The sequence below is a fragment of the Flavobacterium gilvum genome, from assembly GCF_001761465.1.
GTDB classification, from domain to species: Bacteria; Bacteroidota; Bacteroidia; order Flavobacteriales; family Flavobacteriaceae; genus Flavobacterium; species Flavobacterium gilvum.
The window spans coordinates 57,672-173,014 of the sequence record NZ_CP017479.1 but is presented as its reverse complement, the minus strand read 5'-3'; the positions used below and the strand labels follow the sequence as shown (position 1 = coordinate 173,014).

The 115,343-nt window shown below is 33.2% G+C and carries 101 protein-coding genes, 6 tRNA genes, 3 rRNA genes and 1 pseudogene (2 of these 111 cut by a window edge); 83 read left to right on the top strand and 28 right to left on the bottom strand.

Annotated features, from left to right (window positions below; all coding sequences use genetic code 11):
- From EM308_RS00820 to EM308_RS00525, 60 genes are all read left to right on the top strand, one after another.
- Positions 1-544: the end of a UDP-glucose 6-dehydrogenase gene (locus EM308_RS00820; protein WP_035637365.1), read on the top strand. Its footprint begins 848 nt before the window's first position; the window shows 544 of its 1,392 coding nt (coding positions 849-1,392); its start codon lies off the left edge, out of view; its stop codon occupies positions 542-544.
- A 425-nt stretch (positions 545-969) separates the two neighbouring features.
- Complete coding sequence (locus EM308_RS00815; protein ID WP_035637368.1) at positions 970-2,253, top strand: nucleotide sugar dehydrogenase; 1,284 nt, start codon at positions 970-972, stop codon at positions 2,251-2,253.
- A gap of 89 nt (positions 2,254-2,342) precedes the next feature.
- Positions 2,343-3,389 (top strand): dTDP-glucose 4,6-dehydratase, encoded by a 1,047-nt coding sequence (gene rfbB / locus EM308_RS00810; RefSeq protein WP_035637370.1) that lies wholly within the window; start codon positions 2,343-2,345, stop codon positions 3,387-3,389.
- 58 nt (positions 3,390-3,447) lie between these two features.
- Positions 3,448-3,921 (top strand): UpxY family transcription antiterminator, encoded by a 474-nt coding sequence (locus EM308_RS00805; protein ID WP_035637372.1) that lies wholly within the window; start codon positions 3,448-3,450, stop codon positions 3,919-3,921.
- A 438-nt stretch (positions 3,922-4,359) separates the two neighbouring features.
- Positions 4,360-6,819 carry an SLBB domain-containing protein gene (locus EM308_RS00800; protein ID WP_035637374.1) on the top strand — a complete coding sequence of 820 codons (2,460 nt, stop codon included), beginning with the start codon at positions 4,360-4,362 and terminating at the stop codon, positions 6,817-6,819.
- A 186-nt stretch (positions 6,820-7,005) separates the two neighbouring features.
- Positions 7,006-8,079: a Wzz/FepE/Etk N-terminal domain-containing protein gene (locus EM308_RS00795; RefSeq protein WP_035637376.1), complete on the top strand. Its 1,074-nt coding sequence runs from the start codon at positions 7,006-7,008 to the stop codon at positions 8,077-8,079.
- A 250-nt stretch (positions 8,080-8,329) separates the two neighbouring features.
- Positions 8,330-8,755, top strand: coding sequence for an adenylyltransferase/cytidyltransferase family protein (locus EM308_RS00790; protein ID WP_035637378.1), 426 nt, complete (start codon positions 8,330-8,332; stop codon positions 8,753-8,755).
- Positions 8,756-8,807: 52 nt separating this feature from the next.
- Positions 8,808-10,196, top strand: a complete 1,389-nt coding sequence (locus EM308_RS00785; protein ID WP_035637380.1) for a UDP-glucose 6-dehydrogenase — start codon at positions 8,808-8,810, stop codon at positions 10,194-10,196.
- A gap of 46 nt (positions 10,197-10,242) precedes the next feature.
- On the top strand, positions 10,243-11,226 hold the full coding sequence (locus tag EM308_RS00780) for a UDP-glucuronic acid decarboxylase family protein (protein WP_035637382.1): 984 nt from the start codon (positions 10,243-10,245) through the stop codon (positions 11,224-11,226).
- A 219-nt stretch (positions 11,227-11,445) separates the two neighbouring features.
- Positions 11,446-12,699 (top strand): lipopolysaccharide biosynthesis protein, encoded by a 1,254-nt coding sequence (locus tag EM308_RS00775; RefSeq protein ID WP_197056132.1) that lies wholly within the window; start codon positions 11,446-11,448, stop codon positions 12,697-12,699.
- A complete protein-coding gene (locus EM308_RS00770) occupies positions 12,696-13,868 on the top strand; it encodes a glycosyltransferase family 4 protein (RefSeq protein WP_035637386.1) in 1,173 nt (390 codons plus the stop codon). The genes EM308_RS00775 and EM308_RS00770 overlap by 4 nt, the downstream gene beginning before the upstream one ends.
- Entirely contained in the window at positions 13,865-15,124 is a 1,260-nt protein-coding gene (locus EM308_RS00765; protein WP_035637437.1) for a glycosyltransferase family 4 protein, read from the top strand. Before EM308_RS00770 ends, EM308_RS00765 begins: the two co-directional genes overlap by 4 nt.
- Positions 15,125-15,176: 52 nt before the next feature.
- Positions 15,177-16,508 (top strand): glycosyltransferase family protein, encoded by a 1,332-nt coding sequence (locus tag EM308_RS00760; RefSeq protein WP_035637389.1) that lies wholly within the window; start codon positions 15,177-15,179, stop codon positions 16,506-16,508.
- Positions 16,509-16,519: 11 nt separating this feature from the next.
- Positions 16,520-17,551 carry a polysaccharide biosynthesis protein gene (locus tag EM308_RS00755; protein ID WP_035637394.1) on the top strand — a complete coding sequence of 344 codons (1,032 nt, stop codon included), beginning with the start codon at positions 16,520-16,522 and terminating at the stop codon, positions 17,549-17,551.
- Between the two features lie 3 nt (positions 17,552-17,554).
- Positions 17,555-17,971: a WxcM-like domain-containing protein gene (locus EM308_RS00750; RefSeq protein WP_035637395.1), complete on the top strand. Its 417-nt coding sequence runs from the start codon at positions 17,555-17,557 to the stop codon at positions 17,969-17,971.
- An 8-nt stretch (positions 17,972-17,979) separates the two neighbouring features.
- A complete protein-coding gene (locus tag EM308_RS00745; protein WP_035637396.1) occupies positions 17,980-19,098 on the top strand; it encodes a polysaccharide biosynthesis C-terminal domain-containing protein in 1,119 nt (372 codons plus the stop codon).
- 19 nt (positions 19,099-19,117) lie between these two features.
- Complete coding sequence (gene wecB / locus EM308_RS00740) at positions 19,118-20,254, top strand: non-hydrolyzing UDP-N-acetylglucosamine 2-epimerase (RefSeq protein WP_035637398.1); 1,137 nt, start codon at positions 19,118-19,120, stop codon at positions 20,252-20,254.
- A gap of 65 nt (positions 20,255-20,319) precedes the next feature.
- Complete coding sequence (locus tag EM308_RS00735; RefSeq protein WP_035637400.1) at positions 20,320-21,489, top strand: O-antigen polymerase; 1,170 nt, start codon at positions 20,320-20,322, stop codon at positions 21,487-21,489.
- Complete coding sequence (locus EM308_RS00730; protein WP_035637402.1) at positions 21,476-22,246, top strand: glycosyltransferase family 2 protein; 771 nt, start codon at positions 21,476-21,478, stop codon at positions 22,244-22,246. The genes EM308_RS00735 and EM308_RS00730 overlap by 14 nt, the downstream gene beginning before the upstream one ends.
- Positions 22,246-23,031, top strand: a complete 786-nt coding sequence (locus EM308_RS00725; protein ID WP_051877785.1) for a glycosyltransferase — start codon at positions 22,246-22,248, stop codon at positions 23,029-23,031. Before EM308_RS00730 ends, EM308_RS00725 begins: the two co-directional genes overlap by 1 nt.
- 1 nt (position 23,032) lies before the next feature.
- Complete coding sequence (locus EM308_RS00720) at positions 23,033-23,932, top strand: NAD-dependent epimerase/dehydratase family protein (RefSeq protein WP_035637406.1); 900 nt, start codon at positions 23,033-23,035, stop codon at positions 23,930-23,932.
- 141 nt (positions 23,933-24,073) lie between these two features.
- A complete protein-coding gene (gene rfbC, locus EM308_RS00715) occupies positions 24,074-24,622 on the top strand; it encodes a dTDP-4-dehydrorhamnose 3,5-epimerase (RefSeq protein ID WP_035637407.1) in 549 nt (182 codons plus the stop codon).
- Between the two features lie 60 nt (positions 24,623-24,682).
- Entirely contained in the window at positions 24,683-25,546 is an 864-nt protein-coding gene (rfbD, locus tag EM308_RS00710; protein WP_035637409.1) for a dTDP-4-dehydrorhamnose reductase, read from the top strand.
- A 55-nt stretch (positions 25,547-25,601) separates the two neighbouring features.
- Complete coding sequence (gene rfbA / locus EM308_RS00705; RefSeq protein ID WP_035637413.1) at positions 25,602-26,471, top strand: glucose-1-phosphate thymidylyltransferase RfbA; 870 nt, start codon at positions 25,602-25,604, stop codon at positions 26,469-26,471.
- A gap of 37 nt (positions 26,472-26,508) precedes the next feature.
- Positions 26,509-27,516 (top strand): MraY family glycosyltransferase, encoded by a 1,008-nt coding sequence (locus EM308_RS00700; protein WP_231560013.1) that lies wholly within the window; start codon positions 26,509-26,511, stop codon positions 27,514-27,516.
- Between the two features lie 72 nt (positions 27,517-27,588).
- Positions 27,589-28,176 (top strand): sugar transferase, encoded by a 588-nt coding sequence (locus EM308_RS00695; RefSeq protein WP_231926278.1) that lies wholly within the window; start codon positions 27,589-27,591, stop codon positions 28,174-28,176.
- A 224-nt stretch (positions 28,177-28,400) separates the two neighbouring features.
- Entirely contained in the window at positions 28,401-30,350 is a 1,950-nt protein-coding gene (locus tag EM308_RS00690) for a polysaccharide biosynthesis protein (RefSeq protein WP_035637418.1), read from the top strand.
- A 179-nt stretch (positions 30,351-30,529) separates the two neighbouring features.
- The gene (locus EM308_RS00685; protein ID WP_035637420.1) at positions 30,530-31,399 is read left to right on the top strand and encodes an ABC transporter permease; all 870 of its coding nucleotides are present in this window, start codon (positions 30,530-30,532) and stop codon (positions 31,397-31,399) included.
- 54 nt (positions 31,400-31,453) lie between these two features.
- Positions 31,454-32,743 (top strand): ABC transporter ATP-binding protein, encoded by a 1,290-nt coding sequence (locus EM308_RS17830; protein WP_083273904.1) that lies wholly within the window; start codon positions 31,454-31,456, stop codon positions 32,741-32,743.
- 2 nt (positions 32,744-32,745) lie between these two features.
- Positions 32,746-33,495, top strand: a complete 750-nt coding sequence (locus tag EM308_RS00675) for a methyltransferase domain-containing protein (RefSeq protein ID WP_051877787.1) — start codon at positions 32,746-32,748, stop codon at positions 33,493-33,495.
- Between the two features lie 8 nt (positions 33,496-33,503).
- A complete protein-coding gene (locus tag EM308_RS00670) occupies positions 33,504-34,544 on the top strand; it encodes a glycosyltransferase family 2 protein (RefSeq protein ID WP_051877788.1) in 1,041 nt (346 codons plus the stop codon).
- Between the two features lies 1 nt (position 34,545).
- Positions 34,546-35,385: a glycosyltransferase family protein gene (locus tag EM308_RS00665; protein WP_051877789.1), complete on the top strand. Its 840-nt coding sequence runs from the start codon at positions 34,546-34,548 to the stop codon at positions 35,383-35,385.
- 109 nt (positions 35,386-35,494) lie between these two features.
- On the top strand, positions 35,495-36,262 hold the full coding sequence (locus EM308_RS00660; protein WP_070261766.1) for a hypothetical protein: 768 nt from the start codon (positions 35,495-35,497) through the stop codon (positions 36,260-36,262).
- Positions 36,259-37,119, top strand: coding sequence for a hypothetical protein (locus tag EM308_RS00655; protein ID WP_070261765.1), 861 nt, complete (start codon positions 36,259-36,261; stop codon positions 37,117-37,119). The genes EM308_RS00660 and EM308_RS00655 overlap by 4 nt, the downstream gene beginning before the upstream one ends.
- A 58-nt stretch (positions 37,120-37,177) precedes the next feature.
- Positions 37,178-38,119 (top strand): glycosyltransferase family 2 protein, encoded by a 942-nt coding sequence (locus EM308_RS00650; protein ID WP_070261764.1) that lies wholly within the window; start codon positions 37,178-37,180, stop codon positions 38,117-38,119.
- Positions 38,112-39,110 carry a glycosyltransferase family 2 protein gene (locus tag EM308_RS00645; RefSeq protein WP_070261763.1) on the top strand — a complete coding sequence of 333 codons (999 nt, stop codon included), beginning with the start codon at positions 38,112-38,114 and terminating at the stop codon, positions 39,108-39,110. Before EM308_RS00650 ends, EM308_RS00645 begins: the two co-directional genes overlap by 8 nt.
- A 102-nt stretch (positions 39,111-39,212) precedes the next feature.
- Positions 39,213-40,097, top strand: a complete 885-nt coding sequence (locus EM308_RS00640; protein WP_035638107.1) for a beta-1,6-N-acetylglucosaminyltransferase — start codon at positions 39,213-39,215, stop codon at positions 40,095-40,097.
- Positions 40,098-40,099: 2 nt separating this feature from the next.
- Positions 40,100-41,176: a glycosyltransferase family 2 protein gene (locus tag EM308_RS00635; protein WP_035638105.1), complete on the top strand. Its 1,077-nt coding sequence runs from the start codon at positions 40,100-40,102 to the stop codon at positions 41,174-41,176.
- Positions 41,177-41,193: 17 nt separating this feature from the next.
- Positions 41,194-42,285, top strand: coding sequence for a glycosyltransferase family 4 protein (locus EM308_RS00630; RefSeq protein ID WP_035638103.1), 1,092 nt, complete (start codon positions 41,194-41,196; stop codon positions 42,283-42,285).
- The gene (locus EM308_RS00625) at positions 42,282-43,439 is read left to right on the top strand and encodes an acylneuraminate cytidylyltransferase (RefSeq protein WP_035638101.1); all 1,158 of its coding nucleotides are present in this window, start codon (positions 42,282-42,284) and stop codon (positions 43,437-43,439) included. Before EM308_RS00630 ends, EM308_RS00625 begins: the two co-directional genes overlap by 4 nt.
- The gene (locus EM308_RS00620) at positions 43,432-44,307 is read left to right on the top strand and encodes an N-acetylneuraminate synthase family protein (RefSeq protein WP_035638097.1); all 876 of its coding nucleotides are present in this window, start codon (positions 43,432-43,434) and stop codon (positions 44,305-44,307) included. The genes EM308_RS00625 and EM308_RS00620 overlap by 8 nt, the downstream gene beginning before the upstream one ends.
- 4 nt (positions 44,308-44,311) lie before the next feature.
- Positions 44,312-45,706, top strand: coding sequence for a glycosyltransferase family protein (locus EM308_RS00615; RefSeq protein ID WP_035638111.1), 1,395 nt, complete (start codon positions 44,312-44,314; stop codon positions 45,704-45,706).
- Positions 45,707-45,754: 48 nt separating this feature from the next.
- Complete coding sequence (locus tag EM308_RS00610; protein ID WP_051877819.1) at positions 45,755-46,543, top strand: glycosyltransferase family 2 protein; 789 nt, start codon at positions 45,755-45,757, stop codon at positions 46,541-46,543.
- A 104-nt stretch (positions 46,544-46,647) separates the two neighbouring features.
- Positions 46,648-48,075, top strand: coding sequence for an MBOAT family O-acyltransferase (locus EM308_RS00605; protein ID WP_070261762.1), 1,428 nt, complete (start codon positions 46,648-46,650; stop codon positions 48,073-48,075).
- 20 nt (positions 48,076-48,095) lie between these two features.
- Positions 48,096-49,061, top strand: a complete 966-nt coding sequence (locus EM308_RS00600) for a hypothetical protein (protein WP_070261761.1) — start codon at positions 48,096-48,098, stop codon at positions 49,059-49,061.
- Positions 49,062-49,065: 4 nt separating this feature from the next.
- A complete protein-coding gene (locus EM308_RS00595; protein ID WP_070261760.1) occupies positions 49,066-50,499 on the top strand; it encodes an MBOAT family O-acyltransferase in 1,434 nt (477 codons plus the stop codon).
- Positions 50,499-51,380 (top strand): hypothetical protein, encoded by an 882-nt coding sequence (locus EM308_RS00590; protein WP_035641349.1) that lies wholly within the window; start codon positions 50,499-50,501, stop codon positions 51,378-51,380. The genes EM308_RS00595 and EM308_RS00590 overlap by 1 nt, the downstream gene beginning before the upstream one ends.
- Before the next feature lie 114 nt (positions 51,381-51,494).
- The gene (locus tag EM308_RS00585; protein WP_070261759.1) at positions 51,495-52,424 is read left to right on the top strand and encodes a glycosyltransferase family 2 protein; all 930 of its coding nucleotides are present in this window, start codon (positions 51,495-51,497) and stop codon (positions 52,422-52,424) included.
- On the top strand, positions 52,421-53,107 hold the full coding sequence (locus EM308_RS00580) for a GNAT family N-acetyltransferase (RefSeq protein ID WP_051877823.1): 687 nt from the start codon (positions 52,421-52,423) through the stop codon (positions 53,105-53,107). The genes EM308_RS00585 and EM308_RS00580 overlap by 4 nt, the downstream gene beginning before the upstream one ends.
- Positions 53,104-54,216, top strand: a complete 1,113-nt coding sequence (gene rffA, locus EM308_RS00575; protein ID WP_035638260.1) for a dTDP-4-amino-4,6-dideoxygalactose transaminase — start codon at positions 53,104-53,106, stop codon at positions 54,214-54,216. The genes EM308_RS00580 and rffA overlap by 4 nt, the downstream gene beginning before the upstream one ends.
- Positions 54,209-55,495, top strand: coding sequence for a hypothetical protein (locus tag EM308_RS00570; RefSeq protein WP_035638258.1), 1,287 nt, complete (start codon positions 54,209-54,211; stop codon positions 55,493-55,495). The genes rffA and EM308_RS00570 overlap by 8 nt, the downstream gene beginning before the upstream one ends.
- A 1-nt stretch (position 55,496) precedes the next feature.
- A complete protein-coding gene (locus EM308_RS00565) occupies positions 55,497-56,651 on the top strand; it encodes a glycosyltransferase family 4 protein (protein ID WP_316930228.1) in 1,155 nt (384 codons plus the stop codon).
- Positions 56,648-58,198 (top strand): glycosyltransferase family 2 protein, encoded by a 1,551-nt coding sequence (locus EM308_RS00560; protein WP_035638255.1) that lies wholly within the window; start codon positions 56,648-56,650, stop codon positions 58,196-58,198. The genes EM308_RS00565 and EM308_RS00560 overlap by 4 nt, the downstream gene beginning before the upstream one ends.
- On the top strand, positions 58,195-59,193 hold the full coding sequence (locus EM308_RS00555) for a glycosyltransferase family 2 protein (RefSeq protein ID WP_035638253.1): 999 nt from the start codon (positions 58,195-58,197) through the stop codon (positions 59,191-59,193). Before EM308_RS00560 ends, EM308_RS00555 begins: the two co-directional genes overlap by 4 nt.
- A 182-nt stretch (positions 59,194-59,375) precedes the next feature.
- Positions 59,376-60,134, top strand: a complete 759-nt coding sequence (locus EM308_RS00550; RefSeq protein ID WP_231560023.1) for a glycosyltransferase — start codon at positions 59,376-59,378, stop codon at positions 60,132-60,134.
- Positions 60,135-60,205: 71 nt separating this feature from the next.
- Positions 60,206-61,324, top strand: coding sequence for a glycosyltransferase family 4 protein (locus EM308_RS00545; RefSeq protein ID WP_035638252.1), 1,119 nt, complete (start codon positions 60,206-60,208; stop codon positions 61,322-61,324).
- Positions 61,321-62,394 (top strand): glycosyltransferase, encoded by a 1,074-nt coding sequence (locus EM308_RS00540; protein WP_035638250.1) that lies wholly within the window; start codon positions 61,321-61,323, stop codon positions 62,392-62,394. Before EM308_RS00545 ends, EM308_RS00540 begins: the two co-directional genes overlap by 4 nt.
- Positions 62,394-63,737: an O-antigen ligase family protein gene (locus EM308_RS00535; RefSeq protein ID WP_035638248.1), complete on the top strand. Its 1,344-nt coding sequence runs from the start codon at positions 62,394-62,396 to the stop codon at positions 63,735-63,737. Before EM308_RS00540 ends, EM308_RS00535 begins: the two co-directional genes overlap by 1 nt.
- Positions 63,709-64,716: a glycosyltransferase family 4 protein gene (locus EM308_RS00530; RefSeq protein ID WP_035638245.1), complete on the top strand. Its 1,008-nt coding sequence runs from the start codon at positions 63,709-63,711 to the stop codon at positions 64,714-64,716. Before EM308_RS00535 ends, EM308_RS00530 begins: the two co-directional genes overlap by 29 nt.
- A gap of 89 nt (positions 64,717-64,805) precedes the next feature.
- Positions 64,806-66,200, top strand: coding sequence for an exopolysaccharide biosynthesis polyprenyl glycosylphosphotransferase (locus tag EM308_RS00525; protein ID WP_035638240.1), 1,395 nt, complete (start codon positions 64,806-64,808; stop codon positions 66,198-66,200).
- A 110-nt stretch (positions 66,201-66,310) separates the two neighbouring features.
- On the opposite strand, the gene EM308_RS00520 is transcribed toward EM308_RS00525, so the two are convergent.
- Both EM308_RS00520 and EM308_RS00515 read right to left on the bottom strand, forming a co-directional pair.
- The gene (locus EM308_RS00520) at positions 66,311-67,450 is read right to left on the bottom strand and encodes a lipoprotein N-acyltransferase Lnb domain-containing protein (protein WP_051877822.1); all 1,140 of its coding nucleotides are present in this window, start codon (positions 67,448-67,450) and stop codon (positions 66,311-66,313) included.
- 26 nt (positions 67,451-67,476) lie between these two features.
- On the bottom strand, positions 67,477-68,547 hold the full coding sequence (locus EM308_RS00515; protein WP_449403925.1) for a putative type IX sorting system protein PorV2: 1,071 nt from the start codon (positions 68,545-68,547) through the stop codon (positions 67,477-67,479).
- A 369-nt stretch (positions 68,548-68,916) separates the two neighbouring features.
- Here EM308_RS00515 and EM308_RS00510 point away from each other — a divergent pair, with 369 nt between their 5' ends.
- From EM308_RS00510 to EM308_RS00500, 3 genes are all read left to right on the top strand, one after another.
- Positions 68,917-69,639 carry a CDP-alcohol phosphatidyltransferase family protein gene (locus tag EM308_RS00510; RefSeq protein ID WP_035638235.1) on the top strand — a complete coding sequence of 241 codons (723 nt, stop codon included), beginning with the start codon at positions 68,917-68,919 and terminating at the stop codon, positions 69,637-69,639.
- 12 nt (positions 69,640-69,651) lie between these two features.
- Positions 69,652-70,494 (top strand): glycoside hydrolase family 25 protein, encoded by an 843-nt coding sequence (locus tag EM308_RS00505; RefSeq protein WP_035638232.1) that lies wholly within the window; start codon positions 69,652-69,654, stop codon positions 70,492-70,494.
- A 162-nt stretch (positions 70,495-70,656) separates the two neighbouring features.
- Positions 70,657-71,589: a dihydrodipicolinate synthase family protein gene (locus EM308_RS00500; RefSeq protein WP_035638229.1), complete on the top strand. Its 933-nt coding sequence runs from the start codon at positions 70,657-70,659 to the stop codon at positions 71,587-71,589.
- Positions 71,590-71,591: 2 nt separating this feature from the next.
- Here EM308_RS00500 and EM308_RS00495 read toward each other — a convergent pair whose 3' ends face one another.
- The 6 genes from EM308_RS00495 to EM308_RS00470 all read right to left on the bottom strand — a co-directional run bounded on the left by EM308_RS00495 (position 71,592) and on the right by EM308_RS00470 (position 76,298).
- Positions 71,592-72,869 carry an MFS transporter gene (locus EM308_RS00495; RefSeq protein WP_035638226.1) on the bottom strand — a complete coding sequence of 426 codons (1,278 nt, stop codon included), beginning with the start codon at positions 72,867-72,869 and terminating at the stop codon, positions 71,592-71,594.
- Between the two features lie 156 nt (positions 72,870-73,025).
- Complete coding sequence (locus EM308_RS00490; RefSeq protein WP_035638224.1) at positions 73,026-73,262, bottom strand: DUF5808 domain-containing protein; 237 nt, start codon at positions 73,260-73,262, stop codon at positions 73,026-73,028.
- A gap of 44 nt (positions 73,263-73,306) precedes the next feature.
- Positions 73,307-74,047: an LPS export ABC transporter ATP-binding protein gene (gene lptB, locus EM308_RS00485; protein WP_035638221.1), complete on the bottom strand. Its 741-nt coding sequence runs from the start codon at positions 74,045-74,047 to the stop codon at positions 73,307-73,309.
- A 127-nt stretch (positions 74,048-74,174) separates the two neighbouring features.
- Complete coding sequence (locus tag EM308_RS00480) at positions 74,175-74,525, bottom strand: carboxymuconolactone decarboxylase family protein (RefSeq protein WP_035638219.1); 351 nt, start codon at positions 74,523-74,525, stop codon at positions 74,175-74,177.
- Positions 74,518-75,333, bottom strand: coding sequence for a twin-arginine translocase subunit TatC (gene tatC, locus EM308_RS00475; protein WP_035638217.1), 816 nt, complete (start codon positions 75,331-75,333; stop codon positions 74,518-74,520). Before tatC ends, EM308_RS00480 begins: the two co-directional genes overlap by 8 nt.
- Positions 75,333-76,298, bottom strand: coding sequence for a KpsF/GutQ family sugar-phosphate isomerase (locus EM308_RS00470; RefSeq protein WP_035638215.1), 966 nt, complete (start codon positions 76,296-76,298; stop codon positions 75,333-75,335). Before EM308_RS00470 ends, tatC begins: the two co-directional genes overlap by 1 nt.
- A gap of 85 nt (positions 76,299-76,383) precedes the next feature.
- On the opposite strand from EM308_RS00470, the gene recQ reads away from it, so the two are divergent.
- The gene (recQ, locus tag EM308_RS00465) at positions 76,384-78,579 is read left to right on the top strand and encodes a DNA helicase RecQ (protein ID WP_035638212.1); all 2,196 of its coding nucleotides are present in this window, start codon (positions 76,384-76,386) and stop codon (positions 78,577-78,579) included.
- Between the two features lie 115 nt (positions 78,580-78,694).
- Here the strand turns inward: recQ and EM308_RS00460 are convergent, their stop codons facing one another.
- Positions 78,695-78,934: a hypothetical protein gene (locus tag EM308_RS00460; protein WP_035638209.1), complete on the bottom strand. Its 240-nt coding sequence runs from the start codon at positions 78,932-78,934 to the stop codon at positions 78,695-78,697.
- A gap of 145 nt (positions 78,935-79,079) precedes the next feature.
- Between EM308_RS00460 and EM308_RS00455 the strand changes: the two genes are divergently transcribed.
- Entirely contained in the window at positions 79,080-80,645 is a 1,566-nt protein-coding gene (locus EM308_RS00455; RefSeq protein WP_035638206.1) for an NAD(P)/FAD-dependent oxidoreductase, read from the top strand.
- Between the two features lie 353 nt (positions 80,646-80,998).
- The gene (locus EM308_RS00450) at positions 80,999-81,808 is read left to right on the top strand and encodes a polysaccharide lyase family 7 protein (protein WP_035638205.1); all 810 of its coding nucleotides are present in this window, start codon (positions 80,999-81,001) and stop codon (positions 81,806-81,808) included.
- 89 nt (positions 81,809-81,897) lie between these two features.
- Here the strand turns inward: EM308_RS00450 and msrA are convergent, their stop codons facing one another.
- Together msrA and msrB are read right to left on the bottom strand one after the other, a co-directional pair.
- Positions 81,898-82,527: a peptide-methionine (S)-S-oxide reductase MsrA gene (msrA, locus tag EM308_RS00445; protein ID WP_035638201.1), complete on the bottom strand. Its 630-nt coding sequence runs from the start codon at positions 82,525-82,527 to the stop codon at positions 81,898-81,900.
- Between the two features lie 5 nt (positions 82,528-82,532).
- Positions 82,533-83,093, bottom strand: a complete 561-nt coding sequence (gene msrB / locus EM308_RS00440; protein ID WP_035638198.1) for a peptide-methionine (R)-S-oxide reductase MsrB — start codon at positions 83,091-83,093, stop codon at positions 82,533-82,535.
- 741 nt (positions 83,094-83,834) lie between these two features.
- Between msrB and idi the strand changes: the two genes are divergently transcribed.
- From idi to EM308_RS00405, 7 genes and pseudogenes are all read left to right on the top strand, one after another.
- Positions 83,835-84,362 (top strand): isopentenyl-diphosphate Delta-isomerase, encoded by a 528-nt coding sequence (gene idi / locus EM308_RS00435; protein ID WP_035638196.1) that lies wholly within the window; start codon positions 83,835-83,837, stop codon positions 84,360-84,362.
- 93 nt (positions 84,363-84,455) lie between these two features.
- Entirely contained in the window at positions 84,456-84,866 is a 411-nt protein-coding gene (locus tag EM308_RS00430; protein WP_035638190.1) for a 6-pyruvoyl trahydropterin synthase family protein, read from the top strand.
- Positions 84,867-85,324, top strand: a pseudogene (locus EM308_RS00425) (peroxiredoxin). It begins immediately after the preceding gene.
- A gap of 71 nt (positions 85,325-85,395) precedes the next feature.
- A complete protein-coding gene (locus EM308_RS00420) occupies positions 85,396-86,364 on the top strand; it encodes a type I phosphomannose isomerase catalytic subunit (protein ID WP_035638187.1) in 969 nt (322 codons plus the stop codon).
- 56 nt (positions 86,365-86,420) lie between these two features.
- Entirely contained in the window at positions 86,421-86,687 is a 267-nt protein-coding gene (locus EM308_RS00415) for a hypothetical protein (RefSeq protein WP_035638185.1), read from the top strand.
- A 78-nt stretch (positions 86,688-86,765) separates the two neighbouring features.
- Positions 86,766-86,839 (top strand) — tRNA-Thr (locus EM308_RS00410).
- 66 nt (positions 86,840-86,905) lie between these two features.
- Positions 86,906-86,979, top strand: a tRNA-Thr gene (locus EM308_RS00405).
- A gap of 123 nt (positions 86,980-87,102) precedes the next feature.
- On the opposite strand, the gene EM308_RS00400 is transcribed toward EM308_RS00405, so the two are convergent.
- The 10 genes from EM308_RS00400 to EM308_RS00355 form a co-directional block, all read right to left on the bottom strand.
- Positions 87,103-87,819 carry a DUF4369 domain-containing protein gene (locus EM308_RS00400; protein ID WP_035638183.1) on the bottom strand — a complete coding sequence of 239 codons (717 nt, stop codon included), beginning with the start codon at positions 87,817-87,819 and terminating at the stop codon, positions 87,103-87,105.
- 177 nt (positions 87,820-87,996) lie between these two features.
- Positions 87,997-89,856, bottom strand: coding sequence for a M61 family metallopeptidase (locus EM308_RS00395; protein WP_035638182.1), 1,860 nt, complete (start codon positions 89,854-89,856; stop codon positions 87,997-87,999).
- Between the two features lie 315 nt (positions 89,857-90,171).
- Positions 90,172-90,450: a DUF2805 domain-containing protein gene (locus EM308_RS00390; RefSeq protein WP_035638180.1), complete on the bottom strand. Its 279-nt coding sequence runs from the start codon at positions 90,448-90,450 to the stop codon at positions 90,172-90,174.
- Positions 90,451-90,705: 255 nt separating this feature from the next.
- Positions 90,706-91,308 carry an alpha-ketoglutarate-dependent dioxygenase AlkB family protein gene (locus EM308_RS00385; RefSeq protein WP_035638177.1) on the bottom strand — a complete coding sequence of 201 codons (603 nt, stop codon included), beginning with the start codon at positions 91,306-91,308 and terminating at the stop codon, positions 90,706-90,708.
- A gap of 70 nt (positions 91,309-91,378) precedes the next feature.
- Complete coding sequence (aqpZ, locus tag EM308_RS00380; protein WP_035638175.1) at positions 91,379-92,086, bottom strand: aquaporin Z; 708 nt, start codon at positions 92,084-92,086, stop codon at positions 91,379-91,381.
- A gap of 165 nt (positions 92,087-92,251) precedes the next feature.
- Positions 92,252-93,145 carry an EamA family transporter gene (locus EM308_RS00375; protein ID WP_035638173.1) on the bottom strand — a complete coding sequence of 298 codons (894 nt, stop codon included), beginning with the start codon at positions 93,143-93,145 and terminating at the stop codon, positions 92,252-92,254.
- A gap of 69 nt (positions 93,146-93,214) precedes the next feature.
- The gene (locus EM308_RS00370) at positions 93,215-94,384 is read right to left on the bottom strand and encodes a DUF1501 domain-containing protein (protein ID WP_035638171.1); all 1,170 of its coding nucleotides are present in this window, start codon (positions 94,382-94,384) and stop codon (positions 93,215-93,217) included.
- Between the two features lie 11 nt (positions 94,385-94,395).
- Positions 94,396-95,778 carry a DUF1800 domain-containing protein gene (locus EM308_RS00365; protein ID WP_035638170.1) on the bottom strand — a complete coding sequence of 461 codons (1,383 nt, stop codon included), beginning with the start codon at positions 95,776-95,778 and terminating at the stop codon, positions 94,396-94,398.
- 107 nt (positions 95,779-95,885) lie between these two features.
- Positions 95,886-96,305 carry a DUF2721 domain-containing protein gene (locus tag EM308_RS00360; protein WP_035638168.1) on the bottom strand — a complete coding sequence of 140 codons (420 nt, stop codon included), beginning with the start codon at positions 96,303-96,305 and terminating at the stop codon, positions 95,886-95,888.
- Between the two features lie 121 nt (positions 96,306-96,426).
- The gene (locus EM308_RS00355) at positions 96,427-96,609 is read right to left on the bottom strand and encodes a hypothetical protein (protein ID WP_035638166.1); all 183 of its coding nucleotides are present in this window, start codon (positions 96,607-96,609) and stop codon (positions 96,427-96,429) included.
- Positions 96,610-97,427: 818 nt separating this feature from the next.
- On the opposite strand from EM308_RS00355, the gene EM308_RS00350 reads away from it, so the two are divergent.
- From EM308_RS00350 to EM308_RS00320, 7 genes are all read left to right on the top strand, one after another.
- Positions 97,428-98,941: ribosomal RNA gene (locus EM308_RS00350) — 16S ribosomal RNA — on the top strand.
- A 130-nt stretch (positions 98,942-99,071) separates the two neighbouring features.
- Positions 99,072-99,145, top strand: a tRNA-Ile gene (locus tag EM308_RS00345).
- A 138-nt stretch (positions 99,146-99,283) separates the two neighbouring features.
- Positions 99,284-99,357, top strand: a tRNA-Ala gene (locus EM308_RS00340).
- Positions 99,358-99,562: 205 nt separating this feature from the next.
- A 23S ribosomal RNA gene (locus EM308_RS00335) occupies positions 99,563-102,447 on the top strand.
- A gap of 197 nt (positions 102,448-102,644) precedes the next feature.
- Positions 102,645-102,754: ribosomal RNA gene (gene rrf / locus EM308_RS00330) — 5S ribosomal RNA — on the top strand.
- The 16S, 23S and 5S rRNA genes sit together here with 4 tRNA genes alongside, the layout of an rRNA operon.
- A gap of 65 nt (positions 102,755-102,819) precedes the next feature.
- A tRNA-Phe gene (locus EM308_RS00325) sits at positions 102,820-102,892 on the top strand.
- A 10-nt stretch (positions 102,893-102,902) separates the two neighbouring features.
- Positions 102,903-102,988: transfer RNA gene (locus tag EM308_RS00320), tRNA-Leu, on the top strand.
- A 184-nt stretch (positions 102,989-103,172) separates the two neighbouring features.
- Here EM308_RS00320 and EM308_RS00315 read toward each other — a convergent pair.
- From EM308_RS00315 to htpG, 6 genes are all read right to left on the bottom strand, one after another.
- Positions 103,173-104,126: an ISAon1 family transposase gene (locus EM308_RS00315; protein WP_197516508.1), complete on the bottom strand. Its 954-nt coding sequence runs from the start codon at positions 104,124-104,126 to the stop codon at positions 103,173-103,175.
- A gap of 10 nt (positions 104,127-104,136) precedes the next feature.
- On the bottom strand, positions 104,137-104,502 hold the full coding sequence (locus tag EM308_RS00310) for an ISAon1 family transposase N-terminal region protein (RefSeq protein ID WP_035640510.1): 366 nt from the start codon (positions 104,500-104,502) through the stop codon (positions 104,137-104,139).
- A 401-nt stretch (positions 104,503-104,903) separates the two neighbouring features.
- Positions 104,904-105,842 carry an MASE1 domain-containing protein gene (locus EM308_RS17825; protein WP_081907373.1) on the bottom strand — a complete coding sequence of 313 codons (939 nt, stop codon included), beginning with the start codon at positions 105,840-105,842 and terminating at the stop codon, positions 104,904-104,906.
- A 246-nt stretch (positions 105,843-106,088) separates the two neighbouring features.
- The gene (locus tag EM308_RS00300; protein WP_035640591.1) at positions 106,089-106,895 is read right to left on the bottom strand and encodes a hypothetical protein; all 807 of its coding nucleotides are present in this window, start codon (positions 106,893-106,895) and stop codon (positions 106,089-106,091) included.
- A gap of 175 nt (positions 106,896-107,070) precedes the next feature.
- Entirely contained in the window at positions 107,071-108,243 is a 1,173-nt protein-coding gene (locus tag EM308_RS00295) for a pYEATS domain-containing protein (protein ID WP_035640603.1), read from the bottom strand.
- 579 nt (positions 108,244-108,822) lie between these two features.
- A complete protein-coding gene (htpG, locus tag EM308_RS00290; protein WP_035640623.1) occupies positions 108,823-110,709 on the bottom strand; it encodes a molecular chaperone HtpG in 1,887 nt (628 codons plus the stop codon).
- Positions 110,710-110,876: 167 nt separating this feature from the next.
- Between htpG and EM308_RS00285 the strand changes: the two genes are divergently transcribed.
- From EM308_RS00285 to EM308_RS00275, 3 genes are all read left to right on the top strand, one after another.
- The gene (locus EM308_RS00285) at positions 110,877-111,386 is read left to right on the top strand and encodes a lipocalin family protein (RefSeq protein ID WP_035640604.1); all 510 of its coding nucleotides are present in this window, start codon (positions 110,877-110,879) and stop codon (positions 111,384-111,386) included.
- Between the two features lie 18 nt (positions 111,387-111,404).
- Entirely contained in the window at positions 111,405-112,088 is a 684-nt protein-coding gene (locus EM308_RS00280) for an OmpA family protein (RefSeq protein ID WP_035640606.1), read from the top strand.
- A gap of 126 nt (positions 112,089-112,214) precedes the next feature.
- Positions 112,215-113,159 (top strand): ABC transporter ATP-binding protein, encoded by a 945-nt coding sequence (locus EM308_RS00275; protein WP_035640608.1) that lies wholly within the window; start codon positions 112,215-112,217, stop codon positions 113,157-113,159.
- A 109-nt stretch (positions 113,160-113,268) separates the two neighbouring features.
- Here EM308_RS00275 and EM308_RS00270 read toward each other — a convergent pair whose 3' ends face one another.
- Positions 113,269-115,343, bottom strand: the 3' portion of a protein-coding gene (locus EM308_RS00270; RefSeq protein WP_035640609.1) for an alpha/beta hydrolase family protein. 337 nt of this gene lie beyond the right edge of the window; 2,075 of the gene's 2,412 nt are visible here — the last part of the coding sequence; its start codon lies beyond the right edge, outside the window; it ends in the stop codon at positions 113,269-113,271.

Below are 115,343 nucleotides of genomic sequence, written 5' to 3'. Positions count from 1 at the left end.
GAATTTGGTTTATATCGCAAAATCATACGGGTTGAATGAAGTAGCCGATTATTGGGAACAGGTAATTATTATGAATGACCATCAAAAGCGCCGTTTTTCAAATAATATTGTGCAAACGCTTTATAATACCGTAGCTGATAAAAAGATTACTTTTTTGGGTTGGGCTTTCAAGAAAGATACCAACGATACCCGAGAATCAGCAGCTATTTACGTCGCTGATGATTTGATTAATGAACACGCTAAAATTGCAGTGTTCGACCCGAAAGTATCCCGAAAAAAAATACTTTCCGATTTGGATTATCTGGAAACGAGAACTTTAGAAGAAAATGAAAAAAGTATATTTACTTCTGAGGATCCTTATCTTTCTTGTGAAAAAGCCCATGCAATCGCGGTACTTACCGAATGGGATGAATTTGTACATTATGATTGGCAAAAGATATATGACGGAATGCAAAAACCCGCTTTTGTTTTTGACGGAAGAAATATTTTGGATAAAACAAAATTAGAAGCTATCGGTTTTGTTTATCAGGCTATTGGTTCTTGATGGGCGAAAAGTTTAAGAGTTTAAAAGCTTAGACAGGTAATTAGGATAAAGAGCTACTTTCAAAGTTAGCTCTTTTTTAATCAGAAGATTATCCCTAATGTTTTATTGTGTTTTATCCATTTTTATGATGGCGATTTTAACCTTATTTGGTGCGTTGAAAAGTGTTTGTTTATTGCTGTTTTTGGCATCACTAAAAATGGTGATTTTTTAACTTTTTTTTTGGCTTTTAAAAATGTTTTTTTGTTGATTGTTAATTGTTTATGAATTTTGGAGTTAAAAAACTTTTTTTAGGGCACAATAGCCGTTTTTTTTACTAAAATTGGATTCTTATTTTTAGTACATTTGCCGTCAAATTTAGTTCGAATCAAATGCTAAAAAGAGTTAAGGATTAGGATTATTTTTTATAACGACAATAGTTAGAGAGATTGAATACAGATATAAAAATTGCAGTAATAGGTTTGGGTTATGTAGGTTTGCCTTTGGCTCGATTGTTTGCTACGCAATTTTCTGTTGTGGGATTCGATATCAATGTGTCAAGGGTTGAGGCTTTGCAATCGGGTACAGACAGTACTCTTGAAGTTGATGATGAAACGTTGCAAAAAGTGTTGGTTCAAAATCCGACAGACCAAAAAGGCTTATATTGTACTTCGCAAATTGCAGACATCGCCGATTGTACATATTATATTGTTACAGTTCCAACTCCTGTAGACAAAAATAATCGCCCTAATTTATCGCCATTATACAAATCCAGTGAAGCGGTAGGGTCTGTCCTGAAAAAAGGGGATATTGTGATTTATGAGTCGACTGTTTATCCTGGAGTGACCGAAGAAGAATGTGTTCCTGTTTTGGAAAAAGTCTCGGGATTGCAATTCAATGTGGATTTTTTTGCAGGATATTCACCCGAAAGAATTAATCCAGGCGACAAAGAACATACTGTGGAAAAAATTTTAAAGATAACTTCGGGATCCACACCTGAGATTGGTCAAAGAGTAAACGAATTGTATCAATCGGTTATTACTGCTGGTACACATCTTGCCCCTTCGATAAAGGTGGCTGAAGCCGCTAAAGTTATAGAAAACTCCCAAAGAGATATCAATATTGCCTTTGTTAATGAATTGGCGAAAATTTTCAATCTTTTGGATATTGATACAAGTGCAGTTTTAAAGGCCGCCGCAACCAAATGGAATTTTTTGCCATTTAAACCAGGTTTAGTTGGAGGGCATTGCATAGGAGTAGATCCCTATTATTTAGCACAAAAAGCGCAGGAAAAAGGTTATCATCCGGAAATAATATTGGCAGGACGTCGTTTGAATGATAGTATGGGTGAATATGTAGCTTCTCAGGTGGTGAAGCTAATGATCAAAAAAGGTGTGACTATCAATGGCGCTAGTTTATTAATGCTAGGAATTACTTTTAAGGAAAATTGCCCCGATGTACGAAATACCAAAATAGTAGATGTGGTAAAAGCATTAGAAGATTATGGTATTCAAGTGACTATTTTTGATCCATGGGCAAATCCCGCAGCCGTATTGCATGAATATGGAATAACGATGGTGAATGAGAAGCCAAAAACCACTTTTGATGCTGTTGTTTTGGGAGTAGCCCATGCACAATTTAGGACAATGGATATAACTTCTTTGAGAAAAGAACTTAGTGTGCTTTATGATGTTAAAGGTGTTTTGACTGATGGTGTAGATGGGAAGCTTTGAGACTATCAAAATCAATATCAATTGCAATAAGAATTTCAATTTGAAGAGGATAGAAATAGAGAATAGAATTTAGATAAAAAAATATAAAAATGAAAAAGATACTTATTACAGGAGGAGCAGGATTTATAGGTTCACATGTCGTGAGGAGATTTGTGAAGAACTATCCAAGTTATCAGATTTTTAATTTGGATGCTTTGACGTATGCTGGGAATCTGGAAAATATCAAGGATATTGAAAAAGAGCCAAATTATACTTTTGTAAAAGGAGATATTACTGATGAACATTTTATAAATGAATTGTTTATACAGCAACAGTTTGACGGAGTGATTCATCTAGCGGCAGAGTCGCATGTGGATCGTTCTATTGAAGATCCTTTGGCTTTTGTGAAAACCAATGTGATTGGAACAATGAATTTATTGAACGCAGCCAAAAAACAATGGTTGGGGAATTTTGAAGGAAAGCGTTTTTATCATGTGAGTACTGATGAAGTTTATGGTTCGCTTGGGGCTGAAGGATTGTTTACAGAGACAACTCCGTATGATCCAAATTCACCGTATTCGGCATCCAAAGCGAGTTCAGATCACTTTGTGCGAGCTTATGGTGAAACTTATGGATTACCTTATGTAATTACAAATTGTTCCAATAATTACGGGCCTAATCATTTTCCAGAAAAATTGATTCCGTTGTTTATTAATAATATCATCAATAACAAACCGCTACCAGTTTATGGGGATGGGAATTATACTCGTGATTGGCTGTTTGTAAAAGATCACGCTGTTGCAATTGATTTGGTTTTTCATGATGGAAAGAATCATGAAACCTATAATATTGGTGGATTTAATGAGTGGAAAAATATCGATTTAGTAAAAGTTTTATGTCAATTGATGGATCAAAAGTTGGGTAGAACTATTGGGGAATCGGCTCAATTGATTACTTACGTGAAAGACAGACCGGGACATGATTTGCGTTATGCCATCGATGCCTCAAAAATCAATACGCAATTAGGGTGGAAGCCATCAGTTACTTTTGAAGAAGGATTGGAGATTACCATTGATTGGTATTTAAATAACCAAGATTGGTTGAATAATGTGACTTCGGGAGCGTATGCTACTTATTATGAGAAACAGTATTCGTAATTTGTAAAGTTTGGGAGTGGGTTTAAAGAGGTGAAGTGGAACGTAAAAATGGATTGAAATGAACTGGTACGTAGTTTACACAAAGCCCAAGTGGGAAAAGAAAGTTGCGGAACGGTTGAATGAAGCTGGAATTATAGCTTATTGTCCGTTGATAACTAAGGTCCATCAATGGTCAGATCGTAAGAAGAAAGTTGAAGTTCCATTATTTAATTCCTATATTTTTGTTCAAGTTGAAGAAAAAGAAAGGAATGTTGTTTTTTCGATACCTGGAGCGATTCGGTACTTGTTTTGGTTAGGAAAGCCTGCTATAGTAAAGGAAAAAGAGATTCAGGCTATTCAAAATTGGTTGGATATACCAGATACTTTTGAAATAATGGTTGATAAATGGCAAAAAGGAGACAAGATAGTTTTAGAATCTGGGCCATTTGTTGCACAATCAGCCGTAGTACAGGAGGTAAAACACAATCACTATATTCTTGTGCTTGAGTCTTTGGGTTGTGTTCTTAAAGTTGAAAAGAAAATTAAGATTTAAGAATTGAGATTGTAAAATAAAGAATAAAGAATAAAGAATAAAGAATAAAGAATAAAGAATAAAGAATAAAGAATAAAGAATAAAGAATAAAGAATAAAGAATAAAGAATAAAGAATAAAGAATTTTTGCTGTTAATTATTTCGGTTTTAGTTATTTATTGGCTTTATTTTTTTGTTTTTATTAATAAGATTAAATCTTTAAAAAACGTCAAAAGAAAAGAGAAATTACTCTTTTTTTAACGTAGTTTTGCAAAAAAATAAGAAAGGTGGACCTGTATGGGACTCACAGCGGCGAAGCCGTGTCAAGTGGTTATCAAAAAGGGGTGAAGGGTGAAGGTGAATAATACAAGTAGGAACTTTGTTTGTCTACTGACTCACTTTAATTCTCTCTAAAAAAATAGAATAAGTTAAAATATATTATATTAGGTTTAATAAAACTATGAAAAAACTAATTACGGTAATTGCTATTTTTATGGCTCTTTTTCTTAGCAATTCGATTGTTGCCCAAGATATTTTAAAAGGAAATGATCTTAGTACGGTAAGAGTTGATTATTTATCAGACGGAGATATTGCCAAAATAAAAACACAGCTACAAAATAATAATGTCACGATTGATCAAGCAGAAGCTATGGCGCTATCCAAAGGAATGAGTGCCTCTGAATTCGCTAAATTGAAAAAACGCCTTGCTCTTCCGGAAGGAACTAAACCGACAGCTAACAAAAGTGTAGCCAAAAAGAAATCCAATGATTTGAAGTCTGAAGATGAAGAGGAAAGTGATGACGATGCTTTGCGTAAACAAGAGAAAATAGTAAACAAGAAAGTCAAAGACAGTTTGAATTCCCTTGTTTTTGGTTCGGAGTTGTTTGATAATCCTACTTTGAATTTTCAACCGAATTTGAATTTGGCTACACCTGTGAACTATGTTTTAGGTCCTGGTGATGAGTTGCAGATTAGTGTTAATGGAGTTCAGGAGTTCAGTGATAATGTTCCTGTATCTGTTGAGGGAAAAGTCAATATTCAATATGTTGGACAGATTTCGGTTTCGGGAATGACGATTGAAGCCGCTACCCAAAAAATTAAAGGTGCAATTTCAAGAGTGTACAGCACTGTTCGTTCAGGACAATCACAGGTAGGGGTGAGTTTAAGCCGTATTAGAACGATTAAAGTTACTATTATAGGAAGTAAACAACCGGGGAATTATTCTATTTCTTCTCTGGCTACTGTGTATAATGCGTTGTTTTTGGGAGGAGGGCCAAGTAAGAACGGAAGTTATAGAAATATTGAGTTGATTCGTAATAACCAGGTATATAAGAATATTGATATTTATCGGTTTTTGGTTAGTGGGAATCAATCAGACAATGTGGGATTGAAAGATAATGATGTCATTCGTATTCCAGCTTATACTAATAGGGTTACAGTTGAAGGAGAAGCTAAACGTCCTGGTATTTTCGAAATGAAAAAAGGAGAGCGTTTTTCTGATTTATTGAATTTTGCTTCTGGTTTTAATGAGTTTGCCTATACCGCTTCTGTAAATGTACTCCAAAAAACAGGTAAAGAATTTAAGGTAGCTGATATTCAGGCAGCCCAGTACAGCAGTTATGTGCCTGTGAACGGTGACGTGTTTCGAATATCGAAAATATTAAATCGTTTTGAAAACCGTATTATTATCGACGGAGCTGTTTTTAGACCTGATACTTATTCTTTTCATGCAGGTATGCGTGTTGCAGATTTAATTCGACAAGCCGAAGGATTAAAAGAAGATGCTTATCTTAAAAGGGCTAGAATCATTCGATTAAAAGAAGATTTAACGACTGAGATTGTCAATGTTGATTTAGCAAAGGCCATGAATGCTGACGTTAGTGCCAATATAGAATTGAATAAAGAAGACCGAGTAACCGTGTATTCTATTTTGGATTTTAAAGAAGATTATAAGGTGACTATAGATGGTGAAATCAAAAATCCAAATGTGTATGATTTCCAGGATAATTTAACACTAAATGATCTTATTGTTGCAGCAGGTGGTTTGACCGGTTCAGCGTCCAAACGTGTAGAAATTGCCCGAATGATTCGTGCAGAAGAAATTGATGAAAAAAATCCTAATAAAGTAGAGTTGTTTACTATTGAGATTAACCCAGAGTCTAATGAACAAGCCACTAATTTTGAGTTAAAACCTTTTGATGTGGTCAACATTAGGAGAATGGCTGTCAATGACAAACCCGAAATGGTTTTAATAGGAGGTGCTGTTGCGTATCCAGGTAAATATGTTTTGGTTAATAAAAAAGAAAAAATATATAGTGTAATTCAAAGAGCTGGTGGGCTTACTTCTTTGGCAAGTTTGAATGGAATAAAAATAAAGAGGCCGATAAAAAAAGACCAAATAGAAGCTTTAGAGAATGTAAATATGAATTTGGGTAAAAAAGACAGTATCCAAAACAAACTGAAAAAGAAATTAAAAGAGGATCTGAAATTTGCCACTATTCCGGTAGATTGGGATAAAGTGTCTAAAAATCAAAATAGTAATGCAAATGTTACATTGTTACCGGGTGACGAAATAGAAGTTTCTCCTTTCAATGAAACAGTTAAAGTGGCAGGAAATGTGCTTTTGACTTCTGAGATACCGTACAAAAGTGGTAAAGGATTCAATTATTATTTGGATGCAGTAGGCGGTCTGGATGCAAAAGGATGGAGAAAAAAGGCATATATTATTTATCCTAACGGACAAGCTGCAGTATCACACAACGTGTTATTGTTTTTTAGAACGAGTCCAACTGTAACTCCAGGTTCACAAATAGTTGTTCCCGAAAAACCAGAGCAACATAAGTTAACAACAGGCGAATGGGTAAGTATTGGAAGTGTGATTACCAGCTTAGCATTGTTGATTGTTACAGCTTTTAAATAAGTTATCCGCTCCAATTCCCCTCTTGAGAGGGGGTAGGGGGTGTGACAGGTTAAGAGAATAACCAGTACATTGATATTTATTCACTCTAATTCCCTTCTTAAGAGGGGTAGGGGGTGTGTCTACAAGTCAAGTATATAATTTTTTTTGATAGAATCTAAAATTTTAAAAAATAGAACCATATTATTTATGGAACAACAAATACCGAACGACGAAATTTCTTTAAAAGAATTGATTGAAAAAGTTAAGGAGTGGTATACTTATTTACTGTCTCAATGGAAAATCATTGTATTGGCAGGGATAGTAGGTGCTGCTTTAGGATTGGCTTACTCTTTTATCAAGAAACCGATCTATACCGCAACATTGACATTTGCATTGGAAGATGAAAAATCGGGTGGTGGATTAGGAGGTGCACTTGGATTGGCAAGTTCGTTTGGGATTGATTTGGGAAGCGGTGGAGGAAGTATCTTTTCCGGTTCCAATTTGACGGAGTTGTTCAAGTCTCGCACCATGGTAGAACTAACCTTGATGACTCCAGTTACGGTAAACGGAAAAGAAATTTCTTTGGCCGAAATGTATATTCAAAACAATAAATGGAGGGACAGTTGGAATGATAATCCTAAATTTATGGGCATACAATTTTTACCCAATACTAAACGTAAATATTTTACAAGAGTTCATGACAGTATTTTGGGGATAATCTATCAAAATTTATCCAAATCTTCTTTATCTGTTGGACAAAAAGATAAAAAGATTGCCATTATATCCATGGATGTGACTTCTACTGATGAACAATTTTCGCTTCGATTTTGTGAAGCACTTGCAAAACAAGTTGGTAAATTTTATGTTGATACTAAAAGTAAAAAGGCACGCATGAATATGGAAATTTTGGAACGTCAAACCGATTCTATTCGTGCTGAACTTAACGGAGCCATTACTGGAGTAGCAGTAGCCAATGACAATACTTTTATGCTGAATCCTGCGCTTAACGTGCGTCGTGCTCCATCTGCACGTAGGCAAGTAGATGTACAGGCCAATACAGCCATCTTAACGGAATTGGTCAAACAAACGGAACTGGCAAAAGTGGCGGTGCGTAAAGAAACACCTTTAATTCAGGTTATTGACCGACCTATTTTACCATTGCCTAAGGAACGTTTTGGGAAAGCTAAAGGATTAGCAATTGGAGGCTTATTGGCTGAATTTTTTGTGGTTTTGGGTTTGGTAGTGAGAAGGTTGTTGAAAGAATTTGCAGTTAAAAGTTAAATTTTTGGTTTAGCCTACCCCAAAAGGAGCTGAAAAATGAGTTTTGGATATTGAAGAGGGTGGGATTATTTGTTTTAGGCTTTAACAAATAGATTTTTCTGTTTTTAGAAGTTCCTAAAGTAAGTAGAAAATTGATGTTTAAAAGTGTGAATTTTAAGTTTCCCACTCGTACAAATTGATTTTCGAGGAATGAGAAATACACAGTTTGTTAATTAAATTTTAAATATTTAATACCAGTAATTGATTAAAAATGAAAATTGGAATAACTTTTAGTGCTTTCGATTTATTTCATGCGGGACACGTAAAAATGTTAGAAGAGGCTAAACTTCATTGTGATTATTTGATCGTTGGCTTGCAAACCGACCCAACGTTGGATCGCCCTGAAAAAAATCAGCCAGCACAAACTGTAGTGGAGCGATATATTCAATTAAAAGGGTGTAAGTTTGTTGATGAGATTGTTCCTTATGCTACTGAACAGGATTTAGAAGATATATTACGATCTTTTAAAATTGATGTTAGAATTGTCGGTGATGAATATCGTGAACAAAATTTTACTGGTAGGATGTATTGTGAAGCGAAAGGTATTGAATTATATTTTAATACCAGAGACCATCGATTTTCTAGTTCTGGACTAAGAAAAGAAGTTCATCAAAGAGAAATGACAAAAATTAAATAATGTTTTTATTACTTGATAAATAGTAATATTTAAAATTTTAATTCAAAAAAAAATGATTACAAAAATTTGTTGTATTGGAGCTGGATATGTAGGAGGCCCTACTATGGCTGTGATAGCACAAAAGTGTCCAAATATTCAAGTTACAGTTGTTGATTTGAATGTAGAAAGAATACAAGCATGGAACGATGATAATACAAATAATATTCCAATTTATGAACCAGGATTGCCACAAATTGTTACCGAAGTAAGAGGAGAAAATTTGTTTTTTTCTACAGAAGTTGATAAAGCAATAGATGAAGCGCAAATTATTTTTATATCGGTAAATACACCAACTAAGACCTACGGAAAAGGAAAAGGTATGGCTGCAGATTTGAAATATATTGAGTTATGTGCCAGACAGATTGCGAAAGTTGCAAAAAGTGATAAGATTGTAGTAGAAAAGTCTACATTGCCAGTGCGTACTGCTGAAGCAATTAAGAGTATTCTTGATTCAACTGGAAATGGAGTGCAGTTCCAAATTCTTTCAAATCCCGAATTTTTGGCTGAAGGTACAGCAATTGAAGATTTGCTAAATCCAGACCGAATTTTAATTGGAGGCGATACATCAGTTGAAGGGCAAAAAGCGATTCAAGCCTTAGTCGATGTTTATTCGAATTGGGTTAGGCCAGAAAAAATATTGACTACCAATGTCTGGTCTTCGGAATTGTCAAAGTTAACTGCCAATGCTTTTTTAGCTCAAAGAATTTCATCCATAAATGCGATGTCAGAGCTGTGTGAAAAAACTGGAGCTGACGTTAATGAGGTTGCCAAAGCGATTGGAATGGATAGCCGAATTGGTCCTAAATTCCTAAAAGCATCCGTTGGATTTGGCGGTTCTTGTTTTCAAAAAGATATTTTGAATTTGGTTTATATTGCAAAATCATATGGGTTAAATGAAGTAGCTGATTATTGGGAGCAGGTAATTATTATGAATGAGCATCAGAAGAATCGTTTCTCTAGTAATATTGTGAAAACACTTTATAACACGGTTGCTGATAAAAAAATTGCCTTTTTAGGTTGGGCTTTCAAGAAAGATACTAATGATACCCGTGAATCTGCAGCAATTTTCGTAGCTAATGATTTGATTAATGAACAAGCAAAAATCATGGTCTACGATCCAAAAGTGTCAAGAAAAAAAATTCTTTCTGATTTAAATTATCTAGAAACAAGAATGCCAGAGGAAAATGAGAACAGTATCGTGACTTTTGATAATCCATATTTGACATGTGAGAAAGCACATGCAATTGCCATACTTACTGAATGGGATGAATTTCGTAAATATGATTGGCAAAAAATATACAAAAGCATGCAAAAACCGGCGTTCATTTTTGATGGAAGAAATATACTTAATAAAGCAGAATTGGAGGAAATTGGTTTTATTTATAGAGGAATAGGAGTTTAATAATTATTTTAATCAAGTTAGCTAAGAAACTAGAAACAAAGAATTCATGAGTAAAAGAGTTTTAATTACAGGAGCTGCAGGTTTTTTAGGGTCTCATTTATGTGATCGATTTATAGCAGAAGGTTTTGACGTTGTTGGAATGGATAATTTAATCACTGGTGATATTAAAAATATTGAGCATTTATTTCCATTAAAGAATTTCGAATTTTATAATCATGATGTATCAAACTATGTTCATGTTGCAGGAAAATTAGATTATATTTTGCATTTTGCTTCCCCAGCTAGTCCTATAGATTATTTAAAAATACCTATTCAAACCTTAAAAGTTGGATCTTTAGGGACTCATAATTTACTAGGTTTAGCGAAAGAAAAAAAAGCTAGATTTTTGATTGCTTCAACTTCTGAAGTATATGGAGATCCAACAATTCATCCTCAACCTGAAGAATATTGGGGGAATGTTAATCCTGTTGGCCCAAGAAGCGTTTATGATGAGGCAAAGAGATTTCAAGAAGCTATTACAATGGCTTACCATACTTTTCATGGTTTAGAAACTAGAATTGTTAGAATATTTAATACTTATGGACCTAGAATGCGTTTAAATGATGGAAGAGTATTGCCAGCTTTCATCGGGCAAGCATTGCGTGGCGAAGATTTAACTATTTTTGGAGATGGTTCACAAACGCGATCGTTTTGTTATGTTGGTGATTTAATTGAGGGAATTTACAGATTGTTAATGTCTGATTATGTATATCCTGTAAATATTGGTAATCCAAATGAAATTACGATGAATGATTTTGCTAAAGAAATTATTAAATTAACAGAGACTGATCAGAAAATAATTTATTTGCCTTTACCTCAAGATGACCCTAAACAAAGAAAACCTGATATTACTAAAGCAATAGCATTGTTAGATTGGCAACCTAAGATAGATCGTTCAGAGGGACTGAAAATTACCTATGATTACTTTAAATCATTTTCTAAAGAAGAATTAAATCATAATAAGAAAGTTAGAGAATTTTATAGTATTTAAATTAATCTTTAATAAGAGGCATAGTCTGGCTGTATAGTTTTATTAAATTAAGATAAATGATTTTTATTAATACATTTTGTAAATTATGGAAAAACTTTTCAGAAATGTTTAAAAGAAAATATGAGACCTTTCTTTTTAGAATTCTCAATGTTAATAAATAAATATTGTTATAAACTTTTTGAAGCTTTGTGATAAAATAATTATAAAAAAGTGAATTTGTTGTTTGCAAAAAACATTAATTTAAAAAATCTATCATACTATCTATTATCTTCTGTAATAACTAGTATAATTGGGTTATTAATTAATCCCTTTTTATCGGTTGGTTTAAGTCATGATGACTTCGCAATTATTGGTTATTTTGCTTCTTTTTCATCAGTTTTAACACCTGTGATTACTTTTTGTTTTAGTAATTATTATGCAAGAAATTACTTTTTAATTGAAGAAGAAGAAAGGAGAAAATTATTAAATACAATATTATCTTTGTTTATAATTTTTGGATTTATTATTCTAATTCTTTTTTATTTAGGGTACTACTATTATCATATTAATTTTATACCTTCAATACCATTTACTCCGTATGCTTTTTTGAGTTTTTTGCCCTTGTATTTTATTTCTTTTTACAATATCTATTTATTGGATTTGAGAATGAAGAATGAATCAAAAGAATACTTTTTTATAACGGTTTTTAATGCTTTATTTAGCGGTTTATTATCTGTTTTACTTGTATATGTTCTACGGTATGGGGCAGTAGGGCGTTTAGTTGCTATTCTTATTGTAACTGTATTTTTTGGAGTATATGTTTTAAAAGCTAAAAAATTTTCTTTTAATATAGATTGGTCTCGTGTAAAAGAAATGATTCTTTTTTGTACACCCCTTACTATTTCGGCTATTCTTACCTTTTTTTTTATGGGAATAGATCGTACATTTCTTGCTAAACTAAATAATAATCACAATTTAGGTCTATACAATATTGGACTTCAGATTTCAGGTTACCTAGGTATTTTTGGAACTGTATTTCTCCAAACATTTGAACCAGATCTTTATAAGTATGCATCATTGAGACAAAATAAAAAAGTAGGATACCTATTAGCCTTAATAACTATTATGACATTATTGCCAAATCTGTTATTTATTATTTTATCAAAACCATTAATTAGCATTTTAACCTATGGAAAGTATGTAGAAGCAAGCGGTTATGCTAGTGTTTTGTGTATTCGAAATGTTACTACTTCTTTATCTTTTTCATTATCTAGTGTCTTAGTTGGTTATGGGTTTTCTAAATATGAGTTATTTAATAAAATTATTGGGTCATTTGCAGCAATTTTATTATATAAATATTTAATAGATAATTTTGGTTTTTATGGGGCTGCATGGGGACAATCAATATCATGGATGATAATGGGAATGATTAGTGTTATTTTTTTATTTTCAATGAGAAAGAAATTAAAAGATTATAATAAAGCAGAATTATGACAGTTACAATTTTTTCAAATTTTATTAACCATTATCAGTCTGATCTTTCAGATTATTTTTATGAGATGTTAGGTGATGGCTTTACTTTTATTGCTACAGAACCTATTGATCAGTCTTTTAAAATGTATCTAAGTACAGATTTCTCGGATAAAAAATATTTGCTTAATTCATATGAAAGTGATATTAATTATGAGAAGGCTTTGTTGTTAGGGTTAACATCTGATATTGTAATTTTAGGCTCTGCTCCCGATATATTTATCAAAGAGAGATTAAAATTAAATAAAATAACATTTAGATACAGTGAACGATGGTTCAAGAAAAAAGGCTATGAAATTCTATCCCCTAGATTTTGGCTTTTCGCATATAAAAACTTTATAAAATATAGAAACAATAAGTATTATATGTTATGTGCTAGTGCGTATACGCCATCTGACACTAATAAGTTTTTTGCATTTAGAGATAAGTGTTATAAATGGGGATATTTCCCAAAAGTAAAAAAAATAAATGTTGACTCTATCTTATCGTCTAAGAAAGATCAAAAATTTCGTATACTATGGGTAGCAAGATGGATTGATTGGAAGCATCCAGAAATGGCTGTTCAGTTAATTGCTCAATTAAAAAGTAAAGGTTATGACATAATCCTTGAAATGGCAGGAGATGGAAATATGCGTGAAGAAATTTTAAAACTAATAGACAGAAATAATCTTGTAGAGAATATTAATGTATTAGGAAATATTCAGAATGATGATATATTAAAAAAAATGAGGGATTCTAATGCATTTATATTGACTAGTGATCGAGGTGAAGGTTGGGGAGCTGTAGTTAATGAAGCAATGAGTAATGCTTGTACTGTTGTAGCATCACATGAGATTGGTAGTGTTCCGTACCTTATTCAGCACGAATTTAATGGATTGATATTTGAATCTAGAGATTTAACATCTTTTGTTAATCAAGTAGAAAGATTAATTAACGATAGGGCTCTATGTAATACTTTAGCTAAAAATGCCTATAAATCTATTAACGAAATTTGGAGTCCACAAATTGCAGCATCTAATTTTATAGATTTAGCAAAATCTTTGATGATTGGTGAAGATAAAATAATTGTAAATGGGCCGTGCTCAAAAGCAGAAGTATTAATAGAAAAAGATTTCTTAAAAAAAGTACAATGAGAGTTTTATGGATTGTTAATACAATATTTCCAGCACCAAGTGAAAAATTAGGAATAATTAAGCCTGTTCTCGGAGGATGGATGTATGGATTAGCAGAACAAGTTGCCAAACAGGCAGGAATAAAATTAGGAATTGTTACAACGCATTCTAGTAGCAATTTTATTAAAATGCAGATTTCAGGAATAGATTACTTCTTAATTCCTTGTAAAGATAAAACAAAGTATGACGTTAATTTAGAGCCGTTTTGGGTTAAAATTTGTGAGGATTTTATGCCTGATATTATTCATATACATGGAACAGAATATGCTCATGGGTTATCTTGTATACGTAAGTTCCCAAATTTAAGATATATTGTTTCTATTCAAGGTCTAGTTGGTATTTATTCAAGATATTATTTTGCTGGAATTTCGTCAGGAGAAATATTTACTAATATTACTTTTAGAGATTTAATTAAAAGAGATACTATCTTTCAGGCAAAACAAAAGTTTGCTAATCGAGGAAATTTAGAAAATGAATATTTAATAAATTCAAAACATGCAATAGGAAGGACTGGCTGGGATTTTGCACATGTTAAGAGTGTCAACCCTAATATTAACTATCATTTTTGTAACGAATCATTACGTGATGGTTTCTATACAGCTGAAAAGTGGAAACTAGAAAGTTGTGAGCCTTATACTATTTTTTTGAGTCAGGCAGGATATCCGATTAAAGGACTTCACAAAGTTATAGAGGCTGCTTCTCTCTTAACAAAAGATTATCCGAAGTTAAAAATTAGAATAGGGGGTGTTAATATTATTAGTAATGCTAAGATAATTGACAGGATAAAACGAACAGGATACGGAAAGTATATCGGCAAATTAATTGAGAAAAATAAGCTAGAGAAAAATGTTTTATTTTTAGGTTCTTTGTCGGAGGAGCAAATGATATTAGAATATCAAAATTCTAATGTGTTCATTTGTCCATCAAGTATAGAAAATAGTCCAAATTCACTAGGAGAGGCTCAACTTATAGGCGTACCAACTATTGCATCATATTCAGGAGGCACACCTGATATGATTGAATCTGGTAAAACAGGTTTATTGTATCGTTTTGAAGAAATAGAGATGTTGGCTGAAAATATTAGAAAAATTTTTAGCGACTCAAAACTTGTTTCACAAATATCAGAGAATTCTATTATTTCAGCAAGCTTAAGGCATGACAGAGAGATAAATCTTGAAAAAACTATTTCAATTTATAACAAGATTGCTAATTCTTAAAATTTGATATAGAAATAAAATTAGAATTTTTTTCACAAGAAATAAAATAAGGATGTTTATCAAAAACGATTCAAGCAAAAAACCAACTAAAGTATTAATTATTTGTTATGATTTTTTTCCAGAGGCAAAACCCAATACTTACAGATGGTTTAATATTGTAAAAAAGTGGTATGAAGAAGAGGGAATTGAAATTCATGTAATTTCTGGTGCTAAAAACCAATTTAAGAATTATGAAGAAGTTGATGGTATTAAAATTTATAGGACAACAGAATATTTAATAGGTAATTTAAAATATAAGTATAGAAATAAGGTTCAAGAAGCGAGAGTTACTGAGAAAAGAAGTTTGGGTATTTCTTTAAAAAAAATCATAAGGGTGTTTTATGATTTCACATGGTCTAAATTATATTGGCCAGATCATTCTTTTTTGTGGTGTTTTTCTGTTATACCATTGGCAAAAAGAATAATTGAAGAAAACAAAATTGATAAGTTAATTACAGTATCCTGGACATTTTCAGCGCATGTAATTGGATATAATTTAAAGAGAAAATTTAATTCAATTTTTTGGTTAGCTGATACTGTTGATCCCTTTAGTATAGATAAAACAGTTAATAATTCATTTATCTATAATGGATTAAATACTTCTTTTGAGAGAAAAATATTTGAAAAAGCAAATTTAAATTGTGTTCTTACAGCTAGAATTAGGGATAAGTACATTTCTATATTTCCAAATCTAAAGAATAAAATAGTTGTTAATAATAATATATTTATTCCGTCAAAATTTGACTATAGTAAGGAAAGTGAGTTTTGGGACAAACATATAAAACTAGTTTTTTTAGGAACTTTGAGCGAAGATGTTAGATCTCCGAAAAATTTGTTGTTATTATTTGATAGGATGGTAAATAAATATCCAGACGTTATATTTGAATTGAATTTTTATGGTGAATTTTCAAAAAGTTTAATTCGTTTTAATGAATATCCAAAATTGCTGAATTCATCAATTTTTCTTAATGGCTTTATTGACAAAAGTCTTGTAAATAATGTAATTAAGGAGGCGGATGTACTAATTAATATTGGTAATAATAATAAATATCAGGAACCTAGTAAATTGATAGAATATATGTATTCGGGAAAAAAAATACTTAACATATGTTCTATAGAAGAAGATACTTCAGCTGAATTGTTGAAAATTTATCCTTTAAATCTTAACGTATTTCCTGAAGACTTAAAAGATGAAGATGTAATAGAAAAAGTTTATAATTTTTTATCTACTGATGACAAGGTTGATTCTGAAATGTTAGATGTGTTACTAAAAGATTTTATGTTGCAAGAAGTTTCCAATAAGTATTTAGATTTTTTAACAAATAAGGTTTATAGCTCAATTTAATGTAAGAATATATGTTAGTAGATAAAATTCTTCTGATAACAGGAGGAACAGGTTCTTTTGGTCATGCAGTTTTAAATCGTTTTCTGTACACAGACCATTTTAGTGAAATTCGTATTTTTTCTCGTGATGAGAAAAAACAAGATGATATGCGCAACCAATTAAAAAATGATAAGCTGAAGTTTTATATTGGAGATGTTCGTGACTATAATAGTGTAGAGCGCGCAATGAGAGGGGTAGATTATGTCTTTCATGCTGCTGCTTTAAAACAAGTGCCATCATGTGAGTTTTTTCCCTTAGAAGCTACTAAAACTAATGTTTTAGGAACTCAAAATGTAATTGATGCGGCAGGTAATAATAAAGTAAAAAAGGTAATTTGTCTAAGTACAGATAAAGCAGCATATCCTATTAACGCAATGGGAATTTCTAAAGCATTAATGGAAAAAGTTGCGGTTGCGGCTTCTAGAAATCTTAAGGATACAACAGTTTGTCTTACAAGATATGGAAATGTAATGGCATCTAGAGGATCGGTTATACCTCTGTTTTTAAAACAAATTAAAGAGGGTAATTCAATTACAATTACAGATCCAAATATGACTCGCTTTTTAATGTCTTTGGATGAGGCAGTAGAACTTGTTTTATTTGCTTTCGAAAATGGTAATCCAGGAGATTTGTTTGTAAATAAAGCTCCTGCAGGAACTATTGGAGATTTGGCACAGGCTTTGAAAGAATTATGTAATGCCGATAATGAGGTTAAAATCATAGGAACTCGTCATGGTGAAAAATTATATGAAACTTTATGTACTCGTGAGGAGATGGTTAAGGCGGAAGATATGGGAGAGTTTTATCGTATTCCGGCAGATAATCGTGATTTGAATTATGCACAGTATTTTTCTGAAGGAGAGGAAGATATGTCTTTAATTGAAGATTACCATTCTCATAACACAGAGCGGCAGGGTGTTGAGGGGATGAAAAAACTTTTATCAGTGCTTCCGCTTATACGAAAAGAAGTCTTTGGAGAAGATGTAGAACAAATGCCAGGGTAATTCATGAATCCAAAGTTAATTTCAGGCAATCGATATTCCGATCAAAGAGGAACTTTATTATATAATAATAATTTTGATGCTTCATTAATCAAAAGAATTTACATTATTGAAAATGAAAAACTCGAACTAATAAGAGGATGGCAAGGGCATCAAATAGAACAAAGATGGTTTTCTGCTGTTATAGGAAGATTTGAAATTCAATTGATTAAAATTGATAATTGGGAAAAGCCATCAAAAGATTTAGAGGTTTTTACTTATTTAATAGATTCTGAAGAATTAAATGTATTATATGTTCCTAACGGATATATTAGTAGTATCCAATCCTTAGAATTAAATTCTAAATTATTAGTTATGGCTGATTATTTATTAGGAGAGAATAAAGATGAATATAGGTTCGATATTGAATATTTTAAAATTTAAATAAGCTAATGTTAAAAATAGGTATTACAGGTCAAGGAGGTTTTGTTGGAAAACATTTGTACAATACAATCGGATTATTTACCGAAGAATTTGTAAGCATTGACTTTTATAAAGAATACTTTGAAGACGAAAGTAAACTAAATGATTTTGTATCACAATGTGATGTAATTGTACATTTAGCGGCTTTGAATCGTCATAATGATCCACAGGTTATTTATGATACAAATGTTGGATTAGTGCAAAAACTCGTTAATTCTCTAAAAGTTACAGATAGTAAAGCTCATGTTCTTTTTTCTTCTTCAACCCAAGAGGAGAGGGACAATTTATACGGAAAATCTAAAAAAGATGGAAGAGATTTGCTAATCAATTGGTCAAATAATTCAGAAGGAAACTTTACAGGAATGATAATTCCTAATGTATTTGGCCCTTTCGGTCATCCGAATTATAATTCAGTAATTGCGACCTTTTGCCATAAATTATCTCATAATGAAGTACCTGTTATTGATGTGGATGGCGACTTAAAATTAATTTATGTTGGAGAACTTGTAGATGCAATACTTTCTGAAATAAGATCAAAAAAAGGAAATCCAGAAGTACTTATTAAACATACTTCAGAATCTAAAGTTTCAAAGATTTTAAGTTTGTTAGAAGTATATAAATCAGAATATAATGACAAAGGAGAGATACCAAATATTGGTAATGCATTCGAATTGAATTTATTTAATACATTTCGTTGCTACATGGATATAAAAAGTCACTTTCCAGTAAAATTTGTTGAACACACAGACCCAAGAGGTTCATTTGTTGAGATAATTCGTTTAGGTGTTGGTGGGCAAGTTTCATTTTCAACAACGGTACCGGGTATTACAAGAGGTAATCATTATCATACTAGGAAAATTGAACGTTTCGCCGTAATTAAAGGAAAAGCCTTGATTCAGTTACGTCAAATAGGTACTAATGAAGTTCTAGATTTTTATTTGGATGGAAACGAGCCAGCATATGTAGATATGCCAATATGGTACACACATAATATAAAAAATATTGGGGAAGAAGTCTTATACACTAATTTTTGGATTAATGAATTTTATGACCCAAACGACCCAGACACTTATTTTGAAAATGTTTAAAAAATAATTATTAGATATAATGAAATCAAAACTAAAAGTAATGACTGTCGTTGGGACAAGACCTGAAATTATTCGTCTTTCAAGAGTTATGGCAGCTTTAGATAATTCTGATGCAATTGAACATATTATCGTGCACACAGGGCAAAATTATGATTACGAATTAAATCAAATTTTTTTCGATGATTTAGGAATTCGTAAACCTGATTTTTTCTTAAATGCAGCAGGAGCTACAGCAACAGAAACTGTTGGTCAAATTTTAATAAAAATTGACCCTCTTTTAGAGTCAGAAAAACCAGATGCCTTTTTAGTTTTAGGAGATACTAATAGTTGTTTATGTGCAATACCAGCAAAGAAACGACATATTCCAATTTTCCATATGGAAGCAGGAAATCGTTGTTTTGATCAACGTGTTCCTGAGGAGACTAATAGAAAAATTGTGGACCATGTTTCTGATATTAATTTAACTTACAGTGATATAGCTAGAGAATATTTACTAAGGGAAGGCTTGCCTGCAGATAGAATTATTAAAACAGGCTCACCTATGTTTGAAGTTTTAAACCATTATTTGCCTTCGATAGAGTCTTCTGATGTTTTGGGAAGATTAAAATTGGAAGAAGGCAAGTTTTTTGTAGTATCATCACATAGGGAAGAAAATATTAATAGCGATAAAAATTTTCGTGGATTAATGGGAAGTTTAAATCTTATTACTGAAAAGTATGATTACCCTATTATCGTTAGTACGCATCCTCGAACGCGTAATATGATTGAGAAGAAAAATATTCAGATGCATAAAAATGTGCAGTTTTTAAAACCTTTAGGGTTTAATGATTATAATGCCTTACAAATGAGGTCTTTTGCTGTTTTGTCAGATTCTGGAACAATTTCAGAAGAGTCTTCGATATTGAATTTTAGAGCTCTTAATATAAGAGATGCACATGAAAGACCAGAGGCAATGGAAGAGACTTCTGTAATGATGGTAGGTCTAAATCCTGAAAGAATTTTGCAGGGATTGGTGCAGCTTCATGATCAAAAAATAGGAAATAAAAGAAACTTTAGATCAGTTGTTGATTATTCGATGCCAAATGTTTCTGAAAAAATGGTTCGTATTATCTTAAGTTATACAGATTATGTAAAACGCGTTGTTTGGAGTGAATAAATGAAGTTAGCTCTAAAGTATAAAAACTTATCCGTTTATGGGGCAATTATTAATCTTAAATTAGAATGTTAAAAATAAAAAATCCAATTGCTGTTTTTGTGGCGTTGTGGTTATTTGTGTTATATATATATTCTAAAAGATATAGTTTAGTACTAACTCCACTAAGTGTTGAAACATTTATATATGTTTTATCAATATGCTTATCTTTTACTCTTGCGTATTATACCATAAAGGGACTTTTTTTTAACAAAAAACTCAGAAATGATAATAATTTTGTGGAGAGCCAAAACCTTTATGTAAAACTAGGAAAAGTTTTTAAAATTTGGATTTTTTTTACTTTAATAGAGATTGCATTTTTTAGAGGGCTGCCATTACTTGCAATTTTAGGACTTGGTGGAGATAGTGGAAGATATACAGAGTGGGGAATTCCTAGTTTACATGGCTTTCTAAATGCAATGATTATTACAATTTCTAATTATCTTTTTTATTTTTATCTAAAAACTAAGAATAGAAAATATCTTTGGCTGTATCTTTCCTGCGTTATGTGGCCAATTTTACTAATTACTCGTCAAATGCTTATGAGTATGGTTGTTCAAGCTGCCTTTATTTATATTTTGAGCAATAATATCAAAACATCTTCTATTATTAAAGTTGTATTAGCAGCATTTGGAGTAGTTTGTTTATTCGGTATAGTTGGTGATTTAAGATCTGGAGGTGATTCATTTATAGAATTAGTTCAGCCATCTTCTGATTATCCATCATGGTTGCCTTCTGGAGTTCTTTGGGTATATGTTTACATGGTTTCTCCGCTAAACAATGTTAATTTTAACTTGCAAAAGTTTCCTGATTTTTATTTCGATCCTTCCCCGCTGGTATCTCCTTTATTCCCATCATTTATTAGAGAAAAAATTTTTTCGGAATCTAATGTTTTTAATTTTCAATTAGTAAATGAAAATTTGAATGTTTCAACAATGTTTCCAAGTTATCTAACCTCATTTGGTTATTATGGTTCCTTAATTTTTTATTTTATTTTAGGGCTTTTAATTACTTTTATTTATTTTAAATTTAGATCAAAAAAGGCAAATTTGAAATGGCTATTTGTTTTAGGAGTAATTTTTCATAACTTGATTTTTTCTGTATTTGTTGACTTTTTTTTCAATCTAGTTTTTCTATTTCAGTTTGTTTTACATTTTTATATTTCTAGTACTTTAAAGTTTTCAAATGACAAAGATTAGTGTAGTAGTTCCTATTTTCAATGCGTCTTCAAGAATTACTAAAGTTCTTGATAGTGTCCTGAGACAATCTTTTCCAGTTTTTGAGATTATCTTAATAAATGATTGTAGTAAAGATGATACTTCTAAGGTGTTGGAGAAATATATAGAAGACAACAAAAAAATCACTTTTAAAGTTTTTGATTTAAAAGTAAACAAAGGTGTTTCTTTTTGTAGAAATTTAGGTTGGGATAATGCATCGGGAGATTATATAGCATTTCTTGATTCTGACGATTTCTGGAATCAAAATAAGTTAGAAATAATGTCAAATATTATCAGTTCGTCAGAAGTAGATTTAATTGGCCATAATTATAATGAAAAAGGCTCATCATTAAATGAGTTTTTTATCTTTAATCCCCAATTAGTTTATAAAATTAGTTTTTACAAATTACTAATCCGAAACAAATTTCAAACTTCTTGTGTATTAATAAAAAAAGGCATCAAAGAAAGATTTGACACATCAATAAGTCATAGTGAAGATTATGAGCTTTTTCTCAGATTGACTGCAAAAAAATACAACGTGGTCTATTATAATGAGAGGTTAACTTATTTAGGTCGTCCACAACTTTCGAAGGGAGGGTTAAGTGAAAAAAAAATGAAAATGCGCATAGGCGAAATTAAAACATATCGATCTGGATTGTATATCAGGAAAATCGGTTTTCTCTTACCTGTCATGATGATTTATTCGTTTTTTAAATCTTTAATTAAAATTAATAGATAATGTATAAAATTACAGGTGCTATTGTAATGTATAACAATGATGAGAAAATGTTGTCAGAAGCTATAAACAGTTTTTTAGACACTCATTTAAATGTAATGCTTTATTTAGTAGATAACTCTCCAACTAATGAATTAAAAAAAATGGCTACAGATTCAAGAATTGATTATATTCATAATCCTTCTAATCCTGGATTTGGTGCTTCTCATAATGTTGCAATTCAAAAAGCTTTCGAGTTGGATTCTGATTACCATTTAGTATTAAATCCTGATATTTATTTTCATAAAGGAACATTAGAGAAGCTTTCTCAGTTTATGGATTCTAATGTTGAAGTTGGTCATGTGATGCCAAAAGTTACTTATCCCAGTGGGGAGTTTCAATATTTGTGTAAAACTAATCCAACTTTTTTTGATTTATTCGCCAGAGGATTTATGCCTTCTTTTCTAAAAAAAATATTTCAAAAAAGATTGGATAGATATGAATATAAAGACAAAAATTATAATGAAATAATCTATAGCATACCTTATTTGTCGGGTTGTTTCATGTTTTTACGAACAAGTACTCTAAGGGAAGTAGGTTTTTTTGATGATAGGATTTTTATGTATTTGGAAGATGCAGATTTGACAAGACGCTTTCTTCTGCGATCTCTTACAGCATATTTTCCAGATGCTCATGTTTATCATCATTTCGCAAAACTTACACACAAAAAATTAAAGTTTAAATGGATTACTGTTGAGAGTGCTTTTATATATTTTAATAAATGGGGATGGTTAAAGAGTTTTTATTAAAATGAATATACTACTAACAGGAGTAAATGGTTTTTTAGGAAAATCTATAGCACAGGAAATATCGAAAGAAAACGAAGTTTTTGGTTTATCCAGAACTACTGGAGAATATAAAATTTCTTTAGAATATCAGATTCCAGATTTTGACCAGGATTTTGACTTAGTGATACATGCTGCTGGTAAAGCGCATTCAGTGCCTAAAACGCAATCAGAGAGAAAACAATTTTATGATGTAAACGTTATGGGCACTGAGAATCTATTAAAAGGGTTAGAAAAATCAGGTCTGCCGAAGCAATTTGTTTTTATTAGTTCGGTTTCGGTTTATGGACAAGAGTTTGGGAAAGATATAAATGAAGAACACCAACTAGAAGCAAATGAGCCTTATGGTTTGAGTAAAATTGAGGCAGAGTTATTAATAACAAAGTGGTGTATTCAGAATAATGTAATTTGCACAATTTTAAGATTACCGTTATTAGTCGGTAATAATGCTCCGGGAAATTTGGGAGCAATGATAAAAGCAATAGAAAAGGGGTATTATTTTAACATTGATGAAGGAAAGGCAAGAAAGAGTATGGTATTGGCCAAAGATGTAGCTGAATTTATCCCTAAACTGGCATCTATTGGAGGAATTTATAATTTAACTGATGGTGTTCATCCTAACTTTAAAGAATTGAGCATTGCCATTGCAAAACAGAAGAAAAAGAAAATGCCTTTGAATCTACCTTTATTCATTGCACATATAATCGGATTTGCTGGAAATTTATTGGGAGACAAAGCACCTATTAATTCTTCAAAAATAAAAAAAATCACTTCTGATTTGACTTTTGATGATACAAAAGCCAGAGAAGTGGCTGGATGGAAAGCTCAAGAGGTTTTGGAGTTTTTTAAAAATGAAAAGATTTGACCTTTTAAGATTAGGATGTTTGTAAAATCTAGCGGATAATTTTGTAGTAAGGGTAAAAAAAATCTGGATTTTAGTAGAACATCTGCGAGTTAATAATAAAGACAGAGCATAATACCTTATGAATTAGTAAAAAAAATTAATATGATCATTGAAAAAACATTTATTACGGATTTAGTTGTTGTAGAACCAACAGTTTTTGGAGATGAAAGAGGTTGTTTTTTTGAGTCTTATAGCAAAACTAAATTTTCAGCTTTAGGGATTAACATTGATTTTGTTCAGGATAATCAATCCTTTTCAAAAAAAGGAACTTTGAGAGGGTTGCATTATCAAAATCCACCCTTTGCACAGACTAAATTGGTGCGTGTTCTTGATGGTGAAATTATTGATGTGGCTGTCGATTTGAGAAAAGATTCTCCTACTTATGGAAAATCATTTAGCATTTTATTATCTGCAGAGAATAAAAAGCAATTGTTAGTACCACAAGGTTTTGCCCATGGTTTTTCGGTAATCAGTGAAACGGCTTCAGTGATGTACAAATGTGATCAATTTTATAACAAAGCCTCTGAAGGTGGAATTAAATATGATGACCCATCCTTGAATATTGATTGGGGAATGGATTTAAAAGATGCTATTGTATCTGAAAAAGATCAGGTTTTGCCTTTTATTGAGGATTGTAATAGTCAGTTTTGATGATGAAGTGAATGGTGAAACGTGAGTAATGTGCAAGAAAATGAAAAGATTAAGGATTAAATGAAAAAAATACTAATTACAGGTGGTAATGGCCAATTAGGTTCGGAATTAAAAGTTTTGTCAAAAACAGATACCCAATTCGAATGGTTTTTTACTGATTGGGAAGAGTTAGATTTATGTGATTTGGATAATTTACCAGCACGATTAACAGAAATCAATCCTCAGGTTATTATCAATTGTGCAGCTCATACTGCAGTTGATAAAGCGGAATCGGAGTTTGAATTGTCGGATGTGTTGAATCATCAGTCAGTTGTTATATTGGCTCAATGGAGTAATGCGAACAATTGTCAATTGATTCATGTTTCGACGGATTATGTGTTTGATGGAACAGCATCGACAGCTTTGACTGAAACCGCTCAACCTAATCCGATTAATGTGTATGGGGTTACCAAATTAGCGGGAGAAAAAGGTTGTCTAAGAGAAAATCCAAATGCTGTCATCATCAGAACTTCGTGGGTGTATTCCAGTTTTGGTAATAATTTTGTTAAGACGATGTCACGTTTGATGCAAGAAAGAGACAGTTTGAACGTGGTTAATGACCAAATAGGCAGTCCGACTTATGCAGCAGATTTGGCTCAAGCTATTATGACAATAATCACCCGCAATAATTGGCAATCTGGGATTTACAATTTCTCGAATGAAGGTGAAATTAGTTGGTATGAATTTGCTTTGGCCATTCAGGAAATAGGAGGATTTGATTGCGCAATTAGTGGTATTCCATCTTCAGCTTATCCTACGCCTGCTAAACGTCCTCAGTATTCTTTATTGGATAAAAACAAAATCAAAAAAACTTTTGGTGTTGTTGTACCCGAATTTAAGCAGAGTTTGGTAAAATGCATGGATTTATTAGGTAGTAAAAAATAAACATAAGGCAAGAGCAAAAGTTTTTAGTCTTTAGTAAAAGTTATAATTAGAAACTATGAAAGGAATTATACTTGCCGGTGGATCCGGTACGAGATTGCACCCATTAACGCTTGCTATGAGTAAGCAAATGATGCCAGTTTATGACAAACCAATGATTTATTATCCGTTATCGACTTTGATGATGGCGGGAATTAATGAAATATTAATTATTTCGACTCCACATGATTTGCCAAATTTTAAAAAATTATTGGGTGATGGTTCTGCAATTGGATGTCAATTCAGTTATGCAGAGCAAGCAATTCCAAATGGTTTGGCTCAGGCTTTTGTGATTGGTGAAGAGTTTGTGGGGAGTGATGATGTTGCATTGGTTTTAGGAGATAATATTTTTTTTGGTGCCAATATGCATGAATTGTTGCAGTCCAATACAAAACCTGACGGAGGTGTTGTTTTTGCTTATCACGTTTCGGATCCAGAACGTTATGGTGTAGTGGAATTTGACAAAGACTTAAAAGCACTTTCTATAGAAGAAAAACCATTAGAGCCAAAATCGAATTATGCTGTTCCCGGATTGTATTTTTATGATAATTCGGTAGTTGAAATTGCCAAAAACATTAAACCAAGTGCCAGAGGAGAGTATGAAATTACAGATGTAAACAAAGTGTATTTGGAAAAGGGGAAATTAAAAGTTGGAATTTTAAGCCGTGGCACTGCCTGGCTTGATACGGGAACTTTTAATAGTCTGATGCAGGCCGGACAATTTGTTCAGGTTTTGGAAGAACGTCAAGGATTGAAGGTGGGATGTATTGAAGAAATTGCCTGGAGACAAGGATTTATTACTGAACAAGAGTTAAGAGATTTGGCGGAGCCTTTAAAAAAATCAGGTTATGGCGAATATCTGTTGGGACTTTTGAAACATAAATTGTAGTAATAGAAAATAGAGGATAGAAAAAATAATATAGATTTTGGAAGCGCAAGTAGCTGACTTAAAAAAAAACGAGGACTTTTATATGATTTATGCCATTTTATTGATTTTATTCATAATTATTGAATTGATTTATTTCAAAATAGCTGATTATTACAATATTATCGACAAGCCCAATAGCCGTTCTTCGCATACCAACATTACGCTGCGAGGAGGAGGAATTATTTTTCCTATTGCGATTTTGACAGCTTGTTTGTTGGGATATGTTTCATGGATTGATGTTGTAGCAGTTGTTTTGGTGTCAATTGTAAGTTTCATAGACGATATAAAACCGCTGCCTACGTTGCCTCGATTTGTTTCACAAGCTGTAGCGATTGTGCTGATTTTTTGGGAGTTAAATTTGTTTTCTGAAGCTGCCATTTGGCTTTTGCCTATTATATTTATTTTGTTTATTGGCTGGGTGAATGTTTTTAATTTTATGGACGGAATTAATGGGATTACTGTTCTCTATTCTTTTGTTGTCATTGCCAGCCTATCATTTTTAGAGGTCAGCAAGGAAAGTCTTCCTTTATTGTTTACTGTTGGTTTATCTTGTTGTGCTTTCGGTTTTTTCAATGTCAGAAAAAAAGCAAAAACATTTTCTGGCGATGTAGGTAGTATTAGTATGGCTGTATTTTTAGCTTATTTTATGATTAAAACCATTATGCTTTCTGGACAAATTGGCTATTTGTTTTTTTTATCGGTTTATGGAATTGACGGTGTTATAACCATTTTTACCCGAATCAAAAAGAAGGAAAATATCCTTGAACCCCATCGATCGCATTTGTACCAATACTTAGCCAATGAATTAGGTTATTCACATATTTTTGTATCGCTATTGTATTCAGGTACCCAATTGATAATTAATGTAGTGGTGATTTATTTAGAAAGCATAGGGAAATTAACTGTTCCCGTTATTGTATTCTTTTTGCTATTTCAAGTGATTGTTTATTTATGGGTTAGAAAAAATGTTGTACAAAAAATAAATCTAAAAAGCGTAATTATTTAGGTCATTTTTTATGATTATTGAGTTATGGAATCGGTTTTAAAAACACATAGTATCAATATTCAATTGAAGTCGATAGTTAAACGTTTTTTTGATATTGTATTTTCGGTAATTGGGCTTTCATTATTTTCATGGTTGTTGTTCCTGACTTGGTTTTTGGCTATTGTCGATACGCAAAGTAATGGGTTTTTTATTCAAGAGCGAATTGGACAGTTTGGTCGAAGATTTAAAATATATAAATTTCGAACTATTCAAATGTTGCCGAATAGTAAGGTTTTTCAAATATCCGAGATAGGAAAGTTTCTACGGAAATATAAACTAGATGAACTTCCACAACTGATTAATATCTTAAAAGGGGAAATGAGTGTTGTGGGACCCCGACCCGATATCGCCGGTTATTATAATTTATTGGAAGGAGAAAATCGAAAAATTCTAGAATTGAAACCAGGACTGACTGGTTTGGCTTCCTTAAAATATTTTGATGAAGAAGCTTTGCTGAGGGAGCAGGAAGATTCTTTGTCCTATAATGATAATGTTCTTTTTCCCGACAAAGTACAATTGAATTTAGAGTATTATTATTGCCAAAGTTTTTTCGGGGATTTAAAAATAATTGTTGAAACATTTAAGTTTATTTTTGGAAAGAAAATAACTTCTGCTATTTAGAAAAAGAAACTTGAACTCATCCGTTTCGTTCTGGGGAATAGTGAAGAATTCGTTTGGTTTATTTTTTAAAAGAATGAGATGTTTGAAAAATGACAATTGACAAGTTTTTGTTTGTTTTGTTTAAAAATTGCTTTTCAATAGGGTTAATTTGTTTTAGCATACCTAATAATTTGTATTTTTGCTTAGATTATTCATTTCGTATAGAAATTTAAATACCGTATATTATGCGTGAGGATTCCGTGTATTCTGGATTTTTTTCAAGAGATAATTTAAAATTGAGCATTCGTAATTTAAGCTATCTGCCAAGATGGATTATTATTATGATTGATTTTTCAGTTTTGATAGTAGCTTTTTTCTTTACCATGCTTATTTTTAGGGGTACGGGATTGAGATATATTAATACGACCAGTGATGTGTTGTTTGTCTGTTCTTTTTTTGGTATAAATATTTTCTTTTTCTGGTTATTTAGAACCTATTCTGGGATTATCAGACATTCTTCTTATATAGATGCCGTCAAGCTTTTGTTTTCGCAAATGTCTGTATTGATGGTGTTCCTTATATTTAATTTCACCTATGAGTTGTTGTATAATGAAAGGGTATTTCTGACAACTGCTCTTTTTATCAACGTGGTACTTTCTTTTTGCGGATTGTTTCTGTACCGTGTTGTTGTCAAACAAACATTTGAATTGTATCTTTCCGATAAGAGTGCAAACAAATTAATTAGAACCGTCATCTATGGGACTGATGCGAACGCAATTTCGGTGGCCAATGCGTTGAAGTTTGAGACGCCAACCCGTTTTAAAATTGTAGGGTTTGTAGACAGAAACAACCAAAATGCTTCGAAGAGAATGTTGGATTTACCTATTTTGGTTCAAAAGAAAAAATTGCCTTCTTTAATGCGTTCTGTTGGAGCAGAGGCTGTTATTATGGCCGATAAAAGTTTGGGTAAAGACGAACAATTGGTAATTGTTGATCAATGTCTGGAATTTAATTATAGGGTTTACACGGTGCCCTTGATTTCCGACTGGGAAAATCAAAGAGAGATTTCACAAAAAGTAAAAAATATAGAAATAGAAGATTTATTGGAAAGAAAGCCAATTGTTTTGGATAATAAGTCCATTTCAAAGCAGCTGAAAGACAAAACCGTTTTAATCTCAGGAGCAGCAGGTTCTATTGGGAGTGAAATTGTTAGACAGGTTTTGACATTCAATCCCCATAAGGTGATTATTTTGGATCAAGCCGAAACGCCTTTGCATCATTTAAGTCTTGAATTGGAAAAGTCACATCCGAAATCAAAAATTCACAATGTCATTGCCGATATCAGGAATAAGGAAGCAATGAAAAAAGTTTTCAAATTGTATAGGCCTCAAGTGGTTTATCATGCTGCCGCTTACAAGCATGTTCCTTTGATGGAGGAAAATCCATCACAGGCGATTTTGACCAATATAGAAGGAACCAAGCATTTGGCTGATTTGTCTTGTGAATATGAAGTGACAAAGTTTGTTATGGTCTCTACTGATAAAGCAGTTAATCCAAGTAATGTTATGGGAGCCAGTAAAAGAATTGCCGAGAAGTATGTACAATCTTTGCAAATAAAAAATTTGAAGGACAACAAAGAAAATGCCACTAAATTTATTACCACCCGTTTTGGGAATGTATTGGGGTCTAATGGGTCGGTAGTTCCTTTGTTTACGAAGCAAATTGCCAATGGAGGCCCCGTTACAATTACGCATCCCGATATTATTCGTTATTTTATGACTATTCCAGAGGCGTGTCAGTTGGTTTTGGAAGCAGGTGCTATGGGGAATGGAGGCGAAATTTATATTTTTGATATGGGTAAACCTGTGCGAATTTTGGATTTGGCCAAAAAAATGATCAAATTGGCTGGTTTTGTTCCTGAGAGGGATATTAAAATTGAAGTTGTAGGTTTACGCCCAGGTGAAAAATTGTATGAAGAATTGTTAAATGATACTGCTAAGACGCTACCGACGTATCACGAAAAAATTATGATTGCTCAGGAAATTCAGGATGAATTTGAAAATTTGCATCTGGATATTAATGAACTGATTGGTATAGCCAATTTCTTTGATAATGACGACATTGTTTCGAAGATGAAAGTCATAGTTCCCGAATTTAAGAGTATGAACTCTACTTTTGAAATTTTGGATAAATAAAAGTTTTAATAAAAAGTTGTAGAAAAGGTTTACAAAGGTGTCTTTGTAAACCTTTTTTGGTTAGGAGTGTTTTTTTTAAGATTTAAAATAAGTATTCATTTAAATTGATACACTTGCTTTTTGTTTAAATTCATGATAAGTTTACATATTGAATTTATTGTTTCTAGTCCCACAAAATAATGAATACTAAAAATACCACAGATAATGATTGGCTGTTTGAGATAACGCCAAAGAATAATTTTTTTTCTTTAAATTTTAAAGAAATTTGGCACTATCGCGATTTACTTTTTCTATTTGTCAAAAGAGATATTGTCACTGTCTACAAACAAACTGTATTAGGACCACTTTGGTACTTGATTCAGCCTTTGTTTACTTCTATTACATTTACTATTATTTTTAATTCTGTTGCTGGGATTGAAACAGGAACTGTACCGCCATTTTTATTTAATTTGGCCGGAATCACAGTTTGGAATTATTTTACGGCTTGTCTTAACGGAACTTCAGATACCTTTAAAGCCAATGCAAGTATTTTTGGCAAAGTGTATTTCCCCAGAATCATAACACCACTTTCAGTTGTTATTTCCAATTTGGTGAAATTTGGAATCCAATTTATCATTTTTATTCTTTTCTATCTTTTTTATTTTTTCAGAGGAGCCAGTTTGGTATTGAATCCGTTGGTATTGTTTTTTCCGATATTAATTATTGTTATGGGTATTTTGGGATTGGGACTCGGAATGTTAATTTCGTCTATGGTTACCAAATACAGAGATTTCAGCTATTTGGTTTCTTTTGGAATCCAATTATTGATGTATCTGTCGGCGGTGATGTATCCAATGGAATTAATTAAGCAAAGGCTTCCGGAATATGGATGGTTAGTGCAATACAATCCTCTTGCTTATATAATAGAGACTTCCCGTTATATGCTTTTAAATGTTGGACGCATTTCAGTTTTAGGACTTTGTTATACTTTTGCTGTTACACTACTAGTGTTTTTTATTGGACTATTGGTTTTTAATAAGACCGAAAAGAGTTTTATTGATACGGTTTAATTGATAAATAGTAAATTGTTTTTAACTATTAGTTGAGTTTGAATTTTAAATAACATGAGTAAAGATATAATATTAAAGGCCGAAAATATCTCTAAACAATATCGCTTGGGGCAAGTGGGTACGGGTACATTGAAGCATGATTTAAACCGTTGGTGGCATCAGATTCTTGGAAAGGAAGATCCATATCTAAAAATTGGGGATACTAATGACCGTTCTACAAAGGGAACATCTGATTATGTCTGGGCGTTGCAGGATATTAATTTTGAGGTAGAAAGTGGTGAAGTTTTGGGTATTATAGGAAAAAATGGAGCTGGAAAATCGACACTTTTAAAAATTTTATCTAAAGTTACGGCTCCGACAACAGGAAATATCAAATCTAGAGGACGTATCGCTTCTTTACTAGAAGTGGGTACGGGATTCAATGGTGAAATGACAGGTCGTGAAAACATCTTTTTGAATGGCGCTATTCTTGGAATGACCAAGAAAGAAATTGCTTCTAAACTTGACGAAATTATCGATTTTTCAGGTTGTGAACGTTACATTGACACGCCTGTTAAGCGTTACAGCAGCGGTATGACTGTGCGACTGGCCTTTGCTGTTGCTGCTTTTCTGGAACCAGAAATTTTGGTAGTCGATGAGGTTTTGGCTGTGGGAGATGCTGAGTTTCAGAAAAAAGCCATTGGTAAAATGCAGGACATTTCAAAAGGGGAAGGAAGAACCGTTTTGTTTGTGAGTCATAATATGGCGGCGGTGAAAAGTTTATGTACGAGGGGCGTGTTGTTGGAGAAAGGGGAGGTCAAATTTGAAGGAGGTATTGATGAAGTTGTTGATTTATATTTAAATGCTAATCAAGGGTTAGATGAATCACAATTGTTTAATTCAAGTTTTTTTGATTTTACTGTTAATACCAATAAAAAGAATAAAGAAGAAGGTATTTTAAATGTTGAAATTTTTTGCGATGGAAAGAAAACAAATTCTTTATTAACTGGGAAAAAGGTCGAATTTCATTTTAGTTATTTTAATAAAATAAAGTATCAGGAACCTGTATTAGGTATTGTTATAAAAGATGATGAGGATTTACCTGTTTTAGGTATAAATAATAGAAATACAGGAGATAGTTTAAAAGAGAAGGGGAAAGAAGGCTTAATTATATTAACTTTTCCCGTCTTTAGATTGATTAAATCTAAAAGTTATAAAGTAGATATTTATTTTGGAGATCAGGAGAATAATGTAGATACTATATTAGATGCATTTTATTTTAATGTATTGCCAAGCTTAGATGCACGAAAACCAATTCAAGAAAAGTTGAATTATTTTTATGATTCAGAAATTAAATTTAATTAAAAATGACAGATAATATTCGATATGTTCATGAAGAGACTATACATAATTTTAAAGCGGCTAATGAAGTAGTACCATATATTATACAATTGTTAGAACCAAAATCAGTTGTGGATGTTGGTTGCGGTATTGGTACTTGGTTGAAAATTTTTGAAGATAATGGCATAGTTAATATTTTAGGAATTGATGGAGATTATGTAGATAAAAGTTTACTCAAAATTGATAAAAATAAATTTGTTGATTTTGATTTAGAGAAGATTTATAAATCCGAAATTAAATTTGATCTGGCAATCTCATTAGAAGTTGCTGAACATTTAGGTATTGAAAGTGCTAATATTTTTATTAAGACTTTAACTGATTTAAGTGATACAATAATTTTTTCCGCGGCAATACCAAAGCAGGGAGGACAAAATCATATTAATGAACAAGAGCCTAAATATTGGATTGAAAAATTTGAAAATGAAGGATTTGAACTCTTTGATGTTTTGAGGCCTGTTTTTTGGGATAACCAAAAAGTTGATTCATGGTATAGACAAAACATGCTTTTATTCACAAAAAGGAAAGATTTAAAGGTGAAATTAGGATCATTGGAAAGTTTTTTAGGAAAACATCTGGTTCATCCAAATTTGTCAATGGGTAAGGATAATAGTATAAATAATTGTAAAAAGCAATTGGAAACAATTTATGCAGGGAAGAAGGGAGTTAGGTTTTATCTTAATTTATTAATAAAAGCATTAAAAATAAAGTTTAGATAATATTTTCTATGGTTAATTTTAAATATCCAAAAGTAACAGTTTTAATGCCAGTGTACAATTGTGAATTGTATATCAAGGAAGCTGTCGAAAGTGTTTTAAATCAGACTTTTAAAGATTTTGAGTTTTTGATTATTGATGATGCATCTACTGATAAAACAGTTCATATTATTAAATCATATAATGACGCCAGAATTCAACTAATTAAAAAGCCAGTAAATACAGGATATACAAATAGTTTAAATTATGGTTTAAAAATTGCGAAAGGTGAATATATAGCAAGGATGGACGGTGATGATATTAGTTTGCCAGAACGATTTGAAAAACAGGTAGCCTTTTTAGATGCTCATCCAAATGTAATTTTATGTGGAACATTGTATCAGATAATAGGTACAAATAAAGTTTGTGATCATCCATTATCTCATAATGCAATAAAAGTAAAATTGATTTCAGCATGCTATATAGCTCATCCCACAGTAATGTTTCAAAAAAGAATATTAGAAACAAATAGACTTCAATATGATTCAGTAATGGAACCAGCGGAAGATTATGATTTATGGTCACGTTTAGTCTTCTTAGGAGAACTAGCTAATATTGGAGAAGTCTTATTATATTATAGAACACATCCTCAACAAACTTCAATAATCAGAAGTACAAAACAGAACAAGGTTTCGAGAGAAGTAAGAATTAGAATGCTGACAATGATAGATCCTTTATTCGATGCAGAAGTTTACTCATTTGATTTATCAGCACAGAATTTAAATAACCAATTTGTTATAAAAAAAATAAAAAGTAAAATAGATTTATTTGATTCTCTAGTAATTTTAAACAATCAAAGAGAAATTTATGATGAAAAATTGTTTTTAAACTATATAAATCAGGAAAAGAAATATCTATACAATTTATATAAGAAAAAATCTGTGACATATTCTTTAGGGAATATTTTTTTAGGTTTAATTAAATATCCAGATTTTTTTAAGAAAATTGGCATTAAGGAAACAGGTGAGATTATTGTTAAATCTGTGTTTTACAGAATGAAAGCTGGTTTTTAGTATGAGAAGATTTTTGATAAACATTATTGATTTTATAGGGATAAAGCTGGTTTTAAAAAAGAAAATTATTTCAGCCAATGCAGCATATGTTAAATTGAAGAATGATTTTTTTAATAAAACTGTAATTAATCAAAATAAAGATCACAAATTAATTCCAATAATAATTATCAGTTTCAATCAGCTTTTTTATTTAAAACAATTAATCGATTTTTTAAAGAAAAATAATTTTAAGAATATAGTAATAATTGATAATAATTCGACTTATAAACCTTTACTGGAATATTTTGATAAAATTGAATCTGATGTAACTATTCATCGTTTAAAGGAAAATTATGGACATTTAGTTTTTTGGAAAGTTAAGGAATTATATAAAAAATATTCGAAAGGTTACTATGTTGTAACAGATGCAGATATTAATCCAATCTCAGAATGTCCGGAAGATTTTTTATTGTATTTTAAAAAAATACTTGATAAAGATTTAAAAATTACAAAAGTTGGATTCAGTTTAAAAATTGATGATATTCCTATTACTAATGTAAATAGAGAAAAAATACTAAAATGGGAATCCAGATTTTGGCAACATTGTACAAATGATGGGAATTTTATGGCAGCTATTGATACAACATTTGCATTATACAGACCTCGATATGATCATAATCAGAATTCATTTTTAAGAGGGCGTAGAACGAAATACCCTTATGCGGCAAAGCACGGAGGATGGTATATCGATAGTAACAGGTTAACGGATGAACAGAAATTTTACTTGGAAAATTGTAATGAATCAAGTTCTTGGAGAGTTGATAAAAATGGGAAATTAATTAAAATCGAGTATAATATTTAAAATAGCACATAATTCTATTTACTAAACAGAATTATGTGCTATTTTAAATTGAAGAATTAGAATCTTAGTATGTAACCATAGTTTTTGAGTGTAGAGAAAAAAGAAAAGTATGAAAGTAACTTTTGAAATAAAAGTTTATGAAAATGATTGGAAGTATATCCTATATGGTAATTATTTAGAAAAATTAATAAACAATTGTAACCACGATTTTTTTTTAAAGCAATTGATAATTAACAATGTAAATGATGTTAATGAAGTCCTTAAATATGCTGAAAAAAAAGTAACTGATGGCGTTATTGATAAAATTATTGTGGTGAATTCGCACGAAAAAATTGTTCTTAAATATTTTAACTTAGAGAAAGATTCTTTTAATGGAGGTTTTAATTATTCGATTGCCGAATTAACAGGTATATATTTTTGTGAAACAGATTATTTATTTCATTTTTCGAGCGATTCATTTGTAAATAATATTGGTTTTGATTGGATTAAAAAAGCTGTAGAAAACTTAGAAAAGGATGATAGGTTTATTGTTGCAAACCCCACTTGGAATAATAATTTTGAGGAAGCGAAAAATGAAGCTCATTGCGAAATTGATGATTTTTACGTTGGTTATGGATTTTCGGATCAATGCTATTTAATTAAAAGTGAGGTTTTTAAATCTCAAATTTATAGTGAAAAAAATATTGATTCAGAAAGATATCCAAACTATGGAGGTGAATTGTTTGAAAAAAGAGTCGATGCTTTTATGAGGAATATAAATAACTTGAGAATTACATCTAAAGAGGTAAGTTATATTCATGTAAATTTTCCAAAGAAGTCATTTTTGAACATTTTTAAACCTTATAACCTTTATGTTGCCAAAAAGAGATTAAAATGAAAATAAAAGTCGGATATCTTGTATCGTATGACTACAGTATGTTTTTAACATCGGTTAAACAATTATATAACCATGTAGATAAAATTGTTGTAGCTATTGATAAAGATAGAAAAACTTGGAGCGGAAACACTTTTGATATACCACAATCATTTTTTGAAGAAGTTAAAAAGTATGATGTGAAAAATAAAATTGAATTTTATTTTGATATCTTTTATTTGCCCAACTTATCTCCAACAGAGAACGAAATAAGAGAACGAAATATGGTTTTAGTAAAATTGGGGCGAGGTTGGAAAATTCAATTAGATGTTGATGAATATGTTTATGAATTTAAGACGATTGCAAAATATCTTAAAAAATATTGGTATTTTACATTGTTTCCAAAAATGTCTCCAATTTGTTTTAAAGGGAAATTGGTAACCTTGTTTAAAAAGCTTCCTGAGGGATATATATATATACAAAATGATGAAAAGTTCCCTTTTATTACCAATCAGACGAGTAACACATTTGGCCGAAATAATGATAAAATCAGAAAGGTATATACTAATATTAATGTAATTCATCAGTCCTGGGCAAGGACAAATGAAGAAATACTTATGAAAATTACCAATTGGGGACATCGTGATGATTTTGATACGATAAAATATTTTGAATTTTGGAAATCATTAAATAGTGAGAATTATAGTGATCAAAAAAACATACATCCCTTATATCCGGAAATTTGGAATAAATTATATTTCTTAGAGTCAAATTCTATTGATGATTTTGTTGAGAAATATGCTGTTATTAATCCACAAAAATTGATTTATGTAGATAAAATCTTGATGCTTAAAGCTATGTTAAAAAAGTTTAAATTTTAGTAAATCAAGCTATAATAAAAGACATCTATGATTTAATTTAAAAATAATAAAGTTTAAAATGAGTAAAGTTTATGTTGTAATTGTTACTTATAATGGGATGAATTGGATTAAAGAATGTTTAAATAGTGTTTTAAATAGTTCAATTCCGGTTGAGATAATAGTTGTAGATAACAATAGTACTGATGGAACGAAAGATTTTATAACAAGAAATTTTTCCGAAATAATTTTCTTTTCACAAAATGAAAATCTAGGGTTTGGAAAAGCAAACAACATTGGAATGTCATATGCTTTTAAACAAAATGCTGATTTTGTTTTTTTGTTAAATCAAGATGCTTTTGTAAACGAAAACACGATAGAAAATTTAGTGAGAACAGCACAGAAAAATCCAGAATATGGTATTCTAAGTCCTATTCAATTAGATTATTCAGGAAAACTTCTAGAGACTTATTTTTTTAGATTTATGGGAGAGGATGATTCAAGATCTTTTTATTCTGATTTTGTTTTAGGAAACCAATTAAAAGAAATTTATGATATTAATTTTGTCCAGGCCGCAGCATGGTTGCTGCCTATTACTGTACTAAAAAAAAATGGAGGATTTGATCCTCTTTTTTATCATTACGGTGAAGATAATAATTACTGTCAGAGATTATTATATCATAACATGAAGATAGGTATTGTTCCTGATACTTTTGTAAGGCACGATAGTCATAAACCAAAATCGGAGCAGGTTAAGTTGTTTTCAGAAAAATTTTTTAATATATACAAAAAAGAAATAGCAGTTAAATATGCTAATATAAACATAGTATTTGAAACTAAAACTATTATTTCCGAAAGGGAAAAAATATATAAAAAGATATTATATAATTTTTTCAAATTAGATTTAAAAAAGGCTTTAGGTTTTTTTAAACAATTACGTAAATTGAATGAAATGCGAGAGTTAATTGTCATTAGCAGAAATAAAAATGTTCAAATTAATCCAAACTATTTAGATCTTGAATAATTTAGTTTCTATAATAATACCAACCTACAATCGTGCTTACTTAATTGGCGAGACTTTAGAAAGCATAATTGTGCAGAGTCATGAAAATTGGGAATGCATTATTGTAGATGATGGAAGTACTGATAATACAGCTTCTCTTATTAGTAATTATATCAAAAAAGATAATAGATTTCAATACCATCAGAGACCGTTAGATAGAAAAAAAGGAGCCAATGCCTGTAGAAATTACGGTTTTGAATTGAGTAAAGGCGAATATCTTAAATGGTTTGACAGTGATGATATTATGCATCCTAATTTTTTGGAGAAACAAGTTCAAGTTTTAGAGCAAAAACAAGAGTTCGATTTTTGTAATAGTCTTTCAAAGAAATTCACAAAATCAGTTTTTGATGCGAACGAAAATTTTAACCCAGAAATAATTTTTGATGAGAATTCTATTTGCAATTTTATTATAGGTAAACTTTTTTTTCTAACGCCATCCTCTTTGTGGAGGAGGAAATTTTTACAAGATAAATTGTTGTTTGATGAGACTTTGTATAATGCTCATGAGACTGATTTTAATTTCAGAAGATTAATTGAAGGAGCTAAATTTTGTTACCTTGAAGATGTTTTGTTTTATGTCCGCAGAGGACACAGTAGCATAGATAGTGAATCGATTAACAACCCTTTTAGTCTGCAGTCACAATTTGATTATTTTCAAAAAATATTTGATTACTTAAATTCTGAAAACAATTTCTTAGACGATGTGAAAACTTTACAGTTAAAAAAATATGTGATGTACAGACTGATTCATTTTTTTTATCAACTTCGATTAATATTAGGTTATAAGGAATGTATAAATAATTTTAAAATAATTTTAAAGAACTTGCTAAGTTTAAAGACTAGCATTTTTTCTCTTGTAAGGATTTTAATGGGAATTATAATTATTCTTTTTTTTAAAAAAGGTTATAATCTTATCCGTATAAAAAAATTTGATATTAGAGATAGTTTATAAAATGAGAGATTAATTAAGGTATCCGTTTTTAAAAGTGAAATATTTTTTTAAGAATAAAAAACAACTGAATGTTTAAAATGAAGTTTTAAAGAGAAAACGAAATTGATTTTAAAAAAACAAAATAAAATAAATCTTGCCTATTTAATAACGGCTTATCATGACTATGACCATCTTAAAAGGTTAATTTCTGCCCTTCAGGATGAAAATGTTTTTTTTTATATTCATATTGATAAAAATGCTTTAATGCCAGTTAATTTAAATGAATTTAAAAACATTCGGTTTATTAAAAGACATAAAGTATGGTGGGGCGGTTGGTCACATCAAAAGGCTATTCTTAATTTGATGTTGGAAGCAGTAAAAGAAAAATATGATTATTATGCCTTATTAAGCGGCAGCGATTATCCCATAAAAAACAATGAGTATTTATATAAAATATTAATTGAAGGCGGTGAATTTATAAGTATAAAAGAAGGTTTTCCTTCTGAAATGAAAAGAGGATGGGTGACAAATTTCTATTTTGATTTATTTTACAGAAGAAAGCCAAATAAACCAATTTGGATAAAAATATTACTCCGCATTGAAAAAAAAATTAGCTTATATTTTCCAAAGAAAAAATTTCCTTTTACAAAAGTATTTTTCGGACCGACTTGGTGGGTTCTAAGCCATTCAACAATTGAATATATTTTAGATTTTCTCAATTCAAATCCACAATATGAAAGATTTTTTAAAAATTCATTTTGCTGCGAAGAAATTTTAATTCCAACGATTATTGGAAACTCAGATATTAATAATTTAAAAGGAAATCTCACTTATGTCGATTGGTCTGTTCATCCTGGCCCGGCATTTATTTCTAAAAAACATGTTGAAATGTTTAAAAACGATGATATTAAAAATGAAAGTGGAGATAATGTTGCTTTTTTTGCTAGAAAATTTAAAAATGACGATATAGAATTATTACAATTTATTGATAATGAATTAAGAGCGTAATTATGTTAACTGTCTTATATATTTATCGTAACCGTGAATTAGAAAGAGTTAAACGTTCTTTAGATTCGTTGGCTGCTCAAAACAATCAAGGCTTTAAGGTGATTTTTATTGATTATGGATCTTCAGAAAAAAGCGCTTCTGAAATCGCTAATCTGATTTCTCAATACCCTTTCGTAACTTATCATTACAATTATTGTAGTTTACAGCTTTGGTCCCGTGCAAAAGCAATCAATATCGGATTACATTTTGTAAAAACCGATTTTGTATTTATTGCAGATATAGACATGATTTTTTCTTCTGACTTTGTTCATGTTTTGGAAAATATTAAAAATCCTAAACAATCTGTTTTTTTTAAAGTTGGATTTTTAAATGAAAAAGAAACTCAAAGTAATAAAAAATTTGAAGATTATAAAGTCGCATATGAGAGTTCACCAGGAGCACAAGGATTATCTTTGTTTCCAACAGAAGCTTTACTTTCAATTAGAGGCTTTGATGAGTTCTTTCATTTGTGGGGAGGTGAAGATGAAGATGTTCATTCCCGTTTGAAAATGAGTGGATTGGAAGTTAATTTTTTTGATGAAAAGATTTTAATGCTCCATCAATGGCATCCTACTTATAGAAATTCCTTAAACAAAAAATTGACAACTGATTTACAACACAATACGATTACAAAAATAAACCAAGAGCATTTACGAATGAATTCAATACTTAAGAATAGTATTGTAAATAAGGAAAGCTGGGGTAATATGATTAACAAATATCAGTTTGAAAAATTAACTAAGCCTGATGTTTTCCTGAAGTTGCAGAATAAGAAAGAAATAATAGATAATTTTTTGCTTTCTGTTTTACCAAAATTGAATAATCAAATTTTAGAAGTTCTGATATACGAAGATCCTTATCCTAAAACTTTAAAATATTGCGCCAAGAGACTTTTGAAAAAAAGCGTGCCGGAATATTATAGCCTCAAAGAAATAAATGATGTTCTTTTGTTACATTTGATTGCTTTTTATTCAGATGCAGTTTATAAATATGTCGTTGAAGAGAATTTAAAAAATATTAAGCTAACTATACAATTATAAAAAAAAAACAGAATTTTATGTCTAAGGTAATCCTCATTTCACAAATGGCTCTCCCTTTTTCTAGTATAGGAAGTTGGCCAACTTTGTATAAAAATTACCTGCAAGGCCATCATTTAATAGATTTTATAGTTTGTTCTGAGCCAGAAGAAAAATGGGATTCAGTAAAATATAGTTTTGTTAAAAATGATTTTAAAACAAGGTTACAAAAAAAATGGAAAAAAAATCCATATTTGAGTTATTTTAATGCACTGGAAAAACTTCTTAAAACTGACGAAAAATATATTATTCAAATCGTGGATAATTATGGAGTTGTAAAACCATTGTTTAAATTTCTAGATAAAAAAGGATTGCGTCAGAATTGTTATCTTCAATTCTTTTATCACGGATTTCCTCCACATTTTGAAAATTTTCAAGGAAGATGGTTTTTTGAAGCCATAGATGAAATGGTATTATTAACATACGATTCTTATTTAGCGCACAAAAATTATTATACTATTTTACCAACACGCTTTACGGTTCTGCATAATGGAATTGATACTGCTAAGTTTTTTCCACTTTCACAAAAAAACAAACAAGTTTTAAAACTAAATAAAGGAGTTGCAGATAAAAAAGTATTTGTTTGGTGTTCACAGGATCGACCAAAAAAAGGGTTACATATTTTACTCGATGCCTGGGAGCGAGTTTATTCTACTCGACAGGATATAGTTTTGTGGGTAATTGGATGTGAACCTAAAAAACCTCAGGATGGGGTTGATTATTTGGGCAGAATTCCAAATGAACAACTAGCGACTTACTTACAAACGGCAGATTGTTACTTGTTTCCTACTCTTTGTCACGAAGGATTTGGCCTAAGTTTGTTAGAAGCCTTGCATTGTGGAAATTATTGCATTGCCTCAGCTATAGGAGGAGTTCCTGAATTATTGCAATATGGAAAATTAGGAAAGCTTATAGAAAATTTTCATTTTATTTCAGAATGGGAGCAAGCCATAATTGAATTTATGGTAATGCCAAATGAATTCGAAACAATACCTCAGGATTTATATACTGCCAATTCATGGAATTTAGGCATGAACGAAATAATTAAAAATGCAAAAAACATTCTGAAATGAAAAAAATAGCGATACTCCCGCTTCGTAAAGATTCTAAAGGAATTATTGGGAAAAATAAAAAGAAAATGGTGGGACGTCCACTTTTCTCATGGGTACTTTCAGAGGCTATTTTTTCAGAACTAGATCAGGTATATGTATTTACAGATGATATTGAAATTGTTACATTTATAGAAAAGGAGTATACTTGGAGCACAAAAGTAATTCCTTTATTGCGTAGTAAAGAAAATGCCACTGATACTGCCTCTACGGAAAGTGCGATGATTGAATTTGCTGATAAGGTTGGGTATAATTTTGATGTAATATGCTTGTTGCAAGCTACATCTCCATACACAACTGCCAAAGATATAAATGCTGTATTAGAGTCAATTGAAGGTGGGGAAGATTCTGCTTTGACTGTCGTAAAAACACATCGTTTTGTTTGGAATGCTAATGGGGAAGCTCAAAATTATAACGTTTTTAATCGACCAAGACGTCAAGATTTTGAAGGGCTACTTATTGAAAATGGCGCGGTTTACGCTACTACAAAAGAAAGTTTTATGACTTCTCAATGTAGAATAAGTGGTTCAATAGGAATTGTTAAAATGGCGGAAGAGTCGTTAATTGAAATTGATAGTAATTCTGATTGGGGCGTGGTGGAAAGTTTGCTGATTGAGCGTCAAAAGAAACAAAAGCAACAACAAAAAATTGAGTATCTGGTTCTTGATGTTGATGGCGTTTTTACAGATGGTTGCGTAACTTATGGAAAAGAAGGGGAATTGTCAAAAAAATTTGATATGCGTGACGGAATGGGCTTAGAAATTTTAAGACAAAACGGAATAGATGTGGTAGTAATTACTTCAGAAAATTCTGAATTAGTGAAGCAAAGAATGAATAAGCTTCAAATAAAAAATGCTTATTATGGTGTTAAGGATAAATTTTCTTTTTTAAACTATTTTGTTAAAGAACAAAACACTAGTTTTGGAGCTTTAGCTTATGTAGGGGATGATGTTAATGATTTGGCAAGTATGTGTTCTGTTTCCTGGTCTTTTGCGCCAGCAAATGCTACAGATATAATTAAACTGCACTCTGATTTTGTTCTGTCAAAATCGTCAGGAGGCGGAGCAATTAGAGAAGTATGCGAATTGATAATGAAGTATAATAAAAGATATGAATAATTATAAAAAACCTTTTGTAATTGCAGAGATTGGATGCAATCATAAAGGAGATATGGTAATCGCTAAAGAATTGATTAGAATTGCAAAGATTTTTTGTAATTCAGATGCAGTAAAATTCCAAAAACGTAATAATAAAGAATTGCTTACAGTTGAACAATATAATAAGCCTCACCCAAATCCTTCTAATTCTTACGGGGAAACTTATGGTGCCCATCGTGAGTTTTTAGAATTTAATCTTCAGCAACATGCAGAACTTAAAGAGTATTGTGAAGATTTAGGGATTGTATATTCAACTTCAGTTTGGGATACGACATCGGCAAAAGAGATTGCTTCATTGAATCCAGATTTTATCAAAATTCCATCGGCGTGTAACAATAATTTCGAAATGATAGATTGGTTATGCGATAATTATAAAGGAGAGATTCACATTTCAACAGGAATGACAACAAAAGACGAAACAAGTAATTTGGTTGATTTTTTTGTGAATAAAGGACGTAATAAAGATTTGGTTATTTACAACTGCACTTCTGGTTACCCCGTGCCTTTTGAGGATGTTTGTTTATTAGATATTAAATTACTGATAGATAAATATGCAGATAAGGTAAAAAGTATTGGTTTTTCCGGACATCATTTAGGTATTGCTGTAGATATAGCAGCTTATACTTTGGGAGCAAATATTATAGAACGTCATTATACTTTAGATCGTACTTGGAAAGGTACAGATCATGCTGCATCATTAGAACCAGAAGGTGTTCGAAAATTGTCCAGAGACTTAAAGGCTGTGTATAAAGCATTAACGTTTAAAAGTCAGGATATTTTGCCAATTGAACAGGTTCAAAGAGATAAACTTAAATATAGAAATGCTTAATGCTATGGATAAAAAGATATTTATTTTTTTACCTGATGGGGTTGGCCTTCGAAATTTTGCATTTACAAAGTTTAAAGATATAGGAGAGAATAAAGGATATAATATTACATATTGGAATAACACTCCTTTTTCAATTGAAAAGGAATTAGACTTTCAGGAAATAAGAATTGACAATCAGACGATTCATCCTCTGACCACTATTTTTACAAGAGCACGTAAGCGTACCGAATTAAATTTTTTTGATAAAAAATTTAATGAAACAGTATATAACACTTATAATTTTCCACAATCTTACAGGGGTCTAAAAAATGCCTTTAAAAGTACAGTTGTTAATGTACTGGTTTTTTTTGGGTCGAATGAAAGAGGAATTAAATTTATCAGAAAACAAGTCAAAAAATTAGAGCGTAAAACCTCTAAATATGCTTATTGCAAAAAACAATTAACGGAGCATAAACCCGATTTTGTTTTTTGTACAAATCAACGTCCAACTCAAGCTATAGCTCCCATTGTTGCTGCACAAGATTTAGGAATTCCCACAGCTACATTTGTATTTTCCTGGGATAATTTACCGAAAGCTACTACTTTGGTTGAAACCGATTACTATTTTGTGTGGAGTGAACACATGAAAAAAGAATTATTGCAATATTGTCCTTACGTCAAATCCGAAGATGTTTTTGTTACAGGAACACCACAATTTGAAAGTCATTTTGATAGAAATCTATTGCAAACCAAAGAAGCATTTTTTGCGGAATATGAATTAGATTTGAATAAACGTTATATCTGTTTTTCTGGAGATGATATAGTTACTTCACCTTTAGATCAATACTACTTAGAAGATTTAGCAGTGGCAGTTCTTGAATTGAATAAAGAAGGCTACAATCTTGGAATAATATATCGAAAATGTCCAGTTGATTTTACGAACCGTTACGATTCTATTTTAGAAAAATACAAAGATGTTATTGTTTCTATAGATCCTTTATGGCGTCCGGTAGGGACACTCTGGAATGAAATTATGCCAACTAAAGAAGATTTTGCCCTTCAATCAAACATTTGTGAACATACAGAATTTGTTGCAAATATTGCTTCTTCTATGGTTTTTGACTTTGTTGCGCACAATAAATCATGTTTGTTTTTTGATTATGAACAACCTCAATTAACAAAAGGAATTAGGGATATTGGTCAAAATTATAAATATATCCATTTTCGATCCATGCCTGGTAAAAATGCAGTTTTGTGGGCGTTTGATAAAAAGACTCTAACAGCAAATGTTAAGGATATTATCGATAAAAATCAATCAAGTGTAAAAGAAGGAAAAGAGTGGTTTGAGATTATTGTTGGGAAGAAACCCACTGAAGCCTCGGAAAAAATATGGAATGTTGTTGATGAGATTCTAAATTAGAAAGAGATTTTTAATTAAGGGGAAGATCCAATTTTAAAAAAAACATTTATGATGATTAGTGTCGTTATTCGGAATAAGAATGAAGCAGATTATTTAGAAAGAACACTTAGTATATTAACAAAAAGGTATTCTGATGACATTGATGAGATAATCATTGTTGACAATAATTCAACTGATAATAGTATTAAAGTTGCCAAAAAATATAACTGTAAGGTTGTAAATATTGAGCAATTCACTTATGGAAAGGCCATAAACTTAGGCATAAGGGAATCAAAAAATAATTATGTTTTTTTGTTAAGCTCTCATTCAATACCTATCGGAGGAAGTTTTTTTAAAAATTCGATTCAGTTTATAAAGGATAAAAAAGATTTTGCAGGATTGCGTTTTATTAATAGTATTGAAAACTATGAACGAGCAATAATAAATAATTTTGAAGTGAAAGATCCATTAAAATTTGGATTTATGGCTGCATGTGGTCTTTTATCTAAAGAAGTTTGGGAACAAATTCATTTTGATGAAAAGTTAGTTTTTAAAGAAGATAAAGAATGGTCAGAAAAAGTTACCCAAGCAGGATATAAGATTTATGATATAGATGAAACTTTCTTTTATTTTATTAATCGCTCTGAGGAATCAGAATTGAATCGATTTAAGAATGAAACAATTTCTGAGTTTCAACTATATAATCGAACATATCATAGTAAAATTAAAATCGTTGCTTCATTAATTAAAAAAATATTCTTTACTAATTTACTTGTTTTTTTTAAAACGATCAAGAGAGATTTTAAAATGGCAAAAATAAAATTTGAAATAAATAATTTTTTGAATAAAAAAACATAAAATATTAAAAAATAAATAAGCATTAATATACTTCCGGAAGAATATATCTGTAAAGTTTTAGTTGATTACAACTTCAAAATAAAATTCAATTTTTTAAATAAATTATGTTTTTTAATTCTCTGGCTTTTTTCATTTTTTTGCCCGTAGTGTTTTTTTTGTATTGGTTCGTTTTTAACAAAACAAAAAGTACACAAAATGCACTTCTTATTATTGCCAGTTATTATTTCTATTCCTGTTGGGATTGGCGTTTTTTATTTCTGTTAGTTTTCTCGACGTTTCTCGATTATTATACCGGAATCAGAATTGAAAAAAGCAATAATGATAAAGGACGAAAGTTTTGGTTTTGGCTAAGCGTTTCTGTCAATTTAGGATTTCTTGGAGTTTTTAAATATTACAACTTTTTCTCAGAATCGTTTGCTCAAATGCTGACAACTGTCGGTTTTAAAGCCAGTCCGATTTTGTTAGATGTGGTTTTACCGGTTGGAATCTCTTTCTATACTTTTCACGGATTATCTTATGTAATTGATATTTATTTTAAAAGAATTAAGGCCGAATATAATTTTGTAGATTATTCACTTTTCGTAAGTTATTTTCCACTTTTAGTTGCCGGGCCTATTGAACGTGCTACTCATTTGTTGCCTCAATTAAAGGAAAAGAGAAGATTTGATTTAGAAAAATCTAAAGAAGGAATTAGTCAAATAATTTGGGGATTATTCAAAAAGGTTGTCATAGCTGACACGTGTGCCATTTATGCGAATCAAATTTTTGACAATTATGAAAAAATGGATTCTGTCACATTAATTATAGGAACAGTCTATTTTGCATTTCAGATTTATGGCGATTTTTCGGGATATTCAGATATGGCATTAGGAATGTCAAAATTGTTTGGATTAGATTTATTACGCAATTTCAATTATCCTTACTTTTCAAGAGATATAGCCGAGTTTTGGCGTCGTTGGCATATTTCTCTTTCGTCATGGTTTCGAGATTATGTTTATATTCCGCTGGGTGGAAGTAAAGGAAATAAATGGAAGCAGATTAGAAATGTATTTTTGATTTTTTTGCTGAGTGGTTTTTGGCATGGAGCAAATTGGACATATATTATTTGGGGCTTAATAAATGCAGTTTATTTTATTCCTTTGCTTTTATTCAAAAAGAATCGAGATAATATAGGAGATGTAGCACTCAGTTTTAATTTTGAATCAATCAAGGTGATTTTTCACATGGGAATTACTTTTGTACTGGTTTGTTTCTCCTGGATATTTTTCAGGTCAAACAATATCACGAATGCGATCGATTATATAAGAAGAATTTTAGTTTTTAGTTTTGACTATAATAATGTAAAAGAGCAAATTACTTATAATGTTCTTTTTTTGTTGCCTTTTTTTATGGTTTTAGAATGGAGAAACAGAAAGCATGATTGTCCTTTGGGGAATAAGTTTTCTAAATTAAAATTAACATTTACAATTTTATTAATATTGGTATTAGGACAGTTTAGTATTGATAATAAGTTCATTTACTTTCAATTTTAACGAAAATGATATTAATATAGATGAGAAAATTTATTTTTTATATTTCCGAAATTATACTAATTGTATTAGCTGTAGCTTTTCTTATTCAATGTTTAGCAGACAGAGGTTTACAAAATTGGCAAAATAATGTTTATAATGATTGGCAAAATACATTAGAAGGCAAAATCAATAGTGATGTCATTATAATGGGGTCTTCAAGAGGATTTGTTGGATATAATTCAAAAATCATAGAAGATAAACTTAGATTAAAAACTTACAATATTAGCTATAATGCCGGTGGTAATAATTTACAACTTTCGAAGTTGAATATTTATTTAAAAAATAATAAAAAACCAAAAATTCTTATTCAAAATATAGATTTAGCTCATTTTGATGAAAATGACATTTTACCTGAAGAATTTCAATTTATTCCCTTTTTAAATAATCCAGATATTGATGATTTATTGGTGTCTTTTGATAGCAAATATACTGATACAAAATATCTACCTCTTCTAAAATACAATCAAAATTTGAAATTATTAAAAAATGGAATTTATGCTAATTTTAAATTTTTTAATATTGAAAATGCAACCACCTACCAAGGCTATTGTCCTCAAAATCGAACATTTAAAATCGAATATCATAATTTAAAAAAAATAAAAGGAAAATCTAAAGAAGGTGTAGATTCAAATAGATATAAGAAGATTTTAAAGAAGATGACAGATTTTTATAAATTAAATCTTGACAGCTCGACAAAAATTATATTTGTTTGGGCACCAGAAAATAAATTACGACTAAATAAAGAATATGACTCCCTAAAATCTCCTTTGATAGAGGAGATAAACTTAATTCAAAAGAAAAATAAAAATATTTATTTTATTGATTTATCACATCATTTAATTTCAAAAAATGATTATTATTTCTATGATACATTTCATTTAAATAAGAAAGGATCTGAAGTTTTTTCTGAAATACTATCAATAAAACTTTCTCAATTACTAAACTAAAATTATGTTTTTCAATTCTCTGGCTTTTGCCATTTTTTTGCCCATCGTGTTTTTTTTGTATTGGTTTGTTTTCAACAAAACAAAAAGTACGCAAAATGTGCTTCTTATTATTGCCAGTTATTATTTCTATTCTTGTTGGGATTGGCGTTTTTTATTCCTGTTAGTTTTCTCAACTTTTTTGGATTATTATACCGGAATTAGAATTGAAAAAAGTAATAATGAAAAGGGACGAAAATTTTGGTTTTGGCTGAGCGTTTCGGTCAATTTAGGTTTTCTTGGAGTTTTTAAATACTATAATTTTTTCTCAGAATCCTTTGCTCAAATGCTGACAACTGTCGGTTTTAAAGCAAGTCCGATTTTATTGGATGTAGTTTTGCCGGTTGGAATCTCTTTCTATACGTTTCATGGATTATCCTATGTGATTGATATATATTACAGACGAATCAAAGCCGAATATAATTTTGTGGATTATTCGCTTTTTGTGAGTTATTTTCCGCTTTTGGTTGCGGGACCAATTGAGCGCGCAACACATTTATTACCCGAAATAAAAGTTAAACGGGAATTTGATTTAGAAAAAGCCAAAGAAGGAATTTGTCAAATGATTTGGGGATTGGTCAAGAAAGTGGTCATCGCTGACACCTGTGCTACTTATGCCAACGCTATTTTTGATAATTATGCATCAATGAATTCCTTCTCGCTTATTTTGGGAGCGGTTTATTTTGCTTTTCAGATTTATGGAGATTTTTCAGGATATTCAGATATGGCATTGGGAATGTCAAAATTGTTTGGACTCGAATTATTACGTAATTTCAATTACCCTTATTTTTCGAGAGATATAGCCGAATTTTGGCGTAGATGGCATATTTCACTTACTACCTGGTTCAGGGATTATTTATACATTCCGTTGGGCGGAAGTCGTGGCGGTATCTGGATGAAAGTCCGCAATACATTCATTATTTTTCTGGTAAGTGGTTTTTGGCACGGAGCCAATTGGACCTATGTAACTTGGGGATTTATTAATGCATTGTATTTTTTACCATTGTTATTGCTAAGCAGAAATCGAAATAATCTTGAGGCCGAAACGCTGAGATGGAACTTCGAATCGGTTGGGGTAATTGTGCGTATGCTTTATACTTTTTCGCTGACCTGTATCGCCTGGGTGTTTTTTAGAGCCAACACCATAACTGACGCATTTTTGTATTTGAAGCGAATAGTTACCAATGGAGAATTTTCTTGTCAATACCTTGCCAACGAGCGTTATAATTACGAATTATTATTGATGGTTGGTCTGTTTGTTCTGGTTGAATGGAATAATAGAGCCAAAGAAGAACCTATTTCTGGAAAGTATAATACCATGAAACTGGTTTTGGCAATAACAGCGATAATCGCTTTTGGAACCTATTCCGACTATAAAGAATTTATCTATTTTCAGTTCTAATGAAAAAGTTTTTACTATTTACTTTAAAAATACTCATCTCAATAATTGTACTCGCAGTTGTTTTGGATTTTCTATATACTACAGTTTATTTACAATCAACTAATCGAGGAAAAATTGAGGATGTTTTTAATTCTAAATCCAGAAAATATGATGTAATTATTTTAGGATCTTCCAGAGCGAATAATCATTTTGTTGCCCAAATGTTTGAGGAAAAAGGGTTAAAAACTTTTAATTACGGAATGAGTGGTGGACATTTATTTGAGGCTTCCTTACTTTTGAAATTAATGATTGAAAGAAATTATCAAATAAAAAATGTTATTCTCGAAGCCGATTTGAATTTATCAAATGATCATCAAGCGGAAGGGATTTCCGCTAAGTTTTTGCCTTATTTGCATAAATCTGAAGTTATAAGAAAGCATTTTGAGCAGGAGTCTGATTTTAATGAATTATATTATATTCCGTTTTACAGATATATAAAGTATGACACTAAAATTGGTTTTAGAGAAATTTTTAAGATAGTGAAATGTGAAAGAACAAGTGCACTGGATAATTTAGGATATTATCCATTGGTCAGGCATAAAAAAGGCAATATGAAAAATGATATTGTAAATTTAAAACCATTGCCTCACAATAAATATTACGAAGAAATTAAAAGTATCTGTAAAGCCAATAATATTAATTTCATTGCGGTCATGACTCCAATGTGTGAAAATGTGGTGGGCATGAACTATTTTGACAAGGTTAAAAAAACGTATCCCGAAATTCATAATTATGAAAATGTGGTTGTAGAGAATAAATATTTTTCATCCTGCGGGCATATGAATGATACGGGTGCAAGATTATTTACTGCAATAATTTTAAGGGATTTTTTCAATAAATAATTCTTAAACTTTTTAATGTATTTTTACTAGCATATAAAAGAGAAATTAATTTTACGATATCCTTATTTTTATATTTTTGGAACTTAACTTTATACTATAAACACTATTTAATAAATGGAAGAATTCAAACCTATGTTATCGTTTGTAAGTCCAGTATATAAGGCGGATAAGATACTTGAAAAATTGGTTGGTGAAATTCAAAAAGTGATGTTGAATATTGGAACTGGCTATGAAATTATTTTGGTTGATGACAGAAGTCCAGATAAAAGTTGGGATGTTATGAAAAAATTATCTCAAGATTTTTCAGAAGTCCACAGTATAAGGTTAAGCAGGAATTTTGGGCAACATCCCGCGATCATGGCTGGTTTATCTCAAGCTAAAGGTGACTGGGTAGTAGTGATGGATTGCGATTTGCAAGATCAGCCTAAAGAAGTACTAAAATTATATAACAAAGCCAAAGAAGGTTTTGATATCGTTTTGGCTAAAAGAAAGAATAGACAGGATAGTTTTTTTAAAAAAATATCGTCTAAAGTTTTTTCAAAGATTTATGGATTTTTTACGGATACTAATTATGATAATGAGGTAGCAAATTTTGGCATTTATCATCATCGGGTAATTAGATCAATTTTAGATATTTCTGATTCAATAAAATTTTTTCCTTTATTTGTTTCATTTGTAGGTTATAATTCTACTTCAATTATTGTAGAACATGCTCAAAGAGAAGAGGGAAGTTCAAGTTATAGCTTCTTTAAATTAATTAGTTTAGCTTTTAATTCAATAATATCATTTTCAAATAAACCCCTAAAACTTTTTGTTAAGTTTGGACTAACAATTTCGGTGACTTCTTTTATGTTTGGTTTGTACAATATTTATTTAGCGTTAACAAACCAAATTGAAGTTTTAGGATATAGTTCAATAATTGTATCTATTTGGTTTTTATCTGGTATAATAATAACTACAATAGGCATCACGGGAATTTATGTTGGTAAAATTTTTGATCAAACAAAGAATAGACCCATATTTATTATAGATGAAATCAAATGAAAATTGAAGTTTGCGAATGGGATTCTCTTTTTTTTAATAAAAAAATTGGCGAGATAAAGTTTGACAAAATAAATCAATCTATTAAAGACATCAACAAATTTGATTTACTGTATGTTAAACAGGATGAAGATGAGCTTTTTGCGATTGATGATTTTGAACATACCTATACAGAGACGAAAGTAATTTTTTCCAAAAAAATTAAAAATAATAGCAACCTTATTACCGGTTGTGTTCTTTCAGCTTTTGATACAGATATTAGTAAAGATCAAATTTATAGTTTAGCTTTTGAGAGTGGTAAGTTCAGCAGATTCAAGCTTGACAATAAGTTTAAACAAAGTGAATTTGAAGAATTATATAAAACCTGGATTGATAATTCATTAGCTAAAAAAATAGCTGACGATGTATTGATTTATAGACAAAATAATATTGTCTTAGGTTTTGTAACCTATAAAATTTCAGAGAATTATGGTGCAATAGGTCTGATAGCTACTGATCCAAAAATACAAGGTAAAGGAATAGGTACAATGCTTATTAAAGCAGTTGAAGATAAGTTGATATATTTGAAGATAAGCGAATTAAAGATTCCAACTCAAATTCAAAATGAAAAAGCCTGTAGTTTTTATACCAAGTTAGGATATAATATAAAAGAAAAGATAGTTATAAAACATTATTGGAAAATATGATCCCATTTAATAAGCCTTATCTAACTGGTAAAGAGACCCAATATATTGAGGAAGCTGTAAAATCAGGCAAGATTTCTGGAAACGGGATGTTTACTCAAAAGTGCCAGTCTTTTTTTGAAGAGCAATATGGTTTCCAAAAAGTATTGCTTACGACTTCATGTACAGATGCACTAGAAATGTGTGCTATTTTAGCAGACATTCAGTTAGGTGATGAGGTAATAATACCAAGTTTTACTTTTGTATCAACTGCAATTGCTTTTGTGCGACAAGGTGCCAAAATTGTCTTTGCAGATTCCCTTCCCGATAACCCTAATATTGATGTATCTAAATTAGAGGCATTGATTACTCCTAAAACCAAAGTAATTGTTCCGGTACATTATGCGGGGGTAGCTTGCGATATGGATCCAATTATGGAGTTGGCAGACAAGTACAATTTATTGGTAATTGAAGATGCGGCTCAGGCTATCGATTCCTCTTATAACGGAAAACCATTAGGAACCTTCGGACATATGGCAGCTTTTTCGTTTCATGAAACTAAAAATATAATTGCTGGCGAAGGCGGAATGATTACAATAAATGATAAAAGGTTTATTCATCGCGCAGAGATTATCTGGGAAAAAGGAACCAATCGTGCCGAATTTTTCAGAGGTGAAGTTAATAAATATGGGTGGGTAGATATAGGATCTTCATTTTTGCCGTCGGAGGTTATTGCTGCTTTTTTGTGGGCGCAAATTGAGAATCTTGAAATTATCCAGAAAAAAAGAATATCACATTGGCATTATTATCATGCTGGTTTAAAAAAATGGGCAGAACAGAAAGATATAAAAATCATGTCAATTCCTAATGAGGCTACCAATAATGGTCATATGTTTTATTTGGTCTGTAAATCAATTGAACAAAGATCAACTTTGATAGAGCATTTAAAAAATGAAGGTGTTTTGGCTGTTTTTCATTATATTAGTTTACATTCTAGTCCTTATTATAATGACAAACATAATGGGAGAGAATTAGTAAATAGCGATATGTTTACTGATAGACTCCTGAGATTACCAATGTTTTATGAATTAGATGTCGAAAGTGTAGTAAATAAAATTATAAAATATGAATAAAGTTTATCAGCTTTTAGGCAATAAAAAAAGTTTGAATCTTGCATTTCTATTATTTGTTTTGGTTTATTTAATTTTATTTGCAATTACATTATTTAATTCTGATGGGAAAGTTGGTAACAACGATAATTATAAAGATCTATTTGTTAAATTTTATGAATTAGGTTTTTATCAGGCAACTGTTCAGGGAACATCGATAGTATATAATTTATTTTTAAGTTTTATTTTTTCAATTACCAAAAATGTAGAAACCAGTTTTTTTGTTTTAAATCTTTTTAGTGATTTATTTTTAATGTTTTTTGGTTATTATTTTTATCATAAAACTAGTAATTTGAAAAATAATGTTTTTTATATTGTTTTAAGTATGTATATCCTTTTTGTTTTGAACATGAGGTCATATTTGTCAGCTTCAAATGATTCTTTTTTAGGTGTTTTTGTGGTGATTTTATTATATCTGATAGTAATTAAATTATTTGAAGGAAGGCATGAGAAATTTACTTTTTTATGTATTGGTTTTATTTTTGCAATTTGTTTATCCATTAGAATTACTGCAGTATTATTAATTCCACTAATTTTTATAGCTTTTTTTTATTGGATAAAGAATACTGATGTTACTTTCTTGAAAAGAGTTCAGTTAATTGGAATATGTTCATTAATGTTTCTTTTGACAATATTAGTTTTTCATTTTCCGGCCATAAAAGAAAAACATTCCCTAAGTTATGAAGATAAGAATCCTTCAAAAGATTTAAATTGGATTCAGAGAAATTATTTAGGATTGAAAAAAATAGAATCAGGTCAGGAAAAAATACATCGTGATGCTATTTGGAAAAATACAAAGTTTGAAAAAGTTCAGGAATATCTAAAAATACATGGAGCTAACAGCCTACCTAAAACCTTTACACAAGCCGTTTTTAAAGATCCTGTATTAGTTTTTAAAATTACTTTTTTAAATGTAATTACTTGCTTAGCACGGTTTTTTCGTTTTTGGGGCTTCCTTTTTTCTATTCCAATTATTATGTTGTTTAGAGGAAACTTTTTTAATAAATACAAATTGCCCACAATTCTTTTTTTAAGTTTTTTATTCATTCTTTCATTTGTATGTTTCACTTTTATGGAGTTCAGATGGTTTTATGGATATGAAATCTTGATTCCAATTTCAATTTTGTATGCAGTCAATAAAATTAAAACGGCGATAGAAACTAATAAAATTAATAGTATAATAGTAGCTTCTCTGTTGATGGTTACTTTATTCAATGTAAAAACTATTCTTTCAATTTTATAATATGTTGAAAGTAGCTTTCTTAACTCCAGAATATCCTCATAATCGTGTCCAGCATTCGGCAGGAATTGGCACAAGTATTAAAAACTTGGTTAAGGCTTTGGTTAACGAAGGAGTTACGGTTTCAATCTTTGTTTATGGGCAAGAAGAAGATGTTGTTTTTTTAGAAGATACTGTAAAAATCCATTTGATAAAATCTCAAAAATATAAAGTTTTAGGTTGGTTTTGGCATCGCAAGCATATACAAAACTATCTCAATAAGTGCATTTTGGAAGACGGAATTGATTTGGTTGAGGCTCCGGATTGGACAGGAATAACAGCTTTTATGAATTTGAAAGCGCCATTAGTAATTCGTTTTCACGGAAGTGATACTTATTTCTGTCATTTGGAGAAGAGAAGTCAAAAAATCAAGAATTTTTGGTTTGAGAAATTGGCATTTAACAAAGCTGAGGCTTTTATTGCACCAACTCATTTTGCAGGAGAATTGTCAAAAAAACTTTTTAGTATTAAAAATAAAAAGATAGAAACAATCCACCACGGATTAGACTTAAAACAATTTGTGAATGTCAATCCTTCAAATTATGAACGAGGATTGATTTTATACATGGGTACAATTATTAGAAAAAAGGGGGTGCTGGAATTGCCTGATATTTTTAAGATGGTAAGAGAGCAATATCCAAATGCACAGTTGGTTCTAATTGGAAACGATTCATATGATATTCAAACAAAATCGCGATCGACGTGGGAATTAGTGCAAGAAAAATGTCTTAAAGAAGATTTGAAAAATATTTCTTATTTAGGGAAAATCCCCTATCAGGAAATTCAGGAATATATTAAAAAAGCACATATTTGTGTCTTTCCAACTTTTGCAGAAACCTTAGGAATGGTAACAATAGAAGCAATGGCTTTGCAAAAACCAGTTGTAAATAGTAATATAGGTTGGTCTCAGGAATTGATTGTTGATGGCGAAAGTGGCTATTTAGTTGATTCCAAAAATCATGAAGTCTTTGCTGATAAAATAGTAACATTATTAAAGAATGAAGATTTATGCAAAACTATTGGGAAAGCCGCAAGAACAAGAATCGAAACTTTTTTTGATATTGAAAAAACAGTAGAGCAAAATATAGTTTTTTATAAATCCATAATTAATAAATTTTGATTGTAATCTATCATAAAAATAGTGTTATCACCAGAGTAGAATCTGCAGATATTCAATCAATTCACTTTGATGAAAAGAAGTCCATTGCGGCTGAATTAATGCAATTGGCAATTCAGTTTCCGGAATCAAAATTGGTTTGGTGCCACGAAAGCTATCATGATCAAATTAATTTAACTTCAATTCCTGAATTGATGCATCATGATAAAATGATGTTTTCTTACAATCCAAATCCCAATAATTATTTAGGAAATAGAATTGGTTATGTTGAGGAATCTCCATTTATTAATGTAAATAAAAAAGTTACTTACCCAACTTGGCAAATGAGTAGTTTGGCAGGTGTTATTCATGCTTCTGCTTTACTATCTTTTAAGGGTAAAATCAAGTTAGATTCTGATTTTGATTACTATCTCAATTCTGTTGCCAAAGTTGGTATGCCATTAGGATTATTTTGCTATTCAGAACCTAAATTGTTAGTTCAGAATTCAATTGAAACTCCGATGCCAAATTCTTCGGCATTTGCTCTTTTTAAATTTGTAAAACAGCATTATAAAACACGTTGGACTATCTTATTGTTGCTCAATATGATGGTTTATGAGTTTCGATTGCCTTTTTTAGCTTTTATATATTCGCTATTTTTTAAAAATAGAAATACATCACAGATTTCTTTTAGCAACATTCAAATTCAATCTAGTAAATCGGTGGTACAAAATGCTACAATTGATGTTATAATTCCGACTATTGGAAGAAAAAAATATTTGTATGATGTGTTGAAAGATTTATCAAATCAAACACATTTGCCAGTAAACGTGATTATTGTCGAACAAAATCCACAGGAAAATAGTGTTTCAGAATTAGATTATTTGCAAAATGAAATTTGGCCTTTTGTAATAAAAAATACTTTTACGAATCAGGCTGGGGCATGCAATGCGAGAAATTTGGCTTTGAATCAGGTTGAAAGTGAATGGATTTTTATGGCAGATGATGATATTCGGATTGATACTGATTTTATTGAAAAAGGTTTAGAAATTTTTGACGTTTTTGGAGTATTTGCAATTACATTTGGTTGTTATGAATCCAACTATAAGGAAGATAATAAAATGAAAATAGCCACACAATGGTCCTCGTTTGGTTCAGGATGCAGCATCGTAAATACCAAAGAAATGGAGGAATTAAGGTATGATATTGCTTTTGAATTTGGTTATGGAGAAGATGGAGATTTTGGAATGCAATTACGAAAAAAAGGAGTTGACATTATTTATATTCCAACACCTGAAATACTTCATCTTAAAGCTCCGATAGGAGGTTTTAGAACTAAGCCGGAATTACTTTGGCATCAGGATAAAATACAGCCAAAACCTTCGGCTACAGTTATGTTGTATAAGCAATTACATTTGACGGCTGAACAAATTAAAGGTTATAAAACTATTTTATTTTTTAAATTTTACCGTGCTCAAAATATTAAAAATCCTATTCGATATTTCAATAATTTTCAGAAACAGTGGAAGCAAAGTTTATACTGGGCAAACGAATTAAAAAATAAAAAATGAAATTTTCTTTAATTATTTGCACCTACATGCGCCCAAAACCATTGCTTCAATTGTTGCAGTCGGTTCAGGAGCAATCATTATATCCAGATGAAATTCTGATTATTGATGGTTCTGTAAATACGAAAACAGAGCAGATTTTAAGCGATAATTCCTTTCGAAATCTAAATTATTTTCTTGTTGAAAAAGAAGATCGGGGTTTGACCAGACAGCGTAATTTCGGGATCTCTAAGGTTGGATTAGATATAGAAGTAGTTTGTTTTTTAGATGATGATACTGTTTTAGAGAAAGATTATTTTGAAGAATTATTTAAGACATACAAAATATATCCAGATGCTTTAGGTGCTGGAGGATATATTTGGAATGAAACAAAATGGGAACATGTCGGAATCAATTATCAGCCTAAAATAAATGAATTTTATTTTGATGGCTGGAAAAGAAAAGACGGAAGTCGTTTTGTGTTAAGAAAAAAAATTAATATGGACAGTGACAGACCGCCTGGTTTTTCTCCTCTTTTTTCTCATGGAAGAAGTGTTGGTTTTTTGCCTCCATCAAATAAAGTATATCAGGTCGAACAATTAATGGGAGGCGTTTCGTCTTTCAGGAAATCAGTTTTTGAAAAGTTTTCGTTTTCAACTTATTTCGAAGGTTATGGTTTGTATGAAGATGCAGATTTTTGTTTGCGGGTAGCCAGAACAGGAAAGCTGTATCTGAATACTAATGCAAAATTGAGCCATTATCATGAGGCTACAGGAAGACCAAATCATTATAAATATGGGAAAATGGTAGTGAGAAATGGTTGGTATGTATGGAGAGTAAAAAATCCAAAACCCAAAATGAATGACCGTTTGAAATGGAATGCAATAACTATTTTGCTTACCGTAATTAGATTCAGTAACGTAATCACTGCTAAAGATGGAAAAACAGCTTTTTCAGAAGCAATTGGAAGAACAATTGGGTGGTGGAGTTTAATATTTAACAGACCAAAACAACAGTAATGTTCGTTATAAAAAAGAAAATTCAGAAAAAGATTAACGAGTTTAGGCTGCATTATTCACATGTTCGGTTTTATAGTGATATTCAACCCGTAATTTATATCAATTTAAGTCATCGTACTAAAGTCAGAACTTATCTCAATCTTTTTTTTAGAATACGTGATGTTTATAAGGAACCAATAGTTATGAAATTTTCTTTATTGAGGATGATATTTTTAGCCAAATGGTTTAATGAACTCGATTATATCTATTTTGAAAAGCCTTTTTCAGGAATAAAGAAATTAAAAGTTTTCAGTCATCATAAAAATGCTGATTATAGAGTGAATTATAATTACAGAAAAATATACTCTTCTGATGATTATGACAAAAATGCTTTGCCTTATATTATGCATCCAAGTAATTATTTAAATCCATATTTTGATCTTCTTAAAAAAAATATTGGGATTTTGATTAGTGGAAATTTTGAAGAAAAGATATATAACACAAGAGTTATCCCTGATAATTTTAGGCTACTTAATAGATGGGAAATTTATACTGAAATTCTAAAGCATAAAAAAGTATTTTCAATTTCAGGAGATGAATTGGTTCGAGATTTGTACACGGGTCGTTTTAAGGATAAGTTGGTTTTAATGAAATGGCAGACAGGAGCTATTCCAATAGAAAAATGGCGCAGTTATTTATCCGCTGCAGATTTTATTTTTTGTGTACCAGGTATGACAATGCCTATGTGTCACAATACTTTGGAGGCTATGTCGATAGGGGTAATTCCAATTTTAAATTACTCAAATTGGCTAAATCCTTCATTGAAAGATAATGTTAATTGTCTAGTTTATCAGAATGAGACAGATATTAAATCAATAATAGATAGAGCACTTTCATTTTCTGAAGGCGAAAAGTTGCAAATGTCAAAAAATGTAATCGAATATTATAAAATGTATTATTAAAATTATGTTTTTTGCGAAAATGGGAGCAGTGAATTAATTGTGTTAAATGAAAATAGTAAAGATTTAGTTTAATGAGGATTGCAATTATTACGCATGTCAATCATATTCAAAAAGATAATCAATATTTTGGTTATGCTCCATATGTGCGAGAAATGAATATTTGGTTGAAATATGTTGATGAAGTAATTATAGTCGCTCCTTTAGAAAAAGATCGACTAACAGAAATTGATAGTTCTTATTTTTATGAGAAGATTAATTTTTGCGAAGTACCCAATTTTAGTTTTACAAGCTTTAGAAACAATATGGAATCATTCTTCAAACTACCATTAATCTCCTGGGAGATTTTTTGTGCAATGAAAAGTGCAGACCATATCCATTTAAGATGCCCTGGAAATATGGGATTAATAGGGAGTTTTATTCAGGTATTGTTTCCGTTCAAAATAAAAACAGCTAAATACGCTGGAAATTGGGATCCGAAGAGCAAACAGCCATGGACATATCGTTTGCAAAAATGGATTTTGAACAATACGTTTTTGACTCGAAATATGCAGGTTTTGGTATATGGAGAATGGCCCAATCAGTCTAAAAATATAAAACCATTTTTTACTTCTTCTTATTCAGAATCAGAAAAAGAGATAATTCAGAAAAACAGTTTATATTCTTCAATAGAATTTTTATTTGTTGGAAGTTTAGTTTTAGGAAAAAATCCGCTTTATGCTGTAAAACTAATAGAAGAATTAGCCAAAAAAGGAAATAATGTAATTCTGAATTTATATGGAGAAGGACCTGAAAGAAAAAAAATAGAAAATTATATTAAGGATAACCAGATTGGGAATAATGTAATTTTGCATGGAAATCAAAATCAAGAAATTGTCAAAAAGGCCTATAAAAATAGTCATTTTGTGATTTTGCCTTCCAAAAGTGAAGGTTGGCCAAAAGCAATTGCCGAAGGTATGTTTTGGGGATGTGTTCCACTTGTTACAAAAGTTTCCTGTGTTCCTTTCATGTTAGATTACGGAAATAGGGGTATTATACTTGATATGGATTTAAAAAAAGATATAGAGAACATCGAAAAAATACTTTGTGATAAAAATACTTTTCTTGCTAAAAGTAAATTGTCGATTGAGTGGTCTCAAAAATATACTACAGATGTTTTCGAAGAAGAAATTAAAAAGCTCCTGATAAAATGAGGATCCTTCAGATTATAGATTCTCTCGAAGCTGGTGGTTCAGAGCGAATGGCTATTAATTATGCTAATGCATTGGTGTCTGAAATTGAATTTTCAGGATTGGTGGCTACAAGAAAAGAAGGACCACTATTGACTCAAATAGATCCTAAGGTTCCTTATTTGTTTTTGAACAAAAAAAAGCAGCTTGATTTAGGTGCACTTTTTAGATTAAGGTCTTTTGTCTTGAAAAATAAAGTTACACACATACATGCACATAGTACTTCATTTTTCTTGGCTTTTTTGTTAAAAATGTTACATCCTTCCGTAAAAACGATTTGGCATGATCATTACGGGAGCAGTGAGTTTTTGTCGAGAAGACCCAGATTTGTTTTAAGAATGATTCTTCCTTTTTTTAAAGGGACAATAGTAGTAAATCAAAAGCTGAAAAAATGGTCTGAAGAAGAATTAAAAATTAAGAATGTTCTTTATTTGCCCAATTTTGCAATAACAGAGGAGGGTGTTGATGAACACACGATTCTCAAAGGGAAAGAAGGAAAACGAATTGTTTCTTTGGCTAATTTAAGGCCACAAAAAAATCATTCTTTATTATTGGAAGTAGCTCGAAAACTTAAAAAAAGCTATTCAGATTGGACTTTTCATTTAGTTGGTAAAGACTTTGACGACAGCTATTCGAGACAAATCAAAAAATGGATAACAGATTATGGTTTGGAAAATAATGTGTTTCTTTATGGTTCAAGGCAAGATGTGAAGAATATACTTGAACAATCATCAATTGCTGTCTTGACTTCAGAATCTGAAGGATTGCCAGTCGCTCTTTTGGAATATGGATTGTATAAAAAAGCGGTAGTTGTTACCAGTGTTGGTGAAATGCCTATGATTGTCAGACACGGACAGAACGGTTTTGTTGTGGATTCTAATAACGTTGAAAATTTTCATCAGTCTTTAGTCGATTTAATTGAAAATGAAGTTTTACGTTTTACATTTGGAGAAACTCTTTTTGAGACTGTTCAGGGTGATTATGCAGGGGAGAGCGTTATAAAAAAATATTTAAATTGGGTAACTCAACTATAATGAAAAAAGAAGAAGCCGCTTATATTTATTTACTACTCTTCCATGCTTTTCTAGGGGTGTTGATATTTGCAATGCCTTTTCTATCAAAACTATTTACTTTAACAATTTTTGTTTTCGGTATTTATTATATTATCGAAAATAAAAATAAAAACAATGAAGCATTAGTAATATCTGCCTATGTTGTAAGTTTTGAGGTGCTTTTGAGAATGACGGACGGAATGCTTATAAATGAGTTTGGTAAATATTCCATTCTTATTTTTATGCTTTTAGGAATGGTTTATTCAGGATTTTCTAAAAATGGAATTTTGTATTGGATTTTCTTATTGTTATTGATTCCGGGAATCATTTTAGCATCTCTTACTCCTGAATTGAATGTAGATGTGAAGAAAATAATTTCTTTTAATATATCTGGACCCGTTTGTTTGGGGATTAGTGCTATCTATTGTTTTCAAAGAAAAATAAGTTTCAATAGGGTACTGGGGGTGATTACTGCTTTTTGTTTACCCTTAATGGCATTGGCGGCTTATTTGTATTTATATACTCCCAATGTTCGTGATGTAATTACTGGAACACAGTCAAATTTTGAAACATCAGGAGGGTTCGGTCCTAATCAAGTGTCTACAATTTTGGGATTGGGGGTTTTTGTCTTTTTTGTTCAGTTTATGTTTAATTCTAAAAGCCTGTTGTTGCAAATTGTAAATGCCGGACTTGTGGTGTTTTTTGCTTTTAGAGGGCTTGTGACTTTTTCTAGAGGTGGAATGATAACTGCCATAATGATGATTATTATTCTTTTGGGTGTAATTTATTTTCGAGCAAATGGTCAAATAAAATCAAAAATAGGATTAATAATTTTGATTTCTTTTATTACAGGATTGGGAGTTTGGGGATATAGTTCCTTTCAGACTAGCGGATTAATTAATAAAAGATATGCTAATCAAGATGCCATGGGAAGAGAAAAGAAGGATCGTCTGGGAGGTAGAGAGGAAATTATGAATCAAGAATTAGAAATTTTTATTGATAATATTATTTTTGGAGTTGGTACGGGAATGGGTAAATATAAAAGAGCCGAAATTACCGGAACAGAGGTAGCATCACACAATGAAATCACAAGAATGCTGGCAGAGCACGGTAGCTTAGGCTTGATTGATTTACTGATTTTATTTTTTACCCCACTGTTTTTGTGGGTAAATAATCGACAAAATATATTGGCGCTTTCTTTTTTGGTGTTTTGGCTCTTGACGATTAATCATGCCGCCATGCGTCTTGCAGCTCCTGCCTTTGTTTATGCTCTTTCATTGTTAAAAGTTTATACACATGAAAAACCTGCTCTACATAGGGAATAAGTTATCCAAACATGGTGTTACACCAACTACAATTGAGATTCTTGGACCACTTTTGGAACTGGAAGCTTTTAGGGTATCATATAGTTCTTCACATGGAAATAAACTATTACGCGTTATCGATATGCTGTGGAGTGTATTTCAATCCAGAAAAGCAGATTGTGTTTTGATTGACGTCTATAGCACGACCAATTTTTGGTATGCATTTGCTGTTTCTCAATTATGTCGTTGTTTGAATCTAAAATATATTCCTATTTTGCATGGAGGGAATTTGGCTTCTCGCTTGAAAAATAACCCGAAGATTTGCAGAATGATTTTTAAGCATTCTTTTCAGAATGTGGCTCCGTCATTTTTTTTAATGCAGAAATTCAAAGATGCAGGGTACGAAAATGTTATGTATATTCCTAATTCGATAGAACTGGAAAATTATCCTTTTTTGGAACGAAAAAAAGCAAAACCGAATCTGTTGTGGGTGCGTTCTTTTGCGAAAATTTATAACCCTATGATGGCGGTTGAAGTATTTGCCTCCATAAAAAAGAAATATCCCGAAGCAACACTTTGTATGGTGGGACCCGAAAAAGATGGGAGTTTATCGGAAGTCAGACAAAGAGCCAAAGAACTTAAACTGGATATCCTTTTTACTGGGAAATTATCAAAAAATGATTGGATAAATAAATCTAAGGAATATGATATTTTTATAAATACGACCCATTTTGACAATATGCCCGTCAGCGTGATTGAAGCCATGACTTTGGGATTGGCAATTGTTTCCACCAATGTGGGCGGTATTCCTTTTTTACTCGAAAATCAAAAAGATGCTTTGTTGGTTCCTGATGGTGATGTTAATAGGATGATCGATGCAATTGACAGATTAATTGGTGATTCAGATTTGTTTAGTTCAATTACAACTAATGCAAGACGAAAAGCAGAACAATTTGATTGGCAGTTGGTTAAAGTTCAATGGTTGACTCTGTTGAAATAACCAAAAGGTGTACACCAAAAAAATGAACCAATTGCTTAATTCAAGAGGTAGAATAAGTAACTTGCGACACAATCCAATTTTTGAAAATAATGGGGAATAATAAAAAAATACACTTCGAAATATCTGAACGTAAATTACTTTTACGGATTTTTGATGTGATTTTTGTTTTGTTTGGATTGTATTTAATCGGTTTTATTTTCAATTTTGATTATTTTCAATTTTCGGTTACAAATTATTATTGGACAATTGTTTTGGCTATTTACATAAATGTATTCGGTCTTATTTTTGAAATGTATAACCTTCAAGTGGCTAGTAATCATTTTCAGGTGTTGCGGAGTTCTGTTTTAACCACTTCTTCCACGGTATTGTTTTATTTGTTGACACCTGTTTTTTCTCCTCAATTGCCAAAAAATCGTTTGCAATTACTGATTTTTTATATTGTCTTTTTTATAGCATTGTATTCCTGGAGAATGATTTATGTCAAATTTTTGGCATCAAACAGATTTGCTCAAAAAGTGGTTTTAATATGTGAAGGAGGACAGGTAAAAGAACTTGTTTTTGGGTTAGAAAACGTTGATCCACATTATAAAGTAATTGGTTATGTAAATTCGGATGAGGAATCAATTTCAACCTTGGAGCATCATTCTTTAGAATCGATAAAAAGTGAAGATCTGACTTCATTTGTGAAAAAAAACGGGATTTTTGAGATAGTGGTTGCCTCCCAAAAAACAGAAGGGATTACCGCCGATTTGTACCATCAATTGCTTATTTTGCTGGAGTCTGGGAAGAGTATCAGGGAATATACTCATGTATATGAGAGTAAAACCCAACGGATTCCGGTTCAGTATATTTCCCGGGATTTTTACCGTTTTTTCCCTTTTAGCCGAAGCAATCAAAACAAATTGTACTTGTCTATTGTCAGGCTTACCGAAGTTGTTTTGTCATTAACCGGTTTGAGTATTGGTCTGGTTTTACTTCCGATAATTTTCATTGGAAATGTTTTCTGGAACAAAGGAGGATTGTTTTATACTCAGGAAAGAATGGGAAAAGACGGAGTTGTTTTTAAGATTATAAAATTCCGTACAATGATTGAAAATGCAGAGAATTCCGGAGCTGTTTTTGCAAAATCAAATGATGTCAGGGTAACAAAGTTTGGAAAATTTTTGAGGAAAACAAGAATTGACGAGTTCCCTCAGTTTATTAATATCTTGAAGGGAGATATGGCCGTGATTGGACCAAGACCGGAGCGACCTGAGTTTGTTAATGAAATTGCCCAAATGATGCCGTTTTATGAAACTCGTCATATTATCAAGCCGGGACTTACCGGTTGGGCTCAAGTCAATTATTCCTATGGTGAAAAACTCGAGGACAGTCTGATAAAACTGCAATACGATTTGTATTATATCAAACACCGAAGCATTTACCTAGATTTGAGTATTGCTTTCAAGACTGTTTCAACGGTGTTGTTTTACAGAGGACAGTAAATTTGATAATTAGCGAATGTGATAATTAGTAAATTATAACTGTTAATTTGCTAATTATCGCATTATCACATTATCTCATTATCTCATTGCCACATTATCTCATTATCAAATTAAATAATAATCGGAATTGGTTTTTTGTTTCTCATGACTAAGCGTATCAAAACAAACAAATTGGTTATGATTATTGGAGAAACAATGAGCAGATGAATTTTTGTAATCATAAAACAGAAATACATAATTGTCATCACTATGCCAGCAAAAGCAAGTTTGTAAGTCCATTTTGAGTTTTTGGTACTCCAAAAATATACTACACCCAAAAAGATAGGGTTGAATAACAGTATGTTGTAGTTATAAGCCAATTCCTGATGCAAGGAATAAAATCCCAAAAAGACAAATAAAATCCCCAATAGCCCCATAGTCAACAGATAAATATAGTCTATTGCTTTCTTGTTTGCCAATGTTATGAATCCTAAAAGAAAGAGATAGGTAAGACTGTTATTCCACCATGAAACAGGGGTTTCTTCTTCAAAATTCAAAATTGTTTTGTTTTCCTTGCAAATTGGATGGTTTTGATATTGAATGAGTTTTAGGCTTTTTTGCAGTTCAAAAGGCAAAAATATTTTAGTTCCCATTTGATCTACTTTGGTGCCAAAAACGATACTTGTCCCCAGTTTTTCATAAAAATGATTGTCAAAATAAGGAAATAAAATAGATCTGTAGCTTTTGTCGGTATCTATTTTTTTGGTGATTACTTCTGCATTTAATGTTTTGTTGATTATATCGACCACTTTGGATGTACAATTGTTATCAATGAATTTGTATTGATAAAGACGTTCATCTGATAGCATTGATTTTGAAAGATTGTCATATAGTTTTTGTTTGAATTCCAGCGGAATATCTAATTCCTGCTCGTAAACATCCCTTCTTTCATAATTGTACTGATTCAGGAAATCGACATACCGATCATTTGCTATGAAATAATTCATATCGCCCTTTGTAAACTTCAATACAAAGTTTGGTGTACCAAAGTCAAATGCACCATAGTTATAGACTACATCCAGATTGTTGTCCATGTCAGCAACCCTTATCGCGGTGTGTCCAAATAAAGAATAAACTTCATTCCCTAGACCGCAGGTAAGTACACTGATGTGAGCATTTTTTGACAATACAATCTCTTGACAGTAAGAGTTGCAAATGAATCCCAATAAAAGAGTGCAGATGGATATTTTTTTGAATAAGGATGATTTCATAGTTATATTTTTTTCAAAATTCAAAGTTAACTTCTAAAAAGGGATAAATCAATTTTTAAAGAAAATACATTGGAATACATAGCGGTGCTTTGGTTGCCCAAAGAAGTCAGCGCATAATCAATCGCAATTCCTTTGTATTTGAAACCAAGGCCAATGTTGGGCTGAAAACCTGTCTTTTCTCCATTGTCCAATTGTGTTACCTGCTGGAAATTACCAACTCCCGCTCTCAGAAAAGCAATGTTGGTATAGCCAAATTCCAATCCAATAGCCGGATCAATACTCAAAAAACTGCTTGAGATTATATCATTTGTCTGCGTAAACTGCATGTTCATATTGGCGGAAGCCAAAAGACTGTAATCTTCGTGAAAAGTAAATTTTCTAGCTACTCCCAGTTGGGCCTTTGGAAGTGTAATTTCGGTACTTTCGGGCATTTCTTGATTTTGTCCGGGAATAGCATCTGCTATTTTCTGATATTGTTCTTCGTTGATGTTCCAAATATTGTAAGTGGTCGTAATATCCCGAAGCATTAATCCAAACTGCCAATCTTTCCGTTCAAATTGTAACCCAAAATCAAATCCAAATCCCCAAGAAGTCGCAAAATCTCCAATGATTCTTCGAATAATTTTTGCATTTACACCGTATTGAAAACCTTCTATGGGCAATTTTACAGCATACGAAAAAGTAAAACCATAATCGGCAGTTGAGAAAAGTGAAATCCGGTTGTAATCTATATTGCCCTCGTTGTCAATCAAATCGGTAGTGTTCAAAATATCATCAACACCAAAACGAATCAATGAAATTCCCCAAGCTGTGCGGTCATCAATTGGAGCGGCATAAGCGACATAATCATATTTGGCAATATTGGCAAAATAATTAGAGTGCATTAAAGAAACCTGATCACTTTCTAGATGGGTTAATCCCGACGGGTTCCAATAGCAAGCATTAACATCGGAGGTGAAAGCAACCACAGCATTTGACATTCCCAGAGCCGCAGCATCTACACCTATATTCATAAACTCATTCGAATATTTTCGAACAGTCTGAGCATGGATGACATTCACAATAATTAGGAATAAATAGAGCTGTGTTTTTTTCAAAAGATACTATCGAAAGCTTTATTAGTTTTTATTTTTATCAAAAATAAAGTTTTTTGATGATGTAGCTACTTCAATTTAACCCGAATTGTACAATGGCTACAAATTACACAAATTAACACAAATTTGAAGAAAGAGATATTTTACTCAGATTAGAAACGAATTACGCGAATTTTCTCTTTTTTGACCTAAAAATTCTGCGATAACCTGTGTAATCTGCGTAAAAAATAAATCAATAAAATTCTAATGTGGATTTTGGGTTTAATGAAATACTAACTTTTGTAGACAAGAAATCAAAAACTCCTAACAAAACCAGTTTAGCTTTCACTTAAAGTATTAAATTTGTCGAACTTATTATTTAATAAAAATATTATGAACATCAAGAAACACGTTCCAAATACAATTACTTTACTTAATCTGTTTTGTGGTTGTATTGCTGTGGTATTTGTAAGTAAAGATCAATTCGAAATGGCATTCTTTTTTGTTTGCCTCGGAATTTTTTTAGATTTTTTTGATGGATTTTTTGCCCGTTTGTTTAAGGTTTCTGGTGAATTGGGATTGCAATTGGATTCTTTGGCAGATATGGTAACCAGTGGGGTAGTTCCCGGATTTGTGATGTTCAAAATGATGCAAAGCAGCTCGGTTTATATGAATGAAGGTTGGCTTCAGTTTTTTCCTTACCTAGGTTTTATTATTACTTTGGGGTCGTGTTTTCGTTTGGCAAAATTCAATATTGATACGCGTCAAACCGATTCTTTTATAGGATTGCCAACTCCTGCAAATGCACTTTTTATATTGAGCCTTCCTTTGGTTAAGGAATATTATTCTGGAGAGTCATTGATGGTTCTGGAAATTTTGACCGAGAAATGGATTTTATTGGCGATAGCATTGTTTAGTGCCTATATTTTAAATGCCGAGATTCCATTATTTTCGTTAAAAATAAAGAAGTTCAATTTTAAGGACAATGTACTTCAGTTTGTTTTTCTGGCAAGTTCTGTTTTGTTTCTGATTTTCTTAGATTACTTAGCCATTCCATTGGTTATTATTTTCTACGTTTTGTTATCAGTAATTAATAATAAATTTCTAAAAAAGTAGTCGTTTTTTTAGATGAGAAAAAATGGGAGAACGGTTCAAAGGCGAAAGCCAAAAACGAAAAAAAGCGCTTTTTTCGGGAAGTGGATTGACTTCTTTTTTATTGGGATAGTCATTCTTATCGTTCTGTCGGTAGCCTATCATTATCGTTCCAGTTTGGCTAATTATTTAGGTTTTAAATCACATTTTAAGAATAGTGAAACTTTTTTTTCAGAAGCCCGTAATTTACAGGTTCTTGAAAAAAATGAAGGTAAAGTTATCGGTATAGATGTATCCGAATATCAGGGGAAAATCCGTTGGTCTTATGTAGATACCATCGAAGAGAAATATCCCTTACGATATGTTTTTATACGAGCTACTGTAGGGAATGACAGGGTTGACAATGAATTTGAAAGAAATTGGCTTGGCGCCAAAGAAAATAAAATGATACGAGGTGCGTATCACTATTACCGACCCAATGAAAATTCTCTTGAACAGGCCGAACTTTTTATAAAAACGGTAAAACTTAAGAAAGGCGACTTACCACCCGTTTTGGATATAGAAAAACTCCCGAAAGAACAGTCTATCGAACGGTTAAAACTTGGTTTAAAACGTTGGCTGAATGCTGTAGAAAAGCATTATGGAGTACGGCCAATTATTTATACAGGGGAAAAATACTATGATGATTTCCTGAAAGATGAATTTGGGGATTATCTTTTTTGGATTGCTAATTATAATTTTTATCGGGAAGAAATTCAGGAAGATTGGCTATTTTGGCAATTTACAGAAAAAGCCACTGTGCCGGGAATTGATTCTACAGTTGATGTGAATATTTATAACGGCGACCTACAGCAGCTGGGATATATTACCGTGGAATAAGTTTTCTGCGAAAATGCAAATACTCCGCTTATTACTATTGTTGATTTACAAAAAGCAAGGTTGAGTGTGCCAAATTATTTATTATTTTCGAAAGGGTTAGCGAAGGATAAGTTATTTTGTATCTTTTGATAGTTATTCGGAATTAATAAAAAAACCAATCCAATGGCAAAACAGGCAATCAAAAAAGCATTTTCAGGAATTATTCCGCCAATGGTGACTCCTTTATTATCAGACAATCTCAGTTTGGATTTGGATGGGGTAAAACACCTTGTAGAGCATTTAGTACTTGGTGGCGTTCACGGAATATTTATTCTTGGAACAACAGGGGAATCAACAAGTCTTAGTTATTCGACCAGAGAAAAACTTATCTTGGAAACCTGTAAAGCAGTCAATGGAAGAGTGCCGGTTTTGGTAGGAATTACAGATACTTCTATTGAAGAAAGCATTCGTTTGGCAGCGATTGCCAAAAAATCTGGAGCTGCGGCGGTTGTGGCTGCTCCTCCGTATTATTTTGGTTTGGGGCAAGAAGAATTATTCAAATATTACTGGAGTTTGGCAGATCAGGTGAACTTGCCTCTTTTTTTGTACAATATGCCCTCGCATACCAAAATAAATATTGATGTAAAAACCGTCGTTCGTTTGGCTGAACATCCTAATATTATTGGTTTGAAAGACAGTTCGGCAAATGCAGTTTATTTTCAATCACTCTGTTATTTGCTAAAAACAAATTTTACACTCCTTGTTGGGCCAGAGGAAATTACTGCTCAAACGGTTATGATGGGTGGACATGGGGGCGTTAACGGTGGAGCGAATCTTTTTCCAAAATTATATGTTGCTCTTTATAATGCTGCGATTGCCCGAGATTTTTCTAGAATTGAAGAATTGCAAAATCTGGTAATGGAAATAAGTACCCGGATTTACACTGTTGGTTCGTATGGATCGAGTTATTTGAAAGGTCTAAAAGGCGCTTTGTCAGCATTGGGAATTGTCAGAGGAAACATTGCACAGCCTTTTACTTCTTTTGACGAAAAAGAAATGAATAAAGTTATTGATATTATCAAAGAAATTGAAATTAAGGTTGCTGAGGTTTTGTAATTTTAGCTGACTAATTCCGAATTAGTTATTTCTTCCGTCATGTTTATCGTTTTTGGTCGTAAACAGACCAGTTGTAAAACGATGGCAATTATCACCACCAAAATCAGCAGAACGAATATTTGTTCCATTCCACCTTTGTCGGCAGCTTTTCCTAAAAATTCAGTAATAACCGCACCTGCAGAAATTCCGACAAAGTTCATTATGCCGTATCCGGTTGCGCGATAACGAGGCGAGACAAATTGACAAAGGATAGGCATATTGTTGGTATCAAAGATTCCAAATCCAAGCCCAAAGAGCATTCCGCCAGCTATAATCGCTTCGATGCTGTTGCAGTTGCCCAGTAAAAAAAGAGCAGGAATAGTCAAACTAAGACCTATTGCGCTAGTGTAGATTCTTCCTTTGAGATTTCGAATTATCCATTTGTCCGAAATAAATCCGCCAACCAAAACCCCCACAAATGATGACATTGCGATGCTAACTGTTGAGATAGGACCCGCAAGAGCCATGTCCATGTGCAGTTTTTCTGAAAATAAGGTTGGTAGCCAGTTTTTTGCCGCCCATCCCGGTAAACTCGGAGCCGAGAAATAAAAGAGCAAAACCCAAAAAGAAATGTTGCCGAACAAGATTCCCAAACCATTGAACATTTGTCTGAATTCTGTTCCAATGCTAAATTTTTGAGAAAAGTCAAAAACATAGGCTTTCTTTTCTTTGATAAAAAAAATCAGAAGAATGCTGTAGATAATACCAATCAGACCTACGGAGTGAAAGGCAAAGTGCCACGAAAAATGTTTGGAAATGGTTGCTCCAAATCCTCCCAACGCTTGTCCCAGATAAATTCCAGTGGTATGAATACCTATGGCAAAAGAACGCGTGCTTCCTTGGTGGTAATCAGCAATTAATGATAATGCAGCAGGAATATAAAAAGCTTCACTGAATCCCATAATCGCACGTAAAGCATATATTTGGTTAAAAGTAGTGGCGTAACCCATAGCCATTGTAACTCCCGACCAGATAAAAAGACTGCAGACAATCATGTTTTTTCGATTCATCCTGTCGGCAATAATACCCGAAACAGGACTCATCAAAGCGTAAATCCAAAGGAAAATAGCCATCAGAAGTCCGAAGTTTTCGGCTTTGGCCAATTCTGGAATATCAAGCATCATCGAGGGCTTCATAGTAGAAAGCATCTGACGATCCAGATAATTCAACAGCGCCACAAACCACAATAAGCCAACAACTATCCAGGGATATGATTTCTTTTCAGTCAATTTTGCAATCATAATGAGGTAAGTATAAAAGTCCTAATATATGAATTGAAATAAGATGAAATGTTAATCATTGTTATATTTTAAAGTATGGAAATCAGTCCGATGATGTTTTTTTAAAAGAAATCATTTTTTAAGTCTGGATATTTACAGCAAAAACTTTTTATTGAATCAACTTCTTCTTAGAACAGAAAGTAGAACCAATGAGAAAAATAAAATTACCAAAATGATAGCCCATTTTGCATTTTTGTTTGCAAAATTGATAGTTATTCCCATCCATTCTGCTTTTTTTGGGACAAAAATACGATCATCTGCTTTGTTGTAATAAATAAGGCCACACCATTTCCAGTTGTCAGGATCTTTGTGCCAATTGTTGTACTCTTCCTGAGTTGGTTTTTCTACACTCATGGGCGAATGTTTTTGGGATAATAAAACTGACCGCTTATTATTTTTTAAAACTCCAGTTTTTTCTTTCTTAATTCAAAATTTTGACCAAGATACACACGACGTACCATTTCGTCTTCAACCAATTCTTCTGGAACACCCGCTTTTAGGATTCCTCCTTCAAACATAAGGTAGGTTTTGTCAGTAATAGCAAGTGTTTCCTGTACGTTGTGGTCCGTTATTAAGATTCCGATATTTTTATTTTTCAGTTGAGCTACAATTCTCTGAATATCTTCTACCGCAACTGGGTCAACTCCGGCAAAAGGTTCGTCAAGTAAGATGAATTTTGGGTCGGTAGCCAAACAACGGGCAATTTCCGTACGACGGCGTTCCCCTCCGGAGAGTAAATCACCACGGTTTGTTCGAATGTGTTCCAAACTGAATTCGGCAATTAAACTTTCCATTTTTGCGTGTTGTTGCTCTTTGGTAAGTTTTGTCAATTGCAATACGCTCAAAATATTGTCTTCGATACTTAATTTTCTAAAAACAGAAGCTTCCTGTGCCAAGTACCCAATTCCCTGCTGGGCTCTTTTGTACATTGGGTAATCGGTAATATTCAAATCGTCCAGATAAATATTCCCTGAATTTGGTTTTACCAATCCTACAATCATATAGAAGGAAGTAGTTTTTCCGGCACCGTTCGGCCCCAAAAGCCCAACGATTTCCCCTTGGTTTACTTCTACCGAAATACCTTTTACAACACTTCGTCCTTTGTAGGTTTTTATTAAATTCTCTGCTCTTAATTTCATCTTTTAATGTGAAAATTAGGTAATTTGATAATGAGATAATTGTGGCAAAATAAAATAAAATAAATCAATCAAATAAACGAATTAACATATCGTATGAAATTATCTAATTGACTAATTTTCAAATTATTTAATTGCCCTGCTCTTCCAATGCTTCCCAAAATTCATAAGCTCTGCGCAAATGAGGAATTACGATTGTGCCTCCTACGAGTGTTGCGATTCCCATAGCTTCCATCATTTCTTCTTTGGTAACACCTTCTTTATGACTGGTTTCCAAATGGTATTTTACACAATCATCGCAACGCAAAACAGTTGAGGCCACTAATCCTAAAAGTTCTTTGGTTTTTACGTCCAAAGCTCCTTCGGCATAGGCATTAGTATCTAGATTAAAAATGCGTTTCACTATTTTATTATTGTCTGCCAATAATTTTTCGTTCATTTTTGAACGGTAGTCGTTAAATTCCTGTACGATATCAGACATTTTCTTTCTTTTTATTTCGTGATACAATTTTTGAAATCAAGATACTTACTTCATAAATAAGCAACATTGGGATGGCAACAATAGTTTGGCTCACCACATCTGGCGGAGTAACAATTGCTGCTACAATCAGAATTATTACAACGGCATATTTCCAATATTTCCTTAAAAACTCGGGAGTTACAAGCCCTAATTTTGTTAGAAAGTAAATGATTATTGGGAGTTCAAAAAACAATCCGCTAGCCAGAATACTGGTTTTTACCATTCCGATATAAGAGTCCAATGTAAATTGGTTTTTGACTACATCACTTATTGTAAAAGTAGCCACAAAATTCACAGACATTGGAATAACAACGTAATATCCAAATATAACCCCTAAAAAGAAAAGCATCGAAGAGGTAAATATGAATACCCTAGCATTTTTCTTTTCATTGTCATACAAAGCAGGGCTGATAAATTTCCATACTTCCCATAAAATATAAGGGAAACTCAAAATGAAACCTGCCAGAATACACATCCAGACAAATATATTTACCTGTCCTTCCATTTCGGTATTTTGAATAATGAAAGGCATTTCAGTAATGCAAAGACCTTCAGCAAATCCCAATTGATGCGATAATTCGCAGAAATAACGATAGGTAAAAAAAGTGGGTCTTGTTGGGCCAAAAATAATGGTGTCAAACAAGTAATCACTGACAAAATAAGTTACAAAAGCCATTATAATTACGGCAGTTGTACTTCGAACCAAAAGCCATCTTAATTCTTCAAGATGGTCTAAAAAGGACATTTCGCCCAGTTTTTTATGTGTCATTATACTATTCCTTCTTTTAAAATATCATGTAAATGCAGTACGCCTTTGTACTCTCCGTTGTCAACAACGATTAGTTGGGTAATAGAGAAATCTTCCATCAAATTAAAGGCGTCCACAACCATGTCAGTTGATTTTATTGTTTTTGGGCTTTTGGTCATAATGTCTTTGGCACTCAGACCCGCAATAGTATCCCTGTCGTTCAGCATTCTTCGAATATCGCCATCGGTAATTATACCAACTACTTTGTTGTTTTCAACAACGGCTGTTACTCCTAATCGTTTTTCTGAAATTTCAAAAATAGCTTTTTTAATTGAAGTTTCAGGAGTTACTTCAGGTTTCAAAGTGTGCTCCAGCATATCTGTCACACGAAGCAATAATTTTTTGCCCAAAGCACCACCAGGATGATACACGGCAAAATCTTCGGCTTTGAAATCTTTCATTACCATTAGACAAACCACCAGCGCATCTCCCATGACCAATTGTGCTGTAGTGCTGTTTGTTGGAGCTAGATTCAATGGGCAGGCTTCGGTTTCAATAGTCGTATTCAATACATAATGAGATCCTTTGGCCAAAAAGGAAGTCATATTTCCTGTCATTCCTATCAATGTATTACCAAAACGAGTCAAAAGAGGAACTAATGCTTTGATTTCCGGACTGTTGCCGCTTTTAGAAATGCAGATGATAACATCGTCATTTTGAATCATTCCTAAGTCGCCATGAATCGCTTCGGAGGCATGCAAAAATAAAGAAGGCGTGCCGGTTGAATTGAACGAGGCCACCATTTTTTGGGCAATAATGGCACTTTTACCAATTCCCGTTACAACTAACCTCCCCTTGGAATTATAGATGGTTTCTACAGCTTTGGCAAAAGTTTCGTCAATGTAATCGATTAGTTTTGCAATAGATTGGCTTTCGGATTCAATAGTTTTTTTGGCAGTGGCCAATATATTTTCCCTTGTGATCAAAACTGATAATTTTAAATTTGTAAGTCTAAAAGAAAGTTGTATCTTTATGTTCCGCAAATTTATACAAAATACCACATATTAAAGAATGAATTCAAACGAAATTGACATACACAAAGAATTAAAGAAATATTTTGGCTTCAGCCAATTCAAAGGCCTACAGGAAAAAGTAATAACGAGTCTGCTTAATAAACAAAATACTTTTGTTATTATGCCGACAGGAGGAGGGAAATCACTTTGTTATCAATTACCAGCATTAGTACAGGAAGGAACCGCAATTGTTGTTTCGCCATTAATAGCATTGATGAAAAATCAGGTCGATGCTATCCGTAGTCTTTCTTCAGAAAATGGAATTGCCCATGTTTTAAATTCCTCACTCACCAAAACAGAAATCGCTCAAGTAAAATCCGATATTTCAAAAGGGGTAACAAAATTGTTATATGTAGCCCCAGAATCCCTAACGAAAGATGAATATGTTGCATTTCTTCAAACAGTCTCTATTTCATTTGTAGCAATTGATGAAGCGCATTGTATTTCAGAATGGGGACACGATTTCAGACCGGAATATCGAAATCTGAAAAATATCATTAAACAGTTGGGTGAAGTTCCCATTATTGGACTTACAGCCACAGCCACTCCAAAGGTTCAGGAGGATATTCTGAAGAATTTGGAAATGTCCAATGCGACTGTTTATAAAGCTTCGTTTAACAGACCCAATTTGTTTTATGAAGTTCGGACAAAAACCAAGAATATCGAATCGGATATCATTCGTTTCATAAAGCAGCACAAAGGAAAATCTGGAATTATTTACTGTTTGAGCCGTAAAAAAGTAGAATCCATTACCGAAGTTTTACAGGTAAACGGCATAAGCGCTGTTCCTTATCACGCCGGACTGGATGCCAAAACACGCGCTAAACATCAGGATATGTTTTTGATGGAAGATGTAGAAGTTGTGGTTGCAACTATCGCTTTTGGTATGGGAATAGACAAGCCCGATGTGCGTTTTGTGATTCATCACGATATTCCAAAATCATTGGAGAGTTATTATCAGGAAACAGGGCGCGCCGGTCGTGACGGTGGCGAAGGACATTGTCTGGCTTATTATTCTTATAAAGATGTAGAAAAGCTGGAAAAATTCCTGTCTGGAAAGCCGGTTGCCGAGCAGGAAATCGGATTTGCCTTGTTACATGAAGTTGTTGCTTATGCCGAAACTTCGATGTCCAGACGTAAGTTTCTACTGCATTATTTTGGGGAAGAATTTGATAGCGAAACTGGCGAAGGTGCAGACATGGACGATAACGTGCGCAATCCAAAAACAAAAGTCGAAGCCAAAGACGAAGTACTTAAACTATTGGAAGTTGTCAAAAAAACCAAGCATATATACAAATCCAAAGAGATTGTCTTTACTTTGATAGGTCGCGTGAATGCTGTTATTAATGCTCATAAAACCGATTCTCAATCCTTTTTCGGGTCAGGTTCAAATCACGATGACAAATTTTGGATGGCTTTGTTGCGACAAGTTCTTGTGGCGGGATTATTGAAAAAAGACATTGAAACTTATGGAATAATTGAAATAACCAAGGAAGGTCTGGCTTTTTTGAAACACCCAGAATCTTTCATGATGTCCGAGGATCACGAATACAGTGAGTCCGAAGATGAGGCTATTGTAACTGCGGCAAAATCATCTGGAACTGCTGACGAATTATTGATGTCAATGTTGCGCGAATTGCGTAAAAAAGTGGCTAAAAAATTAGGAGTCCCTCCATTTGTGGTTTTTCAGGATCCTTCTCTTGAAGATATGGCTTTAAAGTATCCTATTTCACAAGCTGAATTGACTAATATTCATGGGGTTGGTGAAGGAAAAGCCAAAAAATACGGTAAAGAATTCACCGAATTGATAAACCGTTATGTGGAGGAAAATGATATTATACGTCCCGATGATTTGGTTGTGAAATCAACTGGAGTGAATTCTGTCAATAAATTATATATTATTCAAAACATAGACAGAAAGTTAGCTTTGACGGATATCGCTTCCGCAAAAGGGTTAAAAATGGATGATTTGATTAAAGAAATGGAGCAAATCGTTTATTCGGGGACCAAGTTGAACATCAAATATTGGTTGGACGAAATGCTTGATGAAGATCAGCAAGAAGAGATACATGATTATTTTATGGAATCAGAATCGGATAGTATCGAGAAAGCTCTTAAAGAATTTGATGGAGATTACGATATTGACGAATTACGCTTGATGCGAATTAAATTTATCAGCGAAGTAGCGAATTAGAAGAAATTACAAAATTTTAAAATTCCAATTCCAATTGCTCGTTTGAGTTTTGGAATTTGGATTTTTTTTATTGGTATTTACCTTCATTGGGATTTGGAATTTCTTTTTTGGAATTTTAATCAATATAAACCTCCCCACGATGCGGTTTCAATGCATCGCGTACTTGAATCATATTTTCTTCGGTTACGACCATAAAAGCGATTGCATACATTTCGTTCAGGATTTCAAATCCTGTAATGTTTATCGGTAATTTTTCAATCGTGATATATTCTTTCAAATGAATTTCGTGGTGTTCGGCTGTTTTTGCCGAAGCAGGGCCACGAAAATCCCATATTAGTTTTATTTTTCTGGACATTATTTATAAGTGCAAAATTTCAATGCGGTAAAGGTACAAAGTCTATTTTGAAAATGGATTTTTTATTAAAGAGCTAATGTCAGTACAAAATAGTATTTTTGCATGTTCTTTTCATAGAAAGAAAAGCTAATAGAATAAATACGATATGCCACAAGAACTCCTATTACAAGTTTCTCCCGAAATTGCCTCCAACGAATCGCTATTGAAAACCCATTTGTCTAAACAAATAAAAGTTTCGGCAAATGAGATTCAGCATGTGGCTATTTTGAAACGATCAATTGATGCCCGTCAAAAAGCGATCAAAATCAATTTGAAAGTTTCGATTTATTTAAAAGGAGAACCTTTTCAGGAACTAAAAATAGAACTGCCAGATTATAAAAATGTGTCAAACGCTCAGGAAGTTATTGTTGTTGGAGCAGGACCGGCAGGACTTTTTGCGGCTTTGCAATTGATAGAGTTGGGGTTAAAACCAATAGTTGTCGAGAGAGGAAAAGACGTTCGCGGACGTCGTCGTGATTTGAAAGCCATCAATAGAGATCATATCGTCAACGAAGATTCCAATTATTGTTTTGGCGAAGGCGGAGCAGGAACTTATTCGGACGGAAAATTATACACCCGTTCTAAAAAGCGTGGCGATGTCACCCGAATATTAGAATTATTGGTTGCTTTTGGTGCTACCGGAGATATATTGGTCGATGCCCATCCGCATATTGGAACAAATAAATTGCCTCAAATTATACAGGATATCCGGGAGAAAATTATCGAATGTGGCGGACAGGTTTTATTCGAAACCCGTTTGACTGATATTTTGATTAATAACAATGAAGTTCAGGGAATTGTAACCCAAAACGGAGATACAATTTTGGCTAATAAATTAATTTTGGCGACAGGACATTCAGCCCGAGATATATTTGAATTGTTAGATAAAAAGAAAGTGCTTATCGAGGCCAAACCTTTTGCCTTGGGCGTAAGAGCAGAACATCCACAGTCATTGATTGATAGCATTCAGTACAGTTGTGATTATCGAGGCGAACATCTGCCGCCAGCGCCTTATTCGATAGTGAAACAGGTGAATGGCCGTGGAATGTATTCGTTTTGTATGTGTCCGGGTGGTGTAATTGCTCCTTGTGCCACAAGTCCGGGCGAAGTGGTTACTAACGGTTGGTCGCCATCCAAAAGGGATCAAGCTACTGCCAATTCGGGAATTGTTATCGAATTGAAGTTGGAAGATTTTAAGCCTTTTGCCAAATTCGGAGCTTTGGCCGGAATGGAATTTCAAAAAAGTATCGAACAAAAATCATGGCATCTGGCAGGGGAAACCCAAAAAGTACCAGCGCAGCGCATGGTCGATTTTACGCAAAATAAAGTTTCTTCGGATATTCCAAAAACGTCTTATGTTCCAGGAACGACTTCGGTGGAAATGGGGCAGGTTTTTCCTGGCTTTTTATCACAAATATTAAGACAAGGTTTTACGGAATTCGGGAAATCAATGAAAGGATATTTGACCAATGAAGCCATTTTGCATGCGCCAGAATCCAGAACTTCCTCTCCTGTCAGAATTCCGAGAGATCCGTTAACATTGGAACATTTGCAAATAAAAGGACTTTACCCATGTGGAGAAGGCGCAGGTTATGCTGGCGGAATTATTTCGGCCGCCATTGATGGAGAGAAATGTGCTTTGAAAATTGCAGAAGTTTTGCAGAAAAATTAGTTTTTTATTAGCCTAAACTATTAAATAATTGTTTTTATTACACATATACAATCGTAATCTTCAAAATATGTGTGATAAAATATACTGAAAGAAACCAAATTTTGTTGTTTTTATCTCTATCTTGTTGATTTATAGTATTTTTTGGAGGTACTTTTTTTGTACTTTATTTAAGGGGAAATATTTAAAAAAAATTGGATGAATGAAATAAAAAAATGATTTTTGTAATCGATTATTTAGAAGTATTTGTTTTTTATTTGGTGGAAATCATTCTGATTTTTTCAGTTGATTTCTCGTTATAGGTCCTTCTGGAAAATCAATTAATTACAATTGTCAACCCCCAAATTAGCCCCAAAATGAAAAAAATTAAAATTTATTTGTTAGCACTATTTACTAGTGCCAGTTTTACTATTTATGCCCAAAAAGCGCCAAAAATAGATTTAAGTTTATGGAAATTAACTATTCCGGAAGGAGCTGCAACAACATACAAAGGACAGCCACTTTTGGATTATAGTGAAAACCTGGATATTCAGAAATTTATGTATAATGATTCGGATGACAGGTCTTTGGTTTTTTATGTTAGTCAGGCTGTAAGAGCAAAAAAAGCTACGGCAAAAACTGAATTGAAAGAACAAAATTCGTTTGGAGGTGATGCGGGTTGGACTTTTAAGCAAGGTGCTACGCTAAAAACATCTTTGAAAATGGTTGAGGTTTCCAAAAAGGATGCTAATTATTCAAGAATTATTTTTGCTCAGATAGGAGGCAGGTTAAAAGAAGAACAAGCTAATTTAATTGGTGCAAAAGATAAAAATGCTCCAGCTATTTTAAAGGTTTATTGGGACAATGGTTTTATAAAATTAAGATCAAAGAGAATTGCAAATCCATCTATCACCGGAAATGATTTGTTGAAAGAAGAATCATGGATTGATGATGATGGTTATACATTTAAGAAGCAAGTTGGTTTTGATAAATTTACTTTGCAAATTGTTATTAAAGACGGTAAAATGGAAGTTAGTGTGGATGGAGAAAAGAAAGTTTATGCCGGTGATAATTATGACAAATGGGGGGGATTTAATAATTATTTTAATGTTGGCTGTAATCCTCAAGGTGATGAACAAGGAACTTACGGGAAAGTTAAATTTTATACCATAGAAGTTAGTCACTGACAGAATTATATAGAATGATAAAAGAGGCTGTATTACTAAATTTGTGTGATACAGCCTCTTTTGTTATTTTTCCGGTAGCATTATTATTACTATTTTCGTTTTAATTTGTCTTTAAAAATTTTTTCAAATTTTTCCAATTTGGGCTGAATAACCAATTGACAATACGGTTTGTCCTTGTTGTTGGCATAATAATCCTGGTGATAATCTTCGGCTTCGTAAAACTTCGTGAAAGGTTCTACAGTTGTGACTATAGGTTTTGGATACACTTTGGCATTGTTTAATTCTGCAATAATGGATTGTGCCGCTTGTTTTTGCTCTTCATTATTATAGAATATCACAGAACGGTATTGAGTTCCTATATCGGCACTTTGTCGATTAAGTGTTGTCGGGTCGTGAACGGTAAAGAAAACTTTGAAAATTTCATTAATATTGGTTACATTTTTATCAAATGTAATCTGAACCACTTCAGCATGACCTGTGGTTCCAGAACAAACTTCTTCGTAACTGGGATTGACCGTTTTGCCACCAGAAAAACCCGAAACTACTGATTTTACTCCTTTAAGGTTTTGGTAAACGGCTTCTATACACCAGTAGCATCCGCCACCAAGGGTTATGGTTTCATAATTAGATTGTGTCATTTTTTTAGAGGTGTTATTTTTTTGTGAAAATAGTATTCCTGTAAAAAGGAAACTGAGTAAAATTAATGCTTTTGTTTTCATGAGGATTATTTTTTATTAGTATCGGGGACAAAATCAAGTGCGATTGAATTCATACAATATCTTTTTCCGGTTGGTGCAGGACCGTCATCAAATAAGTGGCCTAAATGACCGCCACATCTGCCGCAAAGTGCTTCAATTCGTTCCATTCCTAGGGAATTATCGTCCCGAAAAACGATGCTTTTTTTGTTTTCCTGTTCAAAAAAACTAGGCCATCCGCAACTACTGGCAAACTTGGCTCCGGACCGAAAAAGAAGGTTGCCACAGGCTGCACAATAATAAGTTCCTTTTACATCGGTGTTCCAGTATTTTCCAGTAAATGGTCTTTCGGTATCTGCTTTTCGGGAAACAAGATAAACATCTTCTGGCAGAATTTTTTTCCACTCGGCATCGGTCAGGTTGAGTTTTGTGGTGTCGGTATGCGAGTAGTATGGGTTTCCAGGTTTGCCTTGATGATTGTCAAGCGGAATCATTGTACTGCTCTTTGTTTCTTTGTTTTGCCCACAAGCTTGAAAAACAAAGAAAGGTAGTAAGAGTAAAATGGATAAAAATGATGTTTTTGTTTTCATGATAGATGTTTTTAAACTCCATAAGTAAAGGATAACTATGAAGTGAAATGTCGGTGTTTTTGTCTGTTTGATTTAAATGCCAGGTTTAGCACAATAATTTAAACTGTTGTAAAATTACAACTATAATAATAAATTTATTGTAGTACTATCTTCCTATAAAAAGTAGTACTAATTTTATTTACATTTTATTGCTTCAAATTGAATTGACAAAGCCAGATTTTGATAAAAGAAGTTATTTTTTAAGCTAAATATTTGTTCTAAGTTCTATTAAGAAAGTTGAAAATTGCTCCTTTGTTGTTTGTAAAATTAATTAAGAGGCCTAAGTCTGTCTCTTTATTATTGTATTTAGACAGGTGCTGAATTATTTGTCAGTAATGTTTTCTATATCAAAGATACAGACGGAAAAGGAAATATTGATGAAGGGAAATCTAATATTTGCGAAATAATTATGAAAAGTTCGAGTTGATTATTACTTTTTTTCTTTTTTGGGATGATTATAAAAAAGCCAAATCTCTCTCGTTAGCCCCGATAGAAGCGGCATCCTTTATGTTTTTCCTTTAAAAACATAAAGATACAGCGGATAGCGGGAACAATGTTGTTAATAATGCCTAATTTTTCTGCTCCAAAAAATTAGTAATCGAACTCAGGGTTTGAAAAGAAATTTTTGAGCCAAAAGCAAATGAATTGTAAAGGCTTTAGAAAGGATATCTTTTTTGTACTTTTGCTTCATTAATTAACCATATGGAAGAAGAACAAGTAATATTAGTAAACGAATTAGATGAACAGATTGGGTTGATGCCTAAGCTGGAAGCACATGAAAGAGCCGTTTTACATCGGGCTTTTTCTGTTTTTATTTTGAATGATAAAAATGAGATTATGCTACAGCAAAGGGCGCATCACAAATACCATTCCCCTTTATTGTGGACCAACACCTGCTGCAGTCATCAGCGGGATGGAGAAACAAATATTCAGGCCGGGAGTCGGCGATTGTATGAAGAAATGGGGTTAAAAGCGGAGTTGAAAGAGCTTTTTAGTTTTATTTACAAAGCTCCTTTTGATAACGGATTGACCGAGCATGAGCTTGATCACGTAATGATTGGTTATTACAATGATGAACCGATAATTAATCCCGAGGAAGTCGAAGCTTGGAAATGGATGAAAATTGAGGATGTTAAAAGCGATATGGTTTTAAATCCTGAAATTTACACGGTTTGGTTCAAGATTATTTTTGACGAATTTTATCATTTCTTAGAAGAACACACGATTTAAGATTTCAGAATTTAGATTTCAGATTTCAGAATCCAAAAATCTAAAATCAAGAATCTAAAATCTAAAATCAGAAATCAAAAATCTTAATCCCCCATGAGAGTAACTATATCCAGAAAAGCTCATTTTAACGCAGCTCATCGTTTGTACAGAAAAGATTGGACTTTTGAACAAAATGAAACTGTTTTTGGCAAATGCAATAATCCCAATTTTCACGGACATAATTATGAATTGATTGTGAGTGTTACTGGTGAGATTGATCAGGAAACCGGTTATGTTATGGATGTGAAATTCCTAACAGATATAATAAAGGAGCAGGTTGAAGATCAATTTGACCATAAAAACTTGAATCTGGACGTTCCAGAATTTCAGGATTTGAATCCTACAGCCGAGAATATTGTAGTGGTGATTTGGAATAAAATTCGAAAAAAAGTAAAATCCGAATTGGATCTTGAAGTGGTTCTTTATGAAACACCGCGTAATTTTGTAACCTATAAAGGGGAATAGATGGAACTGAAAGTAGGAGATAAAATTCCACATTTTAAAGCCAAAGACACTAGTGGAAATGATTTTGACAGTTTGGCAATAATTGGTCAAAAACCATTGGTTATTTATTTTTATCCAAAAGACAATACGCCGGGTTGTACGGTGCAAGCCTGTAGTTTTCGGGATCAATATGAAGATTTTAAGGACTTGGGTGCCGAGGTAATTGGGATAAGTAGTGATAGTGTTGCTTCTCATCAAAAATTTACCCAACAATATAAGTTACCTTTTTTACTTTTGTCTGATTCGGACAAAAAAATAAGAAACCTTTTTGGGGTACCTTCAGGTTTGTTTGGATTATTGCCAGGAAGAGTAACTTATGTTGCTGATAAAGCCGGAACAATCATTATGGTGTTTGATAGTATGAGAGCAAAAAGCATATTCCAAAAGCTTTGGAAGCTATTAAAAAATTGATGCAATAAATTGACTGAACAGTATTATTGTTTGGTTGTGAAAAATAGAAATTCAAAAAAAACAAAAAAGAAAAAAGAAAATGAGTTCAAAAGTATATCCATTGCAGTTTGATGCAATTCTCAAAGAAAGAATTTGGGGTGGGGAAAAATTAAAAACAATTTTGAATAAACCAATCACATCTAAAATCACGGGTGAAAGTTGGGAATTATCTACAGTTGACGGAGATGTCAGCGTTGTGGCAAACGGTGCGTACAAAGGAAAGCCTTTGACAGAATTAATCAATGAATTTCCAAACGAGATATTGGGAACGGCCGTTTATAAAAGATTCGGGAATCAGTTTCCTTTACTTTTTAAATATCTGGATGCCCGTGAAGATTTGTCGATTCAGGTTCATCCAAATGATGAATTGGCAAAAGCGCGTCATAATTCTTTTGGTAAAACCGAAATGTGGTATGTAATGCAAGCCGATGCCGATGCCAGAATTATTGTTGGATTCAAAGAAGATTCCAGTTCTGAGGAATACATGGAAAATCTAAATAATAAAACGCTAACAAACATACTTGATGGTATAAAAGCAAAACCAGGAGACGTTTTCTTCTTGGAAACGGGAACTGTTCACGCCATAGGGGCAGGATTGGTTATTGCCGAGATACAGCAAACTTCGGATATTACTTATCGTTTGTATGATTTTGATCGAAAAGATGCTCAAGGAAATACAAGAGAACTTCACGTTGATTTAGCATTGGATGCCATTAATTATAAAAAAGTAGATACCTATAAAGAATATAATAAAGAAGTAAATAAGTCTAATACTGTAGTGGATTGTCCTTATTTTACGACTAATTTTATTCCATTGGAAGGTGAAAAAGCAGTCGCAAATTCAGGTTCGTCTTTTGTGGTGTATATGTGTATAGAGGGCTCTTTTGAATTGGAGTATGATGGTGAAACACATAAGTATATAAAAGGGGATACTGTGCTTATTCCGGCAGCGATGAAGAATTATGATTTAAAGGGAAATGCTTCTGTTTTAGAAATTTATATTTCATAGTGAGGATTAGAAAGATAATGTGTACTTTTGCAATCGCAAATTAAATAATAAATAAAATGGCAAACGTTAAGAATTTAAAGAAAGACATCAATTACGTTTTAGGGGATATTATTGAAGCAGTTTACCTGTTTGAAATTACTACAACAGGAAAACCTACAGAGGAAACAAACGCGTTGATTGACGAAGCTATTACTGCTTTTGACACTTTAATCACTAAAGTGAACGCTAAAAATGTTGAAAACAAAAAAGCACATTTCAAACAAATAAATGTTGAATTGGAACAAACTGCTAATCAATTGATTGCTAAAATCAACGATTTGTAGTAAAAAAAAGGGGCAAAAAAGTTCGAATTTATTTTGGTAAAATGAAATTCGGACTTATATTTGCACCCGTAATGAGAGGCCGATGTAGCTCAGCTGGCTAGAGCAGCTGATTTGTAATCAGCAGGTCGTGGGTTCGAGTCCCTCTATCGGCTCAAAAAAACCATCTATCTTTTAGGTGGTTTTTTATTTAAATTGAAACACATTACAAACATATTTTTGCCGATGTAGCTCAGCTGGCTAGAGCAGCTGATTTGTAATCAGCAGGTCGTGGGTTCGAGTCCCTCTATCGGCTCAAAGAAAAACCATCTAATTTATATTAGGTGGTTTTTTCGATTTTATGCGATTTATAGGTTAAAAAAAAACCGTTTCGTTTTTAATAACGAGACGGTTTTTGATTTATAAGGTAAAGATGAAATTAATTTTTTTCAGTTTCTTTTATGGCTTTAACGTATTTGGTTAATTTTTTACCATAAAAAGAATTGGCCACTTTTGGAGTCATTGATTTTTGGATGGTGTCCAAATATTTAATATTGATATCATAGATTTCGGCCAAAGCAATATAAGGAGCGACTTCGTAATTTTTATTGTTTACCGCAAAATTGGTAGCATAAAGATATTTTCTTTTAGTATTGCTATCTTGCAAATTGTTTATGCTGTCCATTGCTTTTGTGTTGTTGCTTTTTAAGGCTTTGAATTTTTTCTCAATCAATGTTAGATTTTCGTCATTAAAACGAGAATTTATTTTTTTGTATTGCTCGTATAATTCTTGATTTTTGGATCCCGTAATTTTTGCACTTGTGATGAATGAATCTAGGTTAGTGTCAATGTTGATATTGCCTGGTTCCGCAAAAAACATAATGTTGTTATCAAGTGAATTGGTGACTCCTCTGTCAAGATATAAGTACAGCATTTCGGGAGATTTCAGGTCAATGTTACTTTCAAAAGCAGAATTTCCATCTATTTTGATGCTGTCAATTGCGACAAGGGCAGAATCAGCATATCTCTGAATAAACAGTGTGCCTTCTTTTAATCCTTTTACATTTCCGGTGATATGAAGGTTTGTTTTTGATTCATTTTTGTTACAGGCAACTAAAAGAAGCAAAGTAGCAAAAGCAATAATTGAATTTTTCATGTGTAAATAATATTGGTTTTTTGAAACATAAAATCACATATCATTTGGGATTCCAGTTTTGTTTATTTTTGGCGCAAAATAAAGAAAATAGTTTGAATGTGTAGTTTTAATGGGAGCGAATTTAAAAAAAAATCCCATTCGCCTCGGCGAATGGGATTTAGATTGGGCTTGAAAATATTATCCTTTTAGCCAAGCTTCTCTCAAAGTGGCTTTTGAACTATCTGTTGCATCAAGGCCATCAGTATCTATATATGGAAGTTTTACAACTCCTTTTATCAACTGTTCTTTTCCATCACGTCTGATTTTGACAGAAATAGAATCGTTTTCTTTCCATTTTTGACTTTCTGAAATCATCTCGTAAATATTGTCTAGAGAATAGTCTTTGTCATTGATGGCAAGAATGACATCTCCAGTTTTTAATCCCAATGTGGTATAAAAAATTGGTAAGTCATTGGCACCAATAAAAATTTCTTTGTTTTCTCTGTTTACACCAATATAAGGTATCTGTCCTTTCAAGAATACTCCTTCTGGTGTTTTTTTGATAACTTTTGTTACTCCTACTTTTGCCAAATAGTCATAATAAGGAATTGGTGTAGGTCCAGCGACATATTTGGTCAGGAATTCACCAACTTCAGGGTAAGTCAAAGATGTTATTTTTGCAAATAAATCGGCATCGTTGAATGGTTTTGAAACTCCATATTCAGTAGAAAGATGGTGCATTAAATCCAAAACACCTCTTTTTCCGTCGCTTTTTTCTCTAATTATTATATCAATACACATTCCGATCAAAGCTCCTTTTTGATATACATTTAAGTATTGACTTTTATAAGGCTCCTTAAGTACATTTGCACTCATGGTGGTAAAAGGCATGGTGTCATTCATGGTTTTGGCACTTTCCATTTTTTCGACTATTCGAGAATAGAAATCATCTTCGTTGATTAATCCCTGATTGATTTGGAAAAGATTTGCAAAATATTCAGTTACTCCCTCATACATCCATAGGTGCTGTGACATTTTTGGGGCATTATAATCAAAATACTGAATTTCTTTCGAATGTATTGTTAGCGGAGTTACGATATGGAAAAACTCATGTGAAACAATGTCTTTTAGTTGTTCAACAAGTTCGTCCTTTGGCATCATTTCGGGCATAACAACGGTGGTTGCTGTTGGGTGTTCTAATGCGCCAAAACCTTTTGCATCGGTTTGGGTCATGGAAGAAAGGTAAATAATGACGGTGTATTTTTTAGTCGAATTAATTTTTCCTAAAAAAGTTTTCTGAGCTGTCATCATGGTTTTCATTTCGGGAGTGATGCTTTCAGCGGTGAATTTTCCCGTTGGTGAGTAAACAGCAATCTGAATATCCATACCATCTACATTAAAAGTTGTGTAATCTGGTTTGGAATACATGATTGGGTTTTCCAGTAATTCTGAATATAGTGGCATCTCAAAAACATCTGTTGACGTAGAACCGTCTTTGTCAATTATTGAAGTTGCAGCCCAAAGAGTTGCAGGGTGAGTTATCGTGACTTTATATGGGCTTTCTTTTTTGTCTTGAAAATATCCAACAAAACCGTGTAAGTTTAGCATAAAGTTTTTATTGGCATCTATGTTTGTTCCGGCTGGTGAGAATACATCATCTTTTCCAAAACCCTTTCCTTTTTCTGTATCGAATGTGTCATTCACCAGATAAGTGATTTTTGCCAAAGTTTTTGCTTTTTTGATAATCCAGGTGTTGTCGTCAGATTTGGAAACAGTCAATAAATTCCCTTTTGCGTCAAGCGCCTTGAAATCGGCAACGTATTGTCCGTAATCATCTTCAGAATAGGTCCCGGGAACTGTTTTTGGAAGGCAGTAAATGATTTCATCTTTTTTGATTTTTGGAGCTTTTACAGTTACCAAAACCTGATCATCTTTTACATCAGTAAGATTGATGCTGACTTCAATTGTTTCTTTTTTGGGATCAGGAAGGTTTGTGGTGTTGGCTTTGCTTGTCCATAAGAAGAAAGAAAAAGCAAGTGCAAAAATTATTTTTTTCATTTTGTCTAAGTTTGTTTTAATGAATTAGTACTTCAAACCCCAAAAATGTTACACAGTTGCCTTCTTTTGGAAATAGAGACTTGATAGTGATTTATGTTAAAATCCACATTAGAATTTTATTTGTTTTTTTTCGTAGACTGCGCAGATTTTATGCTTTAAAAATAATTAGAAGTTCGTGTGAATCCGTATAATCTGTGACTCGAGCCGATAGCGAACAGACGAAGCACACCTGTGTTCCATTACGTTATTTGGGTTTAATTTTGGAATTCGAATAAAAATAAAAAAACTCCTGAAATTCAGGAGTTAGTAAGATTGTTAATCTAATTTATTTTTTATGTAATATTTGCCATCTAGATCGTCATCAAAATCATCTATTTTAAGAGGTTTTGGTTTTGGTTTACTTGCGATAGCCTTCTTTTTCCACATTTCATATTTTTCCACTGGCATTTTCTTTTTCATAATTTCAAGAACCTCTTTCTCAGCTAATCCAAATTCTTTTTTAATAATTTCAAATGGATTTTTTTCCTCTTGGGCCAATGTCATCAGTCTTTCTGTTTGTTCCCAGTTTAATTCTTTGCGGTTACTCTTTTTCATCACGTGAAAATTAATTCTATTTTGTGTTAATGATTAATAAAACGATTTTAATTCTAATATCAATATTAATAAAAAAAATTATTACTTTTTATTTTAATTAAAAAAAATATTGAAAATTTTAATTTTTTTAGCGGGTGATTTCTCTAAATGTCAGCGTAGTTATAATCTGGATTTATTGTCATTTCCCGTTTGTGTAAGATATTAATATAATTAGATATTCGCCTAAAAATGCTATAGCAATTTCCATGCCTTATTTTAATCAATAGTCCGAAATGTTAAATTTATTCTTTGGCCAACAGGTTTGGCTGTTTTTGGAATCTGATGTTTCCAAAAATGTTGAGTAGTTCCTTTCATCAATAATAAACTGCCGTTTTCTAGAACAATATTCATTTTTTGGGACGTATCAAAGTTATGTTTTAATTGAAAGTTGCGTTCGGCACCCAAACTTATCGAGGCAATTATGGGATTTATGCCCAATTCTTTTTCGTTATCAGCATGCCAACCGTTACTGTCTTTGCCATCTCTGTAATAATTTAATAAAACGGTAGTGAAATTGGTTTCGGAAATCGTTTCGACCAATGATTTTATTTTTTGTAAAGCCAAAGTCCAATGATGAGGATGCATAGTGATGTTGGAATAGGAGTACGGTTTTCCTTCATTTCCATATAAAGCCGTCAATCTCGGTTGCAAATGTTTTTTGCCATAAACGGTAATTTCATCGTGTTGCCAAGGTGTTTTTTCTAGCAATTCCCGAAAAAGAAAATCTGCTTCGGCTTTTGATAGAAAAGAAGGAAAGTAGATGATTTCGGCATCTGGCAGATCAAAATGTATTGGCTCGGATTGAAATAATGAATTCATTTTACAAAAATAAAGAGAAAAACAAATTCAGTATTTCGTTTTTCTCTTTAAATATTTATTTAGGTGTGAATTAAGCTTGAGAATGATCTTGCAGCAGATTTTTATAGATAAATCCTGCAGCAATAGCTCCTAAAATTGGAGCCACCCAAAACAGCCAAAGTTGTGATAAGGGTTCTCCTCCTACAAAAATTGCTTGTGATAATGATCTCGCAGGATTTACCGAAGTATTTGTGATGGGAATACTGATTAAGTGTATAAGGGTGAGTCCAAGTCCGATGGCTACTCCGGCAAATTTTCCATTAGCAAATTTATCGGTGGCACCGAGTATGATTAAAAGGAAGAATAAAGTCAGAACAAATTCGGCAATAAAAGCAGCCTGCATCGAATATCCATCGGGAGAAAAAGCACCATAACCGTTTGATGCAAAAGCTCCTGCTTTGGTGTTGTCTATCATAAAACCTGCTTTTCCAGAAGCAATCGTGAAAAGCGTCCCTGCAGCAGCAATTGCACCAACGCATTGTGCTATAATGTAAGGAAGTAATTCTTTGGCCGCAAATCGACCGCCAGCCCATAATCCGAAAGAAACCGCAGGATTAAAATGTCCACCCGAAATGTGTCCAACCGCATAAGCCATGGTCAAAACAGTTAGCCCAAAGGCTAATGAAACTCCGATGAATCCAATTCCTAAATTAGGTATGCCTGCCGCAAATAATGCGCTGCCGCAACCTCCAAAAACCAACCAATACGTTCCGAAAAATTCTGCAAAAAGTTTTTTCATGATAAAAAAATTAAGTTAATAGAATCTTTAATTGGGAAAATGAATGAAAATAGTTTTTCGATACAATGTCTTTTTTATTTAATAAGAATTGTATGAGTTACGAATTTAAGAAAAAAACAACTAATATTAGGGTTTGTGTTGTTTAAATGTTGATAATCAATAATATTAATCTTTTTTAAATGTGATATTCATCATTATAACAGCCAAAATAATGAGAAGTATTCCAATCCACTGTAATAAATCAACCTTTTCGTGAAGTAGAAAATAAGCCATTAAAACCGAAACAGGAAGTTCAAGTGCCGAAACAATACTTCCCAAGCCTATTCCTGTGAGAGGGAAACCTGCAGTCATAAGCATTGGCGGAATGATTGTGCCAAAAAGGGATAATATGATTCCCCATTTTAAGAATATTTCAAAATTGAATGCTACATTCTGTGTTGCGATTCCAAAACAAAAAACAATTATGATTCCACCCAAAAGCATATAAAGACTTCTTTGTGCCGCCGAAATTCCTAAAGCAACCCGATTGGCGGTAAACATGGTAGTGGTGAATGAACAGGCAGCTAAAAATCCCATGAGAAGCCCTCGCCAGTCCAATTGGATTTCATTCTTAAAAATATTGGTAGCCAGAAAAGTGCCTATTAAAACGACAATCGCCGCAATAATCTTTTGTGCTGAGGGAACTTTTTTTTCCAAAATCATTTCAAGGAGTAAACCAATCCAAACTGTTTGCATTAATAGTACAATGGCAATGGAAACAGGAATGTATTTTACAGATATGTAATAAAAGACACTTGTTAATCCTATTGAGGTGCCGGCAAGCATTAATTGCAATATGTTTCTCTTAGTGGCTTTGACAACGGCATTTTTGTTTTTTGATTTTTGAAACCAATTAATAATGAGAATTCCAATAATTCCTAGTATAAATTGAGATGAGGTTACTTCGGCAGTAGTGAAACCCTCATCATAGGCCATTTTTACAAAAGTGGCAAGCATGCCGTAACTTGTAGCGCCCAATGCAACCAGAAAGGTTCCTTTTAAGACTTGATTCTTTGTCATTTTTTTTTATTTAAAAAGCGGACAAAGATAGGTCATTTAAAATAAAAAAAAATTGACGAATGCTTTTGCTTAAAACAATCCTTTCAATGTGTTGTTTCTTATTCCAATTTTGCTTGGGCTGAAACTTAATTTTTGCTCCAGCAAAGAAGCATACACACTTCTAAAATCAATTTGGTGTTTTAGGTCTCCTTTGTCCAAATCAGTTAAATCTGGATTTTTACCAATAACTTTTCCTTGGTTGTTGCCTCCAATTACAAACATTGGTGCTGCTGTACCATGATCGGTTCCTCTTCCGTTATCGGCGACTCTTCTCCCGAATTCAGAAAAAATAACCAATGTAACATTAGATAACAATTGGGCTTTTTTTAAGTCATTATAAAAACTAAAAACCGCATCATTGAGTTCTTTTAATCTGTTTTGATGAATGGTCAGTTGATTATCGTGTGTGTCAAAACCGCCCATTGATGTGTAATATACTTTCGAATGAAGATTTCCTTTAATCAATCGGGCAATCCATTCTAGGTTTTTGGACAATCCAGTTTTTGGATAATTTATTTCTGATGGAGTTCCTTTTTGCAACGCATTCTGAATTGCATCCGAACCCTCAACAACTGAGTTGGCTATTTTTCGAACAAAATCCAACTGTGGATTACCAGATAATTGTTCCGAATCTTCAATGGTTTTTTTAGTGGTAAATCGATCTGGATCTTTTACAGTAATGCTGTTTGGTTCTTCTCCTTTAAGAGCCAAATTGTCGATAGTGTCTATGTTGATTCCAGCTGTTGGCTGATGGTCATTGCATTGCAAATCGAGATAACGCCCAAGCCATCCTTGGTTTAAATATTCCTGATTTGTTGGGGCAGTTTGCCAAATTTCCTGACTTCGAAAATGCGAACGAACAGGATTTGCATAACCTACATTTTGTATGACTGATAAATCACCATTTTGTTGCATCGTGGCAAAATCTTTTAACGAAGGGTGAAAAGCCATACCGTTATTGCCGGAGATAACATCATTTTTTGAAAGCGCAATTGTTGGTCGAAATTGATGATACAACTCATCCTGAAAAGGAATGTAGGTGTTTAATCCGTCGTTTCCTCCATTCAATTGTACAAAAACAACGCACTGATCTCCAATTATGAGGTTCTCCTGTGTGCCAAATGCATGTAAGAAGTCTGGTAAAATAAGCGCGCCTCCAGTAAAAGTCCCTGTTAAGGCGAGGAAGTTTCTTCTGTTCATAGTTGCAAAAATTAAATGATTTGAAACTCGGGTGATTTTACTATTGCATTAAAAAGTCTCAGGACTGCATTGTCTGCTCCGGGGGATTTTGGATCAAAATCATATTTTAGAATTTTCTCAAAGTCTTCCTGCGAAGATTTGTCAACCGTAAAAAGCATCCTGTCGGTTAATCCTTTTATGATTCCCTTATTATTTTCACTTGGATTCCAATCGATTGTTGGAGTAATGGACTGTTTGTTGGCAACGTTGTTTTCCATAGCCGATTTTTGTCTATTGAAATTTCTTCCATTACAAAGCATATCGGCAATATTGTTTCTTTGTAAATAGATTTGTGAAGTAAGCCAGCTGTTTCCGCCGTCCCAGCCTTTTACATTGGGCTGGTTGAACAAGTCCATGCCTTGTTGCTTTAGAAAATAAACCAAAGCATTCATATTGGGATTCTCGATATGGAGTTCATCAATCAATTGCAATGAATATTCCAGCGGATTTTTAATTTTTGCGCCAGAAGTTTCTTTTTTGGCGAATTCCTCAGTGAATATTTTTAATAACAAAGGCTCGATTTCAAAATTCACTTTTTTGAAATACTTTCCATAATATTGAATTAGTTCATCTTTCGGCTGATCGTAGATAAACCATTGAAGGATTTTTTTGGTCAATAAATAAGGAATTTTTGGATGGTCAAAAATGGCATTTACCATTTCGTTCATTTTTAATGTTCCTTTTTTGCCCAAATACTCAATAGAGTCATTGTCTTCAAAAAAAGGGTGATACACCGCACCATCTTTCCCAATGCCTAAACCGGCAAGCCCCTTAGCTCCGTTTTTAATATCTGATTCCGAATAATTTCCGATGCCTAATGTAAAAAGTTCGAGTAGTTCACGGCTTAAATTCTCGTTGCTTTTACCTTTTCGATTATCGGTATTGTCCAGATAACGTACCATTGCATTGGTCTGCAACGTTTTTTTGGTCAGTGTTTTAAAATTCCCAAAAGCCTCTTCCCGATACAATTGATTATTTTGAAAAAGCCAATAGTTTATTTTTACTTTTTGCGAAGAAGTAACAAAATGATTGTGCCAAAAAAGTGTCATTTTCTCTCGTAGCGGAAATTCATTGGATGCAATTTGTTCAATCCACCACGCTTTTAGCTCTTGTAAAGTCTGATTTTCTTGTTTTAATAATTCCTTCGATTTTTCGGGATCATCCTTTTTGGTCTTTCTAATAGCTTTAAAATCCTCAAAAGTTTTCGGACTATCTTTCAGCAAATCTGGAACAGTTGTATTATAAGAAGCTTTAAAAGATTGTTTCAAAAAATCTTCTATTCCTAATTTTTCTATAGATTTAGATTGCTCGGTACTAAAACCTAAGCGAAGAGACCATAAGATTTCGTTTTTCATATTTCGAAAGAATTATTGGTATAAGACTTTTTTTACTGCAAAAGGTTTAAAAAGTATCTTAAAATCAATAGTATATTCTTTCAGAAAAGAACGATTTGTTGCCTAAGTTATTTTGTTTGTTGTTCCTTTTCGAGTTCTTTATGAGTAAGGTCACTCAAATGCAATCGCAAAGCGTCAACAGAGATGTTAATCTCCCAAAAACATAGTGCCAAAGAGGTCAAAAGAGCAAGTAAGCTAAATCCAAACAAATAAATCCCTGTCAATTGGTAATCCAGGAATAAAACAAGCATCGTAAAAACCGATAAAAACAAACTCAGTACACCCGACATTTGCATAAAGCGAATAAGTGTCAATCGGCGGTTGAGGTTCTTTATCTCCAATAAAATCATACGGTTCTCTTTCTCTTTATAAACTTTCTTCAGGCCTCGTACAATGGTCGCAACCGTCAAAAACCGATTAGTATATGCTAATAAGATTAGCGAAGTGGCCGAAAAGAGCAAAGCAGGAGTTTCTATATGAAGTGTCATAAGTGTAATTTTTAGAGTGCAAAGTTCGGTTTTTTTGTCGATTTGCGAAAGAAATTAGATAGTTTCTGGTAATCCAAAAAGATTGATAATTCATTTAGGTATTCAAAATAATAATCAGGAGCTATTTCCTGCTGTCCATTACAAGCTCTCGGTCATAAACCATTTTTCCTATTGTCCCGTCAGGAGCTTCCGTTGGTCGCTCTGTCGGTCCAGGAAAAATAGGTTTATTTCCTCGAGGCTTTCCATTCCCATCAGGGCTAGGGGATGGGTTTTCATAAGAGGGAAGGCAGATAATCGACACCATAATATATATAGGAGGGAATTATCCAAAATGAAATCCGTTTTTGCGTGAATCTTAAAAGAGGCAATAGAAGGGATTCTGCCGTAGAGACGTATTGTTATACTTCTCCTTGTTATATGTCTCTTGTTTTGTGTTTTCCTGTTTTGCGTCTCCTTAATCACAAAGAAATCGGTTTTGCCTTAGCGCCTTTGCGTCTTTGCGAGAAAAACCGCCTCTGATTAGAGGTAAAAAGTATCCCAACATGGGTATCGGCGCAGAAAAGTCCGCAGTCCTGCAACATTTGTATTTATAAATATCAACATATCAATCACTTAAAAAATAAATATAAAAAAGATTAAAAAAGCCATTGTCAAAACGAATAAACGCACTACTTTTGCACCCGCAACAACGCAGACGTTCATAGAAATCCTGACAGGCTGATAGAATTAGAAAGAAAAATTTTTTTTCAAAAAAAGATTCAAAAAAGCTTGTGAGATTCGAAAACGGAGCTTATCTTTGCACCCCGCAAAATACGTAACGTTCCTTGAAAAACTGAATAAGAAAAGTGAGAAGTACACGGAAATAAAATTTTCAAAAAAAACTTCAAAATTTTCTTGTTGGTTAAAAAAGAATTGTTACTTTTGCACCCGCTTTGGTAGAGACGGCGATTTATCGCGTCTCGGGCAAAACAAAAGAAGAACACGTTCCTAGACATATTGAATTGACAGCCGTCTCGTCCGAAAGACGAGACAAATAAAATAAGAGTAATAGAATCGGAAGATTTGAGAATAACCACTAGAATCGGAGTCGAAAATAAGACAAGCAGTAATGCTTAATAATATACGATGAAGAGTTTGATCCTGGCTCAGGATGAACGCTAGCGGCAGGCTTAACACATGCAAGTCGAGGGGTATAGTTTTTCGGAACTAGAGACCGGCGCACGGGTGCGTAACGCGTATGCAATCTACCTTTTACAGGGGGATAGCCCAGAGAAATTTGGATTAATACCCCATGGTATATGGATTTCGCATGAAGTTCATATTAAAGTTCCAACGGTAAAAGATGAGCATGCGTCCCATTAGCTAGATGGTAAGGTAACGGCTTACCATGGCGACGATGGGTAGGGGTCCTGAGAGGGAGATCCCCCACACTGGTACTGAGACACGGACCAGACTCCTACGGGAGGCAGCAGTGAGGAATATTGGTCAATGGGCGCAAGCCTGAACCAGCCATGCCGCGTGCAGGATGACGGTCCTATGGATTGTAAACTGCTTTTGTACGAGAAGAAACACTCCTTCGTGAAGGAGCTTGACGGTATCGTAAGAATAAGGATCGGCTAACTCCGTGCCAGCAGCCGCGGTAATACGGAGGATCCAAGCGTTATCCGGAATCATTGGGTTTAAAGGGTCCGTAGGCGGTTTAGTAAGTCAGTGGTGAAAGCCCATCGCTCAACGGTGGAACGGCCATTGATACTGCTGAACTTGAATTACTGGGAAGTAACTAGAATATGTAGTGTAGCGGTGAAATGCTTAGAGATTACATGGAATACCAATTGCGAAGGCAGGTTACTACCAGTGGATTGACGCTGATGGACGAAAGCGTGGGTAGCGAACAGGATTAGATACCCTGGTAGTCCACGCCGTAAACGATGGATACTAGCTGTTGGGAGCAATTTCAGTGGCTAAGCGAAAGTGATAAGTATCCCACCTGGGGAGTACGGGCGCAAGCCTGAAACTCAAAGGAATTGACGGGGGCCCGCACAAGCGGTGGAGCATGTGGTTTAATTCGATGATACGCGAGGAACCTTACCAAGGCTTAAATGTAGATTGACCGATTTGGAAACAGATCTTTCGCAAGACAATTTACAAGGTGCTGCATGGTTGTCGTCAGCTCGTGCCGTGAGGTGTCAGGTTAAGTCCTATAACGAGCGCAACCCCTGTTGTTAGTTGCCAGCGAGTCATGTCGGGAACTCTAACGAGACTGCCAGTGCAAACTGTGAGGAAGGTGGGGATGACGTCAAATCATCACGGCCCTTACGCCTTGGGCTACACACGTGCTACAATGGCCGGTACAGAGAGCAGCCACTTCGTGAGGAGGAGCGAATCTATAAAACCGGTCACAGTTCGGATCGGAGTCTGCAACTCGACTCCGTGAAGCTGGAATCGCTAGTAATCGGATATCAGCCATGATCCGGTGAATACGTTCCCGGGCCTTGTACACACCGCCCGTCAAGCCATGGAAGCTGGGGGTGCCTGAAGTCGGTGACCGCAAGGAGCTGCCTAGGGTAAAACTGGTAACTAGGGCTAAGTCGTAACAAGGTAGCCGTACCGGAAGGTGCGGCTGGAACACCTCCTTTCTAGAGCTTTAGTGTTAGCTGCAAGGCACGCTAAAGAGAGAAGACGAAGAGACAATTGGTTTCAAGACCGAAGATTATATTACTCTTGCTGTTAATTTAAAAAAAAGAATTAAAAATAAGTAAAAAACAGAGTCTCGTAGCTCAGCTGGTTAGAGTACTACACTGATAATGTAGGGGTCGGCAGTTCGAGTCTGCCCGGGACTACTTTTTTAGAGTTATAAGTTATGAATTATAAGTTATAAATTAAAAAAGACTGTAGAAAGCTTAAAAAAAGGAAATTCTAGAGTTGAGAGGTTGTGAATAATCATTCATAATTCATAATTCACAATTCATAATTAGATTGGGGGATTAGCTCAGCTGGCTAGAGCGCCTGCCTTGCACGCAGGAGGTCAACGGTTCGACTCCGTTATTCTCCACAGATAGTATCAAGATGATAGTATCAAGAATTAAGACAAAATCTTAATACTTAATACAAGAATCTTAATACATATTAAAGTTCATTGACATATTGAGATAAGAAATAATAAAAAGTAGAAAGAACAAATGCGTTTGTTGTTGATAGTTTTTAGTTTGTAGTTACAAAACGATAAGCGATAAACAAAAAACAATAAACCGTAAGTACAATAAGCAAAATAAGGGCGTATGGGGGATGCCTAGGCTCTCAGAGGCGAAGAAGGACGTGATAAGCTGCGAAAAGCTGCGGGGACGGGCACACACCGATTGATCCGCAGGTATCCGAATGGGGCAACCCACTATGTTGAAGACATAGTACACCGATAGGTGGGCAAACCCGCTGAACTGAAACATCTAAGTAGGCGGAGGAGAAGAAAACAAAAGTGATTCCGTAAGTAGTGGCGAGCGAACGCGGATTAGCCCAAACCAATGTTGTTACGGCAATGTTGGGGTTGTAGGACCACGATATTTTATGCAAACAGAACCGGAAGTTACTGGAAAGTGACGCCATAGAGGGTGATAGCCCCGTATGGGTAATGAATGTAATAGATAGTGGTATCCTGAGTAGGGCGGGGCACGTGAAACCCTGTCTGAATTTGGCGGGACCATCCGCTAAGGCTAAATACTCCTGAGAGACCGATAGTGAACCAGTACCGTGAGGGAAAGGTGAAAAGAACCGTGAATAACGGAGTGAAATAGATCCTGAAACCATACGCTTACAAGCGGTCGGAGCCCATTAGTTGGGTGACGGCGTGCCTTTTGCATAATGAGCCTACGAGTTAACGTTGCTGGCAAGGATAAGTGGTTAAGCCATGGATCCGTAGCGAAAGCGAGTCTGAATAGGGCGCTTTAGTCAGTAGTGTTAGACGCGAAACCGTGTGATCTACCCATGGGCAGGATGAAGCGCTGGTAACACAGTGTGGAGGTCCGAACCGGTTGACGTTGAAAAGTCTTCGGATGACCTGTGGGTAGGGGTGAAAGGCCAATCAAACTCGGAAATAGCTCGTACTCCCCGAAATGCATTTAGGTGCAGCGCATATTATAAGTTATATAGAGGTAGAGCTACTGATTGGATGCGGGGGCTTCACCGCCTACCAATTCCTGACAAACTCCGAATGCTATATAATGTTTTTATGCAGTGAGGGCTTGGGTGCTAAGGTCCAAGTCCGAGAGGGAAAGAACCCAGACCATCAGCTAAGGTCCCCAAATATATGTTAAGTTGAAAGAACGCGGTTTGTCTGCCCAGACAGCTAGGATGTTGGCTTGGAAGCAGCCATTCATTTAAAGAGTGCGTAACAGCTCACTAGTCGAGCGGACGAGCATGGATAATAATCGGGCATAAACATATTACCGAAGCTATGGATTTGCAGGCAACTGCAAGTGGTAGGGGAGCATTCTGTCAGGGTTGAAGGTTTTTCGTAAGGAGAGCTGGACTGGACAGAAAAGAAAATGTAGGCATAAGTAACGATAATGCGGGCGAGAAACCCGCACACCGAAAGACTAAGGTTTCCACAGCTATGCTAATCAGCTGTGGGTTAGTCGGGACCTAAGGCGAACCCGAAAGGGACAGTCGATGGCCAACGGGTTAATATTCCCGTACTACTGATTACTGTGATGGGGTGACGGAGTGATGAAAGCGCCGCGAACTGACGGAATAGTTCGTTGAAGTACCTAGCTATAAGATCTATAGGCAAATCCGTAGATTTTGGTGAAATACGATAGTACTCGGAGTCTTCGGACAAAGAGATAGTGCGCCTAAGGGCTTCCAAGAAAAACCTCTAAACTTCAGGTAATTAGTACCCGTACCGCAAACCGACACAGGTAGTCGAGGAGAGAATCCTAAGGTGCTCGAGAGATTCATGGCTAAGGAATTAGGCAAAATAGACCCGTAACTTCGGGAGAAGGGTCGCCTCGTCGTAAGACGAGGCCGCAGTGAAGAGGTCCAGGCGACTGTTTATCAAAAACACAGGGCTCTGCAAAATCGTAAGATGAAGTATAGGGCCTGACACCTGCCCGGTGCTGGAAGGTTAAGAGGAGATGTTATCTTCGGAGAAGCATTGAATTGAAGCCCCAGTAAACGGCGGCCGTAACTATAACGGTCCTAAGGTAGCGAAATTCCTTGTCGGGTAAGTTCCGACCTGCACGAATGGTGTAACGATCTGGACACTGTCTCAGCCATGAGCTCGGTGAAATTGTAGTAACGGTGAAGATGCCGTTTACCCGCAGTGGGACGAAAAGACCCTGTGCACCTTTACTATAGCTTAGTATTGACCTTGGATAAATGATGTGTAGGATAGGTTGGAGACTGTGAAGTGGCGTCGCCAGGCGTTGTGGAGTCATTGTTGAAATACAACCCTTTGTTTATCTGAGGCCTAACCCCATATTGTGGGGGACATTGCTTGGTGGGTAGTTTGACTGGGGTGGTCGCCTCCAAAAGAGTAACGGAGGCTTCTAAAGGTTCCCTCAGTACGCTTGGTAACCGTGCGAAGAGTGCAATGGCATAAGGGAGCTTGACTGAGAGACATACAGGTCGATCAGGTACGAAAGTAGAGCATAGTGATCCGGTGGTTCCGCATGGAAGGGCCATCGCTCAAAGGATAAAAGGTACGCCGGGGATAACAGGCTGATCTCCCCCAAGAGCTCATATCGACGGGGGGGTTTGGCACCTCGATGTCGGCTCGTCACATCCTGGGGCTGGAGAAGGTCCCAAGGGTTGGGCTGTTCGCCCATTAAAGTGGCACGCGAGCTGGGTTCAGAACGTCGTGAGACAGTTCGGTCTCTATCTACTGTGGGCGTTAGAAATTTGAGTGGATCTGATTCTAGTACGAGAGGACCGAATTGGACAAACCTCTAGTGTATCTGTTGTCCCGCCAGGGGCACCGCAGAGTAGCTACGTTTGGAAGGGATAAGCGCTGAAAGCATATAAGCGCGAAACCCACCACAAGATGAGATTTCTTTTAAGGGTCGTGGAAGATGACCACGTTGATAGGCTATAGGTGTAAAGGCAGTAATGTCATAGCCGAGTAGTACTAATAACCCGTAAGCTTATGTACACCCTTTTCTCTCTCTGGTCTCGTTCTAAACGAGACGAGAGAGAGAAGAAACTTTCTAAAACACTTTTTATGTTCTTTATCTCAGTATGTTAAAATATTTACAGCGTAGCTGTATTGAAAGTTTAACGTTTAAAGTTTGAGGTTGTTGGTTAAACAACTTTAAACAAAATTAAACCTTAAACCCTCAAGCAAAACCTTAAGGTGGTTATTGCGGCGGGGCTCACCTCTTCCCATCCCGAACAGAGTAGTTAAGCCCGCCTGCGCAGATGGTACTGCAATTTTGTGGGAGAGTATGTCGCTGCCTTTCTTTTAAAAAACCCGTCTCGTTTTTATTTCGAGACGGGATTTTTTATAAAATAGTTAAATAATATTGGTACCTTAGCTCAGATGGTAGAGCAATGGACTGAAAATCCATGTGTCCCTGGTTCGATCCCTGGAGGTACCACTTTAATAATGCTCGGATGGTGAAATTGGTAGACACGCTGGACTTAAAATCCAGTGAACAGCAATGTTCGTGCGGGTTCAAGTCCCGCTCTGAGTACAAAAGCTTCAAACTATGTTTGGAGCTTTTTTTATTTTGTGCTTTTGTCCCGTCCTGAAATCACACGACGATGTAACACAGTTGAATACCGACTACAACTGGATCAATCCTAAAACGGATCAATCCTAAAACCTGTGGGGAAGTAAAATTTGGATCAATCCTAAAACCTGTGGGGAAGTAAAATTTATGCATAGATATTGGTTAGCCTGAAAAGGAAGAATCCAATGTTTCTAACCCCTCTAAATTGAGATCTAAACGCTTTTATTTTTGCATTAAAAGATTCAGCTGAAGCATTGGTACTTCTGTTATCAAAATAATTCAAGATTGTTTGATAGTGATTCTCTATTGATCGTGAGATTGTGTTAAAGGATTTAAATCCGGATTGATTTACTTTCTCGTGCCATTTAGCCAATCTTGAGAGTCCAATAATTTTATTCTGTGTATTCTCGAAGATGTTTCTTAAGTCTTGAGCTAATTCATATGCTTTTTGGATTTCAGGATATAAATCGAACAATAATATAGCTCTAATTATTTGGCTTTTTGACCATTTAGACTTGTTTTTGTTGAGAAAGTGCCGGCTTCTGGCTAATAATTGCTTATTGGTATCTCCATTTGATAACATTTGAGATTCGTACTTAATTTTACTGCTTTTAGCCTTCTCAATAGCTTCGTTTTCTAGGTCTATCGCTTGCCAACGGTATTTTATTCTGATTTCTTGTAAAGCGTCTAGTGCTAGTTTTTGAACATGGAAACGGTCGGTGACTTGAATTGCATTTGGAAAACATTTCTTGGCTATTAATCCCATATTTGCTGCCATATCCAAAGTAATTTCTTTGACTTGCTTGCGCTGTTTGATTGGGATTTGTTCAATGAAAGATATTACCGTTTCCGCTTTAGTTCCAGCAATCATAGCAACTATGGTTCCTTTTCTTCCTTTAGCCGCTTTGTTGGTTACAACGGTATATAGTTCGCCATTGGAAAGGGAAGTTTCATCTATTGACAAGCGTTTGCCTATGTTTTGGGGAAAGAGAAGCCATTTTTCCGCATGTTTGAGTTGATCCCAAGCTTTGAAATTACTTAAAAACTCTTTGTATTGATATTGTAAATTTCTACCTGAAACTCCATAGAAAGAGGCAATGGCATTACAATCATTTGGTTTGGAATCTATTGATCTCTTTTAAAAAAGACGCAAACTCTTGTGTTACTCGAGTGCCGTCCGCTACTAAATTCCAATCTCTAAACACCACTTTTCCAGTGTCTTGGTTAAGCCATCTTCTGCGAGTGATATGCAAATACACTTGGTGTCCTCGGATAGGAAAATCCTGCACCGTTATCTCATCAAAGAATCCTTTTGAACTTAATTTAGACGCCCTGTATTCTTTAGGAACTGAATTAATCTCTCTAAGGTACAGATGAAGTATCTCATCTCCTTTTTCATAAGAAGTAAGTTCAAAATAATCTACAATTATTTCAGGTAATAACAATTTAAGTAAGTCGATAAAGGAATCTTGCATTGCATATAATATGAAATGACAAATGTCTAGATTTTTAAATTTCTCCACAACTTTTCGTCTTGATCCGGATTAATCCTAAAATTGATGTTTGGATGATCAGAAATGAATGCTTTTTTTAGTCACTGTGCTCGCGTGAGTGATGGAAGCAAGTTACCGAAGTAACGCGTACAGCACGACAGCATTAGGGAAAGGGGGCGAATAAACGTTGCAATAAGTTGCCCCCTTTTCCTAATGGTGGCACGCCCAAATGCTTTTGAAGTAAATGATCCCGATTTAAGTTATTATTTTTTGAAAATACTGTTCCTATGAAAAATATGTAACAGTGTACAAATCTGCCTACAGTTGTAATCTATAATAGAATGATAAATTTTACTAGAATTGTGGTATAGAAGTTTAGATTTTTATGCTTCTAGTTTTCTATGTAAGTAGTCAGAATAGTATCCTGACAATATTAAAGCAATTACTGTAGTTAAGCCAAAGAATGGATTGATATTAATGAGTGAATCTTCGGAATTGACTACGACAAATGAGCCATAACCGAGATACCCGTAGATTGATGATAGGAGGGCAAACATGGAAGCTAAAATAGATACTCCTCTAATTCTAAAGCGAAATGTGGCCCATAATAATATTATTATGAATAGGTATTGATCGTTTGGATGGTCAAATGCAATAAGAATGCATACGAAGACTGTTGCTAATCCTAATGAAATGGCTTCTAAAAGTGATGTTGAAATGATTTTGATATGATGACGATAAAACCAAGACAATAGAAAAGGAGTTATGAGTATTGTGCCTATTAAATCACCTTTCCATAGTGTTATCCAGTTAGAAATAAAGTGATTTGGAATACTTAATCCCCAAAAGGAAATAGCTGAAACACATAGTAAAGAACAGATTCCGCAATATAAAACGCCAATCGATAAAAAGGCTATAACTGAAGTTCCATTTTTTAGCGGATATTCTCCTTTGTTGATTAAATTAATTAAATAACTACTTATGATTACTCCGATTGCTACTCCTGTGGCTACAGATGCTGAAGATAGAATGTTTTCGAGTAATGATTTGTCCAACATTTTGCAAACATCCCAAAAGGAAAACATGTTTGCAACAAATGATCCTATCCAAACTCCTGTTATTGCTTTGCGCCCTATAATTAAAATAGCTGCAAGCGCAAATCCTACATCCGGAAAAATTGGGGAGAGATTATCTGGAGATACTGTTATTCTGAAGCTTAAAAAGGCAAGTACATTAAAAACAAATGCAACAAGAATAATTTTAAATAAATTTGACTTTAAATAAAAGGGAGTGTAATAATCGTTTGCATCTAATTTATACATAATGAATAGATTTTTTTACTCTTTAGGATTTCAGAAAACTAATGAAACAAATTTAGTATTTAATTTTTAATATTATTTTTTTATAGGCTTAAAAATTGCTTTTATGGCATATTTTTGAATATAAAAGCTTTTTTTTTCTATAAAATGAAAAGAGACCACGTAAATAGACTGCACCCAAAAAGTTTGACACTATTTGGGGCAGTTTACAAATGTGGTTTCTTTCGGATATTTTTGATGTAATTAGTTTTACATTGTTATTGGAAATTCGATTCCGTTTTGAGTGTAAGTTGCTTTGTTATCACAATCACCAGTTCCATAATCAATTGTTCCGTTTAAGATTGTGCTTTCCACTTTTATTTTTCCTTTGGACACATAATCACAGGAATATTTTTTAATCAATGATTGAGTAACTGTCAAAGTGATTGTTTGGCCATTTTGCTTTGTAATGGTAGTTGTTCCTTGAGTCATTTCGAATGAATCATCATCAAGAGTAGGTGTTGAAGCTCCTCCATTTTGTGTTATGGTGTATGAGCCGGAATTTTGATACACATTTCCTTTAGTATCTGTAAAAATTCCATCAGTAACAGTTCTTGTCCATTTTGGTGCAGTTACAGTGATGTTCTTGTACACAATTTTCCCTTCTAATTTATTGCCGTTAATAGAGTAGTTTATTCTTTCTATTGTCATTGTGCTTCCGTTTTCGGTGATATAGCCAGAAAAAGTGATTTTTAGTTTTCCTTTTCTCGTAATGTTGTTTAAGGTACATCCGGTTCCAAAATCAACATAGAATGTTTTTGGGAAAGTAGTTGTTACTGGGTCCATAACCGCAGTAGCACATGTGCCAGCCAAAGTTTTTCCGGTTTGTCTAGCAGTTAATTTGTCGAAAGAAACTTGAGTTCCTGTTTGAATATCCAATTCATTTGCCAAATCAATAGATGCCGATGCTGCAATAGGAGTGCTGTCTGTGGCATCCTGTGAATCTTCTTTGGTACATGAAATAAATTGGAAACAGCTTAGCGAAAAAGCGGCCAATAAGAGTAAACGATTCTTCATAGATTTTTAGGTTTTGGTTAAGTTTATTTGTTAAGGGTGAACAAATTTATTATTTTATTTGAAGTAATTGTTGTTATAATTGTTAAAAATCAGCAGAAATGATTTTTTTGAAGGATTTTAATTGCAAATTAAACATCTTATTTGATGAATGTTTGCAAATATTATTTTATTCAGATTAATGAGACTTGAAATGACTTGATACATTTGGTAATTCTGCCAAATCAAGTTCTAGTTCGGTGGCACCATTATCCGCAAAAGCGCCTACAGTAAAGGAACCGGAAGAATAAAAGTTTAGTTCAGCAACTTGTTTTTCAACCTTTACAAGTTGGAATGGCGGATCACCAAAAGTATTGTGCAGAGCAAATAACAATATCTCTCCGTTTTTCAAAGGATTGTTTTTTTGGTCTGTTGAAATTATTTGCAGTTTTACTTTGTACAATCCTTTGGTCTCTTCGCTAACAGTCGCTTTCAATTCTCTTTCGTTGTTGATGAAATTTGATTTCCATTGTCCTTTTTGAGGGTCATCATAGTGTAAAAGAAGTCCTTTGTGCAGTTTTAATTTGGCTTCATCTATCATTTTATCCACATACAATACTGCGTTTTCGTGTACTTTTTTGCCCCCATCAGTTGTGAATATTTTTTTGATGACAGTATTTATGCTAGTATTCAACATAAAAGGTTCGTTTACCTTGACAATAAGAGTTTTTGTCAATTGCTCTTTTTCCTGAACAAGACTTTGAAATTGAATAATCTTGTTGTCTTTTAGTTGGTTATCTTCCTTAATTTGAAGAATTTTTTCTTTACTAATTTCCAATTCTTTCCGAATCAAATTCTCATCAGCATACTTGTATTTATTGGCACGAACCAAACGCATATAATTGTATCCGACAAATAAGCCCAAAAACCCGAAATAAATAACGACACCTATTGTGTAAATATTCAATAATTGTCCGTCATATTTCGAAGCAATCCTTACATATTCGCCAAGCGAAACAAAATATTCCGGAATTTCTTTTAGATTTATCAACCCAACCCCGACAATTATTTTGGTTAACCAATCAGAGATTTCGGCCAAGCCATTATTGAGTGAATAATTGTTTTCTTTTTTATTGTTTCGTTTGGGCATTCCAAACAAAAGACCAACAAAAAAGGCACTCGTAAATGAGGAAATTCCGAGTATAAGACCTATAAAAAGAATTTTTCCGCCCATTTCTGGAATAGTAACCGGAAAACCAATAACAGGAACCATTCCCAAAAAAAGTCCCGTATATAATGTAAGTAAAACCGAGGTTTCAGCGTCTTTTCCTGTATTTTTTTCTTTCTCTAATTCCGTTTCGTTATTCGTCATAAGCGTAGGTTTTAATTAGGTTCAAAATCAAATCAGTTTTTAATTGCTTTGCGGAGCTTAATTTTTTTTAAATAAAAGAATGAACACGATTTTTCCAAAAAAGGAAATTTCAAATTATATCATTAAAGTCAATTTGGGCGAGACCCCATTAAGAAAAGTGGCCTACTTTACTTTGCGGTCATACGGCCACTTTCCTTAATGCGGTCGGGCTATCCGCGTTACTTCGGTAACTTGCTTCTATCCCTCTCGCGGCCAACTGCAAGTAAAGAGATTTTAGATTGAGGATTAACGATTGCCGATTTCAGATTTGGTTTGGCCAAATAGTTGACTCTCTATTTTACTTGGTCTTTTACTTCTTAAATCAAAAATTGTTGCACGAGCCTGCAAGGCGAACTGGCGAAGCAATCAAAAATCAGCAATCTTTTTAATTTTCAATTCTTAAAATTAAGTAAAAAAACGACAAAAATAAAGTTTAAGTACCTGTTTTACAGTAAATAAATTAAAATTAGACATAAAAAAACCTGCAAGTTTAAACTTGCAGGTCTTAAGTTCCCCTCCTTCGGAGGGGTTAGAGGAGCATTATTTAATCAATTCAAAACTTCTTTTTACAAAAGCAGTCAAAGCTTCACCTTTCAATAAGTTTTGAGATAATTTTGCCAAGTCCAAAGCTTGTTTTACCAAACTTTCCTGAGCCGATTTGTCTTTATTATTCAATATACTTGATGCCAATTCGGAATTGGTGTTGACAACCAAATTGTACATCTCAGGCATATTGCTCATACCAAACATTCCGCCGCCACCGGTTTGGCTCATTTCTTTCATTCTTCGCATAAATTCCGGTTGCGTGATTATAAATGGAGCCGAGTCACTTGCCAAAGCTTCCAATTGAACCGTGTAGGTTTGTTTTGGAACAATCGTTTCAAGAACCGTTTTCAGGCTTTCTTTTTCTTCTTCAGATAATTTAGAAATAGCAGCATCTTCTTTCTTGATTAAGTTGTCAATATGGTCAGAATCCACACGAACAAAATGCAATCCGCTGTTATCGCCTTCAATTTTTTGAATCAAATGCGAGATAATCGGGGAGTCTAGAAGCAATACCTCGTAACCTTTATCTTTTGCAATTTCTATATAAGAGTGTTGTGCTTCCTTGTTTCCGGCGTATAGCACAACAACTTTTCCGTCTTTATCCGTTTGGTTTTCTTTGATTTTCTCTTTCAATTCATCAAGAGTAAAATAAGTATCATCAACAGTTGGGTACAATACAAATGCTCCTGCTTTTTCATAGAACTTATCTTCAGAAAGCATTCCGTATTCCAAAACGATTTTGATGTCATTCCATTTTTTCTCAAAATCTTCTCTGTTTTCGTTGAACAAAGATTTCAATTTATCGGCAACTTTACGAGTGATGTAGTTTGAAATTTTCTTCACAGCACCATCAGCTTGCAATCCAGAACGGGAAACGTTCAGTGGAATATCTGGAGAATCAACTACACCACGAAGCATCATAAGGAATTCAGGTACGATTCCTTCAACATTATCCGTTACAAAAACCTGATTTTGGTACAATTGAATTTTGTCTTTCTGAATTTGTAAATCACCGCTTAATTTTGGAAAATACAAAATACCGGTTAAGTTAAAAGGATAATCAACATTCAAATGAATGTGGAACAAAGGCTCCTCAAACTGCATCGGATACATTTCACGGTAGAAATCTTTGTAATCAGCATCTGTTAATTCTGAAGGTTGTTTTGTCCAGGCAGGATTTGGATTATTTACGATGTTGTCAACTTCGATTGTTTCAGGTTTGTAATCTTCCGGAGCGTCCTCAGGTTTTGGAAGTGTTTCTGTTTTTGTTCCAAATTTAATCGGAATAGGCATAAATTTGTTGTACTTAGTCAACAAACCAGAAATTTTAAATTCCTCTAAAAATTCAAGAGAATCTTCGGCGATGTGCAAAATAATTTCTGTTCCTCTGTCAGTTTTGTCAGCCGCTACAAGTGTAAACTCGGGACTTCCGTCGCATGTCCAGTGTGCAGCAGGTTCGTCTTTGTAGGATTTGGTTATGATTTCCACTTTTTCGGCAACCATAAAAGCAGAATAAAAACCAAGTCCAAAATGACCAATAATTCCTGAATCTTTTGCCGAATCTTTATATTTATCCAAGAATTCTTCAGCTCCAGAAAACGCTACCTGATTGATGTATTTCTCTACTTCATCGGCAGTCATACCAATACCTTGGTCTATAATGTGAAGTTTTTTTGCTTCTTTATCAATTTTAATTTCAATAATAGGAGAACCATATTCAACTTTGGCTTCACCAATGCTAGTGAGATGTTTTAATTTCAAAGTCGCATCGGTTCCGTTTGAAATCAATTCACGCAAGAAAATTTCGTGGTCACTGTATAGGAACTTCTTGATTAAGGGAAAGATGTTTTCAACCGAAACATTAATTTTACCTGTTGTCATGTTTTTATATTTATTAATGGTTTTACAATCGGTAAAAGTTACTTTCAAATAAAGTACCAATTGAAGCGGGAATGACAAATTGTCGTAAGTAATTATATATGTAAAAAATGTTTTTAACGAATTTGATATGTATCTTTGTACCTAAATTAATTTTAAAATTTTGAAAAATGAGGAAAATTCTTTTAATATGCACAATGGCCATTTTGGTTTTTGCATGCAAACCAACGTCTAATGCCCCAGCTGCTCCAGAGCCTGTTTCAAATGCTCCTATGACAAAATTGGATAAGACTTCTCAGGTAGGAATCAAAGGAAATTGGCAGGTTGTCAATGTTATATATCCAGGTTCTAACTATATTAAGGTCAATTCTTTTAATCTTGCGGATTCAAAATGTTTCATAGGAAGTACCTGGAAATTCATTTCGAATAACAACAAAGGAAACATGACTTTGAATAGCCCTGATTGTACTGCTTTTACATCCGAAATTACATGGTACATAAATCAGGAAGGGCAGTTTGTTCTAAAAATTCTGGACGAAGGATTGAAATCCAAAAAAGTAAAAACCGGTTTTGTGCTTGGTGTTAGAAACCAGACAGAAACTTCATTTGAATTGATTGATAAAATAAATGTAGGAAACAAACCTACCGATGTGGTTTATCAATTTCAAAAAGTCAACTAATTTATAACTTAGATAAAAATGAGAAAAATAACGATTTTAGGAGTTAGCAGTTTATTAGTATTAAGTTTTCTTTTTACAAGTTGTGAATCTGTGAATAATGCAAATAATGCTCAAAAAGGCGCTGGTATTGGTGCCGTTGCAGGAGGTGTTATTGGTGCAATTATAGGGAATAATACAGGAATTGGTACTGCCGGCGGTGCAGCAATTGGAGCCGCGATTGGCGGTGGAACCGGAGCAGTTATCGGACACAGTATGGATAAGCAGGCTAGAGAAATTGACCAGGCGCTTCCAAGTGCTGATGTGGAGAGAGTAGGTGAAGGAATTCGTTTGGTTCTTAAAGAAGATGCCGTACGTTTTGATGTTAATAAAGCAACTTTAACCGCTCAGGCAAAAGCAAATTTGGATAAATTGGTTCCTGTTTTTAAAGAATACGGAGATACAAATATTGAAATTTTTGGTTATACCGATAATACAGGAAAACCAGAATACAATTTGACGCTTTCTCAAAAAAGAGCTGAATCTGTAAAAGCGTATTTGATTTCAAAAGGTTTGGTGGCCGGTCGTTTCAAAACATCAGGTCATGGAATTGCAGACCCAATTGCTTCAAATGACACAAAAGAAGGTCAAAGTCAAAACCGTCGTGTGGAATTTGCAATTACGGCCAATGAAAAAATGGTGGAAGAGGCCAAAACGAAACAATAACATATCAAAATACTGAAAAAAACTGCTTCGTTATGAAGCAGTTTTTTTTTGGATATAAATGAATTATCAACATATTTTTTTTGGTAAAGAAACTATATTTGTTTTTTCAAATTTTAATGTGATAGAATGCTTCAAATTCAAAATATTTCATTCGGCTATACCGAAAAAATCATTCTCCAAAATGTAGATTTCACAGTCAATAAAGGGCAGAATATAGCAATTCTTGGGGAAAGTGGTTGCGGAAAAAGTACCCTCTTAAAACTTATTTATGGAATGTACGATCTTAATCAGGGACACATTTTTTATAATGAAAAAGAGATTCTTGGGCCAAAATTTAATTTGATTCCAGGAATGCCATTTATGAAATATCTGGCTCAGGATTTTGATTTGATGCCCTATGAAACGGTTGCCGAAAATGTGGGCAAGTTTCTCTCCAATGGTTTTTTACCCTTAAAAAAACTGCGTATTCAGGAATTACTGGAAATGGTTGAAATGACCGAATTTGCTAATGTTAAAGCTAAATTGTTGAGCGGTGGACAGCAGCAGCGTGTGGCTTTGGCGAGGGTTTTGGCTTTGGAACCCGAAGTGTTGTTGTTAGACGAACCTTTCAGCCACATTGATAATTTTAGAAAAAATGCATTACGCAGAAACCTTTTTGCCTATTTGAAGAAAAAAGGAATTACTACTTTCATTGCAACCCATGACAGCACTGATGCGCTTTCTTTTTCGGACGAAACTATCGTCTTGCATCAGGGGCAAATTTTGGAAAAAGGACCATCGGCAGATGTTTATAATTATCCATTGAATAAATATGTTGCTTCTCTTTTTGGAGAAGTAAATGAATTGAAACTGTCCCAATTAATGCCTATTGACGGCGAGGATGAAATTATTTTATTGTACCCGCATCAGTTAAAACTGGATGAAAACGGTACTATAAAAGCGGTTGCAAAACAGTCTTTTTTTAAAGGAAGTCGTTATTTGATTAAGGCAGTTTTTGATAGAAAGGTTATTTTCTTCGAGCATGATTCGGCTTTGGAAGCCAATCAGGAAGTGGCATTGAAAATTATTTAGAAGGTCTAAATTTTAAAAATAATAACAAATTAGAAGTTACTTATATAAGAAAGAGACAGTTTTTGAACTGTCTCTTTCTTATTAAATGAAAATCGGGATTCCTGTTGTTTTAGTTTTTCAAATATTTATCCAGGAATTGTTCTTGTTCCCAAAGTAGATGCAAGATGTTTTCTTTGGCTACATAACCGTGAGATTCTTTAGGTAATATTACCATTCTGACAGGGGCTCCCAATCCTTTTAGAGCTTGGAAATAACGTTCGGTTTGTAAAGTAAAAGTGCCAGGATTGTTATCTGCTTCGCCGTGAACTAAAAGTAATGGAGTTTTCATTTTTTCAGCATTCATAAAAGGCGACATTGTATTGTAAACTTGAGGCACTTCCCAGTAATTACGTTGTTCACTCTGAAATCCAAACGGTGTTAATGTTCTATTGTAGGCACCACTTCTGGCAATGCCACAAGCAAAAAGATTAGAATGAGTCAGTAAATTAGCCGTCATGAAAGCGCCGTAAGAATGCCCGCCAATAGCCACTTTTTTGGTATTGATATACCCTAAAGCATCTACGGCATTTATTGCGGCTTCGGCATCGTCTACCAATTGGGTAATGAAATTATCATTAGGTTCTGTGGTTCCTTCGCCAATTATAGGGAACGAAGCATCGTCAAGAACAACATATCCTTTGGTTACCCAATAAACAAAAGAGCCATAATAAGGAAATGTAAATTCATTAGGGTTTTGATTGCTTTGTCCTGCGCTGTTTTTATCTTTGTATTCTGCTGGATAGGCCCAAATTAGCAATGGTAATTTTTCTTTTTTAACCTTGTCATACCCTTCTGGCAAGTACAAAGTTCCAGATAATTCGACACCATCTTTTCGCTTGTATTTTATTACTTCTTTGCTAACGTTTTTGATACTTTCAAATGGGTTTGCGAAAGTGGTAATAGGAGTTAGGTTGTTTTTTTGTTTAATGTTTCTAAAATAATAATTGGGATACTCATTTTTTGATTGAATCTGTACCAACACTTTCCCTGTTTTAAAATCTTCAATTTCCAGTAAATCTTCTTTTTTGTCTTTGTAAGGAGAAGTATATAAGCGTTTTGATTGTAATGTCTTTAGATTGAATTCATCTATAAATGGAAATTGTCCATCTTTGGTATATCCATCCCCAATTCGATAGGCATTATTGTTTTCTATTGCTAATACATTCCTATTGTACTGATTTTCTTTAGTTTCAAAAACTCCAGGATCTGCATAAATGTCTTGTGAATTTCGATCCGTAATTATTTTTGGTTTTTGGTTAGGATCGGATGGATTGATTAAATAGGTTTTTGTATTTCGAGTGTCGTACCATTCATCTGAAACAATGGCAACTGTTTCATTTCCCCAGATAATGTTACTGATACGTTGTGGTGTTTTTACCATAGAAGTTGGGTTTGCCGTAAAAGGTGCTTCCCATAAAAAGATTTCGTCTCTAAATTCAACCTTGTTTGAAGGATCGCCTTCGTCTAAAGCTACTGCATAAGCTAATGTGGCTGGCTTGTCATTTCTCCAACTCATTTCTCTTTTTCCTTTGCGTACCGCCATGAACCCTTTTGGCATAATTTCATTTAGGGGCACTTCATTTACGGTTTTTATTTCAGCACCATTCTTGTCATAAACAACCGATTTTGCAGGGAAACGGTTTATAGGGACAATGTATGAAAATGGTTTTTGAATGGTAGTCAACATCAAATAATTTCCGTCGGGAGAAATTCTCTCACCAGCATACATAGCTGCTGGTTTGAATAAAGTTGTCTTTCCGTCCAGGGTAACTTTATATAGCTCAGACGTAATGATGTTTTCGAAATTGATTTCATCATTTTTGTTCTTCAACATGTCAGGATAAGTTCTGTTTTGTGATTTTGACCCCTCCGAATTAGAAATGATTGGTCCGGTTGGTAAATCTTTTTTCGGATCTAATAATGCAGCTCTGTTTTTGGGTAGCATTTTTACCAAAATAGTTTCATTATCATTGAACCAGCTAAATGGTGTGCCCAGATTCGCGTTTAGAGATGCATCGGTTAATTTGGTTGCTTTTGCGGAGGCAACATCCAAAACCCACATTTCAACTCCTGTACTAATGGTGTTTGAAAACAGAATCTTTTTGTCGTTTGGCGACCATACTATATTACTGATACGGGGATTGG

Coding starts and splice junctions, on each gene's coding strand:
- rfbB (WP_035637370.1), top strand. CDS start 2,343: ATGAAAAAGATACTTATTACAGGAGGAGCAGGATTTATAGGTTCACAT.
- EM308_RS00805 (WP_035637372.1), top strand. CDS start 3,448: ATGAACTGGTACGTAGTTTACACAAAGCCCAAGTGGGAAAAGAAAGTT.
- EM308_RS00800 (WP_035637374.1), top strand. CDS start 4,360: ATGAAAAAACTAATTACGGTAATTGCTATTTTTATGGCTCTTTTTCTT.
- EM308_RS00795 (WP_035637376.1), top strand. CDS start 7,006: ATGGAACAACAAATACCGAACGACGAAATTTCTTTAAAAGAATTGATT.
- EM308_RS00790 (WP_035637378.1), top strand. CDS start 8,330: ATGAAAATTGGAATAACTTTTAGTGCTTTCGATTTATTTCATGCGGGA.
- EM308_RS00785 (WP_035637380.1), top strand. CDS start 8,808: ATGATTACAAAAATTTGTTGTATTGGAGCTGGATATGTAGGAGGCCCT.
- EM308_RS00780 (WP_035637382.1), top strand. CDS start 10,243: ATGAGTAAAAGAGTTTTAATTACAGGAGCTGCAGGTTTTTTAGGGTCT.
- EM308_RS00770 (WP_035637386.1), top strand. CDS start 12,696: ATGACAGTTACAATTTTTTCAAATTTTATTAACCATTATCAGTCTGAT.
- EM308_RS00765 (WP_035637437.1), top strand. CDS start 13,865: ATGAGAGTTTTATGGATTGTTAATACAATATTTCCAGCACCAAGTGAA.
- EM308_RS00760 (WP_035637389.1), top strand. CDS start 15,177: ATGTTTATCAAAAACGATTCAAGCAAAAAACCAACTAAAGTATTAATT.
- EM308_RS00755 (WP_035637394.1), top strand. CDS start 16,520: ATGTTAGTAGATAAAATTCTTCTGATAACAGGAGGAACAGGTTCTTTT.
- EM308_RS00750 (WP_035637395.1), top strand. CDS start 17,555: ATGAATCCAAAGTTAATTTCAGGCAATCGATATTCCGATCAAAGAGGA.
- EM308_RS00745 (WP_035637396.1), top strand. CDS start 17,980: ATGTTAAAAATAGGTATTACAGGTCAAGGAGGTTTTGTTGGAAAACAT.
- wecB (WP_035637398.1), top strand. CDS start 19,118: ATGAAATCAAAACTAAAAGTAATGACTGTCGTTGGGACAAGACCTGAA.
- EM308_RS00735 (WP_035637400.1), top strand. CDS start 20,320: ATGTTAAAAATAAAAAATCCAATTGCTGTTTTTGTGGCGTTGTGGTTA.
- EM308_RS00730 (WP_035637402.1), top strand. CDS start 21,476: ATGACAAAGATTAGTGTAGTAGTTCCTATTTTCAATGCGTCTTCAAGA.
- EM308_RS00725 (WP_051877785.1), top strand. CDS start 22,246: ATGTATAAAATTACAGGTGCTATTGTAATGTATAACAATGATGAGAAA.
- EM308_RS00720 (WP_035637406.1), top strand. CDS start 23,033: ATGAATATACTACTAACAGGAGTAAATGGTTTTTTAGGAAAATCTATA.
- rfbC (WP_035637407.1), top strand. CDS start 24,074: ATGATCATTGAAAAAACATTTATTACGGATTTAGTTGTTGTAGAACCA.
- rfbD (WP_035637409.1), top strand. CDS start 24,683: ATGAAAAAAATACTAATTACAGGTGGTAATGGCCAATTAGGTTCGGAA.
- rfbA (WP_035637413.1), top strand. CDS start 25,602: ATGAAAGGAATTATACTTGCCGGTGGATCCGGTACGAGATTGCACCCA.
- EM308_RS00690 (WP_035637418.1), top strand. CDS start 28,401: ATGCGTGAGGATTCCGTGTATTCTGGATTTTTTTCAAGAGATAATTTA.
- EM308_RS00685 (WP_035637420.1), top strand. CDS start 30,530: ATGAATACTAAAAATACCACAGATAATGATTGGCTGTTTGAGATAACG.
- EM308_RS17830 (WP_083273904.1), top strand. CDS start 31,454: ATGAGTAAAGATATAATATTAAAGGCCGAAAATATCTCTAAACAATAT.
- EM308_RS00675 (WP_051877787.1), top strand. CDS start 32,746: ATGACAGATAATATTCGATATGTTCATGAAGAGACTATACATAATTTT.
- EM308_RS00670 (WP_051877788.1), top strand. CDS start 33,504: ATGGTTAATTTTAAATATCCAAAAGTAACAGTTTTAATGCCAGTGTAC.
- EM308_RS00665 (WP_051877789.1), top strand. CDS start 34,546: ATGAGAAGATTTTTGATAAACATTATTGATTTTATAGGGATAAAGCTG.
- EM308_RS00660 (WP_070261766.1), top strand. CDS start 35,495: ATGAAAGTAACTTTTGAAATAAAAGTTTATGAAAATGATTGGAAGTAT.
- EM308_RS00655 (WP_070261765.1), top strand. CDS start 36,259: ATGAAAATAAAAGTCGGATATCTTGTATCGTATGACTACAGTATGTTT.
- EM308_RS00650 (WP_070261764.1), top strand. CDS start 37,178: ATGAGTAAAGTTTATGTTGTAATTGTTACTTATAATGGGATGAATTGG.
- EM308_RS00635 (WP_035638105.1), top strand. CDS start 40,100: ATGTTAACTGTCTTATATATTTATCGTAACCGTGAATTAGAAAGAGTT.
- EM308_RS00630 (WP_035638103.1), top strand. CDS start 41,194: ATGTCTAAGGTAATCCTCATTTCACAAATGGCTCTCCCTTTTTCTAGT.
- EM308_RS00625 (WP_035638101.1), top strand. CDS start 42,282: ATGAAAAAAATAGCGATACTCCCGCTTCGTAAAGATTCTAAAGGAATT.
- EM308_RS00620 (WP_035638097.1), top strand. CDS start 43,432: ATGAATAATTATAAAAAACCTTTTGTAATTGCAGAGATTGGATGCAAT.
- EM308_RS00615 (WP_035638111.1), top strand. CDS start 44,312: ATGGATAAAAAGATATTTATTTTTTTACCTGATGGGGTTGGCCTTCGA.
- EM308_RS00610 (WP_051877819.1), top strand. CDS start 45,755: ATGATGATTAGTGTCGTTATTCGGAATAAGAATGAAGCAGATTATTTA.
- EM308_RS00605 (WP_070261762.1), top strand. CDS start 46,648: ATGTTTTTTAATTCTCTGGCTTTTTTCATTTTTTTGCCCGTAGTGTTT.
- EM308_RS00600 (WP_070261761.1), top strand. CDS start 48,096: ATGAGAAAATTTATTTTTTATATTTCCGAAATTATACTAATTGTATTA.
- EM308_RS00595 (WP_070261760.1), top strand. CDS start 49,066: ATGTTTTTCAATTCTCTGGCTTTTGCCATTTTTTTGCCCATCGTGTTT.
- EM308_RS00590 (WP_035641349.1), top strand. CDS start 50,499: ATGAAAAAGTTTTTACTATTTACTTTAAAAATACTCATCTCAATAATT.
- EM308_RS00585 (WP_070261759.1), top strand. CDS start 51,495: ATGGAAGAATTCAAACCTATGTTATCGTTTGTAAGTCCAGTATATAAG.
- EM308_RS00580 (WP_051877823.1), top strand. CDS start 52,421: ATGAAAATTGAAGTTTGCGAATGGGATTCTCTTTTTTTTAATAAAAAA.
- rffA (WP_035638260.1), top strand. CDS start 53,104: ATGATCCCATTTAATAAGCCTTATCTAACTGGTAAAGAGACCCAATAT.
- EM308_RS00570 (WP_035638258.1), top strand. CDS start 54,209: ATGAATAAAGTTTATCAGCTTTTAGGCAATAAAAAAAGTTTGAATCTT.
- EM308_RS00565 (WP_316930228.1), top strand. CDS start 55,497: ATGTTGAAAGTAGCTTTCTTAACTCCAGAATATCCTCATAATCGTGTC.
- EM308_RS00555 (WP_035638253.1), top strand. CDS start 58,195: ATGAAATTTTCTTTAATTATTTGCACCTACATGCGCCCAAAACCATTG.
- EM308_RS00550 (WP_231560023.1), top strand. CDS start 59,376: ATGAAATTTTCTTTATTGAGGATGATATTTTTAGCCAAATGGTTTAAT.
- EM308_RS00545 (WP_035638252.1), top strand. CDS start 60,206: ATGAGGATTGCAATTATTACGCATGTCAATCATATTCAAAAAGATAAT.
- EM308_RS00540 (WP_035638250.1), top strand. CDS start 61,321: ATGAGGATCCTTCAGATTATAGATTCTCTCGAAGCTGGTGGTTCAGAG.
- EM308_RS00535 (WP_035638248.1), top strand. CDS start 62,394: ATGAAAAAAGAAGAAGCCGCTTATATTTATTTACTACTCTTCCATGCT.
- EM308_RS00530 (WP_035638245.1), top strand. CDS start 63,709: ATGAAAAACCTGCTCTACATAGGGAATAAGTTATCCAAACATGGTGTT.
- EM308_RS00525 (WP_035638240.1), top strand. CDS start 64,806: ATGGGGAATAATAAAAAAATACACTTCGAAATATCTGAACGTAAATTA.
- EM308_RS00520 (WP_051877822.1), bottom strand. CDS start 67,450: ATGAAATCATCCTTATTCAAAAAAATATCCATCTGCACTCTTTTATTG.
- EM308_RS00510 (WP_035638235.1), top strand. CDS start 68,917: ATGAACATCAAGAAACACGTTCCAAATACAATTACTTTACTTAATCTG.
- EM308_RS00505 (WP_035638232.1), top strand. CDS start 69,652: ATGAGAAAAAATGGGAGAACGGTTCAAAGGCGAAAGCCAAAAACGAAA.
- EM308_RS00500 (WP_035638229.1), top strand. CDS start 70,657: ATGGCAAAACAGGCAATCAAAAAAGCATTTTCAGGAATTATTCCGCCA.
- EM308_RS00495 (WP_035638226.1), bottom strand. CDS start 72,869: ATGATTGCAAAATTGACTGAAAAGAAATCATATCCCTGGATAGTTGTT.
- EM308_RS00490 (WP_035638224.1), bottom strand. CDS start 73,262: ATGAGTGTAGAAAAACCAACTCAGGAAGAGTACAACAATTGGCACAAA.
- lptB (WP_035638221.1), bottom strand. CDS start 74,047: ATGAAATTAAGAGCAGAGAATTTAATAAAAACCTACAAAGGACGAAGT.
- EM308_RS00480 (WP_035638219.1), bottom strand. CDS start 74,525: ATGTCTGATATCGTACAGGAATTTAACGACTACCGTTCAAAAATGAAC.
- tatC (WP_035638217.1), bottom strand. CDS start 75,333: ATGACACATAAAAAACTGGGCGAAATGTCCTTTTTAGACCATCTTGAA.
- recQ (WP_035638212.1), top strand. CDS start 76,384: ATGAATTCAAACGAAATTGACATACACAAAGAATTAAAGAAATATTTT.
- EM308_RS00460 (WP_035638209.1), bottom strand. CDS start 78,934: ATGTCCAGAAAAATAAAACTAATATGGGATTTTCGTGGCCCTGCTTCG.
- EM308_RS00455 (WP_035638206.1), top strand. CDS start 79,080: ATGCCACAAGAACTCCTATTACAAGTTTCTCCCGAAATTGCCTCCAAC.
- EM308_RS00450 (WP_035638205.1), top strand. CDS start 80,999: ATGAAAAAAATTAAAATTTATTTGTTAGCACTATTTACTAGTGCCAGT.
- msrA (WP_035638201.1), bottom strand. CDS start 82,527: ATGAAAACAAAAGCATTAATTTTACTCAGTTTCCTTTTTACAGGAATA.
- msrB (WP_035638198.1), bottom strand. CDS start 83,093: ATGAAAACAAAAACATCATTTTTATCCATTTTACTCTTACTACCTTTC.
- idi (WP_035638196.1), top strand. CDS start 83,835: ATGGAAGAAGAACAAGTAATATTAGTAAACGAATTAGATGAACAGATT.
- EM308_RS00430 (WP_035638190.1), top strand. CDS start 84,456: ATGAGAGTAACTATATCCAGAAAAGCTCATTTTAACGCAGCTCATCGT.
- EM308_RS00420 (WP_035638187.1), top strand. CDS start 85,396: ATGAGTTCAAAAGTATATCCATTGCAGTTTGATGCAATTCTCAAAGAA.
- EM308_RS00415 (WP_035638185.1), top strand. CDS start 86,421: ATGGCAAACGTTAAGAATTTAAAGAAAGACATCAATTACGTTTTAGGG.
- EM308_RS00400 (WP_035638183.1), bottom strand. CDS start 87,819: ATGAAAAATTCAATTATTGCTTTTGCTACTTTGCTTCTTTTAGTTGCC.
- EM308_RS00395 (WP_035638182.1), bottom strand. CDS start 89,856: ATGAAAAAAATAATTTTTGCACTTGCTTTTTCTTTCTTCTTATGGACA.
- EM308_RS00390 (WP_035638180.1), bottom strand. CDS start 90,450: ATGAAAAAGAGTAACCGCAAAGAATTAAACTGGGAACAAACAGAAAGA.
- EM308_RS00385 (WP_035638177.1), bottom strand. CDS start 91,308: ATGAATTCATTATTTCAATCCGAGCCAATACATTTTGATCTGCCAGAT.
- aqpZ (WP_035638175.1), bottom strand. CDS start 92,086: ATGAAAAAACTTTTTGCAGAATTTTTCGGAACGTATTGGTTGGTTTTT.
- EM308_RS00375 (WP_035638173.1), bottom strand. CDS start 93,145: ATGACAAAGAATCAAGTCTTAAAAGGAACCTTTCTGGTTGCATTGGGC.
- EM308_RS00370 (WP_035638171.1), bottom strand. CDS start 94,384: ATGAACAGAAGAAACTTCCTCGCCTTAACAGGGACTTTTACTGGAGGC.
- EM308_RS00365 (WP_035638170.1), bottom strand. CDS start 95,778: ATGAAAAACGAAATCTTATGGTCTCTTCGCTTAGGTTTTAGTACCGAG.
- EM308_RS00360 (WP_035638168.1), bottom strand. CDS start 96,305: ATGACACTTCATATAGAAACTCCTGCTTTGCTCTTTTCGGCCACTTCG.
- EM308_RS00355 (WP_035638166.1), bottom strand. CDS start 96,609: ATGGTGTCGATTATCTGCCTTCCCTCTTATGAAAACCCATCCCCTAGC.
- EM308_RS00310 (WP_035640510.1), bottom strand. CDS start 104,502: ATGCAAGATTCCTTTATCGACTTACTTAAATTGTTATTACCTGAAATA.
- EM308_RS17825 (WP_081907373.1), bottom strand. CDS start 105,842: ATGTATAAATTAGATGCAAACGATTATTACACTCCCTTTTATTTAAAG.
- EM308_RS00300 (WP_035640591.1), bottom strand. CDS start 106,895: ATGAAGAATCGTTTACTCTTATTGGCCGCTTTTTCGCTAAGCTGTTTC.
- EM308_RS00295 (WP_035640603.1), bottom strand. CDS start 108,243: ATGACGAATAACGAAACGGAATTAGAGAAAGAAAAAAATACAGGAAAA.
- htpG (WP_035640623.1), bottom strand. CDS start 110,709: ATGACAACAGGTAAAATTAATGTTTCGGTTGAAAACATCTTTCCCTTA.
- EM308_RS00285 (WP_035640604.1), top strand. CDS start 110,877: ATGAGGAAAATTCTTTTAATATGCACAATGGCCATTTTGGTTTTTGCA.
- EM308_RS00280 (WP_035640606.1), top strand. CDS start 111,405: ATGAGAAAAATAACGATTTTAGGAGTTAGCAGTTTATTAGTATTAAGT.
- EM308_RS00275 (WP_035640608.1), top strand. CDS start 112,215: ATGCTTCAAATTCAAAATATTTCATTCGGCTATACCGAAAAAATCATT.